Origin of the sequence: Chryseobacillus diguaensis, assembly GCF_049220665.1 — a bacterium.
Taxonomy (GTDB): domain Bacteria; phylum Bacillota; class Bacilli; order Bacillales; family Bacillaceae; genus Metabacillus_B.
This window is the reverse complement of record NZ_JBMKNV010000006.1, coordinates 1-115,343: the sequence shown is the minus strand read 5'-3', so window position 1 is coordinate 115,343 and position 115,343 is coordinate 1. Positions and strand designations below refer to the sequence as shown.

Below are 115,343 nucleotides of genomic sequence, written 5' to 3'. Positions count from 1 at the left end.
GAAAGAAACGATTAGGGAGATCCAACAGCTGCGATCAGAGATGCAAAACTCAGAAAAATTACGTATTATTAGTGAGTTAGCAAGCGTTTTTGCTCATGAAATTAGAAATCCGATGCAGGTTACCCGTGGCTTTCTTCAACTTCTAAACGAGCCTGATTTACCTGATGATAAGAAGAAATATCTCCAAATATCCATTGAAGAATTAGATCGTGCAAATGAAATTATTAATGATTTTTTATCATTTGGAAAACCTTCTATCAATAGCAGCGAAAGAATCAACGCAGGTTATCAGTTAAAACGTGTTGTCAATATCATTCAAAATTACTCCCTGAACCATAATGTTGAATTGAAAACGGATATTCTTGAAAACTGCTGGATTTATGCTAATCCTCAAAAATTAAACCAGTCATTGATTAACATTTTAAAAAATGCGATAGAGTCTATGCCGAATGGCGGAAGTGTTTGGATTACATGTACTTCAACTGATGATGGATATATCAAGATTACCATCAAGGACCAAGGAATAGGCATGACAAAAAACCAAATTGATAGGCTTGGGTCCCCATTTTATTCCTTAAAGGAAAGCGGAACAGGACTAGGAATGATGATCAGTTTTCAAATTGTCCGTTCTTTCAAAGGTAAGATACAAGTTAACAGTGAAAAGGATAAGGGGACAGAATTCATTATTCTTTTCCCTCAAATAAATTAATTAAAGGATCAACTTCTCCTTTCGTTTAAAAAGGAGGTAGGATAGATGCAAAATTAGCACAGTCATTGGACTGTGCTAATTTTATTTTCTATTTCTTTGTGGAAGCGAGGAGAATCGATTAGCTCAGCACTTTCCTAAGATCAAAACGCCAGTCATTACACTTCATAAAGCTTCCCTGCGGATATTCAAATTCACATTCCGAGATTCGTTCAAAATGGAGCTTTTGGCAAATGGCGTTTGAAGCTGGATTGTTTATTGACGGGAAGGCATGAAGATAGTTGCATTTTTCCTTACTGGCAGCATGAGCGATCGCTTGTACAACAGCCTCACTGGCTATGCCCTTTCCCTGAAAGTGAGGCAGCACACCCCAGCCCATTTCATAAACTGTTTCTCCTTGCCACTGTCGTTCCCAATACCCCACAGAACCGGCAGCTTCTTGATCGGATTCGAAAACTATGCTAAACATACAGCCTGTATCCCCGATACTGAGGTACCGATCATGGCGTCTAATAACCTGTTCCTCAGTTTCAGGGCCGCCAAGGTGTTTTGTCATTTCAGGCGCATTCAGCTGAAAAAGCAAAGGAAGGTTGTTCCTTGCCCAAGGCTGTATGCTAACTTGTAATGCTTCTCCCATTCTTCTCACTCCTCATCTATTTGAGATCGTTTTTTCCGCTTTGTAACTATTCTTTTTGCTCAGTACCATGTCCTTTCTGAAAAAGGGGGAAATCGATGGTCTTTTTTAATTACTTTCAAAACAACTTGTAATTCTTCATGAAATATATTCCATTTTTCTGTTGACTTAGAGTCAGCTCGAAGGTATATATCAGAAGATCGACTATTACGAACAATATGTAGAGATGATTGAAGAAAAGGGGATTTAAAAAATGACTAATAGCCGTTATGAAACAGGTTTGAACATTATGAATAAGATTTTCGGTGAAGCAGCCGCAAGCCATACACGCGGGAATTTGAAGGAAACAGCACCTGATTTTGAAAAAATGCTTGTTGAATTTCCTTTTGGCGACCTTTACTCAAGGCCTAGGCTTGATGTGAAAACCCGTGAAATCGTGACAATCTCATCATTGGCAGCATTGGGATTTGCGGCTCCTCAGCTGAAGGTTCACATAAACGGGGCATTAAATGTCGGCTGTACGGAGGAAGAGATCATCGAAATCATGATGCAATTGGCAGTCTATGCTGGTTTTCCGGCGGCTCTAAACGGACTGAATGCTGCAAAAGAAGTATTTGACTCTAGAAAAAGCTGACGAGACTATCAAATGATTAATAGGGATGTTTCATTTACATGGCTCGGATTGGCGGTTTTTTTATCAAAACCCCAGGAGGGAAGAAAATCCTGATTGATTCATGGATCCATAATAATCCTTCTTGTCCTGAAAATATGAAAAACATAAAGAGCGTTGATTATATTTTTTTAACCCATGCTCACAGGGAGAAGTTATTTTCAGGGTAGTCATTTAAAAAAAGGCTGTTTTCGCAAAGATTGTTGCTATTTGTATAGTCTTTGAACACGCATAGTGATTCGCTTCGTGGCATCTTTTATTAAAATTTGCAACTGTATTCTCGCTCTAAATTCACTTAAATGGACGAAAAAACAACAAAGTTTAAGAAAAGAGCCTAAAAAAAACATAAAAAACCTTTAAAACCGATCCAAACTGGATTCCCGGTCTTAAAGGTTTTTTATTATTTATTTCACTTTATCAACAAATTCATTTGTATAGGTCTGGCTAATATCAACATTTTTTACAGCTGGTTTAAAAGCAGAGAGAATCTTTTGAACATTTTCAGGAACTCCAGCTGGCATTTTTCCATCTGCCGTAAACATTGGAAGCTGACCTTTAAGGGCTTGAATATATAAAGCTTTATCCCCTGCCCAATATTCTTCTGGCATTTTAGCAGCGATTTCTTCAGGAGTATGTGTGTTCAACCATTTCAATGTTTTTACATAAGCATTGGCTAATTTTTGAACCACATCTGGATTCTTTTTCACAAAATCATTGCTCATATATAGACTTGTTGATGCGTATTTTCCGCCCAAGGCTTTTTCTGTGCCATCCTTAGAATTCATGTCTACAAATGTGAATGCCATATTTTTATTCTTTAATATCGATGCAGTAGGTTCGCTTGTGACAGCAGCATCAATTCGGTTATTTTGCATTGCTGCAATTAAGGTTTGGCCCGCTCCAACCGGCAGCGGCTTATAATCACTTTCCTTATTGCCGCCTTTGACTACATTATAGCTTGCTAGCATGTTGGTGGAGGAACCCAGTCCTGTTACTCCGATGTTCAGCCCCTTTAAATCAGCCAGCGTTTTCACTTTATCCTTTAATCGATTAGAAACCATGAGCTGTTCCCCAGGAACGTCTGCCATCGTTACTACAGCTTCTACCTTTTTCCCTTTTGTCTGCAGATCAAGGGTATGATCATAAAATCCGCCAGCCCCGTCGACCTGTCCGGCTAAAAGTGCCAGCTCTGCGTCCTGACCTGCGCTTTCCTCTACAAGCGTTACCGTAATTCCTGCCTCTTTGTAGTAACCCAGTTTTTCAGCCAGCATGTATGGCATATAAATAATTTTCTCTAAACCGCCAACCATAATGGACACCCTTGATGGATCTTTCGCAGCAGTACTGCTGCTGTTGTCAGTTGTTTTGCTTGGTGCGGCAGACGTATTAGTGGAGGAACAGCCTGATAATAGCATGGCTACCATTGCTGCACCAGAAACCCCAGCACTTAATCTTTTCATTGTCTTGTTCATTCCAAAATTCCCCCTTATTTTAAAATAGCTCACAGCTAAACTTGCATTTCAGCCTTTCTTATTTATTGACGAATATGCCTCCAAGCGATAAACCGTTTTTCCAGCTTTGATACTCCCCAATCAGCGATCAGCGCCGTGATCGACAGGATTACCATTCCTGCAAATACACCAGTTGTATCAAACGCACCCTGAGATTGGGCAATAAGGTATCCAAGGCCTTCGGTTGCCCCAATAAATTCCCCAACAACAGCACCGATTAAGGCAAATCCAAAGCTTGAATGCAAACTCGATAAAATCCAGGTTAGCGCTGAAGGGATAATCACATGACGTGCCAGCTGGCGTTTGCTTGCTCCCAATAACCGAGCGTTATTCACCAAGTTCTGATCCACTTCTCTTACCCCTTGAAAAGCATTAAAGAAAACAATGAAAAAGGTAAGCACTAAACCAGAAGCCACTTTAGATGACATGCCAAGCCCAAACCATAAGATGAAAATTGGCACAAGTACGACACGGGGTATAGCATTGATCATTTTAATATAAGGACCTAATATAACTGAAAGCAGTTCATTCACACCTAGCGCGTAGCCGAAAATAATCCCCGCGATCCCGCCCAATATAAAAGAAAGGATTGTTTCTTCAAAGGTGACCAAGAATTGCTTATAAAGGGGACCTGCAGTAGTCCCGTGTACTGCCCATGACCAAATATGCTTTACAATATCGAATGGACTCGAGAAGAAAAATGGATCGATTATGTGGCTGCTTGATAAATACTGCCAGACTCCCATAAGAACAACAAACAATGAGAGCTGTAAGCTTAAATTGCGAATTCGAAGTTTTAACGCTTTCCTGCGCATCTCCGCTTTTCTTGAAATAATTTCAACATTAGCTGGACTTGGAATGGGGTTTGTTTGCATTCTCATTACTGATCATCACCTCGTCTTTCAAATCTTCCCAAATTTGTTTGTGGATTTTCATAAAAGCAGGGTCAAAGCTTATTTCTGCAACATTACGAGGTCTTGGTAAATCAATCTGATAATTTCCTTTTATCATTGCTCCAGGTCCGGCTGTGAGAACAATGACCCGGTCACTTAATGCAATGGCTTCTTCTAAATCATGTGTAATAAAAAATACCGATGCGGACGTTTCCTCCCAGATCCGCAGCAATTCATTCTCCATCAGATGACGGGTGTGTACATCCAGTGCCGAAAACGATTCGTCCATTAGCAGAATTTCAGGCTGTACAATGAGGGTTTGGGCTAATGCCACCCGTTTTCTCATGCCTCCGGATAGCTGGGAAGGATAATATCCTTCAAATCCTTTCAGGCCAACACGAGCGATCCATTTTCTCGCTTCATCATAGGCTTCTGCTTTACTCATTCCTCTTAAGCGAAGTCCTAAGGAGACATTATCAATCACAGTTTTCCATGGGAAAGCATTTTCTGTTTGGAATACACATGCAGCCCGCGGATTCGTTCCTTCTAATTTCTCACCAGAAATGAGAACCTCACCGGCAGTCGGGGGTTCAAACCCTGCAATCAAGGTTAGTGTGGTTGATTTACCACAGCCTGTTGGACCAACAATCGAAACAAATTCACCTTTAGAAATTTTTAAATCGATATTTCGCAGCACTGTATGGACTTCCCCGGTTGGTTTGATAAATTCTTTCGTCACTCCCTTTAGCTCAATCATGGCTGGAGTTGTTTGTGTCATGGCCTGATACACCTGTTTCCGAGCAGCATCCACTGTATTCCCCCATTTCTAAATTTGGTAGCGCTTACAAATTGAATTATAGAAAACTGACAATCCAATGGAAATATTTACCCGATATGTTTGATAAAAACAATAAAATCAATTTAAACGATTTTCCCAACGGTAAAAAGCCCTATTTTGATATAGACGATCCTTCTGTTTCTCATTAAAATAAAAATAGACACATTTTTCAGAAAATTAATATCGCTTCATCTAAATTGATCTCTGAATCCGGCAAGGAAGTGTATCGGGATGAAATCTAAAAAAGGTCCCATAAAGCTGCGAACCAAAATTATTGGTCTTATTTTGTTAAATCTTATATTTGTCCTTGTCCTTTTTGTTGTCACGCTTTCGTTTATTATGGTGCACAGGGAATATGATGAAGATGGTGTGAATGCTTTATCTGTTGCAAAAACGGTAGCTGGTTTGCCGGATGTTATCCAAGCCTTTAAAAAGCCTGACCCGGCGCTTGCCATTCAGCCGATTGCGGAAAATATCCGAAAGAAAACAGGGGCGCAGTTTATCGTTGTTTCAAACATGAACTTAATCCGTTACAGCCACCCTGACCCTTCAAAAATTGGCAAGCATATGGTAGGGGATGATGATAAACAGGTTTTGCGAGGGAAAGGAAGCATTTCACAAGCAACAGGAACTTTAGGGCTTTCCATACGGGGAAAGTATCCGGTCTATGATAACCAGCATCATCAAATTGGCATCGTTTCCGTAGGATTTCTAATACAGGACATATGGAAAAAGCTAACCTCTTTAATCTTAGAAATCATTGGTATAGGAGCAATTGCTTTAATTGTTGGTTTAATTGGTGCTTTTTGGCTCTCGGGTCATATAAAAAACCAAATTTTTAATTTGGAGCCCCACGAAATTGCCTTTCTTACCCAGCAGCAAGCTGCGATCCTGGAATCCATTCGGGAAGGAATCATTGCTGTTGATACGAATGGAAAAATAACCACTTTTAATCGGGAAGCCAAAAACATGTTAGCGGAGGAAACTGGTCCAATTATTGGGAAAGCGGTTACATCCATTCTTCCCGGTTCACGGCTCACAGAAGTCATAAACGAAGGAACGTCTCATTTTGACCAACCGATGATTATTGGCAATTCATTAGTCGTTGTTAACCGAATACCAGTTAAGCTCAACGGTGCAGTAATAGGAGCTGTAGCAAGTTTTCGCGACAAACTGCATCTTGATCAATTGGACAGGAGGTTGGCTGATATTGGCCAATATGTGGACACTTTGCGAAGTCAGAGGCATGAGTTTATGAATAAGCTTCACCTCATTTCTGGTCTAATTCAAATGAAGGAGTTTAAGCTTGTTAAAGAACTCATTGAGGATGTCCATAGCGAACAGCAAAACATGCTCGACTTTTTCCTTGCTCGGGTTCGCGACCCGGCAATTGTGGGTGTTCTTATCGGCAAAATGCATCGGGCAAAAGAATTGGGAATACAGCTTACAATTACTGATGACTCAAAAGTACCTGAGGTATGCCCGCATAGGGAAACAGTGCTGACGCTGCTTGGAAATGCGATAGAAAATGCTATGGAAGCAATAAAAACGATCGAAAAGGAGACGGCCCCTGCGGCTTCGATAACGATCCATATTAAAGAGGAAGCTGAGCGCCTATTTATTGAAGTGAGCGATACAGGGCCGGGAATTGATCCTGAACTGGGAGACCAAATATTTGAAGATGGCGGTACAACAAAAGGAGATGGCAGGGGTTTGGGTTTAGCATTAGTAACCCGTTTAGTTTCGAGAATAGATGGAAGGATCTTTATGATCTCTTCCCCGGAAGGAGCAACATTACAAGTAAGTTTACCAAGGGTGGAGGGGTAGAGAGTGAGTCATCAATTATTACGCGTGCTCGTTGTGGATGATGATTTTATGATTGCAAAGCTTCACGGAACGTTTATTGCCTCTCAAAAAGGATACCAATTAGCTGGAATCGCACATAGTTTTGAAGAAGCCATATCAATGATGGATATGATTCTACCTGATTTGCTTCTTTTAGATGTTTATTTACCAGACCGTTCTGGAATCGATCTGCTGAGGACCATTCGCTTACAAAATAGACGTTGTGATGTAATTTTAATAACTGCCGCTAAAGAGCTTGAGATCGTCGAAGATAGTTTCCGTTTCGGGATCATTGATTACCTGATCAAACCTTTTGACTTAAATCAGCTTCAGGCTTCCCTTTTGAAATACAAGATTTTCAAAACACGTCTTTCAGCATCCAGCCAGCTGGACCAAGGAACTGTGAATGATTTGAAAAAGCTGAGGGTTTCTGAATCATCGTCTATCCCGCTTAATCAAAAGGGAATTGACTTACGCACCCTAGAGAAAATAAAAAAAGCCGTCACCCAATCTCCAGATGCCCTAAGTGCTGATCAGATTGCAAAATTGGCAGGTGTCAGTCTATCGACAACCCGAACGTACCTTACCTATTTGGTCGATGAACATGTATTGATTGAAGAACAGCAATATGGAACAGTCGGTCGTCCTTTAAGAATGTATCGGATTGCAAATTAGATTTATTTAACTTATCAGACATACTCAAGCAGCGATCAGATGGGAAACGGCTCATGGCCATCTTCTTTGTTTTCATAAGGATGTTTGATATGGCAAAACCAAATGAGAAAGCTAACAGAAATCAATTCAGCAATAGCAGGTGTTCCGATGCTTATTTGGGTAATCAATAGAAAACGTAAAAAGAGGTCCAATAGGGCCTCTTTTCAACAATCAATATCCTTTTTCATAGCTTATCTTATTATTTGACGGCTCTTCGCCTTTTACATACTGTTTTAAGTTGGGAATGAAAATATCCTCTATAACCCGCTGATCATAGTATTCTGTAGAACCTGCGGTGTGAGGGGTCAATATAACATTCTCCATTTCCCACAAAGGGCTGGATTCTTGAAGGGGCTCTTTTTCAAATACATCAAGTCCTGCCCCTGCAATGCTTCCCTGCTGCAGTGCTTCGATGAGTTCTTCCTCAACCACAATGTCTCCGCGTCCGATATTTATAAAAATTGCTGTATCCTTCATCAGGTCAAATTGCTCTCTTCCAAACATCTTTTCTGTTTCTTTAGTTAAAGGAAGCGTTACAACGACAAAATCACAATCCGGAAGCATTTCGTTCAGCTGCTCTGGCGTGTACATCCTGTCCACATATTCCTCTTCCTTGCCGGAGTGGCGCAGGCCCAGAACCTTCATCCCAAATGCCTTGGCAATTTTGGCGGTTTCTTTTCCAATCGCGCCAATTCCTAAAATGCCAATTGTTTTATTGTGGATTTCAAGCTTTAAGTCAGCATGATGCCACGTTTTTGCCTGCTGGTTTCGCACATAAGCATGAATTTTTCTCGTCAAGCTGAGCATCAGAGCAAAAATGGTTTCTGAAATTGGAAAAGCGTGAACGCCATTTGCGCTTGTTAACAGCACTTCTTTCTTCTCCAGCGTATCAAGAGGAAGGCTGTTAACTCCTGCACTCCACGTCTGAATCCATTTCAGTTTATTTTCTTCTTGCAAAGAAGGCTCCATTGCTTTTTTCCAGCCTGCAATGATTTCTGCCTCAGCGAGCTGATCCTTCCAGACAGACTCTTCTTTCCCTGCTAAGATTTCCCAATCGGGAATGATCTCCTGTACTTTGTTTACATATGTATGATCTAGATTTTGAGCAATAATAAGTTTTCGTTTTGCCAATGAAACCGTCTCCCATCCCATCCATTTGAAAATATTGTATCAAAAAATGGGATGGAGACGGTAAGGTTAGGCTTTTTTAAATTAGAAAGGCTTCGTGACCATTAGTACAATTAACAGAATGGCTGCCGTATGTAAAAACCCATTATATGGAGCTATTTTTTTGCTGATTTGTAAGTAAGAGTCCGGTAATTCTTCACCCTCATAACCATCAAGAATCTTTTTTTGCTCGGCCATTCTTTTAGGGAGAATAACAGCAACTACCGGCTGCACAGCAACAAAGAGAACGAGAGAAGCTATGTACCATACCTTTGTGAACAGAAATGGGTTCAGCGCGCCTAATAACAGACCTGTGATAAGAAGGGTTAAGCTTCCGATCTTCGCGAGTTTTTCGATACCTTCATTCACATGAAAAGCAAACTGAGCTTGGGAAGCTGTTTTCGGCCTGTTCATTAGAATAGGGATTGCAAACGTGGCTCTAAGACCGCAAACGGCTGCAATAACATGGATTAAAACAAGAAAACCATATAGACTCATGAATCAATCCTCCTGCATACAATATAGGATAATAATACCAAATTATATTTCGTAAAAGGAAAAAATATACAAATTTTACAAAACTGAAACAATAAGCTGATTATTTTTTCTGAAAAAAAAAGGAATATTCCTTTTCGAAAACGATCTAAAGTACAAACTTCCTGAATAAACATAATAGTGTAACAAAGTCTTCCTGGCAGATAAAAATGACAAAAATGGGGGGAAGGATCATGGGCACTTTTTTGTTTATTCTTCAGATTATTTTAGTGGTTGCATTTGTTCTTTTCGGATTCATGAAGTTTGGAAAACAGATGGGGGAGGAATTTGAGCGGTTTGGCTACTCAGCCTGGTGCAGAATTGTAACGGGACTTGTAGAGCTTGTGGCGGCCGTACTTCTCATCGCTGGCTTCTGGAACAAGACTTCTCTTGCATGGGGCGCGCTTTTGATTTCCTTAACGATGATCGGAGCTGTTATCACTCATCTTAAAGTAAAGGATTCGTTTTCAAAATACGCTTCACCGCTTGTTTTGCTAATCATTGGATTAATTGTTTTGTTCTCCAATTGGGGTTCTCTTTTCGGATAACTGACTGAAGAATGCCGGCCATTACGCCGGCATTTTTTCGCCGTCTAGGAAACTATAAAATCTAGATCTGTGGATATTTGTTCTGGGATAGGGGAGGTGGTTATAGGGGGAGCTGTGTATAAGGGAGGAAATTGTGTATAAGGGGGGAGCCATGAGCATAAGGAGGAAAGCCGAGCATAATGGGAAAAAGCTGCGCATATTGTGAGTAACCGATTACAAATGAGTGAAGCCGAGCGTAATGAGATTTTGTAGTGCATAAACTCTGGAAAGCCGTGCATAAACACCGAAAACCCGTGCATGAACTCCAAAAAGCTGTGCATAAACTTCGAAAACCCGTGCATAAACTCCAAAAAGCTGTGCATAAACTTCGAAAACTCGTGCATTAACCCCGCGTCACTGCCAAAAAATCAGTGAAGCTTAGCTCTTAGTCTTAAAGTAGCTCTATTTTCTATTCAAAATCAAAGGCTTTTTTCATAATCTTTGCTGTTTTTCATTCAATCAAGTGAACATCAAGCTAAAAAAACTGCGAATTTTTAGGAAAATAAACCACAAAGCTATTCTTTATGCGTGTTCTTAGACCTTACGATTCGCAGCATTCAATGCGAAAACAGGCAAATCCAAAGAAAGTGAATGAAAATCCTCTATTAAGCCCCTAAATGCTTCAAAATAAATGGTTCTGTTAAATTTAAATTTATATAGGAATTAGGGGACCATTCATTTGTCGAGGTCCCCCATTCTTGTTCAACTAACTCCCCCGTTAAGCTCAATAGCAAATGAATTACAACTTGTTATTTCTCCCAAAGCTCGACCAGTCGACCTTCAGGATCTTCAATCCAAATAAACTTTCCAAATTCACTGATCTCTTTTTTCTTTGCAAGAGGTACACCAATATGTTCAAGATGGTTAATAGTTTCGTTTAGATTATGTACTTGGAAATTTAACATCACTTGTTGTTCTGTTGGAAAACAACTGTCATTCTCGGTAAAGAAAGAAAAGATCGTCTCATTTCCTAATTGGGGTTTTATCAAGGTCCCATTCCAATTTTCTATTTCAATCTTCAACACTTCACTGTACCATTTTTTAATAACTTCAAGATTCTTAGTTCTCCAAAATATTCCTCCGAAACCTTTTATCATCATATCTAACTCCTGTCTGTCATGTGATTTTTAGCTATCCGATTACATTAGATATTCGAGATTTCAATTTAAGTTCCTTTTTCTATACTGCCCGATAGTTAAATAAGCACTATACAGCGAATTTTGATAAACGTAAACTATCGTAAGTATCTGTCATTTCAACGTGAATGGAGCTAAAGTATAAATTTTATTGAATGCTGTGAGTTGACCTGCGCAAGCAGCCTAACGCCTCGAGTCGCTCGAAAAATCCCAAAGTCAAAACCGGAAGTTGTGGGATTTTCCATCCAGCGCTAGCGTTTTTCTTATATGGTAATTTTTAAAAATAAAGAACATTTTGAAAAATGATTAAATTAAGGTAAAATTATTTTAGAAACATTTTTAGCAGCAGGAAAGGGGATTTTATATGGTATTCATTGGTGTTTTATTAATTATCGCAGGCTTTTTGCTGAAATTTAATTCGGCAGTCGTTGTAACTGTTTCCGCTCTCGTAACAGGGCTAATCGCAGGAATTCCAATCTATGATATTATTTCGAAATTCGGTGAGGCGTTTACAACGAACAGGTATATGTCGATTCTTCTTGTGACACTGCCCGTCGTTGGTTTACTTGAGAAAAACGGTCTGCAGCAGCAAGCAGCCCGAATCATTGAAAAAATTAAAACGGCAACAGTCGGACGTGTTCTGACAATGTATCTCTTGATTCGCGAAGTTGGCGCTGCACTTGGACTGAACAGCCTTGGAGGCCATCCGCAGACAGTGAGGCCTCTTATTGCTCCGATGTCTGAAGGAGCAGCGAAAGCAAAGTACGGCAAACTGCCTGAAGAAGAAGAACAGGAAATTCGGGCACACGCAGCAGCAACAGATAATATTGGCTTATTTTTCGGGGAGGACATCTTCGTTGCCGTTGGTGCGATTTTGCTGATGAGCGGATTTTTCAAGCAAAACCATGTCCAAGCGGATCCAATTGCAATGGCATTATGGGGAATTCCAACAGCGGTTTTTGCCTTTATTGTACACGCAATCAGGCTTCGCATGCTTGACCGGAAGCTGGATAAGCGATTGGGGAACACTTCAGAAATAAAGACTGGTAAAGAAAGAGAGCATACTCTATGATTTTTTCCGTTGAAATGATTTATGTCCTGATGGGTATTATTGTTCTTGGCTGTTCTTTTTATATTTTTATGGATAAAACAAATAACAGGCGTTTTACCTCAGGGGGATTTTATTTCCTCTATTCCATCACATTGATGTTTGGAGCAGTGATCCCGTCTTTTTATATTGGGTTTTTGGTCATCATAATGGTGTTAATTATTGCTGGCGGCGGTCTGCGAAAAAGCGACCATATCGAAGAGGATGCTGCCTTGAAAGAAGAGCGAAGAAAGCGATTTGGAGGCAGTTTGTTTCTTCCGGCTATTCTGATTCCTGTTTTAACAATAGTGTTTTCCAAGCTGTTTGCCAACGTGAAAATTGGGGGACTAGCACTGCTTGACCAGACAAATGTCACAATGGTTGCTTTAGGGCTTGCTTGTATCATTGCGATTATTACGGCAATGACCATGACAAAAAGCACACCGGCAACAACGATTAAAGAATCACGCCGTCTGCTTGAGTCAATCGGCTGGGCGGTTGTGCTTCCGCAGCTTTTGGCAACACTCGGAACCATTTATGCAGCAGCAGGTGTTGGAACGGTTGTTTCCAATACGGTCAAAACCTTCATACCAGAGAATTCTCTGTTCTGGATTGTTGTTGTTTTCTGTCTGGGAATGGCTCTTTTCACGATGATAATGGGAAATGCATTTGCGGCCTTTCCGGTTATGGCAGCAGGTATTGCGATACCGATGCTGATTAACCAATTTGATGCCAATCCGAATCACATTGCGGCCATTTCCATGTTCGCCGGCTATTGCGGGACACTCATGACACCGATGGCTGCTAATTTCAATATAGTTCCGGCCGCATTGCTTGATTTAAAAGATAAAAACCATGTCATTAAAGTTCAGACTCCAACGGCATTGATTGTCCTTGTTTTTAATATTGTCCTCATGTATGTGCTCGTTTCATTTAAAATTTAGGAGGAGCAGCTATGTCGAAAAAAGTGCTGTTAACAGGTTTTGAACCATTTGGCGGAGAAAAAATCAATCCTTCCTGGGAAGCAGTCAAACAGTTAAATGGAAAAGTATTCGATGACATCGAACTTTCCGCTGAAAGAATTCCAACTGTTTACAGAGAATCGATTGACGCACTTGAAATGCATATTGAAAAGCATCAGCCGGATATAGTGATCTGTGTCGGACAGGCTGGAGGAAGACTTCACGTGACACCGGAAAAAGTAGCGATCAATTTAGATGAAGCAAGAATACCGGATAATGCCGGCAACCAGCCGATTGACGAGAAAATTTCTGAAGATGGGCCCGCTGCTTATTTTACAGGTCTTCCGATTAAACGGATGGTTGAAGGTATGAAGGAACAAGGTATTCCCGCATCTGTTTCCTATACAGCGGGGACCTTTGTCTGCAACCATGTTTTCTATGGGTTGATGGACTATATCCATAGAACATCAAGCAATATCCGCGGAGGATTTATTCATATACCTTTTATTACGGAGCAAGTGGTGGATAAGAAGGCCCCTTCTTTAAGCCTTGATACGATTGTAAAGGGGATTCGGATTGCAGCGGTGGGGGCTGCTAGACATGAAGCTGATGTTCACAGTGTTGGAGGGGCGACTCACTAGATTGTTGGGTGTTAAAGTCGGATTTGGACAGTAAGAATGGTAGTTTGGCTTGTAAGGACAGTAAGCCATTGAAGAAGAATGAGAATACCGTTAAAATTCTATTTTCACATGTCAAAAGACGGGAATAAACCAGATGAAGCCAGATCAGTAATATGATCTGGCCTTTTCTTGTTGAAAAAGAGTTGAAAATCGCCTTAAAAAGGTAAAGATTTGGCGTTTAAAAGCCGGCAGTTCATTTCCTAAATCATCTTGTCCCTTATATAATAGAGATATTAGGAGCAAAGGAGGCAAATAGCTTGAAGCTCGATCATACAGGCATTGCAGTAAGAAGAATAGACGAAGCCATTGAATTTTATACAAGCTTCCTCGGCGGGAAGCTAACTGAAAGATATACGAGTGAAAAGCCTGGAGTTGAAACGCATATCGCCGTGATTGAACTCGAGAACCAGGTGATCGAATTGCTTGAGCCTACAAGCAAGACCTCTCCGATCGACCGGTTTATCCGTCAAAAGGGAAAGGGCGTTCATCATCTTGCCTATGAAGTTAAGGATCTGGAAGCCGCGATGGAGAAGTATGAGCTGCAAGGGATTACTTTTTTAAAAGAAACGTACCGGACAAATCCATTTGGAAGAAGGCTTATTTATATTAATCCAGTTCATACCCAAGGGACAATCATTGAATTATGTGATTACCCTAATAAATAAGCGAAAAGGATCCTTCAGCAAATGGCTGACTGGATCCTTTCACAATTAGCAGCTTACGTTTCACTTCGTTCTGTGTTTTTTCTCATGCTCAAGCAGCCACTCTTTTCGCCACAGGCCACCTGCATAGCCTGTTAATTTGCTGTTCGAACCAATAATTCGATGGCACGGAATGACAATACAGATCTTGTTTTTTCCGTTAGCATTTCCTACTGCTCTGACGGCTTTTTCGTTGCCGATTAAAAGGGCGATGTCCTTGTAGGATCCCGTTTCAGCAAAGGGGATATCATTCAGTGAATTCCAGACTGTTTTTTGAAAGGCTGTTCCTTCTATTATTAGGGGAAAGGTAAACTCTGTCCTCTCTCCTCTAAAATACTCATCAAGCTGGTTGAAGCAATCCTTTAAAACAGGGGGAGTCCCATCTTCAATTTTGTATTCCGCATGCTCTTTTTCAGAAAACAATATGGCTGAAATCGCTTTTTCTGTACCCTGTATTTCTATCATTCCTATTGGTGATTCATAATTTAATTTATACATATAGTGACCTCCATAAATAAAAGACCGCATAAGCCTGCCAGCCTTCCCAGCCCATCGCCATTTCTCTGATTTCCTCTAATGACGGTTTAGATGGAAGTGCTAATTGCAGCTTTAAGGCGTTGTGAAGACCGACATCGGCAATAGGAAAAGCATTCGGATGGCGCAGGCATTTCATTATAACATAGTCTGCCGTCCATGAACCTATTCCCCGGATAGCTGTTAATTTGCTGTGCATTTGCTCAAAGCTTCCCTGAAGTAAATGTTCCTTTGTCAATTCTCCTGCTGCCATCGCTTTCGCAATGCCGATGATGTATTCAGCTTTCCTTGAAGTAAACTGAAGCATCCTCAAATCCTCCACTCGTAAAGCTGCTATTTTCTCAGCTTCAGGGAACAGCCAGAATGGTTCTCCTTCAAAAATAAGACATTCACCGAATTGTTCGGTAAACCGCTTCTTTAGGGTATACGCAAACGTAAGATTAATCTGCTGTCCCATTATGGCCCAAGTGATGGCTTCAAACAAATTCGGGATGCCCATGATTCGGAGTCCATAATAGTTCTGAATGAGCGGCTGAAGAATTTTATCCTTTCGGGCTATGTTATAAAATCCCTCAAGGTCCCTGTCTAAATCAAACCATTCCCATATATATTTTGCTGCTTCTTGACGGGCTTTTGCTGAACAGCTCCCAAGCGGAAACTCTGCTTTGATTGATTGCGATGTGCCAGTGATTTTCAAAAGAAGACATTCTTCATCCCCTTTTATTAATTTGTATAAAATACCATCTCTGATTTGATGGGTCACTTCCAGATCAGATCTGCCAAGGAACAGCAGGCATTCTTCATAATTGAACTCTTCTTTCGGATAAAGTTCGATGTAAGCACTATGATCTGCCCAATTCATTCCAAATTCTCCTGAAGTGCCGTTTTTCGAAATTCACTCGGTGAGCACTCCTTGAAACGGCGGAACACTTTATAAAAGTTAGAGGGACTATGGAAGCCCACCTCATAGCAAACTTCGAGATTGGTTAGGTCTGTGGTTTTTAAAAGATGAGCCGCTTTATCCACTCTTATTTTTTCCAAATAAGTGCGCGGGGTTTCAGCTGTTTCCTCTTTAAACAAACGCTCAAGGTAATAGGGACTTACACCGATATGATTGGAAATATCCTGCAATGTGAGCTTTTGTTTGTAATTTTTCACGAGAAAGGCAATGACATTTTGAACAAGGCTGACATTTGGGGAATGCTCCACCTCTGGCTGGCATCTTTTGCAGGCGCGATAACCTGCTTTTTCAGCTTCCTTCATATTAAAATAGAATTCCACATTTCCTTTTTTGGGCATCCTCGATCTGCAAGAAGGACGGCAGTATATTTTAGTTGTTTTCACTGCAGTGAAAAATAACCCGTCATACTTCCGATCACAGGCAACAACCTTCTCCCACATTTCATCGAAAGAAAAATCGATATTGGCAGACATAGGATTTCCCCTCCTTTCCGGTTACTTCATCATATGCGAGGTATATATACAATCCATTATAATCAAATGCTTATCTTGTTACTGTACCCATTTTATCAATGGAATTCCATTCATTTCGTCCTCATTCTTGCTCTTATGGTCTGGGACGAAAAAACAGGTATTCGCAAGAACTTGCGAATACCTGTTTTTTAGTTTTCCCGCTTCTTTTTCCTCGAAAGCAAATCTCCTGTCCATCCTTTTCGTTTCATATAAATATAAACGGAGACCGTTGTGCCTATGATGAGCAGAAGAGCGAGCGGGTAGCCGAATATCCAATCAAGTTCTGGCATGTATTTAAAGTTCATTCCCCATAGTGCACTCCAAGCTGTCAGCGGAGTAAACATAACTGTAAGTACAGTAAGGGATTTCATAATTTCGTTTCCTCGCTGAGTAGAATAAACCTCTTCAAGCCGGATCAGTGTATCTATTTCATCCTGATACTCTCCGATAAGGGTTGATCCCCTTTCTACCTGCTTGCACGTTCTCTTGTATTCTTTTTTGCCTTTTACTTCATCCAGATAAGCCTCTTCCGCTCCTTTTAAAATTTCAATAACCGGAAGAAAATAGCTTTTCCATATTAGAAGGGAATGGCGGAGCTCGTAGATATGATCCAATATCGTCTTGTTGTTGTGCTGGTGAACTTCATGCAGCACATCTTTCAGTTTTATTTCAAAATGGTCAATTCCGTATAAATAATTATTCACTATACCGCTAAGCAGCACGAAGAACCCGTCAACGGCATCCTCTACACCATTCAATTTCTTAACAATCTTTGCTGAACTTTGGTCCTTTAGATTTTCCAGACCAAAATCCACTGTGATTAAAAGAGTAGAAGACAAATAATAATGCAGAATCTGACTGTTTTCTCCATCATCCTCGTCTAATGTATAAAGCAGGGAACCGCAGATGACCTCGCTTCCGCTATCCAGCGTTTCGATCCACAATTCATTGTTTTCTTTATGATGGATGTGACTTGCCCATCTTTCGAGCAATGGAGATCCACCTGCTAAAGAACGAATTTTTTCTTGATCCAGTTCTGAGCTAGTTAATGAATGCCAAGTCCAATTTGTAAAATGAAAGGTCATCTCCTAACCTCCTTTTTCGTTCTTTTATTCTATATCTTAGTTGCCATTAATGAAGAACTTTAAACCTCGAGCCATTTTTCATAGAAATATGGCGGTAACATATTTTAAAAAGGCTGCAATAAAGATGTTGTTTAAAAGAAGGGTTTAAAGGTTTAAAGGTACTAGGGAAAGAGGAGAAGACTGGAGGAGATGCAGCATTCGATCACTGAATGAGATCCACAAGGAATATGAAGCAATCATCATTAATCAAGCCTTAAATAAAAAACAAAAAGCATGGAAATTGGCTGAATTAATTGGATGAACTTAATTTGAGCTATCAATTATATGAGGACTGGTCAAACCATAAAGAAAAGAAAAACAGAAAAGTAGTCTCCTTACAGGAAAATAGCAAACAGCCAATAAATCCTCTTTTGTTTTCTAATAATTTAAAAGAAAATAGTCCATTTGTTAAATAGGGCAATGTGATATTACCAGTTCAGAAAAATCCGGTATGGATTTTCAAAAATTAGCCAATTGTACTGTTTGCGTTCCGGCTTGTCAAGGGTAAGTAAGTATAGTGAAGAGATTTTTTAACTTACTTAAGGGGCGTGAAACAGAGTGAGCAGCGAGCGCAAGGTGAATGAGAACAGCAAAAGTGAACAGCTTGAGCAGTATCGGGTGAAGGATCAGGGCGAAAAATTGACAACCAATCAGGGCCTCAAGATGGCGGAAGATGAATTCTCTTTAAAAGCTGGTGAACGAGGGCCTACTCTTTTGGAAGACTTTTATTTTCGGGAAAAAATGACGCATTTTGACCACGAGCGCATACCGGAAAGAATTGTCCATGCTCGCGGTTTTGCCGCACATGGTGAATTTCAGGTTTATGAATCCTTGAAAGAATATACAAAAGCGAAATTTTTGCAGGAACCTTCTGTAAAAACGCCTGTTTTTGTCCGTTTTTCAACTGTTGCCGGATCCCGAGGGTCTGCTGAAACGGTTCGTGATGCACGCGGTTTTGCAACGAAGTTTTATACAGAAGAAGGAAACTATGATTTAGTCGGTAACAATATCCCCGTTTTCTTCATACAGGATGCCATCAAATTCCCGGATTTAATTCATGCCGTGAAACCGGAGCCTCACAATGAAATTCCACAGGCAGCTTCAGCACATGATACATTCTGGGATTTTGTTGCAAACAATCAGGAAGCAGCACATATGGTCATGTGGGCTATGTCAGACCGTGCCATTCCGAGAAGCTTCCGCATGATGGAGGGCTTTGGGGTTCATACATTCCGTCTTGTAAATGAAGAAGGGAAAGCACGTTTCGTGAAGTTCCATTGGAAGCCTGTGCTTGGAACTCATAGTCTAGTATGGGATGAGGCGCAGAAAATTTCCGGGAAAGATCCGGATTTTCATCGCCGTGACCTTTCTGAAGCTATTGATAATGGGGATTACCCTGAATATGAGCTTGGTATTCAAGTGCTTGAAGAAGAGGATGAATTCAATTTTGACTTCGATCTTCTTGATCCAACAAAGCTATGGCCGGAAGAGGAAATTCCAGTAAAGATTGTCGGGAAAATGACTTTAAACCGCAACGTCGATAACGTATTCGCCGAAGCAGAGCAGGTAGCTTTCCATCCGGGACATGTTGTTCCAGGAATTGATTTTACAAATGATCCGCTCCTTCAGGGACGTTTATTTTCCTACACTGATACGCAGCTGGTTCGTCTTGGCGGCCCGAACTTCCACGAGCTTCCGATCAACAGACCGGTTTGCCCGTTCTTTAACAATCAGCGTGACGGTTATGGCCGCCATACCATTAACGTTGGACAAGTCAGCTACCATAAAAACTCTTTGGCGAATAATACGCCTTCACCTGCCAGTGAAGAAGAGGGCGGTTACGTTCACTATCAGGAAAAAATAGAGGGACATAAGGTAAGAAAGAGAAGCGAAAGCTTTAAAGATCATTTTTCTCAGGCAGCCCTTTTCTGGAACAGTATGAGCCAGCCTGAAAAAGAACATATTATCGAAGCTTTCAGCTTTGAACTGGGCAAGCTGAAAAGCCAATCCGTGCAGCAGCAAGTAGTCGACATGTTTGCTAATGTGAGTCTCGACCTTGCCAAACCTGTGGCGGAAGCAATTGGAGTAAACGCTCCTCAAGGAAACGGCTCATCAGTCACAAAATCGTCTCCTGCACTCAGCATGGAAAACACTAAGAAAAAGCCGGATACTCGTAAAGTCGGCGTTATTCTTGGTGATGGCTTTGACGGAAAAGAGGTTTCAGGGGTACTTGACGCTCTTAAAGCAAAAGGGCTGCAGCCTGAAATCGTGAGCAGCAAGCTTGGGAAGCTGAAAGGATCGGATAGCACGGAGCTGAAAGCAGATCACACATTCCTGACTTGTGACTCTGTTTTATTCGATGCCCTTTATGTGGCAGGAGGCAGTGATCTAAGCAAGAAGTTCCAGCAGGAAACCGCATACTTTGTACAGGAAGCTTTCTCTCACTTTAAGCCGATTGGAGCTACAGGTGAAGGAGAGAAATTCGTTAAGAATTACGAAGGCAGTGCAGGTGTAGTAATTGGAGATGATGCGAAAAGCTTTGCTGATTCATTCATCCAGGCAGTTGCCGAGCACCGTCACTGGGACCGTCAGATTGTTTAATTTATTCAGGTAATGCCATGCAGGAGGGACTTGTCCTTTCTGCCTTTTTATGTGGATAGGTATCCGCTTTTGAAAATCTCTCGCAAAATGAACGGATCGATCATCTATCGGAAACGCAATGTGTGATTTTTCGGGGGGAAAAGGTGAATCTATCCAAATCACGGAAAAATCTATCCGAATTTAAGGTAAATCTATCAAAAATCCGGATGAATCTATCCAAATATTAGGATAATCTATCCAAAACTCGCCATAATCTATCCAAACCCTCCGCCTGACACGAAACGTCCCCCTATTCCTACGCCTCAAGACGTAGCTTCATCTACATTCGCAGACCATTCAAAATTTCTAATGATTGGTATATAGTATATCCATAGAAAATGATATTCTATAGGAAATGGAACCCATATTGCTTATCCTTCGTATTAGGAAGTATACTTCGATGCGCTTTGCTAAAGAGCTTTAAATGAAAAGACTTACGTCAGGAGTCGATAAATATGAATCGGTTTTTCACTGTTTTTGCAGGGACGGCTCTTGCTGTTCCGGTATCGTTTGTTGTTTGGCTAACGAGCATGTTTGGCTTTCACCAGCATTTTTTGCCAGCAGCTGCAATTGGGATTGCAGGAGGTGCTCTAACATATGGGACCGTTTATGCCATCAGGCTGCAGAAATTTTTAGCAAAAAATGAATTATCCAGAAAAGAGTACCGCTTTATCCGCAAAAATTTAAAAGAAGCAGGAACGAAAATCTGGAGAATGAACCGTGCCCTTCTCTCTGTCAGGAGCGTGGCTAAATTCAAGCAAAGACTGGATCTTTTAAATGTTGTCAGGAAAATTCATCGTTTGACAACAAGAGAGCCGAAGCGATTTTACAGTGCGGAGGTATTTTATTATAAATATTTGGATTCTGCCGTTGAATTAACAGAGAAATATGCGTTTCTTTCTTCCCAGCCAAACAAAACATGGGAGCTCGAGGAATCACTGCAGGAAACAAATCATGTACTAAGAGAGCTGACTTTCTCGATTGATAAGGTCCTGCAGGAGATGCTTTCAGAGGATATGGAACAGCTGAATTTTGAAATGAAGGTAGCCAAACATTCTTTGAAGGAATCACGGATTAATGAAAGTGTGAAGTTTGATGACCGGATTAAATAAGCTGGGTGAAACAGCACAGGAAGGTCAGCAGCTGATGGAAGTGCTTTCTGAGGAAAGCCGGTTAAAGGCGATAGCGTTTGCCTCGGAAATGGATCCGCATGACCATCACGCCTTGCTTACATTTGGAGCAGAAGCTCAGAAAAGGCTTTCTGCATTTGCGAATAGAATGCTTGACCAGGTTCGTAAAAAGGATATTGGGGATGCCGGAAGAGTGATATCGGCTCTCATGTCAAAGCTTCAGGAATTAGACCCTGAGGAATTAAAGCAGAAGAAGGCGTCTTTCTTCACCCGACTTTTTGGCAAAGGCCCACGGTCTACACAGGAAGTGATTTCGAGGTTTCAGCAAGCAGGGGCGCAAATTGACCGTATGGGTATAAAGCTTGAAATGAGCAAAGCTGTTCTTTTATCAGATATTGAAGTGCTTGAAAATCTCTATACAGCGAACCAGGAGTATTTCCATGAATTAAATGTATACATCTCTGCAGGCGAATGGAAGCTGAAAGAGCTTTATGAAAATCAGCATTCTGAGAAATCACGGCAAGCTGCTGAAAATCTTGAGATGCGGCTTTATGATTTAAAAGTCAGCAGGGAAATAACAAGACAAAGTGCCCCTCAAATCCGTATGATCCAAAGAAGTAATCACATCCTTGCTGAGAAAATTCAATCCTCTATTATGACGTTAATACCCCTTTGGAAAAATCAGGTGACAATTGCGTTAACAGTGGTGAGGCAGAAACATGCCATTGAAATGCAGGACAAAACAGCAAAGGCAAGCGAGGTCTTTGCTGATAAAAATAAAAAGATCCTTCAAATTGAAGGCAGCAGCCAAAGCGTAGAAACACTGAAGAAAACCCAGCTTGATCTTCTTTCAACTCTTGAAGAAACCTTGTACATTCAGAAAGAAGGCAGCGAAAATCGCGAAAAAGCGGAGCAGGAGCTTTCATTTACTGAAAAAAAATCGTAAAAAGGCGGGCTAACCGTACGGAAGCTTTCCTTTTGCCATTTAAACATAATGGGGGATACGGCATTGAACCGAACTGACAGCATATTTATCAGACTTTTGGACGTTTCTGATGCAGAAGCTCTTCTTGAACTGGAACAGCAGAATAAAGACTTTTTCTGTCTGTATACGCCATTAAGAGAAGCAGCATTTTACACACTAATGGGACAAATGGAGCGGATTGAAAAAAATATATCTCTTGCAGCTGAAGGAACCTTGTACTCCTTTGGTATTTTTTCGGATAATACACAAAAACTGATTGGTGATATTTCATTGACAGAGGTTGTAAGAGGAAATCTGCAAAGCTGCTGGATTGGCTATTGTTTAGACAAAAAGCATAATGGAAAGGGCTATACGACGGAAGCTGTAAAGCAAGCTGTTACTTATGGGTTTGATGTACTGGGGTTACATAGAATTGAAGCAGGTGTAATGCCGCGAAATCCAGCTTCTATTAAAGTACTGGAAAAAGCGGGCTTTCATAAAGAAGGAATCGCAAAAGAAAATGTCAGAATAAATGGCAAGTGGGAAGACCATCAGATCCTGGCCATCATTAATCATTCGGATAATAGCCCTCCCGTCATCTGAAAAAAATATCGTGAATGACGGGCTAGCATATCGAGCCATCAAAAATAGCGAGTAACAGAAATGCTTCCTTTCTGTTACTCGCTATTTTTTGTTCAAGAACACTCTATTTTCACTCCGATTGGTCCGGTTTTGATTCGCCAGATTTTTTTCTTTTGCTCACATACGGTTTAGCGCTCTTCTTTTTATTCGCACCAGCCTGCCATCGGTTCCAGCCTTTTTTGCCGGTCCCTCTGCCTGTGCCGCCGCCTTTGCTCTTTGCCATTTTATCACTCCATCGCTCTTGGCTGCAGATCTTTATAAGATGGAATTAACCATATCATACTAGAAGCTTGTTTAAAAGCTTCGAAATAAGACATGTTTGATGATTCAGGTGAAAAGTCAAGAATCTGAAAATTTTTTAGTGGAAAATATCGTTTTAACTCTTTTCAAATAGGCTAATATATTATTAAATAAGAACATATATTCGTGTTGTTGGGGTGAATGAATTGATCAGGGATCGAAATAATATTAAATGGGTATCCATGATGCTGCCAGAGCATGTCTCAATGGCAAAAAAGCTTTTTCAGGACGTTCAAAAAGAGCCGAAGCCATTTTTAGATGAAGAGCAGAGCGCAGAAATGGAGCAGGCTATTCAGAAAAGCTGCAGGGAAGATTGCCGGTTTTAGTAACGTTATGGGACGATGGGGTTTTGTCGAACTTATCGTGTATTGTTGCCGGTTTCAGTCCACTGGAAAAAACGATCAAATTAAAAGAAGCAGAGAGAACTTTTCGTACGAAACCTTTTGGCGAAATTTCAGGGATAAAGCCTTTATAAATTGTTTTAGAAAGGGAATTGCCATGAAAGCTCCTATTCCCCGGCATGAAGAGGACCTTGTCTATGAATATATTTACGGTATCTATCTGATAGAAGAACTGGAAACGAACCGGCTCGGATTTGAAAGGCTGAATTTCAAAATCCCTGAGCCTTATCTGGATTTTATTGATCAAAGACTCAGGATCTTAAGAAATGAAGTCCGGGAGATGAAAAAGGAAATGCGCCAGCTCAAGATTCGGGTGATTGATCCTGAATCAGACGGTATTTTTTCAGAGTATAAGTATTTTGCTCACGGTTATGAGGCGAGTTTCCGATTCTGGGAAGCTGCGATGAGGCTTGAGGGAACAAGAAGATTAATGAAATATTTTTTTAACAGCAGGGGCTGATTTCTTCAGTCCCTCATATTTTTGCTTTTTTAAGGGAACCTACCAAGATATAGCTTACCTTGGAGGAAGTTTTTATGAAAAAACCGCTTTTAACAACTGTCACAGCAGCAGCAATCGCACTAACTATTGTTATTCCGTTACATGTATTGAATCCATCGGTTGTTCAAGCAGATGTACAGCAAGGGAAACCAGATTATAAAAACCGAGATGAGATACCGGCAAAATACAAATGGAATTTAGATGATATGTACAAATCAAAAACTTCTTGGGAGGCAGATGTTAAGAAGGCGGAAAATCTTTCTGCTGAATTTAAGAACAAATATCAGGGCAAGTTAGCCAAATCGGCAGCAGAGCTTTCAAATGCCCTTAAGGATTATGCTCTGCTGTCTGCCGTTTCTGAACGGGTATACGTCTACGCTCATCTTTCATTTGATGTGAGCCAGTCAAATTCTTCGCTCCAGGCACTGACTAATCGTGCGGAAAAAATGACAGCAGCTGTTTCTGCAAATACTGCTTGGTTCCAGCCTGAAATAGTCAAACTCCCAACTGTAACCATTGAGGGTTTTTTGCGGAATAAAATGATGACACCCTATCACTATTTTGTGCGGGATATGATTCGTACAAAAGCTCATACTCTTTCAAAAGAAGAGGAAGAGCTTATAGCAAAGTTGTCACCGTTAACTGACACGGGTTCAAATGTGTATGCGATGCTTGCAAAAGATGTGAAATTCCCGATGATTGAGAATTCGGACGGAAAAAAGGTTTCATTAAACCGTACCAATTTTATTTCTTATATGGAAAGCAAGGACCGCAATGTCCGCAAGCTAGCATATGAAACGTACTACCAAACGCTTGAAAAATTTCAGGATTCTTTTTCGCAATCCTTGGCAGCACAAGTAAAAGGCCATAATATCGGGGCAGAAGTCAGACATTATCCATCAGCCCTTGATGCAGCCATAACGTCCAATAATTTACCTTCAAAAGTTTATGATCAGCTAATCGCTTCTGTTAACAAGGGACTGCCGCTAATGCATCGTTACATGGAGCTGAAAAAGAAACTGCTCGGAGTTAACGAGCTGCATATGTATGACATGTATACACCGATTGTAGCCGCAAATCACACGTACATTTCGTTTGAAAATGCAAAAAATATGATCCTTGAAGGCCTTAAACCATTGGGAAAGGACTACATTGCCATTTTGAAACAGGCTTTTGATAATCGCTGGATTGACGTGTATTCTACAGATGACAAAGCAACTGGCGCCTATCAGTGGGGCTCATATGATAAGCACCCGTACCTTCTTTTAAATTATCAGGGGACAAAAGATGATGTTTCAACAATAGCCCATGAACTAGGGCATGCTGTAAATTCATACTTGTCTGATAAAAAACAAAATTACTTAAATTCCAGCTATGCAACTTTTACTGCTGAAGTGGCATCCACACTTAATGAAAGCCTGATTTGGAACAGCGAATATAAAAATGCGAAAACCAAGTCTGAGAAAATGTATCTGTTAAATCAAAGGCTGGAAAATTTTCGTACAACGTTATTTCGCCAAACACAATTTGCTGAATTTGAGAAGAAAATTCATGAGTTAGACCAAAAAGGCGAACCTCTGAATGCTGAAACCTTCAAAAAAATGTACGGTGATATCAATAGGAAATATTATGGGAAAGTCATGAAGACGGATGGGGAAATCCCTATGGAATGGGCGCGAATTCCTCACTTTTATAACCACAATTTCTATGTCTATCAATATGCAACAAGCTTTGCAGCTTCAGCTGCCTTATCCAAACAAATCACGGAAGAGGGCACACCTGCGGTTAACCGCGTGAAAGGCTTCCTTTCAGCTGGAGGCTCCACAGATCCAATCAGCATCCTGAAAGGTGCTGGAGTGGATCTGTCCACATCGAAACCAATCGATCAGGCAATGGAAGTATTTAAAGATACGCTTGATGAAATGGAAAAGCTTGTGAACGAGAAATAATGATAAAACCCGGCTTTCCTTTTGAGAGCCGGGTTTTTTATTATTCGCTTCAAAATGTCAATTTCCCCCTTTTGCCTCCAGTCGAAAGAACTCCTATAATAAAAGAAATAGATATCGGACGAGGGGAGATTTGCAAATTGATACAAAAAGCAATTGAGATGCTTCAAAAGCATTACGGCTATTCATCGTTCAGGGAGGGGCAGGATCAGGCAATAGCATCTGTATTAGCAGGGACAGACACACTTTGTGTGATGCCGACAGGCGGAGGTAAATCCATTTGCTATCAGATTCCTGCTCTTGTATTTGGAGGAACAACGATTGTCATTTCTCCACTCATCTCCCTGATGAAGGATCAGGTTGACGCCTTATTGCAGCTTGGTATTTCAGCAGCGTATATTAACAGCTCCATCAGCGGAAAAGAAGCAGCAGAACGGCTTGATAAAGCGAAGCGCGGAGAGTACAAGCTGCTGTATATTGCTCCGGAGCGGCTGGAATCCTTTGATTTTATGGATCATCTGAAGATGCTCGACATTCCGATGGTTGCCATTGATGAAGCCCACTGTATTTCACAGTGGGGACATGACTTCCGCCCGAGCTATCAGCGGATTCAGCGAATGGTTCAAGCTCTGCCGAAAAAACCGGTTGTTCTGGCATTAACTGCTACAGCAACGCCAAAGGTTCGGGTGGACATTTGCCGCTCGTTAACGATTCAAGAAGAAAATACTGTTTTAACAGGATTTGAAAGAGAAAATTTATCTTTTTCTGTTATTAAGGGACAGGACCGTCTTCGTTTTCTGAAGGACTTTCTGAAAAAGAATGAGAAGGAAGCGGGCATCATTTATGCGGCAACACGAAAAAATGTGGATCAGCTGTATGAGCGGCTGAAGAAGGATGGTATAAAGGCTGGACGCTATCATGCGGGAATGAGCGATGCTGACCGGATGGCAGAACAGGAGGATTTCCTGCAGGATCGGACCGGAGTAATGATTGCAACTTCAGCATTCGGTATGGGGATCGATAAATCGAATATCCGGTATGTCGTTCACTTTCAGCTTCCGAAGAATATGGAGAGCTACTACCAGGAAGCAGGACGTGCAGGACGTGATGGCCTCGACAGCGAGTGTATTCTTTTGTATTCTTCCCAGGATGTTCAAGTGCAGCGCTTTTTAATTGATCAATCAAGTGATAGAGAGCGGATGCCGCAGGAGCTTGAAAAGCTTCAGCTGATGGTGGATTATTGTTACACAGAAAATTGCCTGCAGCGCTATATCGTCCGCTATTTCGATGACAGTGATATAGCACCGTGCGGAAGGTGCGGAAACTGTACGGATTCCAGAGAAAGCCAGGATGTCACGAAAGAAGCGCAGATGGTGCTGTCCTGCATTATTCGAATGGGACAAAAGAGATTCGGTAAAGCTCTGACAGCACAAGTACTAACAGGCTCTAAAAACAAAAAGGTCGGCGATCTCGGATTTCACAAGCTGCCAACTTACGGAATTATGAAAGAAAAGAGCACAAAGGAAGTAACCGATTTTATTGAATTTCTTATTTCGCAGGAGCTGATTGCTGTTGAACATGGTACTTATCCGACGATCTATGTGAAAGAAAGCGGCAAAGAGGTTCTGATGGGTAATGTTACCGTAAAACGGAAAGAAGCTGTGCGAACAAAACAGGTTGGTAATGATGATCCGCTATTTGAAGTGCTTAGGAGCGTAAGGAAAGAAATGGCTGAAAACGAAGGCGTGCCGCCCTTTGTTATTTTTGCAGATAACGCTTTAAAGGATATGTGTGCCAAGCTGCCGCAATCAGATGAAGAGTTTCTGCAGGTTTCAGGGGTTGGAGAACATAAACTCAAGAAATATGGCGAGCATTTTATCAAGGCCATCACCGCTTTTAAAAAGCAGAATCCAGAACGTGAGGCGCTCGGCAGTCTCGAATCTGCCCCTGTGAAGCCGGCGAAAAAAGCAACGCCGAACTCACATTTGGATACTTACGCCCTTTACAAAGAGAATCTTTCTATAGCCGAGATAGCTGAAAAGAGGGAGCTTGCCTTAAGTACGGTTGAAAATCATATGATTCAGTGCATTCAGGAAGGAATGGAAGTGAAGCTTTTAGATGTGGTGCCGCCAGAAGCTGTTCCGCAGATCAGAGAGGCTGTTCAAGATGCAGGCGGAGAAAAGCTTAAGCCGATTAAGGAACTTCTTCCTGATCAGGTAAGTTATTTTATGATAAAGGCTTATTTGTTATTAGAAAAAACATCAGTATAAAGGAATAGCGGGTTTCTGCAAAAGCAGAAGCCCGATCCACTAAGGGAGAAAGCGATCTTTTACATAATGGCTGCATAAATTTAACACATCTCTTCACCTGAAAAATTATTGCACAAGCTCTCATAATCTAGTATAATAATCCCATCTTTACTACAATCTCATATTTAAATCCTCATCATTCCGATGGGGTAGAGGTCGCGGTTTTTAATAGTAGGACGGACGAGATGCAGAGAACATTGCTGACTCCGTTTGAAAGGAAAAGCTGCCGAAATTGATGCTTATCTCTTGTGAGCATTGATTGGGGCTGTCTCCGAACAGGAACAGAACTGTCGCACTTACGAATAATCGGTAAGTGTGGTGAGCTACTAAAGGAAGGCATGATGCGGGCAGTACAGAACCGTCGTCAAATGCATTGACGACTTTTTTATTTGCCACTCCTTCCGAAATCATCTGAAAGGGAGTGTTTTTTTATGGAAAACACAGCAGGAACCTCACCGAATACTGCAGCATCAAAAACATCACAAAACGAATTAAAGAGGGGTCTCAAATCACGGCATTTAACCATGATTTCTCTCGGCGGAACAATTGGAACAGGATTATTCCTCGCAAGCGGGAACTCCATTCACACAGCAGGTCCGGGCGGTGCCTTATTTTCATACGCAGCAATCGGTATTATGGTTTATTTCTTAATGACAAGCCTTGCTGAAATGGCGACTTATATGCCTGTTGCCGGTTCATTTAGCACTTATGCCACGAAGTTTGTGGATCCATCTCTTGGTTTTGCACTTGGATGGAATTATTGGTACAACTGGGCCATCACAATAGCGGCAGAACTCGCTGCTGTTACCCTGATTATGAAATTTTGGTTCCCAACCACACCTTCATTTATCTGGAGCGGACTTTTTCTAATTATTATGTTCTTACTGAATTACTTATCTGTTAAAGGGTTTGGCGAAGCCGAATATTGGTTTTCAATTATAAAAGTTGTAACGGTCATCGTGTTTTTGATCTTAGGAACTTTAATGATCTTTGGTATTGTGGGCGGAGAAGCTGTTGGTTTCAAAAACTTTACTGTTGCTGATGCCCCGTTTCACGGCGGATTCATGACGACACTTGGTGTTTTCATGGCAGCAGGATTCAGTTTTCAAGGGACTGAGCTTCTTGGAGTTGCAGCGGGAGAAACTGAAAACCCGAGAAAAAGCATTCCAAAAGCTATCAAAAGTGTTTTCTGGAGAATTTTATTGTTTTACATTTTGGCGATTTTCGTTATCAGTCTTTTGGTTCCATTTACGAATGAAAGTCTTGCAAACAGTGATATTACAGTAAGTCCTTTTACATTGGTATTTCAAAAAGCAGGTATTGCATTTGCAGCATCCGTTATGAACGCCATTATCCTGACAGCTGTTCTTTCTGCAGGAAACTCCGGAATGTACGCTTCAACTCGTATGCTCTGGGATCTGGCCCGAGACGGAAAAGCTCCAAGATTCCTTGCCAAACTCGACACCCGCGGCGTACCGGTGAACGCTCTGATTGTGACAGCAGCAGTTGGCGCCATTGCCTTCTTTGCTTCTTTGTTTGGAGATGGAGTCGTTTATACGTGGCTTTTAAATGCTTCAGGTATGTCAGGATTTATTGCCTGGCTAGGCATCGCAGTCAGCCACTACCGATTCAGGAAGGCTTATGTTGCACAGGGCAGGGATATGAAGGATCTTCCCTACCAATCAAAATGGTTCCCGTTTGGTCCAATTTTTGCCTTTGTTCTTTGTGGAATCGTCATACTCGGACAAAATTATACAGCCTTTACTGGCGGAAAAATTGATTGGAACGGCATAATGGTTTCCTATATCGGATTGCCTCTGTTTGTGGCTGTATGGCTGATATATAAATTTAAAAATAAAACAAAAGTCGTTCCGTTGAAAGAATGCGAATTTGAATAAGAAAAATGTGCAGCCGCAAAATATAGGCTGCACGTTTTTTTTTATTTTCAGGCTCTATAATATTTGTTGGGGTTGAGAAACAATTTCGACATAAAAAAACACACAGCCACATATTTACCAAAACGCGAAGAAACCTCTGTCTTTTATTGAAATTGGGACAAGTGCAGGCTTGCAGCTTTTGTGGGATGAATATAGCTATTCCTATGGAACGAATGCTGTGTATGGAAATAAGCGGGGAGATGTGATCTTGAAGTCAGAAATGAAAGGGGACCGGCTGCCTTTTTTGCTTCCCGAAAGTCCTCCGACTGCTTCAAAAACAGGTATTGATTTACATATTAACCGATTATCTGATCCGGAAGACCTGCTATGGCTAGAGTCACTAATCTGGCCAGAGCACAAAGAGAGAAGGGAATTGTTTGAGTCAGCTGCGGCTGCTTTTTTGTTGAGGGGGACGGGGTTGAGCTTTTGGAAGGGCTGGTTGAAAATATGCCGCAAAAATCAGCTGTTTGTATTTTTCATACGCATGTTGCTAATCAGATGCCGGATGGAGTGAAGGAAAGGCTTCTGAACACTGTCAGAATTCTTGGCGAAAAGAGGGAAATCTATCATTTGTACAATAATATTCAAGATCGGAATCTGCACCTTGACTCTTATATAAATGGCAAGGAAACGATTAAACCTTAGCAGAAACGGACGGGCATGGCAAGTGGTTTCGCTGGCTTTTATAGAATGTTTTAAATAAGATTGGTTTGTTTAGAGTTAGGGGAAAATCACCTTGTACTCAAATAAAGTAACACTAAATCAAGAGAGGATGAACAAAGCATGAAAAAGAGAACTTTAGGAAAAAGCGAACTCGAAGTTTCTGCTCTAGGTCTTGGCTGCATGGGCATGTCTGATTTTTACAGCGGACGTGATGATGATGAATCCATCCGCACGATTCACCAGGCAATAGAACTTGGCGTCACTTTCTTTGATACAGCCGATATGTATGGTGTAGGAAAAAATGAAGAGCTTGTTGGAAAAGCATTAAAGGATAAACGCAATGAGATTGTCCTTGCGACGAAGTTCGGGAACGTGCGCGGGGAAAATGGTGAATTTCTTGGAGTGAATGGAAGCCCAGATTATGTCAGAAAAGCATGTGAAGACAGCCTTCGCCGTCTAGGGACAGATCATATTGATTTATATTACCAGCATAGAGTGGATCCGAACACGCCAATCGAAGAAACTGTCGGAGCAATGGCAGAGCTAGTGAAAGAAGGTAAGGTCCGTTACTTAGGTCTTTCAGAAGCAGCACCTGAAACCATTCGCAAGGCGTATGATGTTCACCCGATTGCTGCATTGCAGACAGAATATTCTTTATGGAGCCGTGATGTAGAAGATGAAATCCTGCCAGTATGCCGTGAGCTTGGGATTGGATTTGTCCCTTATTCTCCGCTTGGAAGAGGGTTTTTAACTGGACAAATTCAAAAGTTTGAGGATTTGGCAGAAGACGATTATCGCCGTTTCTCGCCGCGCTTCCAAGGCGAGAATTTCCAAAAGAATATCGATCTCGTCAATCGCATCGAAGAGATTGCGAAAGAAAAAGACTTGAAGCCGTCTCAGCTTGCACTCGCGTGGCTATTGGTTCAAGGAGAAGATATTGTTCCGATTCCAGGAACAAAACGGAGAAAATATCTTGAAGAAAACGTGGAAGCCGTGAATGTCGAGCTATCAAGTGAAGACTTGAAGCGCATAGATGAAGTGGCGCCAAAAGGTGCTGCAGCAGGCGGCCGCTATCCAGAAGAATCGATGAAGTCGGTTAATCGGTAAAGAGAAGATGTGGGGAGTCCAATGCGGGCTTCCTTTTTTATCTCTTAGTAAATAATAAAATCTGGATTTTCGGAAATTCGTTCGTGAATATCCTTTGACGAAAAATAGTCTCAAGTGAAAGTCTGCAATAGGGACTTGATTTAAACCTAATTGTTTACTAATTTGAGGTTAATTTGGATGCATATGGAGTCTTTTAAGAAGTTAATGTTTGGCTTAGTGCAACTTGTTTTGAAAACTCTATTCTAAAAGGTTAAAAGTAAGATTTAGCGTCATGGTAAGACATGAATAACTAGGAAAAGCTGCTTACTGTTCAAATAGCAGGTTTTACTGGCGAAACTCAGTTTCTAACGAGCGCAATCCACCACATTTTACTGTCCAAACAGGGCTTCTTACTGTCAAAGCAAGCCATGCTACTGTCCGAGCCCTGAATGAAATCAGTCTATTTTTTAATGTGGAAAAAATACAAATAAATAATAGTTTATGAAGAGAACTGTATACAGGGCTCCTCTAATGAGAAAGCAACAATGTTTAAGAAAAGAGCCATAAAAAAACAGACTTATTCATTACTGTCCCACGTAACCTGCTCAGCAAAAGCCATGTTCCCTTGAGCAGGATCATATATTTCGCTTGGGATAATGCCTGTCGCCACAAGATCAACCTCACCTTGATTCTTTAATTCAGTATAGAGATCTGCAAAATCCTTTCGGTCGAAATAAAGATTCCATGGTTCTCCTCCATCAACAGGATTAATGCTTACGGAGAAATTTTCTTTTGAAGCATCCGCAAAACCGTAGTTGTAATAGGTGTCGAGCTTCGCTGTTCCTGCAATGGCAAAATCTTCATCCAAATTATTTTCCATATCGTACTGAACATCTTCTGCTGTCAGGGCTAGTTTGTTTTCCTTCATGTAATCTTGGAGAACTTCATCGATCGTTTGTATGGAGGTTTCAGAATCCCCCGCTGAACCGCCCCAATTGTCTATGCTGCTGTTTTGGGAGAAGTCATCTGCAATAGAGGAATTCTCGTTAACCGACGAAGTTTCTCCTGGATATTCCGTATCTTGAAAGGTGATAAAAATTATGATTCCAACAATAACAATGGCATACAAAATGGCTGCTGCTAAGAGGATGAAAAAAGTACCCCAGCTTGTTCCGCCCCTTTTGGTTATTTCGTAAGCCTGAATGTCCGGATGGTTTGGAAATTTCTGTTTGATATTATTGATTTTCTCTTTTGCATGCTTATAATAAAAATAATTTCCATAAATTCCGAGAGTTACAGATGAGGCGATGCCAATCACGTAATTCAGCAAATCAATAAGCGGTGAAACTTTATCCATTGTGACTGGATCCAGAAACAAATAAAATGGCCAAGTAATAAGATCAACAAGCAGGTAGATTCCAAGGAAAATCAGTAAAAACCGATACATTTTTCGGTATCCAAGCCAAAAAATCCCTAAGAAAAATGCAGCCCAGTTCCATCCAGCTTTGTTGGTCGCTTTTCCCCATTTTCGATGGTAGACATCGGCCTTCTTGCCTACGAAAAGAGAAAGCTCTTCATTTTCAGAACGCTCAATCGGTACCAAACTTTCGCTTTCATAGCTCTCTTTAGGCGCTCCGCATGACGGGCAAAAGTTTACATCGGAGCTTAGCAATTCTCCGCAGCGTTTACAATACATCTTTGCACCTCTTCCAATATACCTACAGTTTTCATATTACTAGTATAATATAGAAAAGGAATTTTCACCTATAAAAAACTTTAAAAGCTGCTCATCCCGTACGCTTTCTTTATATTTTTCTTACAAAATCAAGCCTTTTATTTAACGCATAGATCACAGGCATTCCGATAAGCATCACAATGAGTTCACTAAGAGCTGTTGTTAACCACGTAATCAAAAATGGAAGCTCCCAGGCAATGATGCACATGGATAATGTGAACACTATTGTATTGATCATCATGCGGCCCCAAATATTTTTGATAGGCTCTTTTCTTAAACTTTGTTGCTCATGACCCTATATTTAGTCCTCGCAACCATTGGTATGGCAAAAACTTTAAAAAAAGATGCCCCGTTGCTAGTCTATATGCGTGATAAAAGCATGAACGATAAACAACAATCTCTGCTAAAACAGTCTTTTGATAAAACGTGCTGCACCGATTGTGATCAATAGGGAAATCAGTGACTGTCCTTCTCCATACAAGATCATAAACATCGAGTGGTTAGAAAAACAAATTGGTCAGGAATACACCAAACACAATTCCAAAAATATATTTTTTGAACACAATGAAGTGATTAAACATTTCAGAAAGCCGGAATTTGAATATTTTCAAAACCAAAGGGCTGTATTATAACTGAAACGGCATTGTACAAAGCTGCCAATATGGCGCTTGAGACGATTGTTTTGATTTTCATACTCTTCTCGCCTTGTTTTTTTCGGGGGAGGGTTTCGGACCGCGTTAAGAAACAATTTATTAAAGTATAAGGAATAGGTAATCATTACAAAAATAGCTTTTCCCATTGCAATTAAGATAATGAAAATTAATTATTGTAAAAAAATGTTGAACTTCTTTCAGATTTATCATACAATTTTTTTGAAAACGATTTCAAGAAATCGATTTCAAAGTGGATGGGAAGGAGGAAAAGAAGGGGGAATAAATGGCAACGATTTCTGATGTAGCGAGAATGGCAGGGCTATCCCGTTCAACGGTATCAAGGGTTCTAAATAACTACCCTCATGTTTCAGAAGAGAAGAAAAAACTTGTGCATAAAGCGATGAATGAGCTCAAGTATTATCCCAACTCGTCAGCCCAAATATTGCGCAGCCAGAAAACAAATATGATCGCTGTTTTTATCCCAATGCTGACAAATCCTTTTTTTTCCTACTTGCTAGAAGGCATTGATACGGTCGCGACGGAAAATGGATTTCGTCTGCTCGTCTGCCAGACAAGGTATGATACAGAGAAAGAACTGCAATATTTTAATCTATTAAAATCAAAACAGGTGGATGGCATCATTCTGACCTCCATCGAAAATAACTGGCAGAACATCAAGGACTATTTTTCATGCGGACCTGTAGTGACTTGCAATGAGTATGATTCGTTCGCGAATGTTCCAAATGTAAGGCTTGATCAGGTATACGGCGGCTACATAGGGACAAGACACCTGATTGATAAAGGACACAAACGAATTGCTTATTGCAGGGGCGATTTTCATAGCGGGATTGCGAAGGACAGGGAAAAAGGCTATCTGCTTGCAATGAAAGAGGCTGGACTTGAAACATATGAAGGATGGTTTTTTCGAACAGCCGCTGATTACCATGACGGAAAACGTGTGATGCGGCAGATAGCAGAATTGCATGAACGCCCCACAGCCATTTTTACAGGGAGCGATCAAGTAGCTGCAGGCATCATATTCGAAGCAAAACAGCTTGGGCTGCACGTTCCAGGGGATATCGCTGTTGTCGGATTTGATGATCAGCCGATAGCTGAAATGATTGTGCCGCAAATAACAACGATTCGCCAACCCGTTCACGAAATTGGAGAAAGTGCGATGAAGCTCATGATGAATGTGATTCTTTCAGAAGAGAAACAAGTATATAAAAATTCTCTTCGCTTAGAATTAATTGAAAGAGCTTCCACTTAAAAAACAGAAAAATTCGATTTTTCGAAAAGGGGTAAATATGAAACTATTAAAATCATCCAAATTAATGGTATTGGCAGGTTCTCTTGCTTTAGCTCTTGCAGGATGCTCTGGCCAGTCCAAGTCTTCAACAGAAGAAAATAGCGGGACTACAAAAGAAGCTGCAAAAGATAATCCGGTTACACTTGTTTATTCAAAAGGTAAGGATGTTACGCAGGGAACAACGAAAATGGTTGAAGCCTTCGAAAAATCCCATCCAAATATTAAAATTAAATTCCGCGAAATGCCATCTGACACAGGTCAGCAGCATGATGCTTATGTAACAGCGTTTAATGCAAAGTCTTCTGAAATTGATGTGTTTGATCTTGACGTTGTGTGGCCGGCTGAATTTGCGCAGGCAGATTACCTTCTTCCGCTTGACCGTTACATCCAAAAAGACAATGTAGACTTAAATGCATACAACCAGGGTGCTCTTGCTGCATCACAATTCAACGGCAAACAGTGGACCCTTCCTAAATTTATCGATGCCGGGATGCTGTTCTACCGCACAGATCTTGTGAAAAAAGATGAAGTCCCGAAAACATGGGACGACTTGATCAAACAGGCAAAGGCTAAAAAAGGCCAGGGCGGAACGAAATTCGGTTACGTTATGCAGGCTAAGCAATACGAAGGGCTTGTCTGTGATGCCATTGAATTCGTTGCAGCTTACGGCGGTAAATTCATTGATGAGAAAAACCAGGTTGTCGTAAATAGCCCAGAAACAATCAAAGGCTTGAAAAAGCTTGTTGAAGTGGCAAAATCTGAATTTGTACCAGGAAACGTAACAAACTTCACTGAAATTGAGTCTGACCAAGCATTTATCGAAGGCCAAACACCATTCCTTCGCAACTGGCCTTATGAATATGCAAGTGCAAACGACAAATCCAAATCTAAAATCCCTGGAAAAGTCGCTATCGCTCCGCTTCCGGCTGGCGACAAAGGCTCTGCAGCAGCTCTAGGCGGCTGGCAGGCTGGAATCAACAAAAACACGAAACATCCCAAAGAAGCATGGGAATTCCTAAAATTCATGGCTGGTGCTGAAGGGCAGAAGATTGATGCTATCTACGGCGGCCATGCACCGACAATCGCAAGCCTATTTGATGACAAAGAAGTGCTGAAAGCAAATCCGACATTTGCTGATAAAGGTTTCCAAGCTGGTCTTGCTGCTGCTGTTCCTCGTCCGGTAGCTGCAAACTATCAGGAAATTTCTCAAATCATCCAAATCGAAGTTTCCAAAGCAATAGCTGGTTCTGAAACAGTTGAAGAAGCTGTGAAAAACATGGAAACGCAAATGAAAGCAAAAGTGAAGGCTTAATTTTTCTGAGGCTGATTGAAGCAGGCAATTGCTCCCCCCCGAAGGGAGAATAAGCTGCCCGATTCGGTCAGCCTCTTTCTTTATTAAAGAAGCTGTTTCTTCATGAATTTTAAGAAAAGATCACACGTCATCTTTTCTTAAACTTTGTTTTAGAAGAATAATTAAGGGAGTGAGAATATGGAACAAGTACCGCCGCAGCTGAACCAGGACCCTGTCATAAAATCAAAAAAGAAACCGAAAAAGTCCCAAAATCAAAAAATAGGATATGTTTTGGTAGCACCGTCGCTGATTCTCATTCTTGTCATTGCCATCTGGCCCGTTATACAGTCCTTTTACTACAGTTTATTTGACTTAGATCTTAAAGATCCGACAAAATCAACAACTACCTTTGAATACCGGCTTGATTTAAACAGATATTTGAACACGTATCCGTTTTTAATCACCGGGTTGGACAATGAGATTAAAAAAGGCCATGCTGCCGATCAGCTAACTGCAATGAAAGAAGAATTGCAGGCGATAGACTCAAAGATTCAAAGCAATCCTGATACAAAGAAAAAATATGAAACTGTAAATGATAAACTGCTGAATTTCGAATCAGTGGAACCTGATGAGGCAGTTGTTAATATAGACAAATCCGCTGCAGAAAAGCTGATCTCTGAAACAAATGACATGACCGTTAAGCTGAAAAGCATTTCCCATGGAACAAAACTGGATCAGGGAAATAAGCTGATCGGTTTATCAACAGGAATGAACCAGGTTCTGCAGGAGCCGAACTTTGTTGGGTTTAAAAATTATGCGAATGATTTGCAAAGTTCAAGAACGTGGCATGCACTTGGAAACACGCTATTTTTTACAGTTGTTTCCGTTGGAGTTGAATTGATTATTGGGCTTGGAATCGCGCTTCTCATCAACAAGGCCTTTTTCGGAAGAGGATTAATCAGAGCGACGATTCTGATTCCATGGGCGATCCCGACAGCCGTTTCAGCCCTGATGTGGAAGTTCCTTTATGACGGGCAAAACGGTATTGTTGCCAAGATTTTCGAAAAAGTCGGTCTGGTTGATAACATGACAAATCTGCTGACGACTGCGCAGGGTGCGATGTTTTCTGTTATTTTTACAGACGTCTGGAAGACGACACCTTACATGGCTCTCTTGCTTCTTGCAGGACTTCAGACAATCCCGGCTTCGCTATATGAAGCAGCAAGCATTGACGGGGCCACAAAATGGAAGCAGTTCACAAGCATTACCTTGCCGCTTTTAAAGTCTAGCTTACTTGTTGCACTTCTTTTCAGGACATTGGATGCATTCCGCGTGTTTGACTTGATTTATGTATTAACAGGTGGAGGCCCGGCAAACTCGACAGAAACCATCTCTTCTTTTGCCTATCAGATAATGTTCTCTAACCAGCAGTTTGGGAATGGATCAACACTTTCTGTCATCGTCTTCGTTTTTGTAGCAATCATCTCTATGATTTACATCAAATTCCTTGGAAGGGATTTGCTGAATGATGGCAAGTAAAGGAGGGAAAATACTATGAATAAGAAGCCAGGTATCCTGTTCTATGTCTTTTTAGTTGTCTTTGTATTCTTTGTTATGTTCCCTTTCCTATGGGTCTTGCTAGCCTCTATTAAACCGGCAACAGAACTTTTCGGGGATAAGGCATTTACCCCATTTACGGACAAGCCGAGTTTACAGAACTATGTATCCGTTTTTATGAACTATCCTTTCCCGAGGTATTTGTGGAACAGCTTTGTAGTAGCTTTTATCACAACGATTTATACCGTTTTTGTGGCATCCTTTGCTGCGTATGCGATTGCAAGGCTGCAGTTTAAAGGGAAAACGATCATTCTAGGCCTTGTTCTTTCGGTCACGATGTTCCCGCAGATTGCAATCATTTCACCGATCTACATTATTATGAAAAACCTGCACTTAACAAACAGCTATCTGGGGCTGATCATACCTGATACAACAATTGCCCTTCCGCTGGCCATATGGATTCTCGTTACCTTTTTCAGAAAAATTCCTTATGATCTTGAAGAAGCGGCGAAAATTGATGGGGCAAGCTTGATGCAGACGTATTGGAAAGTTATTTTTCCGCTTGCAACACCAGGAATCTTTACGACAGCCATTCTCGTCTTTATTGCAGCGTGGAACGAATTCCTGTTTGCTTTAACAATTAATACCGACACAGATTATAAGACGGTACCGGTTGGAATTGCGCTCTTCCAGGGGCAATATACGATTCCTTGGGGCGAGATTTCAGCGGCTACAGTTGTCGTTACCGTACCGCTCGTTATCCTTGTATTAATATTCCAGAGACGAATTGTATCCGGATTGACTTCGGGTTCTGTAAAAGAATAAACCAAAAAAGAGGCGCGGGAAGCGCCTCTTTTTTAATCCTTCAATATATAATCAATTGCCTCAGGCATCCGTTTTTTGAAATAAATATAATGATGCTCTGCCCCAGGAATAATTTCAAACCTCAAATTTGTTACTTTCTCTTTTAAAAGCTTATAAACCGCATGGTTCCAGGCAAGGAACTCGCTGTTTATACGGTCGTCTTCCGCGCCTTCCCGTGCACCGCTGTCCATATAGAACTTTTCGATAGAAGACAGATCAGAAACAGTAATTAGTTTTTCAATTTTTTCTTGATTCCGGTAATAAGCAGAAGACAAAGCAATGGCTTTTTTAAAAATTTCAGGATAGCGGCAGACAGCATAGGTGGTAATAAGGGCACCTAGTGAAATTCCTGCCATATAAGTGCGGTTTTCGTCCGTACGGTATTTTTGGTCAATGGAAGGCTTAAGTTCTTTAACGATAAAATCTATGTAATCTTTCCCTTTTCCGCCTGTATCGCTTGCATATCCGAGTATTTTTTCGCTGTATGGGCCATTTATCCATGGGCAGTATTCATTCAATCGGCCATTCTCTTCTATATTCCTGTCAATCCCGACCACAATGACATCAATCTCATGTTCGTCAAGGTAAGCTTCTAATCCAAGAGAAGTTCCGTTGATAGCTCTTTCATCATGAAAGACATTTTGGCCGTCATGCATATACAAAACAGGGTACCTTTTTGAAGTGGCATGGTAGCTTTTAGGGAGATAGACAGTAATCAATCGATCAAGTTGAAAAGCTTTTATTTCAATGAAAAACTGTTCCAGCATGTTAAGCGCTCCTTTAGTGGTGTTGGAATTAATTGTAACTCGAAAAGAAGGCATTTGTCTTCCTTTTTTGGTTGAAAGTTTAATAGTATGAAATTTGTGGAAACTTTATCCTAACCTAGGAGGGATAAGAAATGTTTTCCCAACTTTTAAATTGATTTCAGCTGCCCTAGTGACTGGTACAGTATTCGGTACCGGCACAGCCTTTGGTCCAGGAGCTGCAAAACCTGCAAGCGAATTGTCTGTTTCTAACACTGCCTCTGTCAGCCAATTAGCGGTCGAGAAATTAAAATCAATGTATAAAACATCTCTGCAAGGTGAGTTTTCAAGAGATGTGATGGGTCTAAAAGTAGGTAAGAGCACAAAGAGTGACGTCTACAAAAAGATCGGAGCACCGCCAATGCACGCAGGGAAAAATAGCCAGTTTGACATTTATACAGCAGATATGGGACACCCAGGCTATGCCTTTGCTTACAACAAAGACAAAACTATTAAAGAAATCAGGTACCTCGGGACAAATGTAGAACGCCAGACGAGCCTTGGCGGCATCACTACCTATGTAATTGGAAAATTTATCGGTAAAGCAGATCAAATTTAAAAGTACCTGGAACAGGTGAAAAAGATTATGTTTATCATAGAGGAGGCTATGATTTGCATTTTGTTGTAGGAACAGACAGAAAGACAGCACATGTGAATCTGAAAAAAGCATATGACGGTTTGGTGAGCAGCGGCGAAAAGATCGCTGCTTTTTTAATTGCAGAAATCGATCCGTTCAGCTATTCAAGAAAATAATCAGATTTTTCTTTCTAATTATTGACTGAAACGCTTACATATAGTAGATTGTGAATATATTAAATCATCATTAGAATTGTAAAATACATATGTGATTTTAAATGTACAAAAGGGGGAAATGGAATGGAGCTTGAAAAAAGGGAGGTTCAAACACTGCCGCAGCCTAAAAAGAATTGGCGGTGGACGGTAGTTATTTGGCTTATCATTGGAGGATTGATCAATTACTTGGATCGGGCGAATTTATCAATAGCAGCCCCTGAAATGATGAAGGATTTAAAACTAAGCAACACAGATATCGGGCTTTTTGGGACCCTGTTTTCCTGGTCTTATGCCCTCATGCAGCTTCCGGCAGGATGGCTGATTGACCGCTTTGGGGCGAAAAAAATGTATGCGATTTCATTAGCTTGGTGGAGCATTGCTACAATGCTGACAGGAGCAGTAAACAAAATCTCTTCTTTTGTTATTGCGAGACTTTTGTTAGGTGTTGGAGAGGCTCCAGGATGGCCTGCGGGAGCCAAAATGACTTCATTCTGGTTTCCTAAAAAAGAGAGAGCCTTTGCAACTGGTTTGTGGGATTCTGCTTCGAAGTGGGGCCCGGCAATTGCGCCTCCTATCCTTGTCGCTATCATGGTAGCCTTTGGATGGCGTGCTTTGTTCTATATTACGGGAGCCGTCGGTGTCGTATTTGCACTTTTATTTGTTATCTTTTACCGCAATCCCGATAAAAGCAATGGTCTTTCAAAAGAAGAATTTGCTTATATTCAGGCAGAAGGAGCTGGCACAGAGGAAAGCTTAAGCCAATCAAAGATAAAATGGGCACAATTATTTAAATATAAAAGCATGTGGGGAATGATTTTGGGCTTTTTCTGTACCATATGGATCTGGAATATCTTTCTAGTATTTTTGCCTTTATATCTTGTTAAATCAAATGGGGTTTCTTTGCAGCAACTGGGATTTCTTGCTAGTATTCCATGGCTTGGCGGGGTGTTCGGAGCGATTTTTGGGGGATATTTGATCAAGCGTTTAGTAGACAGGAATATTGCTTCCCCCATTAAAGCGAAACGAATTTTAATCAGTGTTTGTGCAGTCTTGACAGCAATTGTCGTCATTCTCGTCCCTTTTTTCAGCAGCTTGGGAATAAAAATGACTCTAATGACACTCGCTCTGTGTTTTATTTCTGCCATAACTGGGAGTGCGTGGGCACTTGCAGGTGATATTGCACCGCCCTCTATGGTCGCATCAGTCGGATCTATCCAAAATTTCGGAGGCTATTTCGGAGGAGCTTTTTCACCTATCATTGCTGGAATCATAGTAGATCGGACCGACTCTTATTCTCTTGCCTTTATTTCGGGAGGCATCATTGCAGGGTGTGCCGCTCTTTGCTACTGGTTTCTTGTAAAAGATCCGATTGAGGAACCAATAATAAATGAATGAGGTGATCATGTGAATACAGAAAAGCTTGAGGGGATTTTTCCTCCTATTTCAACGATAGTTAAAAATGGAATTTTAGATAAAGAGGGAATGAAGTTTTTAATAGAAGACTTAATCGAAAAAGGAGTCAACGGCTTTCTTTTTCTAGGAACGGGCGGGGAGTTTGCCCACATGAATGCCGAAGAGAGAATGGATGCAGCCGAGTTTGCTGTCAAAACAGTAAACAGAAGAGTTCCTTGTTTAATAGGAACAGGCAGCACAAGCACTAGAGAAGCTGTCCTTCTGAGCAGGCATGCAGAGGAAATAGGGGCAGATGGAATCCTTGCCGTAAATCCCTATTACGCCAAGCTGTCAGAGGAAAATTTATTTAGGCATTACGGAGAAATAGCGGAAGCTGTAAAGATTCCGGTCCTTTTATACAACTTCCCGGATTTCACTGGAACTGACTTAAGCCCTGATTTTGTATTAAAATTAGTAAAGAAATATTCGAATATAGCTGGCATAAAAGAAACGACAGATGCGGCAGGCCATATTAGAGAAATGATTTTAAAAGTAAAAAAGGAAAGACCTGATTTTAAAGTATTCTGCGGGTATGATGATCACTTACTGAATACCCTTTTCCTTGGAGGAGCAGGGGCTATCCCTGCTAGTGCCAATTTTGCACCGCAGCTCACAATTGGAATTTATCAGTCTTTTAAAAAAGGCGATTTTAAAACGGCTGGAAAACTGCATCAAAAGCTGGCTGCACTGCTTCCTTTATATAAGCTTGACTTTCCATTTGTGAATGTCATAAAAGAAGCAACGAGAATGTGCGGGCTGGAAGTATCAACAGAAGTGCTGCCTCCTGCTTATCCTCTGTCAGAAGAAAAGAAGAAAAAGCTCACTGATCTGCTGAAGGAAGCTGAACTGATCTAAGAAAGGCTCTTTTCTTAAACATTGTTGCTTTCTCATCTATATTAGATGATTGCGATCAATATACAGCTGCGAATTTTAAGTAAAGATGCCACGTAGACAATCTTTTATAAGTGTTCTAACTCAAACCGAATAACAACAACCTTTGCGAAAACAGCTTAAGAAACAAAGGAGCAACGAAACGGATGGATACGATTATTTCGTATAAAAAAATACCTGAATATCTTCATGAAAGACTTGATAAGCATGGAAAAGTCTATTACTTTAATGAAATTACGGAAGAGAATCAAAAGGATTTTGAAGAAAAACTGTCTGAAGCCAGTGCTCTATTGGGCTCATCAATGAAAATTACAGAGGACCTTTTAAACAAAGCCCCTAACCTTCGTGTTGTAAGCAATACTTCTGCCGGTTATGACAATTTGGATTTGGAGGAACTGACTAGAAGAGGAATCATTGCAACAAACATTGCAGAAGCACTGGCCGATACAACTGCAGATTTAATTTTTGGCCTGATGCTTTCAGCAGCAAGGAGAATTACGGAGCTTGACCGAATCGTCCGGAGAGGCAGTTGGAATGAGGACATTGGTTCTGATCGTTTCGGTCTTGATGTGCATCATAAAACGATCGGTATTGTTGGTATGGGGGGAATAGGACGAGCTGTCGCAAAACGTGCCGCTCTTGGTTTTGACATGAAGGTTCTTTATACAAAGAGGAATCGCGACTTTGAAGCGGAGCGGGAACTTGGCGTTGTTCACTGTGAACTTTCTGAGCTTTTATCAGAATCGGATTATGTTTGTTTAACAATTCCGTTAAAGAAAGAAATGATCCATATGATAACAGCAAAAGAATTGGAGCAGATGAAATCCTCGGCTATTCTCATCAACGGGTCGAGAGGCAGGGTTGTTGATGAGGAGGCTCTGATCAAGGCGTTAAAAAACGGTGAAATTAGGGGAGCGGGTTTAGATGTTTATGAACAAGAACCGCTTCCAAAGGAAAGTGAACTTCTGAGCCTAGAGAATGTTGTGCTTGCTCCTCATATTGGATCAGCAACACAAGAAACAAGGAACCGGATGGTTGAGCATGGAATAGATAATTTACTGGCTGCATTAAAAGGGGAAAAACCACGTAATATTTTAAATCAAAGTGTGATTCGTGCCTGATATTTGTTTTTAGAGCATTTGCGGCTTAGGGCTGCAGATGCTTTTCTCTTTCATTTATATCTAAAAGCACGATCCTGAAGAATACGAGGATTCATTTGACGGTAGCAGATTCTTACAGTAATCTGTTGTTGTACTTTTAACATTGAATTTTTTAAACGGAGTGGTAAAGGTGTCAGTAAAATCAGCCCAGCGTGTGCTGGAAATATTTGAACTCTTAATTGAATATCCCGGTGGGCTTAATGTGAAAGAGATCAGTGAATCCCTTTCCTTTCCGCAAAGCAGCACCTTCACCCTTGTGAAAACATTGCATGAAGCAGGCTATGTCACACAGGATATGCAAAAAAGATATAAACTGGGCCCTAAACTCATTCATCTTGGAACAAGCGCGATGGATTCGCTTGATATCCATACAGAAGGACTTCCGCATTTGCAGGAGCTCATGCGAAGAGGGGAAGAGACCGTTTTTATGGCGGTTTTATCCGTTGATGAACTGGTGTACGTAGCTAAAATAGATAATAACCGTTCGATCAGGACAAGTGCCCAGCCTGGTTACCGAAAGCCGCTTTATTGTACAGGCCTTGGCAAAGCATTCTTGGCGTTTATTCCTCATGAAGAGCAGGTGAAGCTGCTTGAACATATTGAACTGCTGCCCATTACGGAAAATACCATTACCGATAAAACCGTGCTGAAGAAACAGCTGACGGAATTTCGAAAACAGGGTTATTCGATTGATGATGAAGAGAACGAAGAAGGCCTGTATTGTCTGGCCGCCCCGGTTTATGGCCCCATGGGGGACGTTAGGGCTGCAATCAGTATGGCGGGACCAAAAAACAGAATGCAGCACCGTAAAGACAAACTCGCAGAAGATCTGCTTTATACAGCAGAGAAAATTTCTGAAAGTATCGGGTATTTTCCTAAATCGAGGTGAATATATGTATTTGACAGTAAAAGAAACGGCAGAGCATCTATCTTTGCCGGAAGATTATATCGAAAGCCTGATTCAACAAAACAAAATCCGGGCTGTACACGATGGAAAACAATACATAGTCAACAAAGAGCAATTCAACAGCCATCTGGAGCAGCTTGAAAAAGCCAAAAAACAGCTGGCTGAATGGAATAATGAGCCGATACCGGAGGATCCGGATGTGAAGGATGAGGATTAGGAAGCTTGGGGATCGTTTTAGATTTTTTCTTGAAGTTAGAGTGTGTTTTTTGAGGATTTTACATTTTGCAGCGGTCGGATTGATTGACTCCTGTCCTGTAAGTTAGTTCGCCGTTTCCCTGTATTTCAGAAACAGTATAAAAACGGCAAGCGAAAAGGCCTTTTAACAGGTCTTTTTTTCATTCAATTGTCCTTCAAGTGCTGATAGTGCTAAAATGGAAGTAAACGAATGAAGCCAATGAGCGGATGGCATCAAGCTTGGAGGGAAACTAATGAGCAGTCAAATGCAAAGCATTACCGTTACCATGAATGAGAAACCGAAAGAGCTGAAAGCAACCCGAATGGCTTTTGACAACCGGATGAAAATTTTAGAGGCCGTGACAGATGCAGATGAAACCTTTTATCTGTTTTTTTACAAAGAACACTTTCTTCTGGCTAAGGAATTGAAACGCAAGGAAAACTCGCAGCTGTCTAGGTGTTTTCAGAATGGCATTGTACTTACCGCACCGCATCCATTGATTCAAACCTATGTTGATGAACATAAAACGTTTCCGCTAAAAACAGTAAAACTAACATTCAGAAACATGATGAAACAATACTCCCCGCAGGAAGTGTCCCTCATTCTTTCTTATTTTGACACGTTTATTCCAAAAGAAAAAATCACCGACATATTCAAAAAATTCTTTATCGATTACAGAAGAAATGGCCAATTTAATCATGCCTACCAAATCCTGATGGTGCTGCTTTCCTTTGATAAGGAAAATAAATGGGGCTTGGATATGGCTAATCAGATTCATTTTCAAAAGTATAAGCTTCTATATGAAGTGAAAGGGAAAGAGCTTTTTGAAAAGGATCCTCTTTACGGAGAAATGCTGTTATTCGGCAAACGTAAGGAGCAAGCGTCTTTTTCAAAGCTTCAAAGCCTTCATGCATCAAAAGGAAGATGGGTCGACCAGCTTGTCCTCTACATCGACCATTTCAAAAAGGGTTCCATGAAGGAAGAAGCTTATTATGACAGTTTCCTTAAACTATTATCCGCCCACTACTCCTCTGAAGAAAGAGCTTTATTGCTGTGGGAATCCTATAAAGGTGCTGTGAAAGATACGCGTTTGCTGCAAGAGCTTCTTGAAGCCTTTTTGAATCAGGCAAGATATGAAGAAGCCATTAATGTATTATGCGAGCAGACGCCAGAGGATCTTTCCTCATTGCAGAAAAAACAGCTGGCAGAACTGCTGCAAAAGCCTTCCCTTGACTATGAAAGCATTAATTTAGAAAACCTGCAAAGCTTTCTAATCAATGAAAATTCAATGGAGAATCTTGAAAAAATACTCCGTTCCGTAATTCCAACCCTCCTTGGCATCCGTGAGCTTGCAGCTGTCCATCTATGGCTGAAGCCAATTATTACGAAGCATAAAAAACTTCCAATCCTTAAAATTTTCCAAACCATGATGGACTATCAGGATGATCCTGAGCAGCAATTTTCCTTAGGAAAGCTATACCATCAATTTAAACTGTATAACCAGGCGATAGAATGCTTCAGCTGGGAAATGGAACTGCGCCCAGACGATCCAGATCCAGTACAGTGGATGATGAAAACCTACAAAGAGCTAGGCATGATCGAAGAATCAAAAAGCTATATGTCCCTTTACACAAGCATGCAAAAGGCATCGCGGTAAGGAAGGGATTTCTGATAGAAATGGGTTTTGTAACCGGGGTTTTGTTCATTTGAAGGGTTTTGTAGTGGGGATTTAGGGTTTTTTGAAGCGAATAGGGCGGAAATTGAGCTGGGAAGTTGGGTTTAAGAGCGCTGCTGGGGATTTAAGAGCGGCCCCCGAGATTTAAGAGCGCTCACGAGAATTTAAGAGCATTCCCCTAGATTTAAGAGCGCTCACAAAAATTTATGAGCGGCAATGCAGATTTAATGCAAATTAGGTCAATGATGAGCGAATTCGAAGAGTTAAGAACGTAAACGAAAGCATTAACGAGAAAAGTAATCATTTAATATAAGCTTTTTAAAGAAATGAGCACGTTTATAATTGGTTTTGAAAAGTTTATGCGCGGGAATTCGAAGTTTATGCGTGCGATCAAAAAGGTTATGCACAGGTTACCACCACATTTGAACGGCTTTTCCCTGTTACGCACAGTTTGCTTATCTTATTCACAGGTTTACCCCCATTTGCACAGCATTTCAAATTTATGCACAGGCTAATACTATCCATTCAACTCCTCCTAGGGGGTTGTCCACAGCTCAAAAGAAAACTTTTGCTGGTTTTTGGGGATAATTACTGGATTTCATCCGAAATGAAGGAATCAGAAAACCTTTCAGCGAATCCTAAGGGAAAAGAAAGAGAGGTGGTTGCTGTGACGGAATTAATCAGCTATGAAAGTATCAGTTCTTTTAAAAATGATGTTGTTCCTTTTTTGGAGTACCATGAGGCGGAGAACAGTCTGATTCTTGGATTGCTTTTGAATGTTAAAAAAGAGATTACGCCAAGGCTTATGGCTGCGATAAAAGAAGAGGGAAAACCTGTACTCGTTCTTTTCCAAACGATCCCGAGGCACATTGTGTTAAGCAAGCCGGGTGATATAAAAGCGGAGAAAGCGGCTCAATTGATGCTTGATACCCTTGATGAAATACCGGGTCTAGTTGGAGAAAAGGAATTTACCTCACAACTCGCTGAACAGATTGAAAAAGCCAATGGACGAAATTCAAAAGTTAATATGCAGCAGCGGATCTATCAGCTGAGGGAGCTTGAAAAGCTGCCGAGAGATTCAGGGCGACTTGTGAAGGTCGACAGGAGAGATCTTGATCTTGTCATTCAATTTGTTTACCAATTTGGCCAGGAAACCGGAGAGACGATGAATATGGCTGAGTCGGAAGAAAAGGCAAGGGAATTTCTAAGAATGGAAACTCTTTACGGCTGGGAGGTTGGCGGCAGGCTAATTTCCGTAGCCAATATTGCAAGGCCTACGAGGACCAACGCTACCGTCAATTTTGTGTACACTCCGCCTGATGAACGGAAGAAAGGCTATGCAACTGATTGTGTAGCTGCGTTAACCCGGCTCCTTTTAAATAAAGGCTACTTGTCCACAACACTTTATACGGATTTGGATAATCCCACTTCTAATAAAATTTATATGGAAATCGGCTATAAACCGATTATGGATTCGATCGTCATCCTTTTTGACTAGCCGCTATTTGGGGTTCTGGAGCATTAGCATCCAGAATTTTTTTTTCCCGTCATTCACCCTGTCCTTCATCAGACTCATTCTCATATAAACCTTCCAAATTTAGATAAAATTATTACGAAATAGCTTTATTCTGTATCAGAAATGAAATCTAACTGAAATGTGCTGAAAAAAATCTCTGTTAGAATACAAGAATAGACACCAAATGTGTGAAGAAATCATGAACGGGGAAACAAACAGTACAAAAGATTCTATTTCAACTTCGGAGGGTCATATGAGTTTAGAAAATCAGTTAAGCAAGAAAATCTATCATGAAACGTATACAGAAGGGCATGAGGAAGTCCATCCTGTCCAGCTGCTAGGGAATATGCTTCAGCATGAGCATATGGGAGATGTTTCTCATATTCGCTTTGCCCAGGGTGAGGTTTATTTCCTCTATAAAGATTATGAAGCGGCAATCTTTAAGTGGGAAAATATCGGCAATGAATTGGAGCAGTGGGCTAAAAAAAACATGGCAGATGCCTATGTTGAAATGGGATTGCTGCCAACAGCACTTGATCTGTATAAAAAAATTAAAACAGACAGTTTAGTACTGAATGTTGAAGTTTCTCTGCAGCTGTTTTCTCTCTACATAGAACAGGGCAAGCATGATCTGGCTGTAAATGCAATCAAAAAAGCTGTCATGCTTGATGCTGACTATCAGAATATCGCGTTTATTGCCAGTGCTTTTTTTGAAGAGCATGGCGATTGGAATAATGCGATTGAGCTGGCAGTTAACGAATCGATCCGTACCCAATCTGTCAAGTGGTTTGATATTGTAAAAGGTTATATTGACGGTGGTTATACTGCCCGTTTCCAGCCTGACTATTTCAACGAAGTGCTTATCATGATCTATGGAATCAATCCTGTATATTTCGAGCAGTTTGTCCTTTCCTTATGGAAAAGCTACAGTCTTAATAATGAACGGATTTTGTGGATTCAAAACTTTAATGAGCTTTTCCTTACGCTTGAAGCCAACCAGGCCCATAACTGGAGTGAACTTTCTGAGCTTTATAAAGAGACCTACTTTGAGCTGATTGCAGGCGATTATAAAATCAAAGAAATTTCAAAAGTCGTACCGGATCTATTGACCAATTGGCTGAAGATTACAGGGCAAAATCACATTCTTTATGCATCAGCAGCAGTACTTGCATGGAATGAAATATTCCCATCCAGCCTCCAAGCTTCCATTGTACATGATGCGGAGAGTCTTGTTTATGAAAACAGAACGTTTGCTAATGGCTTAGAGGAAAGTCTGCAGCTTCAGGAGGATATTAAACAATGGGCGCGGAAAAATGATATTGAAGCAGGCAGCAAGCTGAATTGGATGGCACAGGAGCTTCTTGACCTTAATGTGCATCATATGATGGTAGCAGGTGCGTCAGGAACGGGCAAATCTTCATTTATTAATTCAGTTCTAGGGGAAAATATTCTTTCGGAAGAAACGTCTTCTATCGTTATGGTGAAGGATGCACCTCATACGGAAATTAATGAGATTGCTGATACAGAAAATAACGGAGCCATTCTCGAATCGGATCCTTATGAAATTTTGTCAGAGAAGTATGGCATGCAGCACGATAGCACATGCGTCGAGTACAAGCTGCCGTCATCCTTTTTAGATAAGTACGGAGTGGCATTCCTTGATACTCCAGGGTTCGGCGGCCGTTCGACAAGCCGAAGCGACGTATCAGACTTTTTATGCCTTGCGGACAGCCTGCTGTTTGTCCTGTCTGCTAATGCGCCGTTTACAGAGCATGAGTTAGAAATTCTGCTGAAGATCAGGGAACAGGAACCGGATCTTCCTGTTCATTTCTTATTGAATAAAATGGATACCATTTACGATGAAACGGAAGCGGAAAGAGTTGCAGATGAAACACTGTCCAGAATTCAGCCATTCTTTCCTGAAGCGAAGCTGTATGCTTTTTCTTCTCATTATAAGAACAGCCAGCAGGCCGTTGACTTTGGCGATTTCCTTTCAGCTGATATCGTAAATACGCAAGTAACAACCGATCGGACAGAAAAGCTTTTATTATTTATTAAAAAGACTATTTCACATTTGCTGAACAAGCGTGTAGAACGGGAACAGGGCTTGAATCACTCCATTACATGGAATGAAGAGATGGTGACGAAGCTTAATGGCGCTATTCATCAGCTCGATGACTTGGAAAAAGACAAGATGCAGGCCATTCAAAAGCATTTCCGGGTCCTAAGAAAAGAACTGGAACGGGAAATGGCTGCTGATATACCAAAGCTTCTGCAGGAATGTTCGAAATTAATCAGGGAAGACAGTGATTTTACAAGAATTCATTTAGAGCTGAATGACGAAATGAATAGAAGAATTCAGGCCTATATGGAAGAAAAGCTTCTTCCTTCCTATTACCTGACGTTAATGGACTGGATCACTTCTTCCGAAAGAGAACTATTTGAGAGCCAGACTTATCTCAATGAAATGAGTGAAGGTTTTAATACACTGTTTAAAGAAGAAAGGATCCAGCTCCCTTGTGATTTCAAAATCATTGAGGACTGGAAGAGGGATTCAGAACGGATGACAAGCGGAGCACCGATTGGCAAGATCAATATCTTGCTTCGCCATACTCCATCTCAGCTCCTGCTGAAAGGAGCAGGCAAGCTTTTTGGTGCTATTTCTCAAAATAAAACGATGCTTTATAACAGATACACGCAATTTATCGCAAATGATTCCTATGAGGAAACAACAGAGGAAATCATTGAGAAGTTTATGGTCTCATTTGAAATGTTTGAAAAGGCACTTGAAAGAGATATTGCTCTCTTCTTCAGACATCCGATGCTGGCTCTTGAAGAGCAAGTGAAACTAACGAAGCAGGAAATTAACGTTAAGCAGGATCTGCTTGCAGAAATGAAAAACAGAGTGGATGTATTCAATGAAGCCGTTACTTTATTTGAATTAAGGCTCCGGCAGTATGAGTGGATGATCATCGGCTAAAAAGATCTAAACCAGCCAAAACAATCATGTTTTAGCTGGTTTTTTTATGTTTCAATAATAAACCTTAATGCAAAAATCCCGTTTAAAACATCTGAGAGCTATTTAAACGTGATAAAAAGACATTAGAGAATTCCAGCTCCAAATGTCAGCGATTACACTCGGTATCTGGCAGTTAACCTTACAACATGCTGCAAAACCCTTGAATATAAGTTCAGACATGTTAGTATAGGAACCGTTGTTTTTCAATTAGTGCGGAATAGGAAATGAGAAGAGAAATTTCTGTCAGGGGGAGATTATATGATATCCAATAAAACAATTGCTTTTCTAGGAGCAGGCTCAATGGCCGAGGCCATGATTTCGGGAATTACTGAGGCAAACATCGTACCAGGAAATCAGCTGATAATCTCCAATCGGAGCAATGAAGCGCGATTACAGGAACTGCACGATCACTATGGGAGTAGAGGGATTAAGCGAGAGGATTTGAATTTTGAAGAGGTTGATCTTTTCGTTTTAGCTATGAAACCGAAGAATATAGATGAAGTGTTGGATTCCATAAAAGACTTAATAAAGCCTCATCAAGTGGTGCTTTCAGTACTTGCAGGCATTTCTACATCTTATATGGAACAAGGCCTCAGAGATGGGCAGCAGGTAATCCGTGTGATGCCGAATACATCCAGCATGATCGGTGAATCAACCACAGCAATTTCACCTGGCAAGCATACCCGGATGGACAGTATGATGGATGCAAAGGAATTGCTCCGTTCCATTGGCGAGGTATTCGTCATGGAAGAAGAGCACATGGACATTTTCACAGGAATTGCCGGAAGCGGACCTGCTTATTTCTATTATTTAATGGAGCATATTGAAAAAACAGCTGAAGAAAACGGCTTAGATCGAGAAGAGGCTAGAAAAATCGGTGCTCAAACGATTCTAGGAGCAGCAAAAATGATCCTATCTCAGGATGAATCTCCTGAAGAATTGCGCAAAAAGGTAACTTCTCCAAACGGAACAACTCAGGCTGGTCTTGAAGCTCTAAGCGAATACGGTGGTGGAGAAGCCATTTCACAGGCAGTAAAAAGCGCAGCAAAAAAATCCAAACAAATGAGTTCAAATCTCGAAAAAGCCATTGTCTAACCATCATAACTAAGGGGTGTTTTCGTATAGATTGCTGCAAATTGTTTTGTTCTGAATCCGCATAAAGATTAGGTACAGGGCATCTTTTCTAAAAATTTCAGTACAATTGGCATTCAAGCCTTACTAAGAAACTACGTTTTTCAGGAGTGATTTGAAGTGACGCAAACGAAAGAGCAAAAAAGAATTGTCATTAAAATAGGAAGCAGTTCTATTACAAGCCTTCATGGTGAAATCAGCAGAAGAAAACTTGAACGGCTTGTTGATGAGGTCGTCAAATTGAAGGATGAAGGCTATGAAGTAGTTTTGGTTTCCTCAGGAGCGGTGGCAGCTGGGTACCGAAAACTTGGTTGTTTGAAAAGACCTGACACGCTCCCGGAGAAACAGGCGGCTGCATCCATCGGGCAGGGCCTGTTAATGGAAGCATACTCAGAGCTGTTTTTGTCACATGGGTATGTAGCTTCTCAAATTTTGATTACTAGAAGTGACTTTTCGGATGAAAATCGCTATAACAATGCCCGGAACACGACGAATGTCCTTTTAGAAAGAGGCATTGTTCCGATTATCAATGAGAATGATACAATCACCATTGACCGTTTGAAGTTTGGCGATAACGATACATTATCAGCAAAGGTTGCAGGATTGGTTGATGCAGATAAGCTGATTATACTATCTGATATTGATGGGCTTTATGATGCGGATCCGCGTAAAAATAGCGATGCCAAGCTTTTGGATCATGTCTATCAAATTACGCCGGAAATTGAAGCAGCAGCTGGAGACCCGGGAAGCTCAGTCGGGACTGGCGGCATGAAATCAAAAATTGATGCGTTCAAAATCTCAATGGCATCCGGAATACCAGCATTCCTGGGTAAATCAGGTGTTCGCAACCTGATTGTCGATGCGGTTCATGATCGTGCAAAAGGAACGTATTTTGAAGCAGAAAAGGATGCAGTGAATTTAAATCACAAGAAGCAATGGATTGCTTTTAACTCAGGTCCTGAAGGCGAGATTATAGTGGATTTTGAAGCGAAAAGCACCATTATTGAAAGAAAAAGCGACATACTGCCAAGGAACATTTTAGAGGTCAAAGGGAAGTTTAGAAAAGGCTCTGTCGTCAGGATTTTCTCTGATGTCGGGGAAGAAATTGCCCTTGGAGAAGTGAAATATTCATCTGAAGATTTAACACGGATTGTAGCACTTGATATTCAGCAAAGAGGAGACTTCCAAGAATCAGTAGTAAGCATTGAAGATCTTGTTTGCCATTTGGATTTAAGTATTCCAGTCGGACTGTAATTTACAAGGAGGGATTGGGTGACGTTAACAATCGAACGTCCAAAAACAAAAGTAGAAGAACAGGCAAAAGAAGCGAAAAAGGCTGCAAAAACATTGAGCGGGTTATCAACAAAAGAAAAGAATCAGGCTCTTCATGTGATTGCAGATGAATTGGAGCAGCAGGCAGAAACAATTTTAGAAGCCAATAAATCTGATCTTGACATGGGTAAAGAAAAAGGCTTTGAAGCAGCGTTTATGGATCGCCTCGCTCTTTCAAAGGAACGAATTTATGATTTTGCAGAAGGCTTAAGAGAAGTAGCCAAATTGGATGATCCAACAGGAGATGTATTATCTGAATGGACATTGGAAAATGGTCTGAATGTCAAAACTGTTCGAGTGCCACTTGGGGTAATCGGGATGATTTATGAAGCACGTCCAAATGTAACGGTAGATGCAACGGGACTTGCCTTGAAATCTGGAAATGCGATTGTGTTAAAAGGAGGATCATCAGCCATTTCTTCCAACAAAGCGATTGCAGAAGTGATTCACGCAGCACTTGCTAAAACGAAAATACCGACAGAGGCTGTCCAATTGATAACAAGTACTGATAGGGCAGCAACACAGGAATTGTTCACGATGAAAGAACATATCGATGTCCTGATTCCGCGAGGTGGCGGCTCGTTAATTCGTGCAGTGGTTAATAACGCAACTGTACCAGTGTTAGAAACAGGTGTAGGGAACTGTCATATTTATTTTGACCGGGATGCAAATCCGGAAAAGGCATTAAGCATTTTGGTGAATGCCAAGACAGACCGTCCAGCTGTTTGTAACGCCGCTGAAACTTTGCTCGTCCATAAAGACTGGCTCAAAGAACATCACCAAGCCCTTCAGGAAACGTTAGAAAAAAACAGCATTCGGATTTTCGGCGATGAGCACATTGTGAATGTTCTTCCTGGTGCATCGATTGCAAATGAATCAGATTGGGAAAATGAATATCTATCTCTTGCGATTGCCATAAAAGCTGTAGACAATATGAAAGAAGCAGTCGAGCATATTGATCAATACGGAACAAAGCATTCAGAAGCGATTGTTACAGAAAATGATGCCCAAGCAGAAACATTTATGAGACTTGTTGATGCTGCAGCTGTATACCGCAATGCCTCTACCCGTTTCACTGACGGTGGAGCACTCGGATTCGGAGCTGAAATTGGCATCTCAACTCAAAAACTGCATGCAAGAGGACCGATGGGCTTGCAAGCTCTTACTACGGTGAAGTATATGATGCTTGGCAACGGTCAGGTCCGGTAAATAGGGAAACCCGTCTCTAATTAGAGGCGGGTTTTTTTTGAAAGATAAGTATAAATTTCTAAGTTGATTTATTAGCGCAAGCAGCCTAGCCCGAGTCTTTAGTGGCAAACTTCAGCCCTTTTAAGCAGCCAGCATAACAAGTGCCTCACATCATGATCTTGCTTTTCTGCCAAACAATAAGTTCAATCTCTATTAAGATTTTATTCATACTTTCAACATTCCTTTTGTAAGGAAGCCCGGGTAGAATCCTTCATAACAAAAGAGTTCTGGATTATGTGCATGAAAAAAGCATTTGAAAAAAACAGTAGCACTCTTTTCAATAACGGCAGCTTCGGCCTTAACGCTTGCTAGCATCGCAAATCCATCAAATGCTGCGCAAAATGAATCATCACATGAACAAGCAGGCTCCTCAGATGATGCACCAATCAATGAAGACAGAAATAAAACAAGTTATGGTGAAGAGTCCAACTGAAAACAAGCTTTCCGGAAAAAGCAAAGTCTTTTATGAACAAAATGATTATGGTCAAAGGGGAAGATGGATCAAAGCTTTGGGCAAAATACGATAACAAGAAAATGTCCTTTGTTTTCCGGAAATTCTGAAAAAGAATGATTGCAGTATATAGAAAAGACATTCGGAACTTTTGTATCCTTGAATGCCTGTTCTTTTTTTATAAGGATTTTACCCAATACAAAAGAAACCTATTGATTTGAATCAAATCCTGCTTTTTTCCTCCCGGGAAAGAATAAGCGGAGCAATAGTAGGAATGATAACGGAGACGGAAAAAAATAAAAAGAAAGAAGGGTATTTGATGCTTAAAAAATGGGTCCTGCTCCTGTTATGCACCCTTTTCACTTTAAGTGCATGTTCAAATCCAGCACCGAAAAAACAGGGATTAAATAGCGCTCCCAAAAATGTTTCGTACAAAGTAAATCGTACACCTCATCAAGCTGTAAAAAGAGTACTTTTAATAAGTGTTGATGGTTTGCATGAAAGTGACTTGGCTTCTTATGTAAAAAAACATCCTCATTCCTCTCTTTCAGCACTAAGTAACCATGGAATCACTTATACAAATGCAAGTGCTACAAGACCCTCCGATTCTTTTCCTGGCTTGTCAGCTATGATAACTGGCGGTTCTCCCAATGCAACAGGAGTGGTTTACGACGATAGCTATGACCGTAAACTTCTTCCGCCTCTTGCCAAGAAAGCTGGCGATAAACCAGGAACTGAAGTCTTATATGATGAGACGATCGATAAAGATTTGAACAAAATTAATGGCGGAGGCGGCATTAATCCTGCCATGCTTCCGCGGGATCCAGTAACAAAACAACCCGTTTATCCTCATAACTATCTTAGAGTAAACACAATTTTTGAAGTCGTAAAAGCTGCCGGTAAGCATACGGCATGGGCTGACAAGCATCTGGCTTATGATTTAGTGAAAGGTCCTTCCGGCAAAGGTGTGAATGATTTGTATACACCTGAAATTGTGGCAAATGGAGATGCTTCGAAAAGTATATTTGCCACTGAAAAGAACGATGACTTAAAAGTAACAGCCATTCAGAATGAAATACGAGGCAGAGATCATACTGGATTGAAGCCGGCTAATGTTCCTGCTCTCTTCGGAATGAACTTCCAGGCAGTAAGCGTTGCTCAAAAGCTTCCTGGAAACGGCTATGCAGACAGTAAAGATAAATTCAGTAAAGGTCTGGCGCATGCTATGAATCATACGGATCAATCCATCGGAAAAATTGTGAATGAATTAAAAAAGAACAACCTTTATCATTCAACTTTGATTATTGTTTCGGCAAAACATGGACAATCACCTATGGATCCTGCCAAACTGAGAATAACGGATGAGAAACTGATTACGCAAGGGGTTTCAGGCAGCCTTGTTGCTCAGTTAACGGCAGATGATGTTGCATATATCTGGTTAACGGATCAATCAAAAACGGTTTCTGTTGTGAATGCAATCAAGAAGAACAAAGGAAAAGCAAACATTCAAGATGTCTATTCTTATCAGACATCCCGGTCGAATTGGTTCTTTAACAATCCTGCTGATGATTCAAGAATACCTGATATTGTTGTAAAACCTAAGTATGGGGTCATTTACACAAAACCAGGGAAAAAGATTGCAGAACATGGCGGGATTAATAAAGATGATACGCATGTTGCTATGTTAGTGTCTTTTGCAGGAATGAAAAAATCAAAGCAAATTACTTCTTCTGTTTATACAGCGGAAATTGCACCGACCATTTTGAGGGTTCTTGGACTAAATCCTCGATCTTTAAAAGCTGTGAGGATGGAAACTACCCCTGTCCTTCCTGGCATCGGACAATAAAGAACATTTAAACAAAAACAAGCCCTTCGAGAGTTTTCGAAGGGCTATTAGCTTATCTGTTTTATTACGACATCTTCACCAATATTCTCCCGCGCACTTTGCTGCTGAGTATCCGATCCAATGCACCAGGCAGTTCTTCAAGTGTTACTTCATCTTCCACTAATTCAAGCATCCTTTCTGGTTTCAAATCGCCTGCCATGCGTTCCCAAAGTTTTTTCCTCACATCCATAGGGCAGTAAACCGAATCGATGCCAAGAAGATTTATGCCTCTTAAGATAAACGGGAAAACAGAAGTCGGGACATCGCCGCCTGCTGTCAGGCCACTCACTGCCACAGAGCCATGTGACTGAATTTTGCTAAGAACAGAAGCAAGCGGTTTTCCCCCAACCGGATCTACTGCACCATGCCACTGCTGCTTGTCGAGTGCTTTGATTTTTCCGTCGTAAACCTCTTCTCTTGAAATGATTTCATGAGCGCCAAGCTGTTTTAAATAGGCATGCTCCGAATCTTTGCCTGTACTCGCTACAACCTCATATCCTCGTTTGGCCAATAGGGCAACTGCTATACTTCCTACTCCGCCGGTTGCACCTGTAACGAGTACTTTTCCTTTTTCAGGAGAGAGCCCATTTTCTTCAAGCCTCTGAACTGACAATGCTGCTGTAAAGCCTGCTGTCCCGAATACCATCGCTTCTTTCAGGGAAAGATTTTCAGGAAGGGGTACAATCCAGTCTCCGGATAGGCGGGCATATTCACTATATCCGCCGTAGTGGGAAACCCCAATTTCATAACTGGTGGCTATCACTTTATCGCCTTCCTTGAAGCGGGAGTCATTGGAAGAAACGACCTCACCGGATAGATCGATCCCTGGAACGAATGGGTAGGTTTTAACAATATTTCCGTTTGGAATGCTTGCTAATCCATCTTTATAGTTCACACTGGAGTAGTGAACTTTGATGAGTACATCCCCTTCAGGCAGATCATTCAACGTTATTTCTCTTATTTCTTTTGTTACCTCATCACCTTTTTTGTCTATGACCAGTGCTTGAAATGTTTGATCCATTGTCTGAACTCCTTTCAGAATGCTTGTCTTTATTTTATTGGTTCCCTTTCGCACCAGTCAATCAAACAGACTTGCGTGTTAAAAGGGGTATTTTTTGGAACTGATGCTGTTCTTTTGTTATCGTTGTTTTAGGCTCTTTTCTTAAACTTTGTTGCTCATGACCCTATATTTAGTCCTCGAAACCATTGGGATGGCAAAAACTTTAAGAAAAGATGCCCCGATGCTAGTCTAAATGCGTGATAAAAGCATGTACGAAAAACAACAATCTCTGCGAAAACAGCCTTTTTTAAGAGGGAAATATGGGAGGGATCATTGTGAAGGTCAATAAGCTGACTGATTTGATGAACTCAGAATTAATTGCGGAAGATCTAAAAGGGAAGAGCCAGGATGAAGTGATGAACGAAATGATTGAGCTTTTTTCCAGAGAAAAAACTGTTGCATCTTCTGAAGGCTTTAAAAAGGCACTTATTGCCCGTGAAAGGATAAGCACGACAGGGATAGGGAATGAAATTGCCATGCCGCATGGAAAAAGTGATTCTGTAAAGGAATCGAGAGTGGCTTTTGGGATTAGCAGAGATGGTGTGGAATGGAAGAGCCTTGATGGTTCTTTAGTAAAATTGATTTTTATGATCGCTGAGCCTGTTGAAAGCAAGGGTGTGGTGCAGCTCGATATTCTGAAGCTCCTATCCGGGAAGCTGAGAAATTCAGAATTCAGGGAGAAGCTGCTGGCAGCAAAATCAAAGGAAGAAGCTTTTCAGCTTCTTGAGCAAATAGAAGATTAGTTCAATCAATATTTTTGTTAAAGGATGAAAAATAGATTAACCTATATGTATGAGAAAAAATTTGAGGAATTTAAAAATGCAATTTTACTGGCTCGGACGCCTTTTTGCCTCAGATCCAGGCTTGAAACGTTTTGAACAGGCTGGAAAAGTTATATTAAGTGTGATGTCGTCAGTGTTTACCATGATTATTCTCCTTCAGCTTTTTCATGGAAAAGCTGTGCCCGCTGCGATCATTGCAGGAGTGCTCGGCATGATGGGGATTTTAACCGTTGCCGATGACACGGAGAAACAGAAGAAAATAACGACTCTGCTTCTGCCCCTATCGAGCCTCACAGCGGTTACGCTTGGTTCCCTGCTGTCCGGCTTTGGCCATATAATTGATTTTGTGATCCTGCTGATCATTTTCCTCGCCTTTTATTTGCAGAAATTTGGCGTCAGGTACTTTTCGATATGCATGGTCGGCTTTATGTCCACTTATTTTTCAACACTTCTTCATTTAAAACCGGCACAGCTGCCTTGGCTTTGTATTGGAATAATAGTAGGGATGACTTATGCGTTCCTTTATAACTTTGTTTTTATTAAAACAAAGCCAGAAAAGGTTTTAAAAAGAAGCGTGGATTCTTTTCATACTCAAACTAACTTAACCTTCAGCCTCATACTGGAAATAATAGGCGATCCGGTTACACGGCCCGAACGGATAAACAAACTCGAACACAATGTTCAAAAATTAAGTGAATACGCACGTATGATCTCGACAGATATTTCCGCGACAGACCAGCACCTCGTATGGCCTGGTGTCAGCTCCAATCAGCTTAGGCTTTATATATTCGATTCTGAAATGCTGATAGAGGCATTAACACATTCGGTGAAAAATTTAAAGAAAAGCCATGCTCTCGAATATGCAGAGCTCCGTCGCCTTCTTATGTGGGCTGTTGAGTCCCTGCGAAATGCTGAAGTCCTGTCAGATTCCTATGAATCTTTTCATCTGCAGGAAGCGGAAAAGGCTGTTCAGGGACTCCGCCTTGCGCTGAATGACCTGCGGGCCGATAGCAAAGAATCAGGCGAATGGCTCTATTTAGTTCGAAGGATTGAATCGATTGTTAATCATGTAATAGAGGGAGCTCTTATTATTCAGCAATCGATGAACGAGCAGCTAAGAGGCAACGAGCTAAGGGAATATTTGCGGGATGTGAACAGCACGGTTATTGAGGAAGAAAAGGAAGAGGCAGCAGAAGAGGCAGAAGACCGCTATAATTTGCCTAAGAAAAAAGCTTACCAGGCGCTTGTGGCAGGAGGTTTGTCCATTATTCTTGGATATTTTCTGACGTCCACGCATCAATACTGGATTTTGCTGACTGCATTTCTTGTGCTGCTTGGAACGGAATCCGTTGGCAGAACGTACATTAAAGCCTTTCAGAGATCTTTTGGAACGGTTCTTGGCGGGATTGGCGGTTTTGCTTTGGCTCTTGCAGTGGAAGGCAAGCCTGTCTTTCAGCTGATATTTCTGTTTGCATGCATCTTTTTTGCCTTTTATCTCTTTTCCGTCTCCTATACCATGATGAGTTTTTTCATCACAATGATGATGGCATTAATGTATGACCTTCTTCTTGGAGGAGTGACTTATCAGCTTCTATTGGCAAGGGTGATGGATACGATCATTGGAGCAGCTATTGCATTTGTGGTATCCTCCTGGCTGCTTCCCATAAAAACGAAGGATAAAGTTTCGGATGTTTCAGCTGATTTCCTGGAGGATTTAAAAAATTATCTCTCTTCTTATATGGACAACTTGCTGAGAGATGCTCAGTATCCTGTAGACTTGGCAGATAAAGCATTCGCAATGGACCAGAAGCTGCAGGAAATAAAAAATCATACTAAGCCTATTTTTAAAAGAGCGGGTTCATTAAGCCCTTCAGGCTATGCAAGGTGGATCACTGTGCTGTATGCCATTCACTATTACGCAAAGCATCTGATTGCCTCTTCCAATAGAAAGCTCAGAATGGAGCAAAAGGAAGAGTATCGTGCAGCCATCCTTCACATTCAAGACGTTCTGACTGAGAATATTGAAGGGCTATGCAAACTGCTTAAAAATGAAAAAGAGACCGTCTCTGTCATGGATTTGGAGAAAGAACGGAAACTGGTGGAACGTGCTCCTGAAAAAGATAAGGGAAGAGGTCTTCCCCAAATTCATCTGCTCCATTACCTATATTATGTATGGCCGATCAATGAGGCTGTTGTTTCCCTTGCTTTAGAGCTTGGGGCAGAGAAGAAAAAGGCAGAGCCGGTATCATTAAAAAAGGCCTGAAATCACTTTGATAAGCGAGTTTCAGGCCTTTTTGCGCTTTCGAATTTCTTTCTTAGAGCTTTCTCATAAATCCTTCTTCAACTAAGTAATCTTCCGCTTCTTCATAAGAACCAAATGCGGCTTCAAGATTCAGGCCGGTGTAAACATTCCACCACTCATCTTCGTAAATCAATAGAAGTGTCTGGTTGTCGGGGCCAATCCAGCGCTGTTCCTCTCCGTCACCGATTATCGCACTTTCTTTCGCGGCTTCTGAATTCTCAGATAGCGAATGGATGGACTCCTTAATAATGGAGCGAAGAGCGCTTTCGGAATAATCCCGGATGTTAATAAAGCCTTTTTCATCTGTTTCATATTTGCCAATATTGCCGGCAAATACGAACCCGTTTCCATTTGGGTGCAGATGCTGAATAACGACCTTTTTATCAAACACACTATCTTCATAGTGAAAGTTTACTCTTTTAAGGGATACATCTTTTCTTTGCAATTCCGGGAATGATTCGGCAATCGCCAATTTTTCTTCAAAAGTAAGCATGTTTAGCCTCATTTCTTGATGAATCATATTTAACTGTTTCATTATAGCATACACCTTAACCCCTGGAAGTTAGTCATTGGGAAAAGGGAATTTGCTGCTAAAATTATTTTAAGCGGGTAATGAATTCCTCTAATTTATCCAGTGACTTCATATTTTCGTTGCATTTCAGGCTATCCTGGCAAATGTAATTTCCTCTTTTGACGAATGTTCCTTGTACATCGCCCTTTATTTCTGTTGTGAACATGCCTGTTTCTTCAAGACCATTGCACAAGGAACAAATGCCCTTTTTGTTGATGCTTGTAAAGGTTCCCTGGAGGCCGGTCAGTTTGTTTTTGTAAGGAACAATCAGAAATTTTTTATTCGATCCTTTGTCATCCCATCCCAAATAGGATAATTCCTTTAAATCAATCTCATCTAGAGGAGGAAGCTTAAGCTTTTTCGCCTTAGGGAATAATTTGCGGACGGTGAGATCCGTAACGTGCCAAAATGGAATCACATATTCCTTTAAGTGAGATAGAAAATCTGCAGCCTCTGCTTTTTCTTTAATATCCTGAACAGGCAGCAGCAGCTGCTTTTGTTCATCTGTAATGTCAGGAAACAAACCTAATACTTTTTCAATCGCAAGGGACTTCAGCGCTGCAAGAACATCGGCGTCATTTACCGTTGCATTCCCGCTTACTAAATGTCTCGTCTGATATTTAATAAAATTAAACTGGTCGCTTCTGATAAAAGGTTCCATGCGTATCACTCCTGTTCATGGTGCTGAAAAGAACATCTCTGCCCTTATTATAAAAGCTTCCTGTATATTAATAAAATGCAGAGATTGATTGAGAATTAAACTTGGCATATCTATGTGAAAATGGCACTGATGGTTTCATCAGTGCCAAGCATTCTTATCGTGTTTTCTTTGAGTAAACAATTTTCTTTATTGTTTCAATCGAAAGGTAATATTCCTCAGCTAATTGATGAATGGTCTGGCCGTTACGATAGGCTTCTTTTATAGAACCATTTCTCTCAGCGAGTGCTTTTTTAATTCCGGAGAGGGTTCCCCATTTTTGGCGGTTCTCTTTCGGTTTAGGAATATACAGTGTTTCTCCTTGAATATATTGCTGAATTTCCGAAATTAGGCGTTCGGGAAGGATTTCAGCTGCGTTTGCATATTTCATTTCTGCCAGCCCCTTATTTTTGTTTAGATACAAATAAGGTGCAAAGCATTGTACTGGAGAAAGGATAAGAGCAAGCGGGCGAATAAAAATGATTTAATCTAATGTCCACCCCATGCAAAGGATCGCCCTTTCTGTACAAGGCTTTGCATGAGACGCTGCAGAATCTGGCAGCTGATATAAAGATGCCATTTTATGAACACCTCCAAAATGGGTATAAAATACATTTCTATCATACTATTTATGCGGCTTTACTGCCACATGGTGTAAAAAAATCAAAAAGACAGCTATCAGCAAGCTGTCTTCTTTTTCAATGGCTCTTTTCTTAAACTTTGTTGCTCATGACCCTATATTTATTCCTCGAAACCATTGGTATGGAAAAAACTTTAGGAAAGTTGCCCTGATGCTAGTCTAAATGCGTGATAAGAGCATATACGAAAAACCAATAATCTCTGCGAAAACAGCCTTTTCAATCTGCTTAATCGAACTTAGACGAGAAGTATCCAATCTCTTTGCTGAATTAGAACGCGGCTGTATGAGTGGTTTCCTCTGCTATCATTCTCTTCTTATATTTTCTATAAGATAAAAAGTAGAAAATAATCATCACGCATACTTCCCAAATAAAAGCCGAAATCGGATCACTATCTAAAATCTTAAATGGAGCAGGAAGGGTGCCGCCAACAGATTTTTCGTCCGCAAAAAGCCAAAATAAAAACATGTTATTGGCCATATGGGCTCCAACGGATAATTCCGAAGTACCCATTTTAACTGCGATGAAAGAGAGCATAAATCCCATAAATAAATAACTCAGCCCGACCCAAACAGCAGAACGTCCCATTTCAGGATTGGCAAAGTGAAGAGAGCCAAATATGACAGCCATGATTAAAGCAAGCGCAATGGGATTCCGTATTTTTTTAGCAAACCATTGAAGAAGAAAACCTCTGAAAAAAAGCTCTTCGACAGTCGTTTGGATGGGAACAAGGAATAATACAATGAAAAACAAAAGAATAAAGCTGGAAGGCGAGGTTTCATTGAACGCATAGTTTTTTGGGGAAATAAGATAATCTGCTGCTTGAAAGGCCGCTGTTAAAAGCATGTAAATGCCATATCCCCAAAATACTGTATTCCAATTGATCTTTTTCTCAGCTGTAATAAGAGAGGTCATTGTGCGTTTATGAATAAAACGGATTGCAATCCAAATGCCTAAAAGCCAAAAAACATAATTGAGCAAAAGGTACAGCAAATCAAACGTAGGGTCAAGTCCGATAAAAGACCCTTTCTCAAGATCGAAATAGGAGGAGTCTTTGCCATCAATCATGACAGTAAAGATAGCGGCAAATGCATAAAAAAGTCCTCCAATAAAAACAAATGCTCCTATAACAGCCAATGAAGACAGGTTTCTCTTCCAGCTATTTTGTCCAGGTACATCAAATAAATAATGCTTCAATCAAGAATTCCCCCTTAAGTACGTTAAATCACTCTCATCAATAATAATGTATATTCTCGTCCAATTGTTATAAAACGGAAATTCTTTTTGGGGGATATTTTGATAGTATATCGTGATCGAGAATATGTAATATCAGAAGGTCGCTTCGGTTCTGTCAATGAAGTCATAGACCGACTTCACTGCCATCCCCTCCAGCGCTTGTCGGGGCTGAACAGGCGCTTTCGCTTTTCTTTTTACCGCATAACGCTTCCACCTGATATTTTCAAAGATTCTCCAACAATGTTTTCTGCTGCATCTGTCAGGAGGAATAGGATGCTGTTCGCTACTTCTTCTGCTGTGGAAAGGCGGCCGGAAGGGATGGTTCCTTTTGCGGCTTGAAGCTGTTCTTCGTAGCTTCGGTTTTCCTTTTCCCCTTTGGATTTAATTGCGTCGCGCCCCATTTTCGTATCCACATAGCCAGGGCAGACAGCATTTACTCTTATGCCTGATTCAATCGCTTCGAGGGCGAAAGATTGGGTAAATCCGATGAGGGCAAATTTAGATGCTGCATAAGCTGTTCCTCCGTGAGTCCCTCTAAGTCCTGAAAGAGAAGACACGTTAACAATGGCCCCTTTTTTATTCTCAAGCATGTTCTTGTAGACGGCCTGAGTTAAAAGAACAGTGGAAGTATAGTTCAGCTCCATGACTTTTCTCAAAACTTTTTCTTCAAGCTTTTCAAGTGTATTTCCGCCGCCAATCCCAGCAGAATTCACAAGGCCCGTAAAAGTTCCAATTTCATCGAGAGCAGACTGTACGAGGCGGAAACGGCTTTCCGGATCAGCCAAATCTGCAGGGCAAACAAAAACACGGGCTTCCGGGTTAAGCTTTTCACATTCCTTTTTTACTTCTCGAAGTTTTTCTTCATTCCGGCCTGTAACCGTCACGTTGGCTCCAGCTTGAACGCAGACCTTTGAGGTTTCAAATCCGATTCCCCCGGTGGCCCCTGTAATTAGAATATGCTGTCCTGATAATGCTTCTTTAGAAAAAATGAACATGATGATTTTCCTCCTTTTATTCTTGCTTTTCATCTCTACAAAAAACATTCCCCAGGCTTTACCCCTTCAAACGCTCCCATAAAATGGATCTAAACCTGGAAGTTTCATATAGTGGTAAAATCGAGAACAAAATGAATTAATTTCATGAAAAGGAATGGTAGAATAGAAGATACTATTCTGAGTAAAAGAGGGATAAAATGATCGGAACAAATAGAGTACTGACTGGGATGCTGCTTGACGTTGAAACAACAGGGCTGTCACCTGTCAGAGATGAAATGATTGAAATCGGAATCCTGCTGTTTGAATACGATCAGCTTGAGGATCAATTTTTAGGAATTACAGAGGAACATTCCTATTTAAGAGAACCAGAATCCGCGTCCGCAAGGTCTAATTACGGCAATGCCTACCGTATTCATGGCATACCGTTTGAGCAGGTTGAAGGGGAAATGTTTGATGATGAACAGATTAAGGAGCTATTTTCTAAAGCGGATTTTGTTGTAGCCCATAATGCTGCCTTTGACAGAAGCTTTGTTACTGCTATGTATCCGGAAGCTGGGGGAATGCGCTGGCATTGCTCCGTCCGCCACATTCCATGGAAGGAATACGGATTTATCAATTCAAAGCTTTTTTATTTAGTTCAGCGCCATGGACTTGGAACCTCTCAAAGCCATAGGGCTCTTGATGATATTCTATTGCTGCATGATCTGCTGAAAGCCCGCAGCAAGTTCGGCAATACATATTTAAAAGAGGCTTTATCGCGTAATCCAATGAAAAAGTCCGTCTCTCAAAGGTAATAGGGACAAAAAAGAACCGAGTGCCAGCACTCGGTTCTTTTATTTCGATAAAATCTCCTTGACTCTTCCGACCAGTCCGTCTTCGAGCCTCACTTTAATGCCATGTGGATGAGTAGCGGAATTGGTTAGAATATCTTTGACAAAGCCGTTGGTCAGTTTTCCTGTCCGCTGGTCTTCTTTCAGCACAATATTGACCTCTATGCCTGGTGCGATATCGGCTCTTTTCCGTCCGTCCATTTACACACCCATTCGTTTGCGCTGGTTATTGATTTTCTTTGTTTGCTGGCTTTTCATCTTTTTTGTTGATTTAACAAGGCCGTGGCTTGCTGAAGTTTGCTGCTGCTTTTTGCTGGCCAATTTTTGGCGAATCGCTTCTTTCAGCGTCATTTTTTTCTTTGGTTCTTGTTCTTGCATATTTTTCGGTCTCCTTTAAACTTCGGTTACTAACAGTATAATCGATAAACCGCTCGAAGGAAAATGGGCTTAATAAGAAAGAGCTTATAATTTCGCTGGATATTCAATATTGGGTATTTTATAATAGGTTTATAGAACTATATAGATTTGATTTCAGTTTCATTTTCTCTAAGAAAGGAAGCCATGGAATTACTAAAATTAAAAAGTCTCAGTACTTTTATTGATATCAACATTTATATCCTTTGTATTTTGCTAAGCTGCTTAATGTGTTTTCTTTTTGTTCATTTTTCAAAGAAACAGGTTGCCGAAGAATGGAAAAGAAGCAGGAAGCTGATCCGTTCGGCAGTGATAGCCCTTCTATTTTGGGTTATACAAATGCTTTTTTATAGATCACTTCGTTTGCCAGTTATTGTAGACGGAGCTAAGATAGGTACCCTTTTGCTGTTTTTTCTGCTGATTTATCTTCTGTTTGAATTTCTGAACGTAAAACGAATGAGAGAAACTCGATATATTATTGTATGTGTATTTATTACTTTAGCCATTCTTCTAGGAGATTACATCGGATTTTATCCTATGTATGCAGGGAAAGCAGAATGGAATATTGTGCTTTCTGCGATGAGCTTTGTCATTGTATTTGGATTCAGCTTGGCATCCGTTCAGCTCCTCTATCAGATTCTGGAAGAGACATCGGCTAGAGCAGTCCTTTATTGGAAAATTATAGGTGGTTTATTTGCGGGAATTGCACTTGCCGGCATACCTTATATGGTCATTATCTCTGTGATGCCAATCAGCAAAATGATGATTTTAACAGATCACTTATGGATTTTGCTTCCTTATCTCCTGGATCTTACTGCACTTATCCTATTGGCCTTTGTGCCGTCCTATTATTCCTACCGCAAACTTGATTACACAAAAGAAAAATACGAATCTTTGTTTCAGCATAATCTGGATGCAGTCATTGCATTGGATACAGAAGGGAAGATCAGCAGTGTTAACAGCTCAGCTCAGATTCTGACAGGCTACAGCAGAAATGAACTTCTTGGTCAATCTTATATGCTGATCAGTGATAGGGATAAGGTCAATCCGGCTATCCATTTTCCGCAAGCGTTATCTGGTACAACCTTTTCCTTTGAAATGAATCTGCCAAGAAAAGATCATAAAAAAGTCAAAACACAGACTTCGGTTATTCCAATTATGGCAGATGGAAAAGTAAACGGCGTTTACTGTATTTTAAAAGATATTACAGAATTGAAGGAAGCGGAAAGAAAGATTCATCAGCTCGCCTATTTTGATGATTCCACACAGCTTCCAAATCAAAAACATTTCAAGAAGATGATGGAATCGGCCGGAGGTTCTTATGAAATTATGTTTATCTCAATTGACAACCTGTCAAAAATTGCAGATTTGTATGATGAAAAAACTAGTGAAGATGCTTTTATATTAGCATCGGAACGGATGAAGAATTATGTAAGTCAAACGTTAATCCTTTCCAGATTAGATTCCAGTACTTTTTGTATTGCTTATAAGGACGGAGATTGGGAAACCGTATTAAAAAATATGATTAAGGAATTGGAAAAGCCTATTTCCATTAAAAGCATGGAGATTAATTTAAGCTGCAAAGCAGGAGTGGTGGAGCAGGCTGAAAGGTGTGCAACCCTCGAGGATGCTTTCCGTTTTGCTAATATTGCACTGAAAGTGGCGAAAAGCTCAGCTTCCAGCTCCTATGTTTTGTACCAAAATGACCTGAACGACGAGCTACATAAAGAGCTAGTGATGGAAACAGAACTTCGCAAAGCGATTTTAAATGAAGAGCTCATTGTTTTTTATCAGCCCAAATTTCATTTGCCAAACCAGCAATATAACAGTGCCGAGGCGCTTGTAAGATGGATGCATCCTGAAATGGGTATGATCAGCCCTGGGGTTTTTATTCCTATCGCTGAAAAAGCAGGCTTGATAAAAAAACTTGAAGAAACCGTACTGAATCAGGCTTCAAAGCAAATGAAAAAATGGCTGCAGGAAGGATATCCTTTTACAAGTGTCGCTGTTAACTTTTCCCACTATCATTTCTATGATGAAACGATGGTGGAAACTGTCAGCAGCATCCTTCAGAATAATGGACTTGATCCAAGCCATATTGAAATAGAAATAACCGAGAGTTCTATGATTGAAAACCGAATAGAAACCATTAAAAAGCTGGATGAACTTAGGAATCTTGGAATTAAAATCAGCCTTGATGACTTTGGGACAGGCTTCAGTTCATTGAGCTATCTGCAGGATCTGCCACTCGATACGCTGAAAATCGACAGGTCCTTCATTCAGCGAATCAACTCAAATGAACAAAGCAATGCCATTATTTCCAGTATTATATCTCTAGCAGGGCACCTGAATTTAGAAGTGGTCGCAGAGGGAGTGGAAACAGAGGAGCAGCTCGCATTCCTTGAAAGATTCCAATGTCCTTCTATTCAAGGGTTTTTCTACAGCCCTCCTGTGCCTGTTGATAAAATGGATGAAATACTTGATAAACTGAGAAAAGAACAATCAGCCTAAAATTCAAAAGCCGGACTTCCTGGGAGGTCCGGCTTTTTTTGCTGGCAGGGGGCGGCGGCTTGCGAATGGGTAGTGACAGCTGCGCATATGAACTAGGGCTTGAGCATAAATGGTGAGAGCCGTGCATAAACACAAAAAAACCAAGCATAATTAATGAAAAGCCAGCCTTAAAAGGAATTAAAACCGTTCGAATAAGAATAAAACACTCCATACAAGCTTCATATTATCTTCAAACCCAAAAATTGCACAAGTTAACTGTTATCTCCAGCCGATTTGCTTCCGGATCTAAGCATCCTGACCAGATGTTCATTTCTCAGTTCCCAGCAGGGCTTTTTTGAGAGCTGCTGGGCTTCATCTGGGTGTGGTCACATTTTTCTGTCGGGTAGCCTCTGTCGTCCGTACACCAGGATTCAGAAAGGAATGCGAGAAAAATGGCAGCCCAATGATCTTGAAATTGAATCAATAATCCCCCATCATGGTACGTTCCATTATCTCCTGCCCAGTCCCTTTGGTTACCTGGTTTGTCTTCGTTGCCCTGGTTCATGTGGACATTATGTATGCCGTTTCCTGGAGTAAAGTGAAAAACTTTATCGGGCTGACTCTCAGGACCGAATTTAGAGCCGTAAACATAAACACCTGCTTTTTCTGAAATGGCCTTTTGAATATAGTGATCTAAAAAATCATTTAAATCGTTGTCAGGGCCTGTAACATCATTAGGCAGCGGCTTCATTTTAGAGGGATCAAATAAATTGCCTCGAATATAATCGAGGGCAATGTTCCTATTGTTTTCGTCAATTTTTGTATATCCATTTTTTAATTCAGGAAGAATTTGAATCGAGGAAGCGTCGTACTGATCGTCGGCCAAATAAAGGACTTCGGATTCTTCAGAGCTCGACATCACATTTACTGCAATCCGATAATGAACGCCTTCTTCTCCAATCATATGAATCTGGTAATGAGGGGTATTGCTGTTTCTTTCCATTCGTGAATCAATAGCCCTACCTTTTAGAACACCGTAATTTTTTACTGGCATCTTTTTTCCTCCTCATAAAATAATTTCTGATTTTTCTTTCCTTCCCTTACAGATTAAGTATTTTTTTGCCCTTTAGTCAATCCGTAATTCAACTTATCTTTCATATTTGGAGGCTTTTTATAATTATTTCAATTCCAAATGTTGCTATTTTGTGAAATGATTCACAAAATAGTGAGTGAAAAAATTCCCTGGAATATAATAGAAGTGAAGAAAGAGAAATACTTCACAATATTTCTTCGCACACATACTTAGGGGAGATGGATGGTCATGAAATGGCTTAGAGGTCCTAAAATGGCTATCGTTTGGACAGTCCTTCGATTATGGCTGGGATATCAATGGGAATTTCCATTATCAGGCGATTTGCAGAAAAAATGCAACAGGTTCGCCATCATTATGAGGTATGCAATCATATAAAGGTTCTTCTGCAGCAAATAGGGAGCAGGGATTTTCAGAAGATCAAATAAGAACCCTTCTGAAAAAGGAATCGGCCAAAAAGATGTCAAGTGGTCATTAAAAAGGGCAAGCAATTGGGCAGCCCCTTTTTGATTTGACAAAATGGTCTTTCAAAAGAAAAAAACCCTCCAAACGGAAGGCTGGCAGCAGGATTAAATCTCTTGCAGGGCAAGCTTTTGAATGACATTCTTTAATGAGCTTTCTGTCTGTACTCCTGAAAAATCGATTCCAAGCTGGATGGCTGTTTGTGCAACTTCAGGACGGATACCGGACAAAATGGTTTTAACGCCGACGAGCTGGAGCGTTTCGATTAAATGGAAGATTTGCTGGGCAACCATTGTGTCTACGATAAAGACTCCTGAAAAATCAAGGATCAGGGTGGAAATCTGGTACTGAACACTTTGCTGAAGGGTGGACTCAAGAATGCTATTTGCTCTAGTAGTGTCAATATCACCAATTATAGGAAGAAGGCCGATTTTTGATGTAAGGGTAATAACAGGGGCGCTTAATTCACGAATGAGCAGCGACTGTGCATGAAGCCTGTTCATAAGCACTTCCATATAGGAAGCAATAAAGGATTCCAGAACATAGTCAAGAGCTGGGTTCAGTTTTTCTTCCCATAAAAAGATATCCTCAGCTGTTATGTCAAGATCGGACTGCCTGGCGAATTGACGGACATAATCCCAATAAACACGGCGGAAAAGGCTCATATTCCATGCAACTTCATTGAGAGATGTTTTAGACTGGGCGCGGTCTGAGCCAGTCTGCTTTGTCCAGCTGGAGATGTTTTCCTTCATCTCTGCTTCAGTCTGGAAAAGCGTTTTCGCAACAATCTGGACATACTTTCCAATCTGCGATTTGATTTTTTCCTTCACATGGGAAGGTGCATCAGTAGAATAATCGGACCCCTCTTTTACTTTCTGATGAGACGTCCAGTTCTCTGTAAACTGCTCAGTGTTGGCGATTAAGTAATCATACAAAGCTTTTGCTTTTGTTTCCATACAATCTCCTTATATTAAAAGACTATAAAAAGTTAAAGTAATTTTAATCTATTATACCTTGTATTTAAATTTGATAGAAAGATATAAGCACAAAAAAATGCTGCTCAACAAGAGCCGCACGTCATTCCATTTTCCCGTCCGTATTATTTAGCATCATGCTGGCTGACACTCTCCAGCCCTCAGGGTCTTTAATAAAAACATTGAGGGATTTTGTCAATGTTTTCTTCTCCATCGCTTTAGGGGCAACAAGCGCCACTTTTGTTTCAACATATACGGTAACTACATTTTTTTCATATGCTACAATTTTCGATTTAAGCAGGCTGGTTTTTACATCTGCTGAAGCAAAGGACTCTTTGATCAGCTGGCGTTCATTGTCTAAGTTAAATCCCGCAGGATGTTTCGATAAGGTAGCCATATAACCATTCAAATCTTCCTTGTTTAATGTGTCGAGGTTTTTCTTTAACATGGCTAAAACATCGGTTTTTACATCTGCAGGAACTTTTATTTCAGGGCCATTGGCTAAATTTTCAAGACTGCCGCCGCTTCCCTGAAGACCGTCATAAGCAGGCATTTCCTGTCCGCCGTTTGTGCTGCCGCTTGATGTTTCTGTGGATTTTTCTTTGACCGTATCCGACTCTTTCTCAGAGGCTGAGGGCTCTTTTTTTGCAGCAGAGCTAACACTCTCTTTTGATGATTCAGCAGAAGAATGATCAGCGTTTGATTTTGTTGTATTTTCACTTTCAGCTTTTTTTTCAGTAGGAGTCTCTTTTGAGCTTAATCCGCAGCCGCCTAAAATAAGACCTGCTGAAAGCAGTGCTGAAAAGCATAAGGTTTTTCGTTTCATCGTTCTCACCCTTTCCTTTGTGCCGATACCCTTTGTTTGGAATAATAATCAATTTTTGAGTAAAAAAGGAATGTCTTTATTTTAGTCGCCAGGAGAAGATGAAAAGTTTCATAGAATTAATTATAAAATGTTCACAGCTTGTCTAGATTGTCTGCATCCTTTTTGGCTATAATTTTATTGGAAGGGTAAATACCTGTTTAATCAGCCTAAAACCACAATACATATTTTTATAGGGAGTGAATAGATGAGCAAGACCAAGAAGAATACCGGAAAGAAGAATACGGCAAAGAAGCCGGAAAAACGTTCCCCGTGGATCCTGATTACGATTGCAGCGATTGTCGTGATTGGTATTATCGTTATTTTCATTCTGGGGAACAAGCCTGACGGCGGAAAAAACCTGAGCCTCAATAACCAGCCTTTTCTTGGTAAAGAATCTGCTCCTGTCAATTTAGTTGAATTTGGAGATTATAAATGCCCTTACTGCAAGGTTTTTACTCAAACTTCTTATCCTGAGATTCAAAAAGAATTGGTAGACTCCGGTAAAGTCAAATTCTATTTCTTAAACTTTCCGTTTATCAACAACGATTCATTTCGTGCGTCCGAGTTTGCTGAAACGGTATACAAAGAATTAGGCAATGATACCTTCTGGAAATTTCATGATAAACTTTATGCAAAACAGCCTGATGACCAGAAATATGAAAAAATGGACTTCTTCACTGAGTCTGTTTTAATGGAAGCATTAGGGGAAGTTGCTAGTAAAGCAGACGCTGAAAAGGTACAAAAAGCCTTTAAGCAAAATGAAGGCAAAAAAGCTTCGGAAGACGATTTGAATATTGGCAAAAAGCTTCAAGTTGAAGGAACACCTGCCCTTTTTGTAGACGGCAAGATGTTTCAAGGGAAAAGTTTTGATGATCTAAAGCAAGCGGTTGAAAAAGCTGCACAGGCAAAGAAATAAAGCGGGGAATCTCCCTGCTTTTTTCTTTTGGCCGGAGTTACATTCTTTCCTGTTTCCAATTTAATTTCTTAAGCTAATCGGCATATTGTCCATCCTTTTTCTCATACTAGCTTCTATACTATTCTTTTTATCCTAAAAAACCGCATTTCATCCGTCTTTTCATCGACCTCATTTTGAAATGGGCGTATCCACTACGGATTCCGCTAACGAAAGAAAGAGAAGCCTTGTTAGGAAGGGCTTTTTTCAAAAAGATTGCTATTCGTATATGTTTAGAACACGTTTGAAGATTAGCTCTTAGGCATCTATTCTTGAAAATTGCAGATGTATACTGTTCAGAAATTTACATATTTAGATGAAAGGGCAGCAAAGTTCAGGAAAAGAGTCTTAATAAAAAATTGTCCAACTAGATGTTTTCCTTTAAACTGTAAGGTGTTGAACAGATACTAAATAAGCTTCTAGAGTCTTGGAGAGATGGAAATGATAAACCAGCCAATTATTACATACGAAATTATGGATGTCTGTCTCCTTGCCGGAAAAATTATGCTCCAAAGCGGAGCCGAAACTTACAGGGTGGAGGATACAATGACCAGAATGGCAGCTGCCTTCGGGTTTGAAGTGTCCCACAGTTATGTCACTCCTACGGGTATTATTTTTTCAGTGGAAGGCCGGGAGCCTACAAAAACAAAATTAATCCGGATTTTGGATCGGACAACTGATTTGGATAAAGTGGCAAAGGTGAATGCTATATCCCGAAGCATTTCAAGCGGAGAATTGAATCTTGGAGAAGCATATGCCCGGCTGAAGCATGTAGAAGCCTCGCGCCATACCTATCCGTTTTGGCTGCAGCTTGCGGCCGCATCTATTTCAAGCGGCTGCTTTATGATCATGTTTATGGGAAAATGGCCGGATTTCATTCCTTCCATGATTGCCGGCGGAGCAGGTTTTCTAACGCTTGCAGTCAGCCACAGGCTTGTGCCGATCAAGTTTTTTTCCGAATTTATTGCTTCTTTTATTGTTGGTGTGCTTTCCTTTCTGTTTGTTCAGACCGGAACTGGACATGAGCTGGACAAAATTATAATCGGTTCGGTTATGCCATTAGTGCCCGGGCTTTTAATTACAAATGCAGTCAGGGATTTAATGGTTGGTCACCTTGTCTCCGGATTGTCAAAAGGAGCAGAGGCCTTTCTGACAGCATTTGCGATCGGTTCGGGTATTGCCGTCGTTCTTTCCATCTTTTAATCTTGCTTATCATTTGTCGAAGAGAGGGATCATATGATTTTCGAACAGCTAATAACAAGCTTTGTTGCATCAGGGGCTTTTGGAATCATTTTTAATGCTCCCAGAAAATCCATCATCAAATGTGCTTTTGTCGGTATGTTTGGCTGGTACGTCTATGTGCTGATGGTTGAAGACGGCTTTGATGCCATCGTGGCGACGATTGTTGCCTCCTTGCTGATTGGAGTGACAGGCCACATCTTTTCAAAAATCTACAAGTCGCCTGTAATTATCTTCAGTGTGGCGGGCATTATTCCGCTCGTACCTGGCGGAATGGCATATGACGCCATGAGGAATTTCGTAGAAAACGATTATAATACAGCCACTAACCTGGCAGCTAAAGCATTCATGATCTCAGGATCCATCGCGATCGGGCTGATTTTCTCAGAGGTACTCAATCAGATCTTCAGAAAATCGAATAAGCAGATAACAAAGTAATCGAGCTGGCGCCTCTGCAAGGAAGCCGGCTTTTTTGCATCTTTGCAATTCAAATTTTCAGATATATGTGCTCCGCATGATATGATAAAAAAGAAAATACATAGGGAGATGATGGAAATGAAAGAAGAAATCATTCAGAGATTTACTACATATGCAAAAGTTGATACACAATCAGATGAATCAAGCAGCGCTTGGCCTTCAACGCCAGGACAGCTTACACTCGCTAATATGCTTGTTGCAGAGCTTAAGCTGATCGGCATGGAAGAAATAACTCTTGATGATAATGGATTTGTTATGGCTACACTCCCATCCAATACGGAAAAAGAGGTTCCTGTTATCGGTTTTCTGGCTCATATGGACACAGCAACCGACTTTACCGGTAAAGACGTTAATCCTCAAATAGTCGAGAACTATGATGGAAAAGAGATTGTGTTAAATGAAAAGCTGAATGTTTACCTTTCTCCAAGTGATTTTCTGGAGCTTGCTGATTACAAAGGCCACACGCTGATCACGACAGACGGAACTACACTTCTTGGAGCAGATAATAAAGCGGGCATTACTGAAGTTATGACAGCGATGTCCTACCTTATTCAGCATCCTGACATTCCCCACGGTAAAATCCGCGTTGCCTTTACTCCTGATGAAGAGATTGGAAGGGGAGCTCACAAATTTAACGTGGCAGCCTTTGGAGCTTCCTATGCCTATACAATGGATGGCGGACCTCTCGGTGAGCTTGAGTATGAGAGTTTTAATGCAGCCTCAGCTAAATTAACCTTTAAAGGGAAAAATGTGCATCCAGGGACTGCGAAAAACAAAATGAGGAATTCAGCCAAAATAGCAATGGAATTCAATGCGATGCTTCCTGTTGAAGAGGCCCCGGAATTTACCGATGGCTATGAAGGGTTTTATCACTTGATTTCCCTTGAAGGCGATGTGGAAGAAACCAAAATGGAATACATCATCCGTGACTTTGAGAGGGGCAATTTCGAAGCTAGGAAGGTCCATTTTGAGAACTGCGCGGAAATACTCCGCAAAACTTACGGAAAGGAAAATATTCTTCTTGAAGTGAAGGACCAGTACTACAACATGAAAGAAAAAATTGAACCAGTGAAAGAAATCGTGGAAATTGCCCATAAAGCTATGAAAAATCTTGGAATTGAGCCAATTGTCAAGCCGATTCGAGGAGGAACAGACGGCTCCCTTCTTTCCTACATGGGACTGCCGACTCCGAACATCTTTACCGGCGGAGAAAACTATCACGGAAAATATGAATATATTTCTGTTGATAACATGATCAAAGCCATTGAAGTGATTGTGGAGATTGTGAAGCTGACGGAGCAGGAATAGAATCAATGGGGACAGTCCTAAGTGGACTGTCCCCTTTTTAAATTATTTGTTATTCATATTTTCGTTTTGCCTATTTACATTTTTTACAAAATATTTTATTATCATTATTGAAAATGATAATAAAAAAGGTGATTGTAATGAACGCAAAAGCAAAGTTAATTTTACATCCAGTTCGAATGCGGATCGTACAGACACTTGTTAATGGAAAACAGCTGACAGTGCAGGAAATGGCTTCCCGCCTGCCGGATGTTCCGCAGGCAACGTTATACAGGAACCTTAATAAGCTTGTAGAAGGGAACGTTATTGAAGTTCTGGCTGAAAATCAAATACGGGGAGCAGTTGAGAAGGTATACGGTCTTGCAAAGGATGCAGTCAGTTTGTCGCCTGAACAGTTTCAGAAAAGCTCAAAAGAAGAACAAATGGGTGTTTTTATGCAGTTTGCAGGAAGTTTGATTGACAGGTTTGGGAGCTACCTTGAAAAAGAAGAGGTTGATTTAGTGAAGGATGGAGTATCTTTTCGTCAAATTGATCTCTTTATGGACGATGAGGAATTTCTCGAATTTATCCAATCAATCAGGGCTGCTTATCAAAAAGCAGCCGGGAATGAACCGAAAGAGAGAAGAAAAAAAAGGACAGTGGCAACGATCATCATTCCTGAAGGGGAATCAGGAGGAAAAAACGATGAATAATCAAGTGATGGAAGAGAATGTGACGATTCAAGGGGAGTTCAAATTAGCCGGTACAATAGCAAGACCAGCCATCCAAAAGAGAAGCATACCGGCGATTTTGATTTTACCGGGAACAGGCGACAGTGACAGAGACGGAAACGGCAGCAAGCTTAATATGAACATTTACAGAGATTTGGCTCAAGCATTGGCAAGAATGGGCTATGCTGTTCTCCGGTTTGATAAGCGTGGTTCACATGAAAGTGAGGGGGACAAATACAAGCGTGGGCTGGGAGATCTTATAGATGATGGAGCAGCATGCGTGAAGTTTTTAAAAGGACTTTCCTATGTGAATGAAGAAAAAATTTTTATTTTAGGACACAGTGAAGGGACAATGCTTGCTCCAGCCGTTCATTTAAGGGAGCAATCAGCGGGATTTATTCTTCTAGCTGGAGGTGCCATTTCAATGAATGATGTAACAGAATGGCAGCGGGAAAATGCTTATAAGGCGCTGGCTGAATTGAAAGGTTTCAATGGGTGGCTAATAAAAACCTTTAACCTAGTGGATAAGGCAAAGAAAAAGAATGAAAAATTCATAGCGAAAATGATGGAATCGGACGCTGATGTTATGAGGGTGGCCGGAAAGAAGTTTCCTGCAAAATGGATGAGAGAGCATTTTCAATATATTGTCGAAGAAGATTATGCAAAACTTGACTGTCCTATTTTAGTTATCGGGGGAACGAAGGATTCTCAGGTACCAGAATCCGCTCTCCGAAAAGTAAAAGAACTATCAAAAGGTGAAACAGAAATACACATCATCCTGAATATGACGCATATTTTAAAAAAACTTGATGGCGAGATGGATCAATTGAATCCATTAAAGACATATAAGCAGCAAATGCAGCAGCCAATTGAAGAAGAAATGCTTCAATATATAGAGAATTGGATTTCAAAACAATTGATTTTGGAGGCGGTCTAATTGGTCAGCCAGTCTGTGATTGCAGGTTATATCTTTTCGATCATTCTTTCAGTGGGATTTCCCATTTTTGCCTTCATTTATTTAAAAAGAAAAGAACGCATTTTATTTCGGCCTGTTTTAACAGGTTCGCTGATCTTTATCTTTTTTGCTCTCGTTCTGGAAGGATCGCTGAATTTTTACCTTTTGAATATCAATGAATCTACAAAAGTGCTGAAAACCAATTCCTATCTTTTTTCCTTGTATGGTGCATTAGCAGCAGGTGTATTTGAAGAAACTGGACGATATGTTGCGTTTGCCTGGCTTTTGAAAAAATACCGGGACAGAAAGGACGGTCTTGCATACGGGCTTGGGCATGGCGGGATTGAATCCATTTTTCTTGGCGGATTTGCCAGTGTTCAGTACATTATATTAGCCAATGTGGTTAATACGGGAGGGCTTGACAATCACAGTATACCTGGAGCGGCTGCCATAAAAGCGAGCATACTGAATATAACCGCAGACACCAGTTTTTCCGTAGGAATTGATCGTATTCTGTCATTCTTTATCCAGGTTGCCTTATCTCTGCTCGTGCTGTATGCGGTAAAGAATAAAAAGTTCATCCATTTCCTTCTCGCCATCCTCATTCATACAGCAATTGATTTTGTTGCGGTACTGGGAGTGATCTTTAAATTCAATCCATTCGTCATGGATCTGTATTTACTTGCTGTTGCAATCGGCGCTGTTATTTATATCAGAAAAACGAAAGAAGCGAGTAATATCAGTGAAGAAAAGCCATCATCGGTTGAAATGACTGAGGATTTGTGAGCTGGAACTGGAGGTTATGAGCGGATATAGGAGTTTAAGAGAAAATATAGAGATTTAAGAGCAAATATCAGGATTTAAGAGCGAACACAAATATTTAAGAGTACCTCTCATAAAAGAAACAATCAACGTAAAATTGTAAGACAGAAGAGCAGCAAATAGCTGCCCTACTGTCTATATTGGAGTAATAATTGGATTAAGTTCCATAATACGTTAAATAAACAGCAGTGAAGTATTAAATTTGTTTGTGACCCATCGGGTTTTTAGGTATAAGAGGATTTTATTAACGAACTTGGAGGTTTGTTTAATGTGCAACTCAGACCACTGCATAACGTATGTATGATTACAACAATTTGTGGATGTGCTGATGCCAAATCTTAACTCTTATCGCTATCCTTAAAAAAGGGAGATGAACAAATGAATCCTGCTAAAAAGAGCGCATTAATTGTAGGGGTACTGTTTATACTTGCAGCAGTTACAGCAATAATAGGTCTAAATTTATACGACCCTATCCTAAATGATCCGGATTACCTGATTAAAGGTTCTGAACATTCCAATCAGGTGATACTGGGAGCACTTATGGAATTAATTCTTGTCATTTCAGCGGTCGGTACTTCGACAACGATGTTTCCATTTTTAAGAAAGTACAATGAAACCATAGCTCTTTGGCATGTTTGCTTCAGGTTTCTTGAAGCCGTTATTATTACTGTTGGTATAATCAGCGTATTGTCCCTTTTGACCTTAAGCCGGGAATTTGCAACAACTGCAACTCCGGATATCGCCTCTTTTCAAGCTTCAGGTACAGTATTAAAAGCAATACATGATTGGACTTTTTTACTTGGTCCCAATTTTATGCTGGGCATCAATACAATAATGTATAGTTATATATTTTATAAATCCAAACTCGTACCCAGATTTATACCCATCTTGGGTATGACAGGTTCAGCACTCGTTTTTCTTGCAGCCATATTAGAAATGTTTGGTGTCATTTCTCAAATTTCCATTTGGGGAGGAATTTTAAGTCTGCCGATATTTGCTAACGAAATGACTTTAGCAGTATGGCTTATCGTTAAAGGATTCAATACATCAGCACTTGCTTCCATGTCTGAAATCAAAAAAACGAACGGGAGCTGATGGCAGCCACCATTCATATCAATTTGCATCACTTTTTGTGGTGCTTTTTGTATTAAAAAATAAAACAACCCAGTCCCAAATGAACTAAGCTGTTCCCTGTGTTTATTTCGGAGCTAATTAAACTAAACCACCCGATAGTTTAACATTTCTTCACAAACTGTACAAAAGTAACCATTCTTATGTAAAATATTGGTATATTCCTGCAATATTTTTTTCTTTTTGCTCTACTGGACTGTGTTGTTGACTTTTATTTAGGTGACTGGAAATTTTTTTTAAAAATACTAAATATTAACATATTTGTCAATCTAAAATACTGTAAAAATAGGTTATATAGCTATTTCGTTTTGGTATAAAAGGAGAGAAGGATATGGCAAAAGGTGCACTTATGGTTGGTTGGGGTGAAATCATCCCAGGGCGTGAGAAGGCGGCAATGGACACGCTCAATAATGCAATGCAATACATTATACGTATGAAACAGGAAGGAAAGATTGACAGCTTTGAGGTAGTAGGTCTTGAGCCTCATGGCAGTGATTTTAACGGCTTCGTCCTAATCACAGGTGACAGGGAGACCGTTGCCCAATTGCGAGCAGAAGACGAGTTTGTCTCGGTTATGGTAGGGGTGCAGCTGGTACATAGGAATGTGAGGGTAGTTGGTGCCTACACAGGGGCTGAGTTGCAATCATGGTTCGCGATGTGGGACGAACAAGAAGATAAACTGCTCGGTGAATAAATTGGTTGTTAAGAAATTATTGGAGCTCTTTTAAGATTGCATTAACGGTAAATCATACGTTAAAAAATGGATTCGGGATTTTTCTATTTTTATCACCTCCGCGAAAAGGGTTTAACCTCGCGGTGCCCACAGAATCACAGACACACCAACAAGGCAAATGAGCGCCCCGGCCCAATCGTAAAGATCGGGTGTTTTTTTATCTACAAGCCAACCCCATAAGACAGCCAGAACGATAAAGACTCCTCCATAGGCTGCGTAAACTCTTCCAAAGGAAGGGAAGTTCTGAAAGGTAGGTATAATACCGTATAAAACCAGGATCAGGCTCCCGATTACACCAAACCATAGCGGTTTTGCTTCTCTGAGCCATAACCACACGAGATAGCCGCCTCCAATTTCAGCAAGCCCGGCAAGGATAAAAAGAAGAATGGCAATAAGCATAGCAACCTCCTGGAACAATTAATGGGTTTAGTATACTACAAATCCGCAGTGTAGCTGTCCCTTCTTCTGATAAAGGAGTAAAGCTCTGTCCCTGAATCTAGAAATCCGCAAACCGCATAGAATGCAAAAAAGAAGACCTGTCCTTTAACACATTCAAGTGATGAGGGACAGGCCCCGGCCCCGGCTTTAAATTATAGAGTTACCTTAATATTATATTCCTTCAGCCACCCATTAATCTGCAGCAAATAATCGATCAATCCGCGTGCATTGTTTCCTTTGATCCTCCCATGTTTGCCTTCAGCAATAGTACGAATCAAATCTGTATTGATTAATGGCAGAATCGGGGAAGATGAATCATCCAGAACCTCAAGCATCCATTTGCTGATTCCTTGAAGGTAGGCGTCATCTTTTGTACTTGGATACGCGCTTTTCTTCCGGTTTCTTACATCATCCGGCAGAACTTCCTTAAAGGCGCGTCGCAAAATTCCTTTTTCAATGTTGTCGATGCTTTTGACATCAAATGGGACGTTCCATAAATATTCAACAAGACGGTAGTCACAGAATGGAACACGAACTTCAAAGCCCGTCATCATACTTGAGCGGTCCTTCCTGTCAAGCATAAATGGCAAGAAACGGGTGATGAACAAGTAAGACATCTGTCGCTGTTTTCTTTCCAGTTCGCTTTCACCTTCCAAGAATGGAACTTCACTTACAGCCTCATTGAATCGTTTTTTCTGATACTCTTTAGGCTGAAGTTTCGTTTTTGCATCCTCTGAAAGGATATTGGCAATGCCCCCCATGTTTTTCAGCCATGGATAAATATCGGCATCAAGGTATTTTTCCTGATGGAACCAAGGATAACCAGAGAAAACTTCATCGGCTGATTCACCTGATAACGCAACAGTTGCATCCTTTTTCATCTCTTTAAACAGGAGGTACAGGGAGGTTTCAAGTTCTCCCACACCCGGCAGATCACGGGCGCGCATAGGAACGAGAAGGTTCTCAACGAGTTTATCCGCTCCAAATACGATGGAGTGATGGTCAGTTCCAACATGTTCTGCCACACGTTTTACCCAAGGTTCATCAAGATCGCGGCGGAGAAAGTCTTCTTCAAAGTCCCGATCGTTGTTGACAAAGTCAATGGAGTAGGTGCTGAGTGTTTTGCCTGCCTCTTTATATTCTCTCGCGGCTAACGCTGTAAGGCCACTGGAATCAAGACCTCCTGAGAGCATGGTAACAAGCGGCATGTCAGAGAGAAGCTGGCGTTTTACTGTGTCCTCGAGAAGGGAACGGATGGTTTGCTCCGTTGTTTCCAGATCGTCTTCATGTTTTTTGCTTTTCAATTTCCAGTATTGCTGGATATCTGTTTCATCTGCTTTAAATGTAATGGAATGGCCGGCGCGAACTTCTTCTACATCTTTAAAAACACCTTGTCCTGGAGTGCGAATTGGTCCAAGGGCAAATACCTCTGCAAGTCCTTGGTGGTCCACTTCTGCTTCTACCATTGGGTGGGCAAGGAGCACTTTTAATTCGGATCCGAATATGATGGAGCTGCCACGGCGTGCAAAGAAGAGCGGTTTTACTCCAAGATGGTCGCGTCCAAGCATCAGCTGCTCACGTTCTTCATCCCATATTCCAAAGGCGAAAATCCCGTTAAAATGGTTCACGCAATCTTCTCTCCATTCCAAATAAGAATGCAGCAATACTTCTGTATCTGATTTAGTGGAGAAGCTGTGGCCTTTATCTTCAAGCTCTTTGCGTAATTCCAGGTAATTGTACAGTTCCCCATTATACGTTAAGGCAATTGTTTTATTGCCGTTCTTGTATAGCATTGGCTGAAGGCCGCCTTCTGGATCAATGACGATCAGTCTGCGATGGCCAAAGGCCGCTTTCTCAGAGAACCAGAAACCGTCTGCATCAGGTCCTCTGTGAATAATGGAATCTGTCATTTCTTTTAATATAGGCTGCTGATTGGAAAGATCTCTTGCCCAATCCACCCATCCTGCAATTCCGCACATACTATTACCCTCTTTCCAAAAGTATAATTGCTGATAATGGAATTCCATTATCTTTCCAAAAGTTAGCGTAATAAGAGTAAAGTTTTTCGACCGAACTATAATAATGGTCGAACATGATCAAAAAATTCGACCGAAGATCTCTTCTGGTCACATTCATTATGCTATACTCCTTTTTTAGAAATAACAACTCATTGCTGATAAAATCATAGTTAAGACCTAATCCCATCTGAATAATTTGAAAAAGCCGGGAGACGTTTCCCGAAATTTGACGGACTGATGAGGATCGGTATAATTAAGACAAAACAATAAGACTATTGTATGATAGGTGCGGATATTTTTAAAAATGGATGGCAATGACAAGAAATCACTTATTGTAGCAGCTGCCACGGAGCTTTTTTCTTCAAAAGGCGTACGGAACACGACGATTGGACAGATTGCCAAAACGGCTGGAATCGGCAAGGGGACCATTTACTACTATTACAGCGATAAAACGGAAATATTGCTGGAATGTTATATGAACCATATTCAAATAACGAGGCGAAGAGCATTTGAACGGAGCAGCAATGAACAGGATTTGCTGTTAAAGGTGATGAAATTCCTCCATTATATTAGTGATGAAGCAAGGCAGGACCCATTTGTTTCGACTCTTGTCAGCGAATACAGAGAATATAGACTGCCTGAAATTAATCTTTGCTTCAAGCATTCAGAGGAAGATGCAGTCGGCATTCTAAGCAAGCTGATTGAAAAGGGTATGGATCAAGATCATCTTGAAAAAGTACCGCTTCCTTTAACCGCGTTTTTACTCGTTCGAATGATGCTCGCTTATAATCTTGATTATGAAAAAAATGAGAAGAGTGATGAAGAATTTTTAAGTCTTTTGAAAAGGCTCTTTTCTTAAGGCTCTTTTCTTAAACTTTGGGAGACCTTTTCGCAAAAGCGGATTGGTCTTTTTTTCAATGGAGAATTCAGAAGGGAGCTTAATAAGCCTGTCATTCACTCCCAATAATTATCCTCTTAAATATATCTTTTGCATTCATGCAGAATATTCATGTGATGTTCAGCATGACCCGTTAGTGCTTCCAATGTTCAGGAGTACTAAGTAACCTGGGCAGCTTTGTGTATCGGTCACCTTTAGCAGAGTTCACCTGTGCTTGAGTGAGGAAGATGCTTTCGGTAAGATCAGCACCGCTTAAATCGGCATCTCTGAGATCTGCGCCGATCATGTCACATACTCTCATGTCAGCCTCTCTTAAGTCAGCTGCAATAAGAAGAGCGCCTCTTAAGCTAGTTCCTTTTAAGTCAGCACCTTTTAATTTTGCCCCAATCAGGCTGCTGCCCCTGTTTTGTTTGCTTTTTTTCTTTGGGGAAATATTTGCCCGGACGAGCTCGCTCGTCTTTAGCAAAAGCTCATTCACGATCATTCTATGGGCAGTTACATCCAATTCTAGAATGAACGGAGGACTCAGATTCGTCAGAGATTCCGTTTTTTCAAATACATCCTGTAAATCACTATAGATGGGTTTAGCTTCTTCACGCTGAAGCGACTCATTCAGGTAACTAAGCATTTCATGAAGCTGCTGCATAATGGGAAACACGTCAAACATTTCTTTTGCAAGCGCAGAATTATCCCTCCATGAGCAGCCGTTATAAGTGACTTGAGATACTTTTTGGCCAGCTCCGAAGCATTCGTATACTGCACATCCCCGAAAGCCGTTGTTTCTGAGATTACTATGAATGCTGCAGCGATAATCAGACTGCAAACTTATACAGGGCATACCTCCATCTTTATTGAAGGCAAAATCAGCCGATTTTGCGTAAGGCAAAGCAGTACAGCACAATCCGAAGCATTGTTCACAGTCCGCCTGAAGATAATTATTCTCTTGCTTTTTTGATTGATTAGACAAGATGTACACTTCCCTTTATTCACGTTGATGAAAAATGGGGCTGTTTCTCAAGTATTGTTGCTATTCGTATGGTCTAAGAACACGCAGAAAGGTTAGCTTCGTGGCATCTTTTCTTAAAATTTTTGCCAAATCAAGGGTTATTTAAAAGAAATTTAGAGTTAGGAGCAACAAAGTTTAAGAAAAGAGCCTAAAAGGTTATTAGTTTTACAATAAATCGCCTAATAGAAAAATACAATGACCTTTAGATGTTTTTAGCCATTCGAATATTCATTGGTTCATATCCGGTTTTTTCGTATAAGCTTCTTGCCGCTTTGTTATATCCGAAAACATTCAATTCCAATTTCTTTATCGCTAGATTTCTTGCTGCTGTTTCTATTTCCTTTAGCGCTGCCTTTCCGAATCCACGTCCCTGAAAGGGCTCGTCAATTTGAAAATCATATATGAATCCATTTTGCTGTGAAGTTTTTGCGAGCCAGATGATCCCGATTTCCTTGCTATCTTTAAAAATAGTATATAGGAAGTGATTTTCTGTTTTTTCTCCTTGCGGTAAAAGCTTCTCATATTCCTTTTTAGAATTTTCTTTTGCTTCTTCCTTCGTCCAATTTCCTGAAGATGTTTTGGCCTCTGCGTAATGGACAATAGCTTTTTTTAAATATCGGCCGTATTGGTCGGAAGTCATTGGTTTCAAGGTGACCATATCTTATTCCCTCCATAAAAATTAGCGTTTTTTTAAAAGAAAACCTTCTTTTCAAAAGTATTTCGTTTAACGAAAAAAATATTTCACAAAGTAAACAAAATGATTAAAATATTTCTCGTAAAAGACTATTATAGTATTAATAAACCACTTACAGATAGGGGAAAGGATTCGATTTATGCAAAAAGTGCTGGCTTTTCTTAAACCTTACCGGCTGCATATGAGCGTGGCCTTCATACTCATGCTTGTTGAGCTTGGTGTGGAGCTTGTGCAGCCGCTTCTCATTGCCAAAATCATCAATCAGGGAATACTAGCTAAAAACATGGATGTCGTTTATACATGGGGCTGGGTAATGGTCGGGATTTCTCTTTTTGCATTTGTGTCTGGTCTTACAAATTCCTATTTTGCGAGCTATGCGAGCCAAGGCTTTGCATATGACGTAAGAGAAAAGCTTTTTAGGAAAATTCAAGGCTTCTCATTTACCAATTTAGGACATTACCAGGCCTCATCTTTAATTACAAGACTGACAAATGATGTTACTCAGATTCAGAATATGGTCTTTATGAGTCTTAGAATTATGCTGAGGGCACCGCTTTTAGTGTTATTTGGAACGATCATGGCTCTTGTGATCAATGCCAGGCTCGCTATGATTCTGCTCATTACCATTCCGATTCTGCTGCTGTTTCTTTTATGGGTGATGAAAAAGGCAGGCAATATGTTTCGGAGTGTACAGGAAAAACTGGATCAGGTAAACAGCGTGATGAGAGAGAACCTTTCCGGAATCAGGCTGATTAAAGCCTTTTTAAATAGCGGCCATGAAATCAGCCGCTTCACGAAGTCATCTTCTGAATTGAGGAACAAGACGGTTAATGTGCTGCAGCTTATTGAGGCGACAATGCCCATTCTGCTGTTTGTCATGAATGTAGGAATTATTTTGATTTTATGGCTGGGAAGCCATGAGGTTACTACCGGAACCATTATGGTAGGGGACGTCGTCGCCATCGTCAATTATGCCCTCAGGATGGCTGCTGCCCTCACTATGTTTTCCTTTATTATTATGATTTTTTCAAGGACACGGGCTTCGGCTCACCGCATTTCAGAAGTATTGGACGAAAACATTGATCTGCTGGATAATGATGAGGCTGCTTCAGGACAGTTTATACCGGAAGGAAGTATTTCATTTAATGACGTTTCATTTAAATATCCCGGATCAGATGAGCCGGTTCTAAGAAACATCACGTTTCAGGCGCCTGCTGGAAAAATGATGGCTGTGATGGGTGCAACGGGCTCAGGAAAAACTTCTTTATTTCAGCTCATCCCAAGGCTTTATGATACGAGCGAGGGAACCATCACAATTGACGGTACGGAACTTGCAGATTACACACTGGACGATCTGCGGAATCAAATTGGATATGTACCGCAGGAAGCCACTCTTTTTACAGGCAGTGTGAAAGAAAACATTACATGGGGAAAAGAAGACGCATCTATTGAAGAAATCATGGAGGCAGCAAAGAACGCTCAAATTCATGATACGATTATGAAATTTCCGAAGCAATATGAAGCCCCTCTAGGCCAAAAAGGCGTGAATCTTTCAGGGGGGCAAAAACAGCGCCTTTCTGTAGCACGGGCTCTTGTCCGAAAGCCGAAAATCCTGCTTTTTGATGACAGCACAAGCGCTCTCGATATGAAAACAGAAGGCAGGCTTCTTGAGGCTGTGAAGGGCTATAAAGCCACCATTTTAATTATTACGCAAAAAATCAGTACAGCGATGAAAGCCGATACTATTTTGCTTATGGAAAATGGCAGGCTGATGACTGAGGGAAGTCATGACGAACTGCTTGCTTCCTCTGATCTTTACCGAAAAATTTATGCATCCCAGATGGGGAAGGAGGAAACCGGATGAGACCCTCTTTTCAGGGACGGCCTGGCGATCCCAAAGAAAAGCAAAGATCCAATGACTGGACCGGAACGCTCTTTAGAGTTTGGCGCTATCTTTCTGAGAGCAAAGGTCTTTTATCAATTGTCCTGATTATGGTTTTTTTAAGCTCTGCCTTTGGCCTTCTTGGTCCATATCTGATTGGAGCCGCCATTGACCATTTTATCGTGCCGAAAAAAGCAGAAGGTCTTACAGGTCAGCTGCTCCTTTTGGCAGCCGTTTATTTCCTTTATTCGCTCACAACGTGGCTCCAGAATTATTGGATGGTCAGCATTGCACAAAAGACCGTCTTTGAAATGAGAACCCAGCTATTCCGCCAATTTCACAAACTGGCTATTCCCTTTTTTGATAAACGCCAGCACGGTGAACTGATGAGCCGGGTGACGAATGATATTGATAATGTCAGCCAAACGCTGAACAGCTCGGCAATTCAAATTTTCTCAAGCGTTCTCACTTTGATTGGAACCGTTGCTGTTATGCTTTGGCTCAGCCCTCTCTTAACACTGCTTACGATGCTGATTATCCCGATTATGTTTTTCGGGATGAGGTGGATAACCAATCGTACTGGGAAGATGTTCAAAAAGCAGCAGCAAAATATGGGGGAAATGAACGGGTTTATTGAAGAGACGATTTCAGGCCAGAAAATTGTTAAAGCTTTCTCGCAGGAAGAGCGTGTCATTCAGCGTTTTCAGGAAAAGAATAAGCAGCTGAAGGAATCAGGCTTTTGGGCTCAGACGTATTCCGGTTTTATTCCAAAGCTGATGAACGTTCTCAACAACTTAAGCTTTGCAGTGATTGCAGGGGTAGGCGGGTATCTTGCACTTCACGGTTTTATTTCAATAGGAACCATTGTGGTTTTCACGGAATATTCAAGGCAGTTTACCCGCCCGCTGAATGATTTGTCCAATCAGTTCAATACCCTTTTATCAGCTGTTGCAGGAGCTGAGCGGGTATTTGAAATTTTGGACATGGAAGAAGAGGCTGCTGATGAAAAGAATGCCGATGACATTTGCAATGTTACAGGGAGAGTTGAATTTCAGCATGTCTCCTTTTCCTATGAAGATTCTCTGACTCTTGATGATATCAGCTTTATCATTCAGCCTGGTGAAACCGTCGCCTTTGTCGGAGCGACTGGAGCAGGAAAGACTACGATTACGAATCTGCTTTCCCGTTTTTACGATGCTCAACACGGAGAAATTTTAATTGACGGGAAAGAAATAAAAACCATTAAACGAAGCAGTCTCAGAAGCCAAATGGGCTTTGTGCTTCAGGATTCATTTCTCTTCCAAGGAACCATCAGGGAAAATATCCGTTACGGCAGGCTGGACGCGACCGATGAAGAAGTGGAGCAAGCAGCTGGCCTTGCCAACGCCAGCGGGTTTATTGAAAAGCTGCCAGATAAATATGAAACGCTTTTGAAGCAGGACGGAAGCGGAATCAGCCAGGGGCAAAAACAGCTCATTTCAATTGCAAGAGCTATTCTTTCAAAGCCTTCTATTCTTATACTGGATGAAGCGACAAGCAGCATCGATACGATTACAGAAATGAATATTCAGGAGGCATTGCAGCGCTTAATGGAGGGCAGAACGAGCTTTGTCATTGCCCACAGGCTCAATACGATTCAAACAGCAGATCACATTATCGTCCTGGAAAACGGTAAAATTGCTGAAAGCGGAACACATGATTCTCTGCTTGAAAAAAGAGGGTATTACTATGGACTGCACAATAGCCAGCTGGAGGAATTCAGTTCTTGATTAACAGCAGATTATGTTACAGTAGTAGCAGTAATGAATCGTTGGAGGTGCAAGAATGATGCGTTTAGAAGGCAAAAAAGTCATTCAGCTTGTAAGCGGAGAATTTGAAGATTTAGAACTGTGGTACCCGGTCTTGCGTCTGAGGGAAGAAGGGGCAGAAGTCCATCTTGCCGGAGAAAAAACAGACGAAACCTATGTCGGCAAGTACGGAGTACCAGCGAAAAGCGATCTATCCTTTTCTGAAATTGACCCTTCCGAGTACGATGCCATCCTCGTTCCTGGAGGCTGGTCTCCTGATAAGCTCCGCCGCTATCCTGAAGTACTTGATATGGTCAGGCACATGCATGAGCACCAAAAGCCGATCGGACAAATTTGCCATGCGGGCTGGGTGCTGATTTCTGCGGGCATTTTAGACGGTGTCAATGTAACAAGCACCCCGGGCATTAAAGATGACATGACTAACGCCGGTGCCATCTGGCATGACGAAGCGGTTGTAAGAGACGGCCATATTATATCAAGCCGCCGCCCGCCGGATCTTCCGGAGTACGGGAAGGCTTTTGCTGATGCATTGGCTGAAAAATAAGTAAGGAATTGACTGGGAATGGTCTGAATGGGTCCGGCGGCTGCAATGGACAATTGAAACAAGCATTCTTTCATCTCGCCCCTGTTCAACTAAAAAACACAAAAAAATGGCTCCGGGAAAAACTCCGGTCCATTTTTTTGTGAAGTATATGAAATATGATCAGGTATGCGAGATGACTTGCAATTCACCAAACAAGAGAACCCTTTTCCATTTGAAGCAGGAAGCTTTTCTGTTTAAGCGGCATTTTTCAAAAGACTTGAGCCTTTTCTTAATACATTCGTGTAATAGATCAAATAAAACGTGACAAGGAGAAAAAAGATGCCTGCAGTGAGAGGAGAAGAGAACTGGCTTTGGTACTGATCAGGTGTCTGGGCTGACTGCTTTGTAATGAAAATCATAACGAGCCTTGTTGCTATTCTGCTTAAGAATAAAAACAGCACGGCAGATTCAATCCAAATGTGGGTTCTGTAATACAGGTTACCTGTTCTTTCTTCGAATTTAGTATGATCAATGGCAAGCTTAGCTAAAACAATTCCTGCTATAATCCCAACAGCATCAAGAATAAGAGATATTGGATGCATAAGGCTGGCAAGGAAAATAAGGAGCCCGACAATTCCAAATAGGATCATTCTGAAGCGAAGCCTTCCTTTTTTAAAAGGCTGGAACCCTATTGAGCGTTTGATTCTCCGGTACATAAAAAACCCGACTAGTAAAATGGGCAGTAAATAGGAATATGTTTCTGTCATCGTATCCCCCTAAACATTTATCATGAATTCCTTCCATTATTATAACGAATGGGGATGTTTTGATCCATATTTTTCCTAAAAATGGGTTTGACTAATAGATGCTTTTGGCTTGTAAAAAAGTGGGGTTTGGCTCGTTAGAATGGCCTTTTGGCCAGTAAGCACCTTAAAAAATCCCGAATTTGAGCAGTTATTTTGAATAAAGCTGTTTAAAAAGGCTGTTTTTATAAAACAGACTTTTTTTATCCAAAAAAAGGAGCTGACCCGGCATGGAGTCAGCTCTCTTTCAATCCTTCCTCTTCTTTCCGATCATCAGAGAGATCTGAAGCATCGCTGCAGGAAGGGAGGTTCGCCCTCTTATGGCTAAATATTTTGGTACCCATGTTGTAGCGTACTTTTCTTTAAACTTGCGGATACCGGCAAACTGGTAAAAAAACTGTCCGTGCACAAAGATTTTGGAAGCAATTCTTTCACCAAGGAAAGCATATTTGGTTCGTCCGACATTTGATAAAGGTGCCATTCCAAGATTGAATTGGCGGTATTCATGCTTTTGGCCGTACAGCATAAGGGATATGAGGATGTAATCCATCGTCCCGTTAGGCGCATCCTTTAAGTGGCGCATTAAGTCGATGGACAGCGTTTCGTTATTGTCATATACCGGCATAAGTGTCGCAAAAGCAGTAAGTTTGCCATCAGGCCCTCTTAAAATGGCAATCGGAGCTCTCTCGAAATAGTCTTTATCAAAGAATCCAAGAGAATATCCTTTTTCGCTTTTCCCATCAAGCCAATCATCCGAAACGGTTTTGAGTTCCTCCATAAACAAGTCACTGTATGGAGGCTGAACAATGCTAAAAGTATATTCTTCCCGTTCAAATTTGTTTTTTACTGCCCTGAGGCTGGCTTTTTTCTTTCCGGAAAGCGTAAATTCAGCCAAGTCCACATAGGCTTCTTCTCCAAGCTTGAAAAACTGGTAGCCGTTCTCATGGTACAGAGAAAGATTATCTTTTTCAATTTGATAAAAGATGGGAGAGTAGCCGTATTCGTCTGCAAAGGATTGAAATTCTTCTATCGCTTCGCCGATCCGGTCCTGATCTCCGACTGGATCACCAAGAACGACAAGCTTGTCCCCCGCTTTTTTGTACATCATCATCACATCTTTTTCTTTTGTCCAGAAAATATCTTTATCCTTTAAAAAGACAAGATGAGTGAGAATATTCCCCCGGTACTTAGTAAGAAATTCTTCAATACTCTCTGTATCAATATCTCTCACGGTGTCCGATTTAGGGGAGAGAAGTTTGTTTCCGACTGTTAAAAACAAGAGAGCAAGAGCTGTTCCGATTAAGCTGCTGATGAAGAGTTCATCTGGTCTCATCACAAGCAGTTCTTTTAATTCCACAGGAATCTTTTTGTGAGAAAAAGGCTGTTTTAAATAACCGATCAGCACATAGAACAGCAGAGATCCAAGCGTCAAAAAAACGACTGTGAGGGAGCCCCATGACATCGGATAATTTTCCCGGTAAAAACGTTTTCTTGAGAACCATAGAACGACAGAAATAATCAGCAGGAATAATGCTTCTTCATAATCAAGACCTTTAGAAAAGGTGAAAAGAGCACCTGCAATTAGAACGATTAATGTAAGGATGTAGGCCCGCTTAACTTTATGAAGGACGCTTCTCGATAAAATAAGCAGAGCAATACCTGCTCCGACTGAAAGCTGGTGGGACAAGTTTAAAAATGGTTCGGATAAAAGCTTTTCAGCGAACCTGAGCCTGCCGAGAATTCCTGGTGTAGCAGCAGAGAGCAGGAGCAGCACTCCGCTAAGGAAAACGAGAGCGGCCAATGCCCAGTGGCTAATGTTGACAATCAAAAGCTCTGGCACGATGGAAAACCTTTTCCATGTTTTGACAGCTTTTTCCCATTTCGTATTTTTCAGTGCATCCTGTGTTTGGGATACAAGCTCTGTTGAGGCAAGAATCAGGCCGATGATCCAGGGAATCAGGTAATAGGATAACCTGTAAAAGACAAGCACAAGAAGCACATCGTTTGTTGGGACACCGTAAAGCTCCAGACCAATCAGCATAATTAAATCAAAAGAGCCGATGCCGCCAGGAACCATGCTGATTACGCCCGCGATGGCGGCAGCAATAAAGATGGCTGCAAGATGATTGAAGGATACGCCTGTGTCCAGAACCACTGTAATTCCATACATCGCAACAAGAGCAAGGGACCACTCAATAAGTGATGCAGCAATCATCAAAAAAAAGGAACTGGCTTTTGGGGTGAAAGGAATTTTTTCCGGCTGCTTTTTATGGGAATAATACCAAAAAAGGATATATCCCGGTAGATAAGCCGCGATTCCCCAGAGCGTATACCTCAGCCAGACGTGCATTTCAAATATCGGTTCGATGTTGACGAGCTTAAGCAGCGGGAGCCAGGCAAGAATTGAAAGGCCTGTCAGCATTAAGGGTGTCATCCAAAGAATGGCTGCCATCAGAACCGCTGTATCCGAATAGTAAGCTTTATACAGCATTCCTCTTAAACCGGCTCCTGTAAAACCTCCGAAGCCAAGCATATTATTAAACGTATTCGCGATCCAGGAAACCTTCACCTTTTTCAGCTGAGGAATCTCCATTTTCAGCTGTCTTGTCAGGATAAAATCATAGATAGCCATCGATCCAACAGCAATCAAACCAAGAATAGCCATTAAAAAAATTTGGCTTGGGGAGAGGGTTTTTAAACGAATTAATACATTTGTTACGTCAATGTCCTGGATCTGTTTTTTTCCTTCAAGAATAATCAATGAGAGCAAAACAACCGGTATCAGAATTTTAATCAAACGTAACAGCCAGGGGCGTTTTTCCATATATCCACTTCTTTCTAAGCAGGCAAACTCTATTAGAGCCTTGCCTAAAGGCTGATTCATTTTTAAGGAAGGGCTAACCAGCCGTTTTCCTTTTACTGTTTAATATTCCTGCAGGCATTCACATTCATGTATGAATTATGTACAATAGACAGCGCTCTAACTTAATCCTCAATTTGGAAAATGAGCAGGAGTTCTATTTTTTATTCTATGGGATTACAGGGTTCTAATCAATTTTTTATAGAAGAAACGGGGCTCAAAAAATATTGTAGCAAAAAATAGGCGGTGATAATATGGAATAAAAGAAGTTTCTTCCAAAAAAGGAGGAAGATAGAAGGGCGGTCTATTTTGCTGAGCACTACGAGAATTGCAATGTTTCTTCTGATCAGTTTTATATACGGCAGCAGCGCATGGGATAGTAATCGCTTCGCAGCTATTTACTCCATTGCCGCCGGAATTTGTTTTTTGATCAATCATGTACTTGTTATTGCTTCATTCTCAAATAAGTATAAGATCTGGCTGATCACCATTGATTGTATTTTATCAGCCTGCTTCGGATTCATTTTTCCAGGATCCAATCTCTATCTGATTCTTTTCGGCGTTGCAGCTGTTACGCTGTTCATTTATACAGCCAAAAAGGAAATCCGATGGACTTTTATAGGCTTTTTTCTCGTGGTGTGGGCTGGTATTATGGTCTACTCTCATGTGGTTCTTGGAGAAATCGACTTCATTGATAATATTATGAGTGCGATGTTTATCGTATTTGGGTCCATTGTAGGCGGTCTGATTCGAAAGCTAATGGATGCTAAAGAAACGATGGATAAACAGTATGAACAGCTCACTAACTCTCATGCAGCTTTATCTGCAGCTCACGAACAGCTTCATTCTTATTCAAAACAAATTGAAGAATTAACAATGACAAGAGAACGAAACAGAATGGCACGTGAGATTCATGACACTGTAGGTCATAAAATGACCGCTTTATTAATTCAGATTGAGCTGGTGAAAGAGATGCTTGATATCGATCCAGAAAAAGCAGAAGAGACCATTCTTGTATGCGACAGCCTGGCACGAAGCGCTCTCGAGGAAATCCGATTTTCCGTCAGAACCATTCGTACGGAAGAAGGGGGACAGCAGGCACTCATTCCTTCTCTTCGGAAGCTGATGGAAGAGTTCTATAAAACGACAGGTCTCGAGACATCTTTTGAGATTAAAGGAGATCCGTCAATGATCCCAATGACGCTTCATTTGTCCATTATACGAACTGTGCAGGAATCACTGACAAATGCCAGGCGCCACGGGGAGGCAACTGCCTGCTCCATCAAACTTAACTGCAGCAAAGAACTTGTCAGCCTTATCCTAGAGGATAACGGACAGGGAACTGGTAAAATCAGCAAAGGATTTGGCCTGATCAATATGAAGGAACGGATTGAAGAACATGGAGGTTCCATTCAATTTGTAAGTAAAGCTAATCAAGGCTTTCAAGTCAAAGCGGTGTTTCCGCTTCTCGCAAAAAAATGGGCAGCTGGAGGAAAACAATGATAAATGTATTGGTTGTAGATGATCAGCCTTTGATGAGAGATGGCCTTGCGACTCTGATTAATATGAGAAAGGACATTTCGGTTGTGGGAACGGCAGCTGATGGCCTTGAAGCATTTGAAAAAGCCAAAACCTTAAAGCCTGATATTGTTCTCATGGATATTCGCATGCCGGGAACAGACGGAGTAAAGGGAACAAGACTGATTAAACAGAACCTTGAGACAGTAAAAGTACTGATGCTCACCACTTTTACGGATAGTGAACTGATATTTGATGCTCTAGAGGAAGGCGCAAGCGGCTATCTTTTAAAAGATATGTCAACAGATACCATCGTGCAGGCAATCATGACGGTGCAATCAGGAGGCATTGTCCTTCCTCCCAACTTGACTGGCCAGATCCTGAAGGAACTGAAAAAATCAAAAGGGACCGAATCAGAGGCCAAGGAGTCCCCGCCGCCGTCTGTTTTAAAGGAATTAACCGAACGTGAAATTGAAGTGCTGAAGCAAATCGGCTACGGCATGAGCAACAAAGAGATTGCCGGTGTTTTATACATAACAGAAGGAACAGTGAAAAACCATGTATCCAATTTGATCTCAAAGCTTGAGCTTCGAGACCGGACCCAGGCTGCTATATTCGCTGTGCGCTATGGGATAACGGCCTTTCCTGAAACATGAGGCATATGACTTTTTGCATAGTAAGCTATTTCCGAAGACCTCCCGGGGTCTTTTTTTTGTGTTTACATTTCTGTCTGGAGGTAGATGGAAGTTTTTTTAATCTGAAATAAGATGAAATAGAAGAGTGAAACGAAAAGGAGTGGCTTGAATGCTTACTGTTCAGGATATTAAAAAATCATTTAATAAAAAAGAAGTGGTGAAAGGTGTTTCGTTTTCGGTTGAAAAAGGCGAGTCCTTCGGGCTTCTCGGACCAAATGGGGCCGGAAAATCAACAACCATCTCGATGATCTGCGGCCTTCTTGCTTATGATTCAGGGGATATTCTAGTTGGAGGAACCTCTGTTAAGAAAAATCCATCTGAAATTAAGAAAAAAATCGGGATAGTCCCGCAGGAAATTGCTTTATATCCAACCATGTCAGCAAGAGAAAACCTGATCTTCTGGGGTAAGATGTATGGCCTTTCCGGTTCCAAAGCGAAAAAGCGCGCAGAGGAAGTATTAGACTATGTTGGTTTAAAAGACAGGGCGAAAGAGAAAATCGAAACCTTTTCGGGAGGAATGAAGCGAAGGATCAATATTGGCGCTGCGTTAATGCATGAACCGGAGCTATTGATTATGGATGAGCCGACTGTTGGCATTGATCCGCAGTCTAGGAATCATATTTTAGAAACAGTGAAGGAATTAAACCAAAAGGGAATGACAGTCATTTACACAAGCCACTACATGGAAGAAGTAGAGTACTTGTGCGAAAGGATTGGCATCGTGGATCAGGGCAAAGTGATTGCTCTTGGAACTAGAACTGATTTGTGCTCAAGGCTTGCTGGAGGAACGGTGATAAAACTTGGCCTCAGCCAGCTTAAAGAGGAATTTACAAATCAGCTGAAAGAATTCGAGCAGGTGGAAAAGATTGTAACAGATCATGAGCATTCCTCCCTTGAAATATTTGTGAAAAGCCATCAGAACGCTGTTGCAGATATTATTTCTGCTGCTATAGGGGCAGGCCTGCAGGTGGTATCGCTTGAGCTTCAGGAACCCAATCTGGAAACACTGTTTTTACAGCTTACAGGGCGCTCTTTGCGCGATTAGGAGGTAGAAGGATAATGAAAAGTTTGGTTATCGCGTGGAAGGACTTTAAGATACGCCTGAAAGACAGACGGGGATTTATCATGATGATTCTCATGCCGCTCGTCCTGACAGCCATACTTGGATCGGCTCTTGGTTCAGTGCTCGGCAATGATAACCTTCCGCATACGGTGATTGGTCTTGTAAAAGGGAGCCAGGATGATTTAACAGATACGTTTACAAAAGATGTTTTAGGAAGCAAGGATCTCAAAAAGTTTGTGACTGTGAAGCAGGTGAAAAAGGAAGATCAGCTTTTGGAACTGCTGAAAAAAGGTAAGATTGATGCGGGTATTGCGATACCTGCAGGCTGGAGCAAAGATTTAAAAAATGGAAACTTGAAGGATTTGACTGTTTACACAACTCCTGATCATCAAATAAAAGGGTCCATTGCCGAATCAATTGCAGGAACCTTTACAGACAGAGTCAAAACCCTTGCAAATTCAGGGAAATTAACGGTAACCGATCTTGCTTCCTCAGCACCTGTTACGACTGGAAAGCTTGATCTTGGAAAAGCTGCAGTCCAATTAAACAGTGAATTAAGCAGCATAGCAAAACAAAAAATGGACATTCAAGATGTGACTACTGGAAAAAAATCTGTTTCCTCCATGCAGTATTATGCAGCGGGCATGGCTGTCATGTTTCTACTATATAATGCCACAGTTGGAGCGAAATCCATTCTGCAGGAAAGGGAAAACGAAACCCTATCAAGATTGATGTCAACTCCGACAGGAAATATCTCTATTCTTCTCGGGAAATTTTTCGGAACCCTGCTGTTTGCTCTTATTCAACTGCTGGTTTTTCTCGCAGCAACACATCTGTTTTTCGGTGTGAACTGGGGTGACAATATGGTTCAAGTATTTGCTGTAGGACTTTCTTATGCCATTGCTGTTTCAGGATTATCGATGGTTCTTGCATCCGTCATTTCCAGTGTAAAAACGGCCGATCTGATCAGCGGTATCGGCGTTCAAATTCTGGCTATTCTGGGCGGTTCAATGATCCCGCTCTATTCTTTCCCAGACTTGATGCAAAAAATCGCTTATTTTGCTCCGAATAAATGGGCTTTATCAAGCTTCTTGGAAATTATGTCAGGTACAGCGTGGAACACATTGCTGCTGCCGATAACAATCTTGCTTTCGCTCGGCATTGTTTCTGTATCCATTGGAACCTGGCGTTTAAGGGCCAGATAGGAGGAATTAATGTGAAAAAAATATGGACCATATGCTCGTTTGAAATTCTTCGTTTATTGAAAAAACCGCAAAGTTATATTCTCATGTTTGCCCTTCCTCTGTTGTTAACCATGATCTTTGGGAGCCTTCTTGGAGGAGGGGGCAGTGCAAGTCCAACTCTTGCTGTAGTAGATCAGGATCAAAGCCATTTATCCAAATCTTATTATGATTTGCTTCATAAGGAAGATCAGCTTTACACCTTGCAAAAAAGCACAGAAAAAGAGGCACAAGCAATGCTTGATCAAAAAAAGGTTTCAGGGATTATCATAGTCCCGAAGGAATTTGAACAAAGCTTGCTGGAAGGCCGTGCTCCTGTCATAAAGTTTCAGCACACACCTGACTTTACCTCTGTGGCGGCAGTTAATCAATTTCTGTCCGGAAAATTAAGTAAAATCAGCATTGAAGCAAAAGCTGCAGAAGCATGGAGCCAGTACAGCGGTGAAGACTGGCAGACAATGTACAATAAAATCAGCAGTGAAGTAAAGGGAGGAAATGGTACGATCAAGAAAGAATTGGCTGCCGATCCTTCTTTGAAGCGGATGAGCAGCACATCCAGCAGTGCTGCCGGATTTACGATCATGTTTGTGATGATTATGATGATGAGTGTCACTGGAACGATTCTTGAAGCCAGAAAAAATGGAGTCTGGTACCGTATGCTTTCTGCTCCGGCAACAAAGTTCGAGATTTCTGCCGGTTACCTGCTCTCCTTTTTCCTGATTGGCTGGGTTCAGTTTGGCATCTTAATGCTCGCAACGCATTTCATGTTCGATGTTCAGTGGGGAAATTTCTTGGGGACATTTATTCTCGTTTCAGCCCTTCTTCTTGCTGTTGTAGGACTTGGCCTTGTGATCGCGGGCTCTGTTAAAACAGCCGAGCAGCAATCCGCTATGGGGAATTTAATTGTGGTTTCTACCTGTATGATCTCGGGTGTTTATTGGCCGATTGATATAGAGCCCGAATTTATGCAGAAAATCGCCAATTTCCTGCCGCAGACCTGGGCAATGAAAGGATTTACAGAGCTTGTGGCAAAAGGCGGAACACTGATGGACATCACGGGCTATATTGGGATCCTTGCGCTGTTTGCCGCCGGATTCCTCGTTATCGGAATGTCGCGGATAAAATATGAGTAAAGGGATAAGGGAAGCTTTGGCCAGTTGAGCCGGGCTTCCCCTTTTTGTTATAACTATTTTCAGTTAATAATTCTCTAAAACCACTTGTTAAAACGCTTACATTATATTAAACTGTTAATAAACCGATTTAGTAAAACGATTTAGTTATCGAAGGAGTCCTGCAATTGACAAACATAATCATCCCCATGAATTCTTTTGATGAAAACATAACATCAGAAAAAGGTTTTTTAGAATTCTTTTTAAAAATACGAGAGGGAGGAGCTGACGGAGTAGAACTTCGAAGGGAACTGATGTCAAGAACTATCAATCTGACAGAAATCGGTCAGCAGCTGCAGGATCTTAAGCTTGCCTGTTTTTACTCTGCCCCTGTTCCAATATGGAAAGAAGATAGTTCATTAAACAATGCAGATCTCATCCAGGTATTTTCCGAAGCGAAATCACTTGGAGCAAAATTGGTGAAAGTGAATCTTGGAAGCTTCAAGCGGGGCATTTCAAATTTGGATGCATTAAACAATGTGTTAAGTGTTCCTTTCCAGCTCACTGTTGAAAACGATCAAACAAATGAGGGCGGATTGCTTAAGAATATGCATGATTTTTTGCAAGATGCCAGGAAATGCGGCACGGCTATTAAAATGACATTTGATCTTGGGAACTGGGAAGTGACGGGTCAAAACGCAAAAAATGCCTATAGGAAATTGAAAAAGGAAGTTGCCTACTTGCATTTAAAGAATGTAGTGGAGGAAAACGGCAAATGGTCTTCTGTGGCAATTCAAGCTGATGAATGGTGGCCAGAAATGATGTCTGGCATTCCGGCTGCCCCTGAGTTTCCCTTTCATTCTTTTTCAGAAATGAATGATTCTATTAATCTATTGAGAAAGGCTGGGAAAAAGCATGTCTTCTATTGATGTTATTACATTTGGCGAAGCAATGGCGTTGTTTATTGCAGATAAAGAAGGTGCACTATCAGAAGCAAACTCATTTTCGAAAGCGCTATCAGGAGCAGAAACAAACGTCGCAATAGGTCTTGCCCGACTTGGATTAAAAGCGGCCTGGGCAAGCATGGTCGGCAAAGATTCTTTTGGTGATTTTGTTTTCGCACAGATGAAAAAAGAAAAGGTAGATGTGCGCTGTGTAGGAATAAATCCTGACTATCCGACAGGTTTTCAGCTTAAATCGAAGGTTTCTTCAGGAGATCCGCAAGTAGAATACTTCAGAAAGAATTCTGCTGCGAGCATGATGAACACTGATGATTTCAATCCTTATTATTTTCAAGAGGCTGCCCATCTGCATATGACGGGGATTCCGCTTGCCATTTCAAAGCATACAAGAGGCTATGCTGAACAGGCGCTGAAATTTATGAAAACCAGCGGTAAAACTGTTTCATTTGATCCGAACTTAAGGCCCTCTCTTTGGAAAACAATGGAGGAAATGATTGAGATAACGAACCGTATTGCTGCACAGGCAGATTATGTGTTCCCTGGAATTCAGGAAGGGGAGCTTCTGACAGGCTACAAAAATCCTGAAGATATCGCTGAATTCTATATGAACCAGGGAGTAAAGCTTGTTGTCATTAAGCTTGGGGAAGAAGGAGCCTATTACAGAAGCGAAAAAGAAGAAGGAAGAGCTGATGGGATCAAGGTCGAAAGGGTTGTGGATACTGTCGGAGCTGGGGACGGCTTTGCAGTAGGCATGATCAGCGGACTGCTGGAGGGCATTGCGCTTAGGGATGCTGTTATGCGCGGCAATGCAATTGGTGCCCTGGCTGTTCAGTCCAAAGGGGATAGTGAAGGCTATCCGACAAGAAAAGAACTGGAAGATTATCTGCAACAATCTGTTAAAGGGGTGTAATTCATGAATCAATTACTTGCACGTTCACGCTGGATTCGTTTAATTCCTGTTGTTTTTATTACGTATAGTCTTGCTTATCTGGACAGGGCAAACTATGGATTCGGGGCAGCGGGCGGAATGGCAGAAGATCTGCACATTACTTCCGGTATGTCTTCTTTGCTTGGATCTCTGTTTTTCCTTGGATATTTCTTTTTTCAGGTACCTGGTGCCCATTATGCTGAAAAAAAGAGTGCGAAAAAGCTGATTTTCTGGTCTTTGATAATTTGGGGAGGACTTGCGGCAGCCATCGGTATGACAAGTAATGTGTATTTGCTGCTTTCACTGCGCTTTTTACTGGGAGTTGTTGAAAGCGCTGTTATGCCTGGGATGCTTGTTTTCTTAAGCCACTGGTTTACGAAAAGAGAACGCTCAAGAGCGAATACCTTTTTAATTCTCGGAAACCCAGCGACTGTTCTTTGGATGTCTGTCGTTTCCGGCTACTTGCTGAATGTTGTAGGCTGGAGATGGATGTTTATTATTGAAGGTTTGCCTGCCGTTATTTGGGCATTTATTTGGTGGAAGCTTGTTAACGATGAACCGAAGGATGCGAAATGGCTAACAGAAAAAGAAAAAGATGCTCTTAGCCATGAGCTTCAAGCCGAACAGGCTGGGATGAAGCCTGTCAAAAATTACGCTGAGGCCTTTAAATCAAAAACGGTCATTCTGCTGAGCCTTCAGTACTTTTTATGGAGCATTGGAGTATATGGTTTTGTTATGTGGCTGCCGTCCATTATTAAGGCAGCGCCTAATATGGATATTGTGACAACAGGCTGGCTTGCAGCTGTACCGTACTTGCTTGCGGTCATTCTGATGCTTGTCTGCTCTTATTTCTCTGACAAGATGCTGAACCGGAAAGCCTTTGTATGGCCGTTTCTTCTGATCGGAGCGATTGCTTTCTATGCTTCCTATCTTGTAGGCACAAGCAATTTTTTGCTTTCCTTTGTCCTTCTTGTGATAGCTGGCGGGGCGATGTATGCGCCGTATGGACCTTTCTTTGCGATCATTCCGGAAATATTGCCTCGAAATGTGGCAGGCGGAGCAATGGCCTTAATTAACAGCTTCGGAGCACTCGGCTCTTTTGCAGGAGCTTACGTGGTTGGGTTATTAAATGGAGCCACAGGCGGATTCGGTGCTTCCTATCTATTTATGGCAGGTTCCCTGCTGCTTTCAGCCATTATCACGATGGCTGCAGTGAAAGAGAAGAAAAAAGTCCAGTCGAAGCATACCCTATATTCGGCAGCAAAGTAAGTCATTCGTTATCGCTTTCCTTTTTAAACTGGATTATAGATTTCGAAAAGGCTAAAATAGGATGGAAACGAAATGCTTTGAAAAGGAATCGATGAAATGAAGAAAGTGACACTGGCAGATGTTGCATCCCTTTCTGGTGTATCAAAAAGCACGGTATCCCAATATTTAAATCAGCGTTTTGAATATATGAGCAAGGCGACAAAGCAAAAAATAGAAGAAGCAATCGAGGAGCTTGATTATCAGCCAAACTATCTGGCAAGAAGCCTCAAGCAGAAAAGAACGTCAATGATCGGTGTCATTGTCGCTAATATCATGCATCAAATGTCAACCGAGATCAGCAGAGCAATTGAAGATTATTTTAACAAACATGATATTCATGCCATTATATGCAATGCGGATGATGATCCTGAAAAAGAAAAGCAATACATTGAAATGCTCCGGGCCAAACAGGTTGATGGGCTGATCATCTTTCCTACAGGGCAAAATGTCTCTCTTTATCAAAAGATGGAAGAAGAAGAGTATCCTGTCGTATTTATGGACCGGCTTGTTGAAGGTATTTACATTCCATCAGTTGTGGTCAATAATGCGGAAGCCACATACGAAGCAGCGTCCCATCTGATCAAAGAGGGACATGAAAAAATTGTTATTATGACCCCCCCGCTTACCATCAGTCCTAGGGTTGAGCGGGTGGCAGGGTTTAAAAAAGCGATGGCGGAACATCAGCTGAATGCTGAATCTGTCATCAGTGCTGAAATTTCTGAGATTCAAAAGGAAATGAAGATGCTGTTCTTAAAAGAGGACGCACCAACAGCAATGATTGCAGGGAATGACCGGGTTTTGATGGAAATGCTGGCCTTTTTTAAACGAGAAAAAATTGCCATTCCTGAAAAGGTATCTCTTATCGTATTTGATAACATTCCCTTTGCCCATTTTTATCATCCCTCTATAACATCTATTATTCAGCCGGCGTTTGAAATGGGTACCTTTGCAGCTGATCTTTTGATGAAGGCCATTTTAAAAGAGGAAACAGTTAAAGAAAATACTAGATTTCAGTGCAGACTCGAAATCAGAGAATCAACGAAGCCGAAAAAATAAAGCACATTCTGCTTGCTTCTCTTTTTTGGATTATCACTAAACCGGTTTAGTAAATAATGAAAGGGATGATAACATGCTTATTCAGTTAGCGATCGACCGGCTATCCATTGAAGCTGGTATAGAAACGGCAAACAAGGCGAGGGAGCATATAGAGTGGATTGAGGTAGGAACATCACTTATTAAAGAATACGGGATGGAAAGCGTTCGCAGGTTTAAAGAAGCATTTCCTGATAAAAGTATTGTTGCCGACATGAAAACAATGGATAATGCCGTTTATGAAATGAAGATATGTTTAGAAGCAGGAGCAGATGTGGCAACCGTTATGGGCTCGGCCCCTTATGAAACCATCGCTGCCTGCGTAAAAGAAGCAGATCATTATGGGAAAAAAATAATGATTGATTTGCTGAATACAGATGACGTGAAAATGAAACAGCTTCTTGCATTTAAGAATGTCATCTTTTGCTTCCACGTCAGCAAGGATATCCAGGAGCTTGGCAAGCCGCCGAAGTTAACGATTCAAAGGCCTGAAGGCTTGAGTCAAAAGATTGCAGCAGCTGGCGGGATTACGCTTCAAACGTTTGATGAGCTTGCTGCTGCATTCCCTGATGTCCTGATTATCGGGTCAGCCATAACCAAAGCGGAAGATCCGGCACTTGCTGCAAAAGAATTTGCGGATAAAATTCAAGCATGGGAGAGTGCTGTAAAATGAGATTAACAGATACTATTCTTAATGAGGTTGAACAGGTGCTAAGACTAATGGAGGAAAACTGCATCCATAAGGCTGCAGAGATTCTCGCAGGCTCACAAAGAGTATTTGTTACAGGTGAAGGGCGCTCTGGATTAATGGCGAAGTCTTTTGCGATGCGTTTAATGCACCTTGGAGCGAGCGTATATGTACTTGGTGAAACCATTTCACCCTCCCTGAAAGAAGGAGATACTCTTGCAGCAGTGTCAGGCTCTGGCACGACAAAACAGACAGTATGGACAGCTGAGAAAGCAAAGGAACTGAATTGCCGCGTCATTGGTGTGACAGCGAATCCTGAATCTCCTCTAGGTAGAGCTGCATCAGAAATAATCCATATTCCTGCTGCTACAAAATACAGAAGGGAAGGGGAAGCGGAATCCATTCAGCCGCTCGGTTCCCTGTTTGATCAATGTGCTCATATACTCTTTGATGCGATTTGCCTGCAATATGCCAATGCGAAAAAGGTCTCACATGAAGAGGCTTTTAAACAGCACAGCAATGTGGAGTAAAATTGCGGAAAAGCCTCTTTAAATGAGGCTATTTTTGATAGGGCTGGAAGCTAGTTAAAAAAGTTTTTTGCCAGTAAGAGAGCCAATTTGGACAGTTAGAGCTGATTTTATCATCCCTTTAATAAGTGAAACACGCAAAAACATAGGAATTTGTTCCTCTTCTCATAAAGGATTTACCCTCTTTTTGTCGTAATGGTTGAGTATAAATATGGGTACGGAGATGATGAAATGCTGGGTGAGAAATTGTTATTGCATGTGTTAATTGTGCTTGCACCAGTCTTGATTCAATGCTTTGTATTTGAGAACCGCCGCATTGGCCAATCCCAATATTTCATAGGCTTCCTTTATGGAGGTGCTTCAGTCTTATGCATGATTTTTTCCTACCGGGACTATTCTATTAATTGGGATCTTCGTTTTGTTCCCCTCGTTCTTGCTGTTTTATATGGCGGAAAGAAAGCTGGTGTTATTGCTTTGCTTGTGATGTTTGCTGCAAGGACTTGGATTGGCACATGGCTTGGCGGCAGCGGTTTGGTTTATGGATACGCCTGTTTGTTTGTCATTGCCTTTTTACCTTTCTTCTATTCAAAAGGTTTTCTTGCAATACAAGTAAAAAATAAAAGAATCCTTACTGCGATTGCCATCGGGTTCTGGCCATTCCTGATTCAAATTTTTACGATTATTTGTTATTTTCTTTCCATCGGAAAACTAAATACATTAACCGAAGTTGTTTTTGTCGAGTATCTTTGTCTCTTCGGCTCCCTTCAGATCATTGGAACAGGAGCAGGGGCGAGGCTGATTGAAGGGAGTATAGAAAAAAATCAGATGCGGATGGAAATAATCCGTTCAGAAAGGCTGAATACGATTGGAGAGATGGCTGCTTCCATTGCTCATGAAATCCGCAATCCGCTTACTGTTGTAAAAGGGTTTTTGCAGCTTATGAAGGGGAACGGGAAAGATGGAAGCTATGAATATCTTCCGCTCGTACTGAGTGAGATTGATAGGGCAGAGTCTATCATAAATGATTATTTAAACTTTTCAAAACCAAAGATTGAAAAAATGGAGAAGTTTCAGATTGGTCAGCTTTTAAAGGATATTTGCCAGCTGCTGGAGCCGTATGCTGTGAAAAAAGGGGTTATTCTTGAAAAGGATCTGGTTAACGGATCACCGATTGAAACCGATCGTAACCAGCTTAGCCAGGCGTTTATCAATCTCGTGAAGAATGCTATTGAAGCGACAGATGAAGGCGGAAAAGTATTGGTACAGCTGCAGACAGAGGGGCAGCAGATCGTTGTATCCATTACAGACACAGGAAAAGGAATGAGTCCTGACCAGGTATCAAAAATCGGGACGCTGTATTATACGACGAAGGAAAAAGGGACTGGACTTGGAACTGCGATTTCTCTTAAAATAATTGAAACGATGCATGGACGGGTTCGATACGAAAGTGCACTTGGTGTTGGGACAGTTGTCACAGTAAATCTGCCGCTTTATGCGAGCTAAAGTTTAATACATAAGAAATGTAAAAAACCTGCAAAGTCACTAGACTTTGCAGGTTTTATTTTACTTATTTATCGAAAAATCTTTACTTTCACTTTTTTAACTCCCCATTTGTATGCTTTTGCTTTAGAGGAGAAGAAGACATCGATTTTTTTGCCTTGCATCGCGTGGCCTCTGTCGGCAGCAACTGCATAGCCGTAGCCTTCAACATATACTTTTGTTCCGAGCGGAATGACACGGGTATCAACAGAGATGACTTTTGCGTTAGGGTTTTTCTTCAGGTTAATCCCTGTAGCCGTAATGCCGCTGCATCCTTTGCAGCTTGCTGTGTAGGCTGTTGCAGAGAAGCTCATTTCCTTGTAGGCTGCCGGTTTTGATTTAGATTTCGACGTGGAAGCAGCTTTTACCGCTGTCTTAGGCTGTGAAAACTGAAGCACCTGATTTACTCTGAGACGATCACTAGATAGTTTATTCCACTTCTTTAGCTGGTCCACAGTAACATGGTTTTTTTTGGCAACTCCCCAAAGAGTATCTCCGGCCTTAACTTTGTATGAAGCCGCAAAGGCCTGTCCTGAAAACCCAAGTGACAAGATAACGATCGAGCTAACAGTCATAATAAACTTCTTCAAAAGTCCTAGTCCCCTTTATGTATATAATGGTATACAATACCAGTATTATGTGACAAACATGTTTCACTAGCTTTCTATTTATGTTACAAAAATATTTCATATTTTGTATTATTTATTGTAAAACATGCGAATTAAATAGAAATATAGGTTCATAAACTTTGTTTTATAAGGGCTTTACTGAAAAATCACCTCTGTAAAATATATGGAAATATATTGATATTACTTTCAATTTCTTCATGAAATAATACAAGGTAGGCGGTATGGCCTGGTTTAAAAATGTGAAAATAGAGTATTGTATAATTTCTTCCTATAATAACTCTCCTTTTTGTTTAATTAGGCAATGATGTATAAACTAATCATTAAGGATTTTATAAGAGAGGAGGACATATATGGTGGCGGCTATGAGACTATCTGTCAGGCAGCTTGTTGAGTATGTTTTCAGGAGCGGAAGCATTGAATCAGGCTTTCGTTCCAGCAGCACGATGCAGGAGGGAACAAGGATTCATCAGGATATACAGAAACAGTACGGCGAAAATGATTTAAAAGAAGTATATGTCAGCAGAGAAGTGCCCTATAGCGATTTTGTTTTCCATATTGAAGGTAGATGTGACGGGCTGCTGCTCCAAAATGGTAGCATCATTGTTGATGAGATTAAATCTACTTCTAAAGCTCTTGCTGATATAGGGGGAGGCTATCCTGTTCACTGGGCGCAGGCGAAGGTTTATGCCTGGATTTACGCAAAGGATCATAATATGGACACAATTGGTGTTCAGCTAACTTATGTGCAGAAGGAAACCGGGGAGAAGAAGCAGTTTCAGGTAACAGCTTCTATAGAAGAATTGGAATCCTTTATTTACTTTGTTCTGAAAGAATATGAGCCCTATGCATCCTTGATGGCCTCTCATCATAAGGAAAGGAATGAAAGTATTAAAGAGCTTGGTTTTCCGTTTGAGGCATACAGGGAAGGGCAGCGCAAGTTTGCCGGGGCCGTTTATAAATCGATTGCTGACAAGCAGGCTCTGTTTGCTAATGCTCCTACAGGAACGGGAAAAACGATCTCAACTATTTTTCCATCAGTGAAAGCGATTGGAGAAGGTTTGATTCAGCGCATCTTTTATCTGACTGCCAAAACCATTACAAGAAAAGCTGCCCAGGATACCTTTTTTCTGTTGAAGGAGAAGGGACTCAAGCTGTTTACAGTAAGCATTACCGCCAAGGATAAGGTTTGTTTTGGGGAAGGGACTGGCTGCAGCAGAGAGTCTTGCCCGTTTACTGAAGGCTATTATGATAGAGTCAATGCCGGGATTCTTGATATTTTATCGAATGAAACCTTTATGGACAGGCAAATGATTGAACAATATGCCATGAAGCATAAGCTTTGCCCATTTGAATTTTCACTTGATTTGGCATATGCAGCAGATGCTGTGATCTGTGATTACAATTATATTTTTGATCCGCGGGTTTCGCTGAAACGGCTCTTGGATGATCAGAAAAAACAAACGGCTCTCCTTGTTGATGAGGCGCACAATCTAGTCGACCGGGCGAGAAGCATGTATTCTGCTGAGCTGAACAAAAGCCAGTTTCTCCAGCTGAAACGAGAATGGAAGGGCAGAAACTCAGGTCTTTACGATTCGGCCAAACAGGTTAATGACCATCTGCTGGAGCTGAAAAAACTCGGGCCGGGTACTGATAGCAGAGTTCTTGCAGAAATGCCGGATAAGCTGATTGAACTCTTGGAAGAATTTATTCTTCGTGCAGAACAGGAGCTTCTATTAAGTGGAGCGGCAGATGAGCGAAAAGAACTCCTGCTTGACGTTTTCTTTGCTGCTGCAGGATTTATAAGAATCTCAAAGATGTTTGATGAACGCTATACAGCGTACTTGGAAATGGACAGGAGCGAGGTACTGGTTAAGCTATTTTGCCTTGATCCATCTTTACTCCTTAAGCAGGCCAGCAAAGCGTACCGCTCTATTATTTATTTTTCAGCAACGCTATCACCGCTTCCATATTTTATCGAAATGCTCGGGGGAAACCAGGAAGAAGATTATACGGTAAAAATTCCTTCCCCATTTTTTAAAGAACAGCTGGAGGTCCATATTGAGCCTCTTTCTACACGGTTTAAAGACAGGGAAAGGACGAAGCTTCCGCTTGTCCATATCCTTTATAATCTGCTTGAGGACCAGCCTGGCAGCTATCTTATCTTTTTCCCGTCTTATAAATACATGAATGAGGCGGTGGAGCTGTTTATGGAAGCGCCCCCTGAGTGTGAGGTTATTGTGCAGTCAGCTGGAATGACAGAAGAAGAAAGAGAAGCTTTTCTTGAATTTTTTGAAGAAAACAGCAAGAAGAGCCGGATCGGATTTGGTGTTTTGGGAGGTATTTTTTCAGAGGGCATCGATTTGAAAGGAAATCGGCTTACTGGCGTAGTTGTAGTTGGAGTCGGCCTGCCCCAGCTGAATTTCGAACGAAATATTATCAGGGATTATTTTCAAGCACACGGAAAAAGCGGTTATGACTATGCTTATGTATTCCCAGGAATGAATAAGGTTCTTCAGGCTGGAGGAAGGCTAATCAGATCTGAGGAGGACGAAGGAATTATTGTACTTGTTGATGACCGTTTTCTCACACGCCACTATTATGCACTGCTCCCGGATGAATGGAGAGCATCTATTAAATGAGAGCCAGAACCTTTATGGATTCTGGCTTTTTGTATGGCATTGATAAATTTCATCAAGGGTTTTATGCTTGCCTTAGGCTGAATAAGGGGCTTGTGCTTTTCTTATACCAATCTATGCTTTATGCCTTTCCAGTGTATAGATGAAGAATCATATAAAAAACGAATTTACAAAGTATTAAGAAAATATGATAATGTAGATGTACCCTTGTGGGTAAAAATGGTAAAAAAGAAAGGGGTAAAAAGATGAAAGAAAATTCATTGAAAACTGCTGCTGAATATTCAACCATTGCCGAGTCACCCTCCTTTAAGGAACTGATTAGAAAAAAACGCAATTTCATTTTGCCATCATCCTTGTTTTTCCTCATTTTCTATTTTGCTTTGCCCGTCCTAACAGCTTATTTCAAATTTTTGAATGAACCAGCTATTGGGCCGGTCAGCTGGGCGTGGGTATTTGGCTTTGCGCAGTTTATTATGACATGGGTATTATGCATTCTTTACTCTAAAAAGGCAGCTGAATTCGATGTGCTTGTAGATGGTATTGCAGAGAAAGCCGCTAATAACAAGGAGGTCTCTTAATGAATACTCTCGCATTTACGCTTTTTCTCATTATCGTTGCATTAACCCTTGTGATTACGTACTTTGCTTCTAAAAAAACGAAGACGACCAGTGATTTTTATACAGCTGATTCAAGCTTAACTGGATGGCAAAATGGCTGGGCCATCTCAGGGGATTATATGTCAGCCGCTTCTTTTCTCGGTATAGCGGGCATGATTGCTCTCTCGGGCTTTGATGGCTTCTTTTATAGCATCGGTTTTCTCGTTGCTTACCTCGTTGTGCTCTATATCGTAGCAGAACCGCTTCGGAATCTTGGGAAATATACGATGGCTGATATGATTGCAGCGAGATTTGATCAGAAAAAAGTAAGAGGCGTCGCTGCTCTAAATACTATTGTTATCTCTATTTTTTATATGATCGCACAGCTCGTTGGGGCAGGTGCACTAATTCACTTGCTCCTTGGAATGGACTACGTTTACTCTGTGCTGATTGTCGGAGTGCTTATGACCGTCTATGTTGTTTTTGGGGGAATGACAGCAACGAGCTGGGTGCAGATCGTTAAGGCAGTGCTTCTAATGATCGGTACTTTTATCATTACCTTAATGGTTTTGGCCAAATTCAATTTTAATATTTTTACCATGTTTGAAAGCATGAAGTCTGCTACACCTCTTGCAGAAGGTTTCTTAAACCCGGGCAACAAGTTTACAAATCCTCTTGATACCATCTCTCTCAATATGGCGCTTGTTCTAGGAACAGCAGGACTGCCTCATATCCTGATTCGTTTTTTCACTGTCAAAGATGCGATAACAGCGCGGAAATCTGTTGTTTATGCCACATGGATTATCGGCATTTTCTATATCATGACCATTTTCCTTGGCTTTGGGGCAGCTGCCTTTGTCGGCTACGATCAGATTGTTGCGGCCAACGCTGCAGGAAACATGGCTGCACCTCTTTTAGCCAAGGCGCTTGGCGGAGAATTTTTATTTGCTTTCGTTTCAGCGGTTGCCTTTGCTACCATCCTGGCAGTTGTAGCAGGTCTTGTCCTTTCTGCGGCTTCTGCATTTGCGCATGACTTCTACAGCCATATTCTGAAAAAAGGCAATACGACAGAAAAAGAGCAGGTTACTGCAGCAAGATGGGCATCAATCGGTGTCTCTGTCTTATCAATCCTTCTTGCTTTATTTGCCCAAAAAATGAATGTGGCCTTCCTTGTATCACTTGCCTTTGCTGTTGCTGCCAGTGCCAACTTGCCGATCCTTCTATTCACCATATTTTGGAAACGTTTCAATACGGCGGGTGCTGTTGCAGGTATGCTTACGGGGCTGATCAGTTCACTTGTACTCGTAGCAGTTGGCCCGAATATTTGGTCTCAAGAAGCAGGAAAAGCCATTTTAGTCGGAACGCCTCTCTTTGATCTTTCCAATCCAGGCATTATCTCCATTCCCCTCGGCTTTATCGGGGCATGGGCAGGAACCGTTATCTCAAGGAAAAAAGAAGATGCCCGGAAATTCGATGAAATTCTGGTGCGAGCCAATACTGGAATCAAATAAGACGGAAAACAGCTGCAGGTGTATAAACTGCAGCTGTTTTTTTAGCTGTTTTCTTAAACTTAGTTGTTTCTTGCAAGATCCATGATTTGGCAGGAACTTTTAGGATGGCTCTTTTCTTAAACTTTGTTGCTCCTCACTCCAAATTTCTTTTAAAAGACCCTTGATTTTGCAAAAACGTTAAGAAAAGATGCTCCGAAGCAAGTTAAAATGCGTTATTAGAACTTTTACGAATAGCAACAATCTCTGCGAAAACAGCCTTTTGTTATTTTGGAAAATCTGTGGATAGTAATTCGTCCTGGGGAAAGATCTGCATTTGGGAGGTGATTTATCCTCATTTTGAGGATAATAGTATACTCTTTGAGCCCTTTTGAGAGCTTCCTATGCCGCTCAATGTCGTTCGACTTTGAAAACTACTTTTTAAAAGTTGTAAGTTTTAAAGTAACCTTGATGACAAGTGAAAGGTGCTTACTTTCCGAAAAGCTGGTTTAACTGTCCAAACTCGTGTTCTAACGATCGCAATCCAGTTTTTAACTGTCCAAACAGGGCTTCTAACGGTCCGAATGAGCCATTACACTGTCCAAGCACTGAATCGAGCTGTTCAGCAGCAGCTTCTCAAATTGTAATGATTTCTTTAATTTAGAATATTTCACTCATTCCAAATTATTAGTAGATTATATTATTAAGAAATAGTAAACTAGTAAAAAAACAGAATACCTTTCATGTTTTTTGGTAAAAAAAGGCAAATTAACTGAAATGTTTGCTATTTTAATAAAATGGTACTTTTGGCAAATTGTTTTTAAAGCGCTTACATCATTTGGTAAAGGAGAAATGTGCATGAGCAAACATAATGACTACACTTTGAAAAGAGAGCTGAAGGGAAGACATGTGCTGATGATCGCCCTTGGCGGTGTCATTGGGACAGGCCTGTTTCTTGGTACGAGTGTTACCATACACGAAGCAGGGCCAGGGGGAGCATTAGCCGCTTACCTTTTTGGCGGATTGGTCATGTATTTAACAATGCTCTGTCTCGGTGAGCTTGCTGTCGCAATACCTGACGTCGGCTCCTACCAAACGTATGCAACAAGGTTTATTTCACCTTCTGCAGGCTATGTGATCGGCTGGATTGCCTGGCTGAACTGGGCTGTTACTGTCGGCCTGGAGCTTTTATCTGTCAGCCTTCTCATGCAGAGATGGTTCCCCGATGTATCAACGTGGATTTGGTGTGTGGTATTTGCTGCATTGCTCTTCACGATTAATGCACTATCCTCGAAAAGCTTTGGAGAAGTAGAATTCTGGTTTGCAAGCATTAAAGTTCTGACTATTATTGTTTTTATCGTATTCGGCGGAGCAGCCATGTTTGGTTTCCTTCATATGAAGGGAAGTGCCGCACCATTTCTATCAAATTATTCAGGACACGGGGGCTTGTTTCCAAATGGATTTGTCGCCATCTTAACCACGATGATTGTCGTTAATTTCTCCTTTCAAGGAACAGAGCTCGTTGGGATTACTGCAGGTGAAAGTGAAGATCCTGAGAAAACCATACCAAAAGCGATTAACAATACGGTTTGGCGGATTCTTGTCTTCTTCGGACTTGCAGTATTTGTACTTGCCGGTTTGTTCCCTTGGGAAAATGCAGACAAGGTAGAAAGCCCATTCGTCGTTGTATTTGATAAAATCGGTATTCCTTATGCAGCGGATATTATGAATTTTGTTATTATTACAGCGGTTCTTTCAGTGGCAAACTCTGGATTGTATGCGACATCCAGAATGCTTTGGTCGATGTCCAGCAACGGCATGATTCCTAAATTTTTCGGCAAGGTGAACAAAAGAGGTGTACCGATTAATGCACTTATTGTCAGTATGCTTGTCGGGTGCCTTTCACTTTTATCCGGCATCGTTGCTAAAAGCACTGTTTACTTGTGGCTTACTTCTATAGCAGGCTTTGGAGCTGTAATAGTATGGGCATCCATCGCATTATCGAACCTCCTTGCAAGAAAAAAATTCCTTGCAGAAGGCGGAAATGTAAGGGACCTGAAGTTCCGAACGCCGTTTTATCCGATCGTTCCAATTCTTGCACTCTTCTTTAATGTGGCTGTTATTGTGAGTCTCGCCTTCATACCGGATCAGCGAATGGCTCTATACTGCGGTATTCCATTCATGGTCGCCTGCTACTTGGTCTATAAGTTTTATGCAAAGAGACGAATGAATTTGAATAAAATGGAAGCTTCAAAAGCGGTTTTTAATCTACGCGAAAAAGCGGAATAGAAAAATGAGCCGGCTGTTTTTACAGCCGGCTTCAGTTTGTAGACAAAAGGCATTCGGATGTCTCTATCCGTATGCCTTTTTGTTCATTTTTAAGTAATTTAATGCTTTACAGACCTCTTCCTTGGATACTTTTATGCCATTTTTCCAGATTCCCAAG

At 41.1% G+C, this 115,343-nt stretch carries 107 protein-coding genes, 2 pseudogenes and 1 riboswitch (1 of these 110 running past the window's edge); of the genes and pseudogenes, 74 read left to right on the top strand and 35 right to left on the bottom strand.

Annotated elements, in window-relative coordinates; all coding sequences use genetic code 11:
• A protein-coding gene (locus ACOT8F_RS11710; protein WP_421652187.1) for an ATP-binding protein crosses the window boundary here: on the top strand, positions 1-709 show its 3' portion. The gene continues 503 nt to the left of window position 1, outside the view; only the last 709 of its 1,212 coding nucleotides appear in the window; the start codon falls outside the window, past its left edge; its stop codon occupies positions 707-709.
• A gap of 118 nt (positions 710-827) precedes the next feature.
• Here the strand turns inward: ACOT8F_RS11710 and ACOT8F_RS11705 are convergent, their stop codons facing one another.
• Positions 828-1,343: a GNAT family N-acetyltransferase gene (locus tag ACOT8F_RS11705; RefSeq protein ID WP_421652085.1), complete on the bottom strand. Its 516-nt coding sequence runs from the start codon at positions 1,341-1,343 to the stop codon at positions 828-830.
• Between the two features lie 250 nt (positions 1,344-1,593).
• Between ACOT8F_RS11705 and ACOT8F_RS11700 the strand changes: the two genes are divergently transcribed.
• The gene (locus ACOT8F_RS11700) at positions 1,594-1,974 is read left to right on the top strand and encodes a carboxymuconolactone decarboxylase family protein (RefSeq protein WP_421652084.1); all 381 of its coding nucleotides are present in this window, start codon (positions 1,594-1,596) and stop codon (positions 1,972-1,974) included.
• A 440-nt stretch (positions 1,975-2,414) separates the two neighbouring features.
• Here the strand turns inward: ACOT8F_RS11700 and ACOT8F_RS11695 are convergent, their stop codons facing one another.
• The 3 genes from ACOT8F_RS11695 to ACOT8F_RS11685 all read right to left on the bottom strand — a co-directional run bounded on the left by ACOT8F_RS11695 (position 2,415) and on the right by ACOT8F_RS11685 (position 5,225).
• Complete coding sequence (locus ACOT8F_RS11695; protein WP_421652082.1) at positions 2,415-3,482, bottom strand: ABC transporter substrate-binding protein; 1,068 nt, start codon at positions 3,480-3,482, stop codon at positions 2,415-2,417.
• Positions 3,483-3,544: 62 nt separating this feature from the next.
• Positions 3,545-4,402: an ABC transporter permease gene (locus ACOT8F_RS11690; RefSeq protein ID WP_421652081.1), complete on the bottom strand. Its 858-nt coding sequence runs from the start codon at positions 4,400-4,402 to the stop codon at positions 3,545-3,547.
• A complete protein-coding gene (locus ACOT8F_RS11685) occupies positions 4,365-5,225 on the bottom strand; it encodes an ABC transporter ATP-binding protein (protein WP_421652080.1) in 861 nt (286 codons plus the stop codon). The genes ACOT8F_RS11690 and ACOT8F_RS11685 overlap by 38 nt, the downstream gene beginning before the upstream one ends.
• Before the next feature lie 258 nt (positions 5,226-5,483).
• Between ACOT8F_RS11685 and ACOT8F_RS11680 the strand changes: the two genes are divergently transcribed.
• Both ACOT8F_RS11680 and ACOT8F_RS11675 read left to right on the top strand, forming a co-directional pair.
• Complete coding sequence (locus ACOT8F_RS11680; protein WP_421652079.1) at positions 5,484-7,079, top strand: ATP-binding protein; 1,596 nt, start codon at positions 5,484-5,486, stop codon at positions 7,077-7,079.
• Between the two features lie 3 nt (positions 7,080-7,082).
• Positions 7,083-7,772 carry a response regulator gene (locus ACOT8F_RS11675; protein ID WP_421652078.1) on the top strand — a complete coding sequence of 230 codons (690 nt, stop codon included), beginning with the start codon at positions 7,083-7,085 and terminating at the stop codon, positions 7,770-7,772.
• Positions 7,773-7,807: 35 nt separating this feature from the next.
• Here ACOT8F_RS11675 and ACOT8F_RS11670 read toward each other — a convergent pair whose 3' ends face one another.
• From ACOT8F_RS11670 to ACOT8F_RS11660, 3 genes are all read right to left on the bottom strand, one after another.
• Positions 7,808-7,963 (bottom strand): hypothetical protein, encoded by a 156-nt coding sequence (locus ACOT8F_RS11670; RefSeq protein ID WP_421652076.1) that lies wholly within the window; start codon positions 7,961-7,963, stop codon positions 7,808-7,810.
• A 19-nt stretch (positions 7,964-7,982) separates the two neighbouring features.
• Positions 7,983-8,942 (bottom strand): D-2-hydroxyacid dehydrogenase, encoded by a 960-nt coding sequence (locus tag ACOT8F_RS11665; protein WP_421652075.1) that lies wholly within the window; start codon positions 8,940-8,942, stop codon positions 7,983-7,985.
• 81 nt (positions 8,943-9,023) lie between these two features.
• A complete protein-coding gene (locus tag ACOT8F_RS11660) occupies positions 9,024-9,476 on the bottom strand; it encodes a DUF2269 family protein (protein ID WP_421652074.1) in 453 nt (150 codons plus the stop codon).
• A 230-nt stretch (positions 9,477-9,706) separates the two neighbouring features.
• Between ACOT8F_RS11660 and ACOT8F_RS11655 the strand changes: the two genes are divergently transcribed.
• The gene (locus ACOT8F_RS11655) at positions 9,707-10,060 is read left to right on the top strand and encodes a DoxX family protein (protein ID WP_421652072.1); all 354 of its coding nucleotides are present in this window, start codon (positions 9,707-9,709) and stop codon (positions 10,058-10,060) included.
• 788 nt (positions 10,061-10,848) lie between these two features.
• Here ACOT8F_RS11655 and ACOT8F_RS11650 read toward each other — a convergent pair.
• Positions 10,849-11,196, bottom strand: coding sequence for a VOC family protein (locus ACOT8F_RS11650; protein ID WP_421652186.1), 348 nt, complete (start codon positions 11,194-11,196; stop codon positions 10,849-10,851).
• Between the two features lie 403 nt (positions 11,197-11,599).
• On the opposite strand from ACOT8F_RS11650, the gene ACOT8F_RS11645 reads away from it, so the two are divergent.
• The 4 genes from ACOT8F_RS11645 to ACOT8F_RS11630 all read left to right on the top strand — a co-directional run bounded on the left by ACOT8F_RS11645 (position 11,600) and on the right by ACOT8F_RS11630 (position 14,629).
• Complete coding sequence (locus ACOT8F_RS11645; protein WP_421652071.1) at positions 11,600-12,307, top strand: DUF969 domain-containing protein; 708 nt, start codon at positions 11,600-11,602, stop codon at positions 12,305-12,307.
• Positions 12,304-13,266, top strand: a complete 963-nt coding sequence (locus tag ACOT8F_RS11640) for a DUF979 domain-containing protein (RefSeq protein WP_421652069.1) — start codon at positions 12,304-12,306, stop codon at positions 13,264-13,266. Before ACOT8F_RS11645 ends, ACOT8F_RS11640 begins: the two co-directional genes overlap by 4 nt.
• A gap of 11 nt (positions 13,267-13,277) precedes the next feature.
• Positions 13,278-13,925: a pyroglutamyl-peptidase I gene (pcp, locus tag ACOT8F_RS11635; protein WP_421652066.1), complete on the top strand. Its 648-nt coding sequence runs from the start codon at positions 13,278-13,280 to the stop codon at positions 13,923-13,925.
• A 296-nt stretch (positions 13,926-14,221) separates the two neighbouring features.
• Positions 14,222-14,629: a VOC family protein gene (locus ACOT8F_RS11630; RefSeq protein WP_421652064.1), complete on the top strand. Its 408-nt coding sequence runs from the start codon at positions 14,222-14,224 to the stop codon at positions 14,627-14,629.
• 60 nt (positions 14,630-14,689) lie between these two features.
• Here ACOT8F_RS11630 and ACOT8F_RS11625 read toward each other — a convergent pair whose 3' ends face one another.
• From ACOT8F_RS11625 to ACOT8F_RS11610, 4 genes are all read right to left on the bottom strand, one after another.
• The gene (locus ACOT8F_RS11625; protein ID WP_421652063.1) at positions 14,690-15,163 is read right to left on the bottom strand and encodes a methylated-DNA--[protein]-cysteine S-methyltransferase; all 474 of its coding nucleotides are present in this window, start codon (positions 15,161-15,163) and stop codon (positions 14,690-14,692) included.
• Positions 15,156-16,061, bottom strand: coding sequence for a DNA-3-methyladenine glycosylase family protein (locus tag ACOT8F_RS11620; protein ID WP_421652062.1), 906 nt, complete (start codon positions 16,059-16,061; stop codon positions 15,156-15,158). Before ACOT8F_RS11620 ends, ACOT8F_RS11625 begins: the two co-directional genes overlap by 8 nt.
• Positions 16,058-16,633 (bottom strand): bifunctional transcriptional activator/DNA repair enzyme AdaA, encoded by a 576-nt coding sequence (locus tag ACOT8F_RS11615; protein ID WP_421652061.1) that lies wholly within the window; start codon positions 16,631-16,633, stop codon positions 16,058-16,060. Before ACOT8F_RS11615 ends, ACOT8F_RS11620 begins: the two co-directional genes overlap by 4 nt.
• Positions 16,634-16,821: 188 nt before the next feature.
• Positions 16,822-17,757, bottom strand: coding sequence for a magnesium transporter CorA family protein (locus ACOT8F_RS11610; RefSeq protein WP_421652060.1), 936 nt, complete (start codon positions 17,755-17,757; stop codon positions 16,822-16,824).
• Between the two features lie 597 nt (positions 17,758-18,354).
• Here ACOT8F_RS11610 and ACOT8F_RS11605 point away from each other — a divergent pair.
• The 4 genes from ACOT8F_RS11605 (at position 18,355) to ACOT8F_RS11590 (ending at position 23,133) form a co-directional block, all read left to right on the top strand.
• On the top strand, positions 18,355-20,397 hold the full coding sequence (locus ACOT8F_RS11605) for a catalase (protein WP_421652059.1): 2,043 nt from the start codon (positions 18,355-18,357) through the stop codon (positions 20,395-20,397).
• 494 nt (positions 20,398-20,891) lie between these two features.
• The gene (locus ACOT8F_RS11600; protein WP_421652058.1) at positions 20,892-21,548 is read left to right on the top strand and encodes a 5-bromo-4-chloroindolyl phosphate hydrolysis family protein; all 657 of its coding nucleotides are present in this window, start codon (positions 20,892-20,894) and stop codon (positions 21,546-21,548) included.
• A complete protein-coding gene (locus ACOT8F_RS11595; protein ID WP_421652056.1) occupies positions 21,532-22,512 on the top strand; it encodes a toxic anion resistance protein in 981 nt (326 codons plus the stop codon). The genes ACOT8F_RS11600 and ACOT8F_RS11595 overlap by 17 nt, the downstream gene beginning before the upstream one ends.
• Positions 22,513-22,575: 63 nt before the next feature.
• Positions 22,576-23,133, top strand: a complete 558-nt coding sequence (locus ACOT8F_RS11590) for a GNAT family N-acetyltransferase (RefSeq protein ID WP_421652054.1) — start codon at positions 22,576-22,578, stop codon at positions 23,131-23,133.
• 109 nt (positions 23,134-23,242) lie between these two features.
• On the opposite strand, the gene ACOT8F_RS11585 is transcribed toward ACOT8F_RS11590, so the two are convergent.
• On the bottom strand, positions 23,243-23,395 hold the full coding sequence (locus tag ACOT8F_RS11585; RefSeq protein ID WP_421652053.1) for a DUF3934 family protein: 153 nt from the start codon (positions 23,393-23,395) through the stop codon (positions 23,243-23,245).
• Between the two features lie 223 nt (positions 23,396-23,618).
• Here ACOT8F_RS11585 and ACOT8F_RS11580 point away from each other — a divergent pair, with 223 nt between their 5' ends.
• The 8 genes from ACOT8F_RS11580 (at position 23,619) to ACOT8F_RS11545 (ending at position 32,334) form a co-directional block, all read left to right on the top strand.
• A complete protein-coding gene (locus ACOT8F_RS11580; protein ID WP_421652051.1) occupies positions 23,619-23,798 on the top strand; it encodes a YolD-like family protein in 180 nt (59 codons plus the stop codon).
• A 172-nt stretch (positions 23,799-23,970) separates the two neighbouring features.
• Entirely contained in the window at positions 23,971-24,333 is a 363-nt protein-coding gene (locus ACOT8F_RS11575) for a YhjD family protein (RefSeq protein WP_421652050.1), read from the top strand.
• A gap of 74 nt (positions 24,334-24,407) precedes the next feature.
• Complete coding sequence (pepF, locus tag ACOT8F_RS11570) at positions 24,408-26,321, top strand: oligoendopeptidase F (RefSeq protein WP_421652048.1); 1,914 nt, start codon at positions 24,408-24,410, stop codon at positions 26,319-26,321.
• Positions 26,322-26,458: 137 nt separating this feature from the next.
• Positions 26,459-28,588 carry a DNA helicase RecQ gene (gene recQ / locus ACOT8F_RS11565; RefSeq protein WP_421652047.1) on the top strand — a complete coding sequence of 710 codons (2,130 nt, stop codon included), beginning with the start codon at positions 26,459-26,461 and terminating at the stop codon, positions 28,586-28,588.
• 181 nt (positions 28,589-28,769) lie between these two features.
• A riboswitch (Lysine riboswitch) is annotated at positions 28,770-28,961 on the top strand.
• Between the two features lie 97 nt (positions 28,962-29,058).
• On the top strand, positions 29,059-30,525 hold the full coding sequence (locus ACOT8F_RS11560; RefSeq protein WP_421652046.1) for an amino acid permease: 1,467 nt from the start codon (positions 29,059-29,061) through the stop codon (positions 30,523-30,525).
• Between the two features lie 169 nt (positions 30,526-30,694).
• Positions 30,695-31,078 carry a DUF2332 family protein gene (locus ACOT8F_RS11555; protein ID WP_421652044.1) on the top strand — a complete coding sequence of 128 codons (384 nt, stop codon included), beginning with the start codon at positions 30,695-30,697 and terminating at the stop codon, positions 31,076-31,078.
• Positions 30,991-31,209 (top strand): DUF2332 family protein, encoded by a 219-nt coding sequence (locus ACOT8F_RS11550; RefSeq protein ID WP_421652042.1) that lies wholly within the window; start codon positions 30,991-30,993, stop codon positions 31,207-31,209. The genes ACOT8F_RS11555 and ACOT8F_RS11550 overlap by 88 nt, the downstream gene beginning before the upstream one ends.
• A 138-nt stretch (positions 31,210-31,347) precedes the next feature.
• A complete protein-coding gene (locus ACOT8F_RS11545) occupies positions 31,348-32,334 on the top strand; it encodes an aldo/keto reductase (RefSeq protein WP_421652040.1) in 987 nt (328 codons plus the stop codon).
• Between the two features lie 556 nt (positions 32,335-32,890).
• On the opposite strand, the gene ACOT8F_RS11540 is transcribed toward ACOT8F_RS11545, so the two are convergent.
• The 3 genes and pseudogenes from ACOT8F_RS11540 to ACOT8F_RS11530 form a co-directional block, all read right to left on the bottom strand.
• Complete coding sequence (locus tag ACOT8F_RS11540; protein WP_421652038.1) at positions 32,891-34,009, bottom strand: DUF2628 domain-containing protein; 1,119 nt, start codon at positions 34,007-34,009, stop codon at positions 32,891-32,893.
• A 109-nt stretch (positions 34,010-34,118) separates the two neighbouring features.
• Positions 34,119-34,310 (bottom strand): annotated as a pseudogene (locus ACOT8F_RS11535) (QueT transporter family protein); the annotation flags it as partial.
• Positions 34,311-34,463: 153 nt separating this feature from the next.
• Positions 34,464-34,741 (bottom strand): annotated as a pseudogene (locus ACOT8F_RS11530) (QueT transporter family protein); the annotation flags it as partial.
• Positions 34,742-34,984: 243 nt separating this feature from the next.
• Between ACOT8F_RS11530 and ACOT8F_RS11525 the strand changes: the two are divergent.
• The 4 genes from ACOT8F_RS11525 to ACOT8F_RS11510 all read left to right on the top strand — a co-directional run bounded on the left by ACOT8F_RS11525 (position 34,985) and on the right by ACOT8F_RS11510 (position 39,683).
• On the top strand, positions 34,985-35,971 hold the full coding sequence (locus tag ACOT8F_RS11525; RefSeq protein ID WP_421652037.1) for a LacI family DNA-binding transcriptional regulator: 987 nt from the start codon (positions 34,985-34,987) through the stop codon (positions 35,969-35,971).
• A 37-nt stretch (positions 35,972-36,008) separates the two neighbouring features.
• On the top strand, positions 36,009-37,322 hold the full coding sequence (locus ACOT8F_RS11520) for an ABC transporter substrate-binding protein (protein WP_421652036.1): 1,314 nt from the start codon (positions 36,009-36,011) through the stop codon (positions 37,320-37,322).
• A 177-nt stretch (positions 37,323-37,499) separates the two neighbouring features.
• Entirely contained in the window at positions 37,500-38,840 is a 1,341-nt protein-coding gene (locus ACOT8F_RS11515; protein WP_421652035.1) for a carbohydrate ABC transporter permease, read from the top strand.
• Positions 38,841-38,855: 15 nt separating this feature from the next.
• Entirely contained in the window at positions 38,856-39,683 is an 828-nt protein-coding gene (locus ACOT8F_RS11510) for a carbohydrate ABC transporter permease (protein WP_421652034.1), read from the top strand.
• 32 nt (positions 39,684-39,715) lie between these two features.
• On the opposite strand, the gene ACOT8F_RS11505 is transcribed toward ACOT8F_RS11510, so the two are convergent.
• Complete coding sequence (locus ACOT8F_RS11505; protein WP_421652033.1) at positions 39,716-40,489, bottom strand: alpha/beta hydrolase; 774 nt, start codon at positions 40,487-40,489, stop codon at positions 39,716-39,718.
• A 169-nt stretch (positions 40,490-40,658) separates the two neighbouring features.
• Here ACOT8F_RS11505 and ACOT8F_RS11500 point away from each other — a divergent pair, with 169 nt between their 5' ends.
• The 15 genes from ACOT8F_RS11500 to ACOT8F_RS11430 all read left to right on the top strand — a co-directional run bounded on the left by ACOT8F_RS11500 (position 40,659) and on the right by ACOT8F_RS11430 (position 58,180).
• Complete coding sequence (locus tag ACOT8F_RS11500; RefSeq protein ID WP_421652032.1) at positions 40,659-41,084, top strand: DUF4309 domain-containing protein; 426 nt, start codon at positions 40,659-40,661, stop codon at positions 41,082-41,084.
• Positions 41,085-41,137: 53 nt separating this feature from the next.
• Entirely contained in the window at positions 41,138-41,278 is a 141-nt protein-coding gene (locus ACOT8F_RS11495) for a hypothetical protein (protein WP_421652030.1), read from the top strand.
• Between the two features lie 123 nt (positions 41,279-41,401).
• Positions 41,402-42,712, top strand: a complete 1,311-nt coding sequence (locus ACOT8F_RS11490; protein WP_421652029.1) for an MFS transporter — start codon at positions 41,402-41,404, stop codon at positions 42,710-42,712.
• Between the two features lie 9 nt (positions 42,713-42,721).
• Complete coding sequence (locus tag ACOT8F_RS11485) at positions 42,722-43,624, top strand: dihydrodipicolinate synthase family protein (protein WP_421652027.1); 903 nt, start codon at positions 42,722-42,724, stop codon at positions 43,622-43,624.
• 182 nt (positions 43,625-43,806) lie between these two features.
• Entirely contained in the window at positions 43,807-44,781 is a 975-nt protein-coding gene (locus ACOT8F_RS11480) for a 2-hydroxyacid dehydrogenase (protein WP_421652026.1), read from the top strand.
• Positions 44,782-44,950: 169 nt separating this feature from the next.
• On the top strand, positions 44,951-45,709 hold the full coding sequence (locus ACOT8F_RS11475; RefSeq protein ID WP_421652025.1) for an IclR family transcriptional regulator: 759 nt from the start codon (positions 44,951-44,953) through the stop codon (positions 45,707-45,709).
• A 4-nt stretch (positions 45,710-45,713) separates the two neighbouring features.
• A complete protein-coding gene (locus ACOT8F_RS11470; RefSeq protein ID WP_421652024.1) occupies positions 45,714-45,944 on the top strand; it encodes an excisionase family DNA-binding protein in 231 nt (76 codons plus the stop codon).
• Positions 45,945-46,215: 271 nt separating this feature from the next.
• The gene (locus tag ACOT8F_RS11465; RefSeq protein WP_421652023.1) at positions 46,216-47,619 is read left to right on the top strand and encodes a tetratricopeptide repeat protein; all 1,404 of its coding nucleotides are present in this window, start codon (positions 46,216-46,218) and stop codon (positions 47,617-47,619) included.
• A 625-nt stretch (positions 47,620-48,244) separates the two neighbouring features.
• On the top strand, positions 48,245-49,135 hold the full coding sequence (locus ACOT8F_RS11460; RefSeq protein ID WP_421652021.1) for a GNAT family N-acetyltransferase: 891 nt from the start codon (positions 48,245-48,247) through the stop codon (positions 49,133-49,135).
• A 271-nt stretch (positions 49,136-49,406) separates the two neighbouring features.
• Entirely contained in the window at positions 49,407-52,133 is a 2,727-nt protein-coding gene (locus ACOT8F_RS11455) for a dynamin family protein (RefSeq protein ID WP_421652019.1), read from the top strand.
• Positions 52,134-52,430: 297 nt separating this feature from the next.
• Positions 52,431-53,267 carry a pyrroline-5-carboxylate reductase gene (proC, locus tag ACOT8F_RS11450; RefSeq protein ID WP_421652017.1) on the top strand — a complete coding sequence of 279 codons (837 nt, stop codon included), beginning with the start codon at positions 52,431-52,433 and terminating at the stop codon, positions 53,265-53,267.
• Positions 53,268-53,423: 156 nt separating this feature from the next.
• Positions 53,424-54,557 (top strand): glutamate 5-kinase, encoded by a 1,134-nt coding sequence (proB, locus tag ACOT8F_RS11445; protein ID WP_421652015.1) that lies wholly within the window; start codon positions 53,424-53,426, stop codon positions 54,555-54,557.
• Between the two features lie 18 nt (positions 54,558-54,575).
• Entirely contained in the window at positions 54,576-55,844 is a 1,269-nt protein-coding gene (locus ACOT8F_RS11440) for a glutamate-5-semialdehyde dehydrogenase (RefSeq protein WP_421652013.1), read from the top strand.
• A gap of 292 nt (positions 55,845-56,136) precedes the next feature.
• Complete coding sequence (locus tag ACOT8F_RS11435) at positions 56,137-56,316, top strand: hypothetical protein (protein ID WP_421652012.1); 180 nt, start codon at positions 56,137-56,139, stop codon at positions 56,314-56,316.
• 337 nt (positions 56,317-56,653) lie between these two features.
• A complete protein-coding gene (locus ACOT8F_RS11430; RefSeq protein WP_421652010.1) occupies positions 56,654-58,180 on the top strand; it encodes an alkaline phosphatase family protein in 1,527 nt (508 codons plus the stop codon).
• Between the two features lie 64 nt (positions 58,181-58,244).
• Here the strand turns inward: ACOT8F_RS11430 and ACOT8F_RS11425 are convergent, their stop codons facing one another.
• The gene (locus tag ACOT8F_RS11425) at positions 58,245-59,240 is read right to left on the bottom strand and encodes an NADPH:quinone oxidoreductase family protein (RefSeq protein ID WP_421652008.1); all 996 of its coding nucleotides are present in this window, start codon (positions 59,238-59,240) and stop codon (positions 58,245-58,247) included.
• Between the two features lie 314 nt (positions 59,241-59,554).
• Between ACOT8F_RS11425 and ACOT8F_RS11420 the strand changes: the two genes are divergently transcribed.
• Together ACOT8F_RS11420 and ACOT8F_RS11415 are read left to right on the top strand one after the other, a co-directional pair.
• Positions 59,555-60,022 (top strand): PTS sugar transporter subunit IIA, encoded by a 468-nt coding sequence (locus tag ACOT8F_RS11420; RefSeq protein WP_421652006.1) that lies wholly within the window; start codon positions 59,555-59,557, stop codon positions 60,020-60,022.
• 76 nt (positions 60,023-60,098) lie between these two features.
• Entirely contained in the window at positions 60,099-62,324 is a 2,226-nt protein-coding gene (locus ACOT8F_RS11415) for an FUSC family protein (protein ID WP_421652004.1), read from the top strand.
• A gap of 52 nt (positions 62,325-62,376) precedes the next feature.
• On the opposite strand, the gene ACOT8F_RS11410 is transcribed toward ACOT8F_RS11415, so the two are convergent.
• From ACOT8F_RS11410 to ACOT8F_RS11390, 5 genes are all read right to left on the bottom strand, one after another.
• Complete coding sequence (locus ACOT8F_RS11410; RefSeq protein ID WP_421652185.1) at positions 62,377-62,856, bottom strand: hypothetical protein; 480 nt, start codon at positions 62,854-62,856, stop codon at positions 62,377-62,379.
• Positions 62,857-62,959: 103 nt separating this feature from the next.
• Complete coding sequence (locus tag ACOT8F_RS11405) at positions 62,960-63,595, bottom strand: FusB/FusC family EF-G-binding protein (protein ID WP_421652002.1); 636 nt, start codon at positions 63,593-63,595, stop codon at positions 62,960-62,962.
• A 154-nt stretch (positions 63,596-63,749) separates the two neighbouring features.
• Positions 63,750-64,022, bottom strand: a complete 273-nt coding sequence (locus tag ACOT8F_RS11400; protein WP_421652001.1) for a CD3324 family protein — start codon at positions 64,020-64,022, stop codon at positions 63,750-63,752.
• Positions 64,023-64,539: 517 nt separating this feature from the next.
• The gene (locus ACOT8F_RS11395; protein ID WP_421652000.1) at positions 64,540-65,466 is read right to left on the bottom strand and encodes a CPBP family intramembrane glutamic endopeptidase; all 927 of its coding nucleotides are present in this window, start codon (positions 65,464-65,466) and stop codon (positions 64,540-64,542) included.
• Positions 65,467-65,699: 233 nt separating this feature from the next.
• Complete coding sequence (locus tag ACOT8F_RS11390; protein ID WP_421651999.1) at positions 65,700-66,500, bottom strand: SDR family NAD(P)-dependent oxidoreductase; 801 nt, start codon at positions 66,498-66,500, stop codon at positions 65,700-65,702.
• 197 nt (positions 66,501-66,697) lie between these two features.
• Here ACOT8F_RS11390 and ACOT8F_RS11385 point away from each other — a divergent pair, with 197 nt between their 5' ends.
• Entirely contained in the window at positions 66,698-67,294 is a 597-nt protein-coding gene (locus ACOT8F_RS11385; RefSeq protein WP_421651997.1) for an exonuclease domain-containing protein, read from the top strand.
• A gap of 39 nt (positions 67,295-67,333) precedes the next feature.
• Here ACOT8F_RS11385 and ACOT8F_RS11380 read toward each other — a convergent pair whose 3' ends face one another.
• Together ACOT8F_RS11380 and ACOT8F_RS11375 are read right to left on the bottom strand one after the other, a co-directional pair.
• Complete coding sequence (locus ACOT8F_RS11380; protein ID WP_421651996.1) at positions 67,334-67,531, bottom strand: YwbE family protein; 198 nt, start codon at positions 67,529-67,531, stop codon at positions 67,334-67,336.
• Positions 67,532-67,708: a hypothetical protein gene (locus ACOT8F_RS11375; protein WP_421651995.1), complete on the bottom strand. Its 177-nt coding sequence runs from the start codon at positions 67,706-67,708 to the stop codon at positions 67,532-67,534.
• A gap of 375 nt (positions 67,709-68,083) precedes the next feature.
• Between ACOT8F_RS11375 and ACOT8F_RS11370 the strand changes: the two genes are divergently transcribed.
• Complete coding sequence (locus tag ACOT8F_RS11370; RefSeq protein WP_421651994.1) at positions 68,084-70,255, top strand: sensor domain-containing protein; 2,172 nt, start codon at positions 68,084-68,086, stop codon at positions 70,253-70,255.
• A 313-nt stretch (positions 70,256-70,568) separates the two neighbouring features.
• On the opposite strand, the gene ACOT8F_RS11365 is transcribed toward ACOT8F_RS11370, so the two are convergent.
• The gene (locus tag ACOT8F_RS11365) at positions 70,569-71,288 is read right to left on the bottom strand and encodes a DUF2278 family protein (RefSeq protein WP_421651993.1); all 720 of its coding nucleotides are present in this window, start codon (positions 71,286-71,288) and stop codon (positions 70,569-70,571) included.
• Between the two features lie 267 nt (positions 71,289-71,555).
• On the opposite strand from ACOT8F_RS11365, the gene ACOT8F_RS11360 reads away from it, so the two are divergent.
• Positions 71,556-71,702, top strand: a complete 147-nt coding sequence (locus ACOT8F_RS11360) for a hypothetical protein (RefSeq protein ID WP_421651992.1) — start codon at positions 71,556-71,558, stop codon at positions 71,700-71,702.
• A 191-nt stretch (positions 71,703-71,893) separates the two neighbouring features.
• Here ACOT8F_RS11360 and ACOT8F_RS11355 read toward each other — a convergent pair whose 3' ends face one another.
• Positions 71,894-72,742 carry an STAS domain-containing protein gene (locus tag ACOT8F_RS11355; protein ID WP_421651991.1) on the bottom strand — a complete coding sequence of 283 codons (849 nt, stop codon included), beginning with the start codon at positions 72,740-72,742 and terminating at the stop codon, positions 71,894-71,896.
• 121 nt (positions 72,743-72,863) lie between these two features.
• Positions 72,864-73,586, bottom strand: a complete 723-nt coding sequence (locus ACOT8F_RS11350; protein ID WP_421651990.1) for a hypothetical protein — start codon at positions 73,584-73,586, stop codon at positions 72,864-72,866.
• A gap of 244 nt (positions 73,587-73,830) precedes the next feature.
• Here ACOT8F_RS11350 and ACOT8F_RS11345 point away from each other — a divergent pair, with 244 nt between their 5' ends.
• From ACOT8F_RS11345 to ACOT8F_RS11305, 9 genes are all read left to right on the top strand, one after another.
• Positions 73,831-74,541, top strand: a complete 711-nt coding sequence (locus tag ACOT8F_RS11345; protein WP_421651989.1) for a DsbA family protein — start codon at positions 73,831-73,833, stop codon at positions 74,539-74,541.
• A 477-nt stretch (positions 74,542-75,018) separates the two neighbouring features.
• A complete protein-coding gene (locus tag ACOT8F_RS11340) occupies positions 75,019-75,780 on the top strand; it encodes a threonine/serine exporter family protein (protein WP_421651988.1) in 762 nt (253 codons plus the stop codon).
• 33 nt (positions 75,781-75,813) lie between these two features.
• Positions 75,814-76,254 carry a threonine/serine exporter family protein gene (locus ACOT8F_RS11335; RefSeq protein ID WP_421651986.1) on the top strand — a complete coding sequence of 147 codons (441 nt, stop codon included), beginning with the start codon at positions 75,814-75,816 and terminating at the stop codon, positions 76,252-76,254.
• A gap of 117 nt (positions 76,255-76,371) precedes the next feature.
• Complete coding sequence (pepT, locus tag ACOT8F_RS11330) at positions 76,372-77,601, top strand: peptidase T (protein WP_421651985.1); 1,230 nt, start codon at positions 76,372-76,374, stop codon at positions 77,599-77,601.
• 137 nt (positions 77,602-77,738) lie between these two features.
• Positions 77,739-78,290, top strand: coding sequence for a helix-turn-helix domain-containing protein (locus ACOT8F_RS11325; protein ID WP_421651984.1), 552 nt, complete (start codon positions 77,739-77,741; stop codon positions 78,288-78,290).
• Positions 78,283-79,245: an alpha/beta hydrolase gene (locus ACOT8F_RS11320; protein WP_421651983.1), complete on the top strand. Its 963-nt coding sequence runs from the start codon at positions 78,283-78,285 to the stop codon at positions 79,243-79,245. Before ACOT8F_RS11325 ends, ACOT8F_RS11320 begins: the two co-directional genes overlap by 8 nt.
• Entirely contained in the window at positions 79,246-80,049 is an 804-nt protein-coding gene (locus tag ACOT8F_RS11315; protein WP_421651982.1) for a YhfC family intramembrane metalloprotease, read from the top strand.
• Between the two features lie 414 nt (positions 80,050-80,463).
• Positions 80,464-81,180 (top strand): DUF4386 domain-containing protein, encoded by a 717-nt coding sequence (locus ACOT8F_RS11310; protein WP_421651981.1) that lies wholly within the window; start codon positions 80,464-80,466, stop codon positions 81,178-81,180.
• Between the two features lie 430 nt (positions 81,181-81,610).
• On the top strand, positions 81,611-81,910 hold the full coding sequence (locus tag ACOT8F_RS11305; protein WP_421651980.1) for a hypothetical protein: 300 nt from the start codon (positions 81,611-81,613) through the stop codon (positions 81,908-81,910).
• 111 nt (positions 81,911-82,021) lie between these two features.
• On the opposite strand, the gene ACOT8F_RS11300 is transcribed toward ACOT8F_RS11305, so the two are convergent.
• Together ACOT8F_RS11300 and asnB are read right to left on the bottom strand one after the other, a co-directional pair.
• The gene (locus tag ACOT8F_RS11300; protein ID WP_421651979.1) at positions 82,022-82,348 is read right to left on the bottom strand and encodes a YnfA family protein; all 327 of its coding nucleotides are present in this window, start codon (positions 82,346-82,348) and stop codon (positions 82,022-82,024) included.
• Positions 82,349-82,539: 191 nt separating this feature from the next.
• The gene (gene asnB / locus ACOT8F_RS11295) at positions 82,540-84,366 is read right to left on the bottom strand and encodes an asparagine synthase (glutamine-hydrolyzing) (RefSeq protein WP_421651978.1); all 1,827 of its coding nucleotides are present in this window, start codon (positions 84,364-84,366) and stop codon (positions 82,540-82,542) included.
• 343 nt (positions 84,367-84,709) lie between these two features.
• Here asnB and ACOT8F_RS11290 point away from each other — a divergent pair, with 343 nt between their 5' ends.
• A complete protein-coding gene (locus tag ACOT8F_RS11290; RefSeq protein ID WP_421651977.1) occupies positions 84,710-85,264 on the top strand; it encodes a TetR/AcrR family transcriptional regulator in 555 nt (184 codons plus the stop codon).
• A gap of 172 nt (positions 85,265-85,436) precedes the next feature.
• On the opposite strand, the gene ACOT8F_RS11285 is transcribed toward ACOT8F_RS11290, so the two are convergent.
• Positions 85,437-86,270 (bottom strand): pentapeptide repeat-containing protein, encoded by an 834-nt coding sequence (locus ACOT8F_RS11285; protein ID WP_421651976.1) that lies wholly within the window; start codon positions 86,268-86,270, stop codon positions 85,437-85,439.
• A gap of 241 nt (positions 86,271-86,511) precedes the next feature.
• Positions 86,512-86,967 carry a GNAT family N-acetyltransferase gene (locus ACOT8F_RS11280; RefSeq protein ID WP_421651975.1) on the bottom strand — a complete coding sequence of 152 codons (456 nt, stop codon included), beginning with the start codon at positions 86,965-86,967 and terminating at the stop codon, positions 86,512-86,514.
• Positions 86,968-87,142: 175 nt separating this feature from the next.
• Between ACOT8F_RS11280 and ACOT8F_RS11275 the strand changes: the two genes are divergently transcribed.
• From ACOT8F_RS11275 to ACOT8F_RS11265, 3 genes are read left to right on the top strand one after another with little or no spacing between them, the layout of a single operon-like run.
• Positions 87,143-88,867 carry an ABC transporter ATP-binding protein gene (locus tag ACOT8F_RS11275; protein ID WP_421651973.1) on the top strand — a complete coding sequence of 575 codons (1,725 nt, stop codon included), beginning with the start codon at positions 87,143-87,145 and terminating at the stop codon, positions 88,865-88,867.
• On the top strand, positions 88,864-90,654 hold the full coding sequence (locus ACOT8F_RS11270; RefSeq protein WP_421651972.1) for an ABC transporter ATP-binding protein: 1,791 nt from the start codon (positions 88,864-88,866) through the stop codon (positions 90,652-90,654). The genes ACOT8F_RS11275 and ACOT8F_RS11270 overlap by 4 nt, the downstream gene beginning before the upstream one ends.
• Positions 90,655-90,712: 58 nt before the next feature.
• Entirely contained in the window at positions 90,713-91,237 is a 525-nt protein-coding gene (locus ACOT8F_RS11265; RefSeq protein WP_421652184.1) for a type 1 glutamine amidotransferase domain-containing protein, read from the top strand.
• A 233-nt stretch (positions 91,238-91,470) separates the two neighbouring features.
• Here ACOT8F_RS11265 and ACOT8F_RS11260 read toward each other — a convergent pair whose 3' ends face one another.
• The gene (locus ACOT8F_RS11260; RefSeq protein WP_421651970.1) at positions 91,471-91,983 is read right to left on the bottom strand and encodes a CcdC protein domain-containing protein; all 513 of its coding nucleotides are present in this window, start codon (positions 91,981-91,983) and stop codon (positions 91,471-91,473) included.
• 283 nt (positions 91,984-92,266) lie between these two features.
• Positions 92,267-94,843, bottom strand: a complete 2,577-nt coding sequence (mprF, locus tag ACOT8F_RS11255; RefSeq protein ID WP_421651969.1) for a bifunctional lysylphosphatidylglycerol flippase/synthetase MprF — start codon at positions 94,841-94,843, stop codon at positions 92,267-92,269.
• A 345-nt stretch (positions 94,844-95,188) separates the two neighbouring features.
• Between mprF and ACOT8F_RS11250 the strand changes: the two genes are divergently transcribed.
• From ACOT8F_RS11250 to ACOT8F_RS11195, 12 genes are all read left to right on the top strand, one after another.
• A complete protein-coding gene (locus ACOT8F_RS11250; protein ID WP_421651968.1) occupies positions 95,189-96,382 on the top strand; it encodes a sensor histidine kinase in 1,194 nt (397 codons plus the stop codon).
• The gene (locus tag ACOT8F_RS11245; protein WP_421651967.1) at positions 96,379-97,053 is read left to right on the top strand and encodes a response regulator; all 675 of its coding nucleotides are present in this window, start codon (positions 96,379-96,381) and stop codon (positions 97,051-97,053) included. The genes ACOT8F_RS11250 and ACOT8F_RS11245 overlap by 4 nt, the downstream gene beginning before the upstream one ends.
• 148 nt (positions 97,054-97,201) lie before the next feature.
• On the top strand, positions 97,202-98,137 hold the full coding sequence (locus ACOT8F_RS11240; RefSeq protein WP_421651966.1) for an ABC transporter ATP-binding protein: 936 nt from the start codon (positions 97,202-97,204) through the stop codon (positions 98,135-98,137).
• A gap of 14 nt (positions 98,138-98,151) precedes the next feature.
• Positions 98,152-99,360: an ABC transporter permease gene (locus ACOT8F_RS11235; RefSeq protein WP_421651965.1), complete on the top strand. Its 1,209-nt coding sequence runs from the start codon at positions 98,152-98,154 to the stop codon at positions 99,358-99,360.
• Between the two features lie 11 nt (positions 99,361-99,371).
• Positions 99,372-100,529, top strand: a complete 1,158-nt coding sequence (locus tag ACOT8F_RS11230; protein WP_421651964.1) for an ABC transporter permease — start codon at positions 99,372-99,374, stop codon at positions 100,527-100,529.
• A gap of 164 nt (positions 100,530-100,693) precedes the next feature.
• Positions 100,694-101,434, top strand: coding sequence for a sugar phosphate isomerase/epimerase family protein (locus ACOT8F_RS11225; protein ID WP_421651963.1), 741 nt, complete (start codon positions 100,694-100,696; stop codon positions 101,432-101,434).
• Complete coding sequence (locus tag ACOT8F_RS11220; protein ID WP_421651962.1) at positions 101,421-102,377, top strand: sugar kinase; 957 nt, start codon at positions 101,421-101,423, stop codon at positions 102,375-102,377. The genes ACOT8F_RS11225 and ACOT8F_RS11220 overlap by 14 nt, the downstream gene beginning before the upstream one ends.
• 3 nt (positions 102,378-102,380) lie before the next feature.
• On the top strand, positions 102,381-103,664 hold the full coding sequence (locus ACOT8F_RS11215; protein WP_421651961.1) for an MFS transporter: 1,284 nt from the start codon (positions 102,381-102,383) through the stop codon (positions 103,662-103,664).
• A gap of 96 nt (positions 103,665-103,760) precedes the next feature.
• Positions 103,761-104,759, top strand: a complete 999-nt coding sequence (locus ACOT8F_RS11210; RefSeq protein ID WP_421651960.1) for a LacI family DNA-binding transcriptional regulator — start codon at positions 103,761-103,763, stop codon at positions 104,757-104,759.
• 73 nt (positions 104,760-104,832) lie between these two features.
• Positions 104,833-105,468 carry a 3-hexulose-6-phosphate synthase gene (hxlA, locus tag ACOT8F_RS11205; RefSeq protein ID WP_421651959.1) on the top strand — a complete coding sequence of 212 codons (636 nt, stop codon included), beginning with the start codon at positions 104,833-104,835 and terminating at the stop codon, positions 105,466-105,468.
• Positions 105,465-106,013, top strand: coding sequence for a 6-phospho-3-hexuloisomerase (hxlB, locus tag ACOT8F_RS11200; protein WP_421651958.1), 549 nt, complete (start codon positions 105,465-105,467; stop codon positions 106,011-106,013). Before hxlA ends, hxlB begins: the two co-directional genes overlap by 4 nt.
• Positions 106,014-106,241: 228 nt before the next feature.
• On the top strand, positions 106,242-107,513 hold the full coding sequence (locus ACOT8F_RS11195; RefSeq protein ID WP_421651957.1) for an ATP-binding protein: 1,272 nt from the start codon (positions 106,242-106,244) through the stop codon (positions 107,511-107,513).
• Between the two features lie 68 nt (positions 107,514-107,581).
• Here ACOT8F_RS11195 and ACOT8F_RS11190 read toward each other — a convergent pair whose 3' ends face one another.
• Complete coding sequence (locus tag ACOT8F_RS11190) at positions 107,582-108,139, bottom strand: 3D domain-containing protein (protein ID WP_421651956.1); 558 nt, start codon at positions 108,137-108,139, stop codon at positions 107,582-107,584.
• A gap of 389 nt (positions 108,140-108,528) precedes the next feature.
• On the opposite strand from ACOT8F_RS11190, the gene ACOT8F_RS11185 reads away from it, so the two are divergent.
• From ACOT8F_RS11185 to ACOT8F_RS11170, 4 genes are all read left to right on the top strand, one after another.
• Complete coding sequence (locus ACOT8F_RS11185; RefSeq protein ID WP_421651955.1) at positions 108,529-110,817, top strand: helicase C-terminal domain-containing protein; 2,289 nt, start codon at positions 108,529-108,531, stop codon at positions 110,815-110,817.
• A 242-nt stretch (positions 110,818-111,059) separates the two neighbouring features.
• Positions 111,060-111,392: a DUF485 domain-containing protein gene (locus ACOT8F_RS11180; RefSeq protein ID WP_421651954.1), complete on the top strand. Its 333-nt coding sequence runs from the start codon at positions 111,060-111,062 to the stop codon at positions 111,390-111,392.
• Positions 111,392-112,921, top strand: coding sequence for a solute symporter family protein (locus tag ACOT8F_RS11175; RefSeq protein ID WP_421651953.1), 1,530 nt, complete (start codon positions 111,392-111,394; stop codon positions 112,919-112,921). Before ACOT8F_RS11180 ends, ACOT8F_RS11175 begins: the two co-directional genes overlap by 1 nt.
• An 834-nt stretch (positions 112,922-113,755) precedes the next feature.
• Complete coding sequence (locus ACOT8F_RS11170) at positions 113,756-115,186, top strand: amino acid permease (RefSeq protein WP_421651951.1); 1,431 nt, start codon at positions 113,756-113,758, stop codon at positions 115,184-115,186.
• Positions 115,187-115,343: the final 157 nt, after the last annotated feature.

What these genes read in the sequence shown, in the direction of transcription:
- ACOT8F_RS11700 (WP_421652084.1), top strand. Translation starts at nt 1,594, where the DNA reads ATGACTAATAGCCGTTATGAAACAGGTTTGAACATTATGAATAAGATT.
- ACOT8F_RS11560 (WP_421652046.1), top strand. Translation starts at nt 29,059, where the DNA reads ATGGAAAACACAGCAGGAACCTCACCGAATACTGCAGCATCAAAAACA.
- ACOT8F_RS11650 (WP_421652186.1), bottom strand. Translation starts at nt 11,196, where the DNA reads ATGATAAAAGGTTTCGGAGGAATATTTTGGAGAACTAAGAATCTTGAA.
- ACOT8F_RS11615 (WP_421652061.1), bottom strand. Translation starts at nt 16,633, where the DNA reads ATGTCTGCCAATATCGATTTTTCTTTCGATGAAATGTGGGAGAAGGTT.
- pepT (WP_421651985.1), top strand. Translation starts at nt 76,372, where the DNA reads ATGAAAGAAGAAATCATTCAGAGATTTACTACATATGCAAAAGTTGAT.
- ACOT8F_RS11540 (WP_421652038.1), bottom strand. Translation starts at nt 34,009, where the DNA reads ATGTATTGTAAACGCTGCGGAGAATTGCTAAGCTCCGATGTAAACTTT.
- ACOT8F_RS11240 (WP_421651966.1), top strand. Translation starts at nt 97,202, where the DNA reads ATGCTTACTGTTCAGGATATTAAAAAATCATTTAATAAAAAAGAAGTG.
- ACOT8F_RS11310 (WP_421651981.1), top strand. Translation starts at nt 80,464, where the DNA reads ATGAATCCTGCTAAAAAGAGCGCATTAATTGTAGGGGTACTGTTTATA.
- ACOT8F_RS11220 (WP_421651962.1), top strand. Translation starts at nt 101,421, where the DNA reads ATGTCTTCTATTGATGTTATTACATTTGGCGAAGCAATGGCGTTGTTT.
- ACOT8F_RS11270 (WP_421651972.1), top strand. Translation starts at nt 88,864, where the DNA reads ATGAGACCCTCTTTTCAGGGACGGCCTGGCGATCCCAAAGAAAAGCAA.
- ACOT8F_RS11325 (WP_421651984.1), top strand. Translation starts at nt 77,739, where the DNA reads ATGAACGCAAAAGCAAAGTTAATTTTACATCCAGTTCGAATGCGGATC.
- ACOT8F_RS11405 (WP_421652002.1), bottom strand. Translation starts at nt 63,595, where the DNA reads ATGGAACCTTTTATCAGAAGCGACCAGTTTAATTTTATTAAATATCAG.
- ACOT8F_RS11640 (WP_421652069.1), top strand. Translation starts at nt 12,304, where the DNA reads ATGATTTTTTCCGTTGAAATGATTTATGTCCTGATGGGTATTATTGTT.
- ACOT8F_RS11320 (WP_421651983.1), top strand. Translation starts at nt 78,283, where the DNA reads ATGAATAATCAAGTGATGGAAGAGAATGTGACGATTCAAGGGGAGTTC.
- ACOT8F_RS11625 (WP_421652063.1), bottom strand. Translation starts at nt 15,163, where the DNA reads ATGTATAAATTAAATTATGAATCACCAATAGGAATGATAGAAATACAG.
- ACOT8F_RS11235 (WP_421651965.1), top strand. Translation starts at nt 98,152, where the DNA reads ATGAAAAGTTTGGTTATCGCGTGGAAGGACTTTAAGATACGCCTGAAA.
- ACOT8F_RS11705 (WP_421652085.1), bottom strand. Translation starts at nt 1,343, where the DNA reads ATGGGAGAAGCATTACAAGTTAGCATACAGCCTTGGGCAAGGAACAAC.
- ACOT8F_RS11185 (WP_421651955.1), top strand. Translation starts at nt 108,529, where the DNA reads ATGGTGGCGGCTATGAGACTATCTGTCAGGCAGCTTGTTGAGTATGTT.
- pepF (WP_421652048.1), top strand. Translation starts at nt 24,408, where the DNA reads ATGAAAAAACCGCTTTTAACAACTGTCACAGCAGCAGCAATCGCACTA.
- ACOT8F_RS11600 (WP_421652058.1), top strand. Translation starts at nt 20,892, where the DNA reads ATGAATCGGTTTTTCACTGTTTTTGCAGGGACGGCTCTTGCTGTTCCG.
- ACOT8F_RS11280 (WP_421651975.1), bottom strand. Translation starts at nt 86,967, where the DNA reads ATGGTCACCTTGAAACCAATGACTTCCGACCAATACGGCCGATATTTA.
- ACOT8F_RS11180 (WP_421651954.1), top strand. Translation starts at nt 111,060, where the DNA reads ATGAAAGAAAATTCATTGAAAACTGCTGCTGAATATTCAACCATTGCC.
- asnB (WP_421651978.1), bottom strand. Translation starts at nt 84,366, where the DNA reads ATGTGCGGAATTGCAGGATGGGTGGATTGGGCAAGAGATCTTTCCAAT.
- ACOT8F_RS11275 (WP_421651973.1), top strand. Translation starts at nt 87,143, where the DNA reads ATGCAAAAAGTGCTGGCTTTTCTTAAACCTTACCGGCTGCATATGAGC.
- ACOT8F_RS11360 (WP_421651992.1), top strand. Translation starts at nt 71,556, where the DNA reads ATGAAATGGCTTAGAGGTCCTAAAATGGCTATCGTTTGGACAGTCCTT.
- ACOT8F_RS11375 (WP_421651995.1), bottom strand. Translation starts at nt 67,708, where the DNA reads ATGCAAGAACAAGAACCAAAGAAAAAAATGACGCTGAAAGAAGCGATT.
- ACOT8F_RS11175 (WP_421651953.1), top strand. Translation starts at nt 111,392, where the DNA reads ATGAATACTCTCGCATTTACGCTTTTTCTCATTATCGTTGCATTAACC.
- ACOT8F_RS11355 (WP_421651991.1), bottom strand. Translation starts at nt 72,742, where the DNA reads ATGGAAACAAAAGCAAAAGCTTTGTATGATTACTTAATCGCCAACACT.
- ACOT8F_RS11290 (WP_421651977.1), top strand. Translation starts at nt 84,710, where the DNA reads ATGGATGGCAATGACAAGAAATCACTTATTGTAGCAGCTGCCACGGAG.
- hxlA (WP_421651959.1), top strand. Translation starts at nt 104,833, where the DNA reads ATGCTTATTCAGTTAGCGATCGACCGGCTATCCATTGAAGCTGGTATA.
- ACOT8F_RS11335 (WP_421651986.1), top strand. Translation starts at nt 75,814, where the DNA reads ATGATTTTCGAACAGCTAATAACAAGCTTTGTTGCATCAGGGGCTTTT.
- ACOT8F_RS11385 (WP_421651997.1), top strand. Translation starts at nt 66,698, where the DNA reads ATGATCGGAACAAATAGAGTACTGACTGGGATGCTGCTTGACGTTGAA.
- ACOT8F_RS11350 (WP_421651990.1), bottom strand. Translation starts at nt 73,586, where the DNA reads ATGAAACGAAAAACCTTATGCTTTTCAGCACTGCTTTCAGCAGGTCTT.
- ACOT8F_RS11680 (WP_421652079.1), top strand. Translation starts at nt 5,484, where the DNA reads ATGAAATCTAAAAAAGGTCCCATAAAGCTGCGAACCAAAATTATTGGT.
- ACOT8F_RS11585 (WP_421652053.1), bottom strand. Translation starts at nt 23,395, where the DNA reads ATGGCAAAGAGCAAAGGCGGCGGCACAGGCAGAGGGACCGGCAAAAAA.
- proC (WP_421652017.1), top strand. Translation starts at nt 52,431, where the DNA reads ATGATATCCAATAAAACAATTGCTTTTCTAGGAGCAGGCTCAATGGCC.
- ACOT8F_RS11470 (WP_421652024.1), top strand. Translation starts at nt 45,714, where the DNA reads ATGTATTTGACAGTAAAAGAAACGGCAGAGCATCTATCTTTGCCGGAA.
- ACOT8F_RS11465 (WP_421652023.1), top strand. Translation starts at nt 46,216, where the DNA reads ATGAGCAGTCAAATGCAAAGCATTACCGTTACCATGAATGAGAAACCG.
- ACOT8F_RS11520 (WP_421652036.1), top strand. Translation starts at nt 36,009, where the DNA reads ATGAAACTATTAAAATCATCCAAATTAATGGTATTGGCAGGTTCTCTT.
- ACOT8F_RS11305 (WP_421651980.1), top strand. Translation starts at nt 81,611, where the DNA reads ATGGACACGCTCAATAATGCAATGCAATACATTATACGTATGAAACAG.
- ACOT8F_RS11595 (WP_421652056.1), top strand. Translation starts at nt 21,532, where the DNA reads ATGACCGGATTAAATAAGCTGGGTGAAACAGCACAGGAAGGTCAGCAG.
- ACOT8F_RS11340 (WP_421651988.1), top strand. Translation starts at nt 75,019, where the DNA reads ATGATAAACCAGCCAATTATTACATACGAAATTATGGATGTCTGTCTC.
- ACOT8F_RS11490 (WP_421652029.1), top strand. Translation starts at nt 41,402, where the DNA reads ATGGAGCTTGAAAAAAGGGAGGTTCAAACACTGCCGCAGCCTAAAAAG.
- ACOT8F_RS11400 (WP_421652001.1), bottom strand. Translation starts at nt 64,022, where the DNA reads ATGAAATATGCAAACGCAGCTGAAATCCTTCCCGAACGCCTAATTTCG.
- ACOT8F_RS11690 (WP_421652081.1), bottom strand. Translation starts at nt 4,402, where the DNA reads ATGAGAATGCAAACAAACCCCATTCCAAGTCCAGCTAATGTTGAAATT.
- ACOT8F_RS11620 (WP_421652062.1), bottom strand. Translation starts at nt 16,061, where the DNA reads ATGAATTGGGCAGATCATAGTGCTTACATCGAACTTTATCCGAAAGAA.
- ACOT8F_RS11365 (WP_421651993.1), bottom strand. Translation starts at nt 71,288, where the DNA reads ATGCCAGTAAAAAATTACGGTGTTCTAAAAGGTAGGGCTATTGATTCA.
- ACOT8F_RS11215 (WP_421651961.1), top strand. Translation starts at nt 102,381, where the DNA reads ATGAATCAATTACTTGCACGTTCACGCTGGATTCGTTTAATTCCTGTT.
- ACOT8F_RS11410 (WP_421652185.1), bottom strand. Translation starts at nt 62,856, where the DNA reads ATGCTTACTTTTGAAGAAAAATTGGCGATTGCCGAATCATTCCCGGAA.
- ACOT8F_RS11510 (WP_421652034.1), top strand. Translation starts at nt 38,856, where the DNA reads ATGAATAAGAAGCCAGGTATCCTGTTCTATGTCTTTTTAGTTGTCTTT.
- ACOT8F_RS11610 (WP_421652060.1), bottom strand. Translation starts at nt 17,757, where the DNA reads ATGACCTTTCATTTTACAAATTGGACTTGGCATTCATTAACTAGCTCA.
- ACOT8F_RS11245 (WP_421651967.1), top strand. Translation starts at nt 96,379, where the DNA reads ATGATAAATGTATTGGTTGTAGATGATCAGCCTTTGATGAGAGATGGC.
- ACOT8F_RS11260 (WP_421651970.1), bottom strand. Translation starts at nt 91,983, where the DNA reads ATGACAGAAACATATTCCTATTTACTGCCCATTTTACTAGTCGGGTTT.
- ACOT8F_RS11370 (WP_421651994.1), top strand. Translation starts at nt 68,084, where the DNA reads ATGCTTTTTTATAGATCACTTCGTTTGCCAGTTATTGTAGACGGAGCT.
- ACOT8F_RS11390 (WP_421651999.1), bottom strand. Translation starts at nt 66,500, where the DNA reads ATGTTCATTTTTTCTAAAGAAGCATTATCAGGACAGCATATTCTAATT.
- ACOT8F_RS11455 (WP_421652019.1), top strand. Translation starts at nt 49,407, where the DNA reads ATGAGTTTAGAAAATCAGTTAAGCAAGAAAATCTATCATGAAACGTAT.
- ACOT8F_RS11195 (WP_421651957.1), top strand. Translation starts at nt 106,242, where the DNA reads ATGCTGGGTGAGAAATTGTTATTGCATGTGTTAATTGTGCTTGCACCA.
- ACOT8F_RS11655 (WP_421652072.1), top strand. Translation starts at nt 9,707, where the DNA reads ATGGGCACTTTTTTGTTTATTCTTCAGATTATTTTAGTGGTTGCATTT.
- ACOT8F_RS11575 (WP_421652050.1), top strand. Translation starts at nt 23,971, where the DNA reads ATGAAAGCTCCTATTCCCCGGCATGAAGAGGACCTTGTCTATGAATAT.
- mprF (WP_421651969.1), bottom strand. Translation starts at nt 94,843, where the DNA reads ATGGAAAAACGCCCCTGGCTGTTACGTTTGATTAAAATTCTGATACCG.
- ACOT8F_RS11505 (WP_421652033.1), bottom strand. Translation starts at nt 40,489, where the DNA reads ATGCTGGAACAGTTTTTCATTGAAATAAAAGCTTTTCAACTTGATCGA.
- ACOT8F_RS11660 (WP_421652074.1), bottom strand. Translation starts at nt 9,476, where the DNA reads ATGAGTCTATATGGTTTTCTTGTTTTAATCCATGTTATTGCAGCCGTT.
- ACOT8F_RS11425 (WP_421652008.1), bottom strand. Translation starts at nt 59,240, where the DNA reads ATGGATCAAACATTTCAAGCACTGGTCATAGACAAAAAAGGTGATGAG.
- ACOT8F_RS11545 (WP_421652040.1), top strand. Translation starts at nt 31,348, where the DNA reads ATGAAAAAGAGAACTTTAGGAAAAAGCGAACTCGAAGTTTCTGCTCTA.
- ACOT8F_RS11460 (WP_421652021.1), top strand. Translation starts at nt 48,245, where the DNA reads ATGAAGGAATCAGAAAACCTTTCAGCGAATCCTAAGGGAAAAGAAAGA.
- ACOT8F_RS11345 (WP_421651989.1), top strand. Translation starts at nt 73,831, where the DNA reads ATGAGCAAGACCAAGAAGAATACCGGAAAGAAGAATACGGCAAAGAAG.
- ACOT8F_RS11430 (WP_421652010.1), top strand. Translation starts at nt 56,654, where the DNA reads ATGCTTAAAAAATGGGTCCTGCTCCTGTTATGCACCCTTTTCACTTTA.
- ACOT8F_RS11300 (WP_421651979.1), bottom strand. Translation starts at nt 82,348, where the DNA reads ATGCTTATTGCCATTCTTCTTTTTATCCTTGCCGGGCTTGCTGAAATT.
- ACOT8F_RS11415 (WP_421652004.1), top strand. Translation starts at nt 60,099, where the DNA reads ATGCAATTTTACTGGCTCGGACGCCTTTTTGCCTCAGATCCAGGCTTG.
- ACOT8F_RS11265 (WP_421652184.1), top strand. Translation starts at nt 90,713, where the DNA reads ATGCGTTTAGAAGGCAAAAAAGTCATTCAGCTTGTAAGCGGAGAATTT.
- ACOT8F_RS11210 (WP_421651960.1), top strand. Translation starts at nt 103,761, where the DNA reads ATGAAGAAAGTGACACTGGCAGATGTTGCATCCCTTTCTGGTGTATCA.
- ACOT8F_RS11645 (WP_421652071.1), top strand. Translation starts at nt 11,600, where the DNA reads ATGGTATTCATTGGTGTTTTATTAATTATCGCAGGCTTTTTGCTGAAA.
- hxlB (WP_421651958.1), top strand. Translation starts at nt 105,465, where the DNA reads ATGAGATTAACAGATACTATTCTTAATGAGGTTGAACAGGTGCTAAGA.
- ACOT8F_RS11695 (WP_421652082.1), bottom strand. Translation starts at nt 3,482, where the DNA reads ATGAACAAGACAATGAAAAGATTAAGTGCTGGGGTTTCTGGTGCAGCA.
- ACOT8F_RS11515 (WP_421652035.1), top strand. Translation starts at nt 37,500, where the DNA reads ATGGAACAAGTACCGCCGCAGCTGAACCAGGACCCTGTCATAAAATCA.
- pcp (WP_421652066.1), top strand. Translation starts at nt 13,278, where the DNA reads ATGTCGAAAAAAGTGCTGTTAACAGGTTTTGAACCATTTGGCGGAGAA.
- ACOT8F_RS11525 (WP_421652037.1), top strand. Translation starts at nt 34,985, where the DNA reads ATGGCAACGATTTCTGATGTAGCGAGAATGGCAGGGCTATCCCGTTCA.
- ACOT8F_RS11380 (WP_421651996.1), bottom strand. Translation starts at nt 67,531, where the DNA reads ATGGACGGACGGAAAAGAGCCGATATCGCACCAGGCATAGAGGTCAAT.
- ACOT8F_RS11170 (WP_421651951.1), top strand. Translation starts at nt 113,756, where the DNA reads ATGAGCAAACATAATGACTACACTTTGAAAAGAGAGCTGAAGGGAAGA.
- ACOT8F_RS11480 (WP_421652026.1), top strand. Translation starts at nt 43,807, where the DNA reads ATGGATACGATTATTTCGTATAAAAAAATACCTGAATATCTTCATGAA.